Consider the following 115,343-nt stretch of genomic DNA (forward strand, 5'->3'; position numbering starts at 1 on the left):
CCCGGAGCCTCGAAACCGCCCGGGGGCGGCGGGAATTCGCCGCCGGTGTCGACGAACTGTGGCAGACCGCACGGGACGGCCGCGTCCGACTGCTGGCCGTCGAGGAGAACTACCGCGTGACGGCCCAGGAGGCCGGGGACCACCTGATCATCGCCGGGAGCGGAGATGCCGGCTCCCGCGAGGACATCGTCGACGAGATCGTCGAGCAGTGCCTGGAGACGGGGGCCGACGTTCGTTTCGTCCCGGACGGCACCCTCAGAGAGGCGGACGGCATCGCCGGCGTCCTGCGGTACTGAATGCTTCGAACACAGGGCCGTCGAACAGTCACAGCAACCCGTCCCGCACCACCGGAGGGTCATCAACTGCCCTGTGTAGTCTACGACTTGGGTTTCCGCGTGAGGTGCTCCGCACCTACCTCGGAGTAACTCCTTGAGACTGTGGCATATGCCAGAAGCACCACCATATCGTGTGTTGCCAAATCCCTTACGGGCTGTCGCGGGCTGTGCAACAGTCGTAGCGGTCCCTCCGTCCGCCCTGGTCGTACCGTCCCCGCATCGGAGTGCGTCATGCCGCCCCATCTCTCAGCGGACCGCCCAGCCGCCCAGCCGCCCGGACGCGGCTCGGTCGAGGCGCTCATATCGCAGACCCGGCGGCTCAAGGGCGAGGTGGACGCGGTCCGCCGCGACACGGAAGGGGACGGAGCGGACCACCCGCGGGGACGCTGGCAGCGCGCTCTGTACGACCTGGCCCTGCACCAGCTCAACGACCTGGACGAGCACCTGGCCCAGCTACGGGACGGCCCCCTGCCCACGGCGGCCACCCCGGAAGCCACCGCACCCCCGCGGGGCTCGTTGCTCAGCCGTGTCGGCAGCGCCGAGTGGAACCTGCTCACGGACGAGGCGAGTTGGTCCGGGGAGCTCTACGGGATCCTGGGCCGCGACCCCGCCGCTCCGCCGCTCACCCTCGACGAGCTGCCATCGATCGTGCTCGACGAGGACCGGCCGAGACTGACGACGATGGTCACGAACTGCCTCGTCGACGCCAGGCCCATCGACGGCGAGTTCCGCATCGCGCGCCGGGACGGGGCCGTCCGGACCGTGCACATGATGGGCGAACCGGTGCTCGACACTGACGGCAGCACCGCCTCGATGTGGGCCGTGCTGCGCGATGTCAGCGAACTGCGCCGCAGCCAGCGGGTGGTGAGCGAGACCCGTGACTCGCTCGACGACCAGCGGCAGGCCGCGCGGACCGAACACCGGCTCGCGGTCGAGCTGCAGGAGGCCGTGCCGCCGCAGTGGCGCGGCTCCCTGCGGCTCCCGCACCGGGGCCCGAAAGACCTGGACATCGCGGCCCTCCACCTGCCGGCGTCCGCGAACACACTGGTCGGCGGCGACTGGCACGACGCGCTCGGACTGACCGACGGTGAGACCCTCCTCAGCGTCGGCGACCTCACCGGGCACGGCGTCGGCGTCACCTCGAACATGGCCATGCTGCTCGGTGCCGTACGCGGCATGGCGATGGCCGGTGCACGGCCAGGACAGCTGATGGCCCTGCTCAACCAGTTACTCGACGCCACCGGGCAACCCGCCCTCGGCAGTGCCGTCTGCTGCCGCTACCGGCCCGCGACACGCACGCTGCTGTGGGCGCAGGCCGGACACCCCGCCCCGCTGCTGTTCCGCGACGGGACAGGGCGCGTGCTGAAGGCGCCGGGCGGCGTCCCCCTCGGCGCCACCGCGGGTGCCGCCTACGGGCAGGCCGAGGAGATCCTCGAGGTGGGCGACCTGCTACTCCTGCACACCGACGGGCTGGTACCCGGGCGCACGGGCACGGCAGCGGCGAAGCCGCTGCTCGGCCTGGCACCGCGCCTGACCGGGACCGCCGGCGCCCAGGACTGTCTGCGGACGGTGGTCCAGGAATTCGGCGAGGATGAGCGCGAGGACACCGCCTGTGTGCTCGTCGCCAAGGTCACGCCATAGGAAGCTCAGGCGTGTACGTTGCTGCCACCCCTGCCCTTCGTCTTCGGCAGAGCGAGCTTGATCTCCTCCCGCAGCTCCTGGATCCTCGGGTAACCGGAGTACTCGGCCGTGAGCCGGTACATCTGGCGCAGCCGGTCCCAGGTGCGGTGGGATGAGTTGGATCCCATCGACACCAGGGCCAACCGCGCGTACCTGTCCGCCTGTTCGGGGTCGTCGGCGATGAAGCACGCCGAGGCCATCGACAGGTAGTCGAAGATCTTCGACCGCTGCCGGCCGTCGACTCTGAGGGCCAGCGCCTTCTCCGCGTAGTGCTGGGCATGCGTGGCCGCGCCCGGCTCGAACTCGGCGAGCGTGCGGTAGGCGAGGGCCTGCATGCCGTAGAGGTCCTCTTCCTTGAAGGTCTGCATCCAGTCCGGCGACGGCACGTCGGCCTTGTCGGAGACGAACAGGTCCTCGGCCTGCCCGAGCGTGCGGCGCATGGCCTGACCCTTGCCCATGGACGCCTGGGCCCAGGCCTCGATGGTGCAGAGCATCGCGCGGGTGCGGGGCAGCACCTCGTCGCCCGAACCGGACGTGGCGAGCTTCATCAGGTCCAGGGCGTCGTCGGGCCTGCCCAGGTGCACCATCTGGCGGGCCGCGCGGGAGAGCGCCTCGCCCGCGCGGGGCCGGTCCCCGCCCTCTCTGGCCGCGTGCGCGGCGATGAGGAAGTACTTCTGGGCCGTGGGTTCCAGGCCGACGTCGTGCGACATCCAGCCCGCGAGGACGGCCAGGTTGGCGGCGACGCCCCACAGGCGCCGCTGGAGGTGGGGGGGGTGACGGTAGGCGAGCATGCCGCCCACCTCGTTGAGCTGGCCCACCACGGCCTTGCGCTGGAGCCCGCCACCGCGGGCCGCGTCCCAGGCGCGGAACACTTCGACCGAGCGCTCCAGTTCCTCGATCTCCTGCGACCCGATGGGGGCGGCCTCGTAGCGGTCGAACCCGGCGGGGTCGGCATGCAGGGGACGGTTGAGGTCGGGGGCGTCGGCCGCCAGGGCAGGGTCGGTGTGCAGCCAGTCGTACATGGCGCTGCTGAGTGCGGATCCCGCGGCGAGCGCGGCGCCCGCGCCCACCAAGCCGCGTCGGTTGAGCATGAGGTCCATTCCCGTGAATTCGGTGAGGACCGCGGCGGTCCGCTCGGGCGCCCACGGCACTCCGTCGGGAGCATCGACGCTCCCGCCGCCCTGCCGTTTCCCCGCACGCCCGTGCCGGACCAGACCGAGGTCCTCGATGGTCACGACACGGCCGAGACGCTCGGTGAACAGGGCCGCCAGCACCCGCGGCACCGGATCGCGCGGGATCTCTCCCATGTCGATCCACCGCCGCACCCTGGAGGTGTCGGTCGACAGCTGGGGATGGCCCATGGCCGCCGCCTGCCGGTTGACCAGCCTCGCGAGTTCGCCCTTGGACCAGCCGGCCAGGCCGAACAGGTCTGCGAGCCGGGTGTTGGGTTGTCCGCTCACGTCAAGCCCCCAGGTTCTCGGCTGAGTTGACAGTAGCCCGGCCAGACTTGCCGGGCGACTATTCGCCAGGGTTCGCCAGGGTGCGCCAGATGGTGTGCCACTGGTCATCGGGTGTCAGGTAGGAACGCGCCACCCCGACCCGGTCGCCGCCGGGACATTCCCCAGGGTGTTCCCGGGCGTCCGGGCCGGGTGGTGCGCTGTCGTCGCAGGCACACGAAGGGATCTGTCTCGCCCATGTACGCAGCATCGTCCTCCGTGTCCGCACCGCCCCGGTCGCTGCACCCGCGCCCCACGGACAGCGGCCCCTACCTCGCCCCCGCGCGGCCGGCGGCCCCTGTGCTCGGTGCGGGCAGGGCACGGCGCGGCGCGGTCCTCGGCACCCAACCGCTCAGCGGGAGACTCGACTTGTCCGGCCCCCAGGGCGCGCAGCTGCGCACGGCGGTCGCGGCGGTGCACCGCATCTGCCCGGAGTTCGCCCCGGTGCAGGTCCTGCGCCGCAGCGGACGGGCCGTGCTCCTGGTCGGTACGACCGGTCGCAGCTCGGCCGTCGCCAAGTGTTTACTGGACCACTCCCCCGCCTGGTCCGAGCGGATCCGCCACGAGATAGCGGCGTACCGCTCGTTCGTCCGGCACCGCCCTCCGGTACGCGTGCCGAGACTGATCGCGGCGGACCCGGACAACTGCACCCTGGTGATCGAGCGGATGCCCGGGCGGGTGGCGGCGCTCCAGCGGCACCCGGCCGAGGCGCCGCCGCGGGCGGACATCAGGGCGGCGCTCGGCGCGATCTGCCGGCTGAACGCCTGGCGGCCGCCGGCGGGCACGTTCGACGCCCCGCTCGACTACGCGGCCCGGATCTCGCGCTACCACGAGCTGGGCCTGCTGACCGACCGGGACCTGGGCGATCTGCAGAAGCTGCTGCACGGCATCGCGCAGGCGGCCGGTCGGCAGGGTATGGGTCAGTTCTGCCACGGCGACGCGCTGCTGTCGAACATCCTCTTGTCCCCGGCCGGTCCAGTGCTGGTGGACTGGGAGCACGCGGGCTGGTACTTGCCGGGTTACGACCTGGCGACGCTGTGGTCGGTGCTCGGGGACGCACCGGTGGCTCGTCGCCAGATCAGCCAGATCGCCCAGGCGGCGGGCCCGGCGTCCAGGGACGCCTTCCTGGTGAACCTGATGCTGGTGCTGACCCGTGAGATCCGTACCTACGAGACGGCCGTGCAGCGTTCCCTGCACGACGCGACCCCGGCGGCACCGGGCACGGCCCAGTCCGGTGCTGCGCCGTCCGGCGAGGAGCAGCGGCTGCTGCTGCGGCGGCTGCACGACGACTGTCAGCTGGCCCGGCGGGCCGTGCGCGCGGCGGTCGGGACTCGCTGACGGGGACGAAGAGGCCGCTGTGTGCCTGGTCAGGCGCACAGCGGCCCTTTCGTGCGTCCGGGCGGTGGCCGCCGGATCAGCCCTGCTGGAAGAGTTCCGCCGGGAGCGGCTTGAGAAGGGCGTACAGGTCGTCCGTGATGGGGCGGTCCCAGGAGGCGATGGTCACCAGGACGTTGTCACTGCGGTCGAACTGGACGCAGGAGATCCGTCCCTCGGAGAGCTTGACGCGGCGCACGATCAGAAGGTTGTCGCCCTGCATCACCGGCACGTCCTCGGTGCCGACGACGGTGACCTCCTCGTCGTTCTCCAGCGCCAGCAGCAGCTGGGCCACCTCGAAGGGGACCTGCCCCTCCGGGACCTCGCGCGCCGGGGAGCCCTCCGGCAGGTTGCCGATGATCATGGCGGGGCCGCGGCCGCCGAAGAGGTCGTAGCGCAGGAAGACGCCCTGGCAGGTGCCGTCGGGCGCGGGCAGCAGTCCCGCACCGAGGTTGCCGGGCCAGTCGCCCGGGTCCATGGCCAGTACGTCGAAGTCGGGCCCGGCGGGTGTGGCGCTGCGGCGGCGGAGGAACGACATGCCGCCATGGTACGTGCCCCGGCCCGGGACGTGCCGGTCGGGCGGTGGACCGGTCGGGCCAGGCCGGGCCCTGGTTCCGACGGTGGTGGCGGGGGACTACGACGGCAGGGGCCGGCCTGGGCCGTCGCCCCGTGCCGATGGTGGTGGCGGGCCGCCCCGGCCCGGTTGCCGCAGGGACGGTCCTGCCGGCATCCGGGCCCGCCAGGTCAGTCGTCCGGGGGCGACGGCGGGACCACCGCGACGGGCGCGGCGGCGTGCAGCAGGACGGCGTGGGTGACCGAGCCCATCATGCGGGCGGGTGCCAGCAGGTGCCGCCGGTGCCGGCCCACGACGACGAGGCCCGCGTCCCGGGAGGCCGCCACCAGGTGCCCGGCGGCGTCGCCCGGCGCCGCGACCGTCTCGGTCGGTACATCGGGGTGCCGTTCGCGGTACGGAGCGAGGAAGCCCTCGGCGAGCACCCGGGCCTCGTCCTCGATGACGTCCTGGTCGACGGTCGGCGGCGGCATCTCGCCGGGCATCATCCAGGGCTGAGCCGGCCACGGGTAGGCGGCGACCGCCCGGAGCCGGGCGCCGCGCCGGGAGGCCTCGGTGAAGGCGAACTCGAGTGTGGCCTCGTCGGGGCCTTCCACCTTCAGGCCGACGACCACGTGCGAGCCGGGTCCGGCCGGTGCCTCGTCGTGCACCTCACGACCGGCTCGGGGTACGACGACGACGGGGCACTCCGCGTCACGGGCGGCGGCCATGCTGTTCGAGCCGAGCAGCAGGCCGGCGAAGCCACCGCGGCCCCGGGAGCCCAGCACCAGCAGCTGCGCGGAAGCACTCATTTCGGGCAGGACCGCGCTGGGCGCGCCCTCCAGGCCGAGGTACTCCGTGTCCGGCAGGCCGTCCCGGCCGTCCAGATAACCGCGGACCCGCTCGAGGACCGGGTCGTCCTCGGGGTCGGGCGGCCCGGCGGTGAGCACCTCTGGCTGTGCCCAGTGGGCGTACTGCCGTACGTGCACCACGCGCAGGGGCGCCGAGCGCCTGCGTGCGGCGTCGAGGGCCCACTCCAGGGCGCGCAGGCTGCCGTCCGAACCGTCGACCGCAGCGATGACCGGCTGGGTGCTCAAGTGTTCCTCACCTCCGGGACACGGGACCGTCTCTCCGGGGCCAGCCTGACTCAGGGACCGGCCACGGGAGGATGTCTCGGGTCGCGTGTCCGCACATGCGGGCGGAACACCCCCGGATCGGCCGCGGATCATGACTGTCCCGGCCGGCTCGCCTGTGCCTCTGCCAGGGCCTGTGGCGAAAGTGGCCTCGTCGCCCGGAGGGCGGCCGCGCGGCGCGTGCCGGGCGTCGCGCGGCAGAGGGCAATTGCCCAACAGGCCCTAGGTGAGGTCGAATTCCCCTTCCCGCGCCCCCGACACGAAAGCGCCCCACTCGGCGGGCGTGAAGATCAGGGAAGGGCTCTCGGGGCGGGCACTGTTCCGCATGGCGATGAAGCCCTCGACGAAGGCGATCTGGACATCCCCCCGCCCCCGGCTGCTGGACTGCCACTGTGCGTTGGTGAGGTCCAGCTCCGGCTTGTCCCAGCCCGTGAGCGGGCGCTGCTGGGTGGTGGTCTCGGCCACGTCCGTGCTCCTCCCGATTCGTCGTCCGCGGCCAGCCTAGCGATCGTGTCCCACGGCCAACAGGGCACGTGAGGGGGACCTTTCAGGCATCGGGGGGCTGTGCTGCCACGAGCCACATGGAGAAGAACTGCGATCCGCCGCCGTAGGCGTGGCCGAGGACCCGGCGGGCACCGTCCACCTGGTGTTCTCCGGCCTGCCCGCGCACCTGCAGGGCGGCTTCCGCGAAACGGATCATGCCGGAGGCGCCGATGGGGTTGGTGGACAGCACCCCGCCCGACATGTTGACGGGCAGGTCCCCGTCGAGTTCGGTCACCCCGGACTCGGTGAGCTTCCACCCCTCGCCCTCGTCGGCGAAGCCCAGGTTCTCCAGCCACATCGGCTCGTACCAGGAGAACGGCACGTAGATCTCGGCGCCGTCGATCTCGCGGCGCGGGTCGGTGATCCCGGCCTGCCGGTAGACGTCGGCCGCGCAGTCCCGTCCGGCCTGCGGGGAGACGAAGTCCTTGCCGGCGAAGAGGGTCGGTTCGCTGCGCATCGCGCCGCCGAGCATCCAGGCGGGCGGCCGCGGCGCCCGGGCGGCTCCGGCGCGGTCGGTGAGGATCATGGCGCAGGCGCCGTCGGAGGAGGGGCAGGTCTCCGAGTAGCGGATCGGGTCCCACAGCATCGGCGAGGCCATCACCTTCTCCAGGGTGATGTCGTGCTCGTGCAGGTGGGCGTAGGGGTTCTTCAGCGCGTTGCGCCGGTCCTTGTAGGCGACCAGGGCGCCGATCGTCTCGGGCGCCCCGCTGCGTCGCATGTACGCGCGCACGTGCGGGGCGAAGAATCCGCCGGCCCCGGCCAGCAGGGGCTGCTGGAAGGGGATGGGCAGGGACAGGCCCCACATGGCGTTGGACTCGGACTGTTTTTCGAAGGCGAGGGTCAGGACCGTGCCGTGGACGCGGGCCGCGACGAGGTTCGCGGCGACGAGGGCGGTGGATCCGCCGACCGAGCCCGCGGTGTGCACGCGGAGCATGGGTTTGCCGACGGCTCCCAGCGCGTCGGCGAGGTAGAGCTCCGGCATCATGACGCCCTCGAAGAAGTCGGGCGCCTTGCCGATCACGACGGCGTCGATGTCGGCCCAGGTCAGTTCTGCGTCGTCCAGGGCGCGGCGAGCCGCTTCCCGGACCAGTCCGGCGATGGACAGGTTCCGGCGTGCCGCGACGTGTTGAGTCTGGCCGATGCCGACGACGGCCACGGGCTCCTTGCTCATCGGGGCTCCCCTTCGAGTACGGCGACCAGGTTCTGCTGGAGGCAGGGGCCGGACGTGGCGTGGGCGAGGGCGCGGTCGGACTCGCCGCGGTGGACGCGGGCGGCGGCCTCGCCGATGCGGATGAGGCCGGCGGCCATGATCGGGTTGGCTGCGAGGGCTCCGCCGGAGGGGTTGACGCGTACGTCGTCGCCGAGGCGGAGGGCCTTGCGCAGGACGATCTCCTGAGCGGTGAACGGCGCGTGCAACTCGGCGGTGTCGACGGGCCGTTCGAAGGCGCCGGCGCGTTCTGCGGCGAGGCGGGCGGAGGGCGACGCGGTCAGGTCGCGCACGCCGAGGCCGTGGGCCTCGATGCGGTGGTCGATGCCGCGGATCCAGGCGGGGCGTGAGCACAGTTCACGGGCCCGGTCCCCCGCCGCGAGGATCACGGCGGCGGCGCCGTCGCCGATCGGCGGGCAGTCGCCGGTGCGCAGCGGCCGTACGAGGTAGCCGCCCTGCGGGACGGATCCTTTGAGCTGCGCGTACGGGTTGTCGTTCGCGGCCTCGCGGTTGCGGGCGGCGATGGTCGCGAGGGCGGGCTCGTCGGTGTCGCCGGCGTCGATCAGGGCCTGCGCCTGGAGGGCGGCGAGCGCGACCGAGTCGGGCCACAGGGGTGCCACGTAGTAGGGGTCGAGCTGGCGGGTCAGGACGTCCCGGGCCGAGCCCGGTGAGGACTTGCCGTAGGAGTAGACGAGGGCGGTGTCGGCGTCGCCGGTGAGGAGTTTGGTCCAGGCCTCGTAGAGGGCCCAGGCGCCGTCCATCTCGACGTGCGACTCGGAGATCGGCGGCCAGGCTCCCACGCCGTCGAGGGCGAGGGTGAAGGAGAAGGCGCGGCCGGCGAGGTAGTCGCTGGAGCCGGAGCAGGTGAAGTCGATGTCGGCGGTCTTCAGGCCGGTCCGGTCGAGGACCTCGTGCAGCACCGGCATGAGCATCTCCACCTCGGAGAGCTCCTCGCTGGTGCGCCGGTGGGCGGTCTGGGCGAAGGCGACGACGGCGATCTCGCAGTCCCGCGGTGCGCCCGTCACAGCAGCTCCTTGTAGGTGTCGTAGTCCGCGTCGGGCTCGCCCGTGGGCCGGTAGTGATCGGGGTAGCGGGCGCCCTCCGTCCACACGGGTTCGACGCGCAGGCCCATGCGGACCTCGTCGTAGGGGATGCCTCCGATGCGGCCGTGCAGGGCGAGGCCCGCGCCGTCGAGGGCGATGTGGGCGTAGACGTAGGGCACCTCGATGTCGAGGTTCCTCGCCTTGATGTTGACGATGCAGAACGTGGTGACCGTGCCGCGCGGCCCCACCTCGACCTGTTCGGTCGTGGCCACGCCACATGTGGGGCACGCCCCCCTCGGGGGGACGTACACCTTGCGGCAGGACGGGCAGCGTTCGCCGACGGTCCGCCGGCCGGCGAGGGCGTTGATGTAGGCGGTCTGGGCGCGGCCGGGTGAATAGGTGTAGTCGAGGCGGGCCGCGGCGACGATGCCGGTGACGGGTTCCTCGAACTCGCCTGTGCTGCCCGTGGGCCGCTGGGGGCCATCGGCGCAGGGCTCGAAGCAGGCGATGTCCGTGATGGCGCCCGTGCGTTCCTCCGCCCAGCGGACGCGGACGCGCATGCCGGTGCGCACGGTGTCGGGGCCCGGGGCGTCCAGGGCGTGCAGGAGGGCGGTGTCGGCGCCGTCGAGGCGGACCAGGGCCCAGGCGAAGGGGGTGGTGAGGGGCTGGCCCCGGCGGGGGGCGTGGTTCCAGGCCCAGGTGGTGACCGTGCCGGTGGGGGCGACCTCGACGAGGTCGCCGAGCTCCTCCGCGGTGACGGGGTCGTACTCGACGGGCGGGACCAGGACGCGGCCGTCGCCGGTGCGGACGCCGAGGACGACGCGTTCGCGCAGGCCGGTCAGGAAGGCGCTCTGGACGGGGCCGAGGGAGCGGGTGAAGGGGAACTCGACGACGAGGGGGGCCTTGAGGACTTCGGGCATGCCGGAGGGCTCCTTCGGTGGGGCGCGGCCGGTCAGGCGCGCTTGTAGACGGGCGGTCGTTTCTCCGCGAAGGCGCGGGCGCCCTCCTTGGCGTCGGCGGTGTCGAAGATGGGCCAGCCGCGGGTGAGCTCGGCCGCGAGGCCGTCGGACTCGGTCATCTCGGCGGTCTCGTAGACCGAGGCCTTCACGGCCTCGACGGCCAGCGGGCCGCAGGAGTTGATCCGCTCGGCGATCTCCAGTGCCTTCTCGAGTGCGGTGCCGTCGGGGACGACGTGGCCGACCAGACCGATGGCGGCGGCTTCCCGGGCGGTGTAGGGGCGGCCGGTGAGGAGCATCTCCAGGGCGTGGGTGCGCGGGATCTGGCGCTGCAGCCGGACCGTGGAGCCGCCGATGGGGAACAGGCCGCGCCTCACCTCGAAGAGGCCGAAGGTCGCCGACTCGCCCGCGACGCGGATGTCGGTGCCCTGGAGCATTTCGGTGCCGCCCGCGACGCAGTACCCCTCGACGGCGGCGATCACCGGCTTGCGCGGGCGATGGTGGCGCAGCATCGCCTTCCAGTGCAGGTCGGGGTCGGCCTTGAGCCGGTCGCGGTACCCCTCCCCCGCCATGCCGTTCCCGGCGAGCGCCTTGAGGTCCATGCCCGAGCAGAACGAGCCCCCGGCACCGGTGAACACGATCGAGCGGACCGCGTCGTCCGCGTCGGCCTCGAGCCAGCCGTCGTGGAGGCCGACGAGCATCGGCAGCGAGAGCGCGTTCCTGGCCTCCGGCCGGTTGAGCGTGAGCACCAGTGTGGCGCCTTCGCGCCGCACGGTGAGGTGTTCCGTCCCACCCATGGCCAACTCCCCTCTCCTGGAACGAGAACAGGTTGCAGTAGGGCGGGAGGCACTTCAAGGGTTTTCTGACAGACAGTCAGATTTCTTGGCGCGGGGCCTTCACAGTTGGACCGCGCTTTGCTCTGATGACCGGCGAACCGTCCGATGCCAGGCACGTCCCGGGTCAGGAGGAGCGGTGGAGTACAACCTTGCCGACCTGTTCGAGTCGGTCGTCGACGTCGTACCGGACCGTGAGGCACTCGTCCACGTCGACCATCCCGGAACGGGCGCGGAGCGCCGCCTGACGTACGCGGAGCTGGACGCGGCGGCCAACCGCGTCGGCCACCATCTGCTCGACAGCGGGATACGGCCGGGCGAGCACCTCGGGCTCCACCTCTACAACGGCGTGGAGTACCTGCAGACGGTGCTGGGCTGTCTGAAGGCGCGGATCGTCCCGGTCAACGTCAACTACCGCTACGTCGCGGAGGAGTTGGTGTACCTCTACCGGGACGCGGACCTGGTGGCGCTCGTCTTCGACGCGGAGTTCACCGAGCGGGTGGCCGCGGCGCGTCCGCGGGCGGAGAGGCTGCGCCATCTGATCCGGGTGGGTGCTCCGGCTCCGGGAGCCGCCGGGGTGCCGTGTACGGAGTTCGCGGATGCCGAGGCCGCGGGCTCGCCGGCGCGTGCCTTCCCGGCCCGCTCGGCCGATGACCGGTTCGTCATCTACACCGGCGGTACGACGGGCATGCCGAAGGGCGTCATGTGGCGGCAGGAGGATCTGTTCTTCGCGGGTCTCGGCGGGGGCGCTCCGACCGGTGAGCCGGTGAAGAAGCCGGAGGAACTCGCCGAGCGGGTCGCCGCCGGCGGTGCGGGGATCACCTTCTTCCCGACGGCGCCGCTGATGCACGGGACCTCCACGCTCACCGCTTTCATCGGTTTCAACTTCGGGCAGCGGGTCGTGATCCACCGCAAGTTCGTGCCCGAGGAGGTACTGCGGACCGTGGAGAAGGAGCGGGTCAGCAGCATCTCGCTGGTGGGCGACGCGATGCTGCGGCCGCTGATCGACGCGTTGAGCGGTCCGCTGCGGCACATCGACCGCTCGTCGCTGTTCAGCGTGTCGTCGTCCGGCGCGATCATGTCGGACACGGTGCGCCGGCAGTTCCAGGAGCTGGTGCCGAACGCCGTGCTGCTCAACAACTTCGGCTCGTCGGAGTCCGGTTTCAACGGGACGGCGACCGAGGACTCGGGCCCGGAGCGGGGCTTCAGGGTCCGTGTCAACGCCCGGACGCAGGTGGTCGACCCTGCCACGCACGAGCCGGTGGCGGCCGGCGAGGTGGGCCGCGTCGCCCAGTGCGGACATGTGCCGCTCGGCTACTACAACGACCCGGACAAGACCGCCGAGACGTTCTTCGAGAAGGACGGCGAGCGGTGGGTGCTGCTCGGCGACATGGCCACCGTCGACGAGGAGGGCGTCGTCACCGTCCTCGGCCGCGGCTCGCAGTGCATCAACACCGGTGGCGAGAAGGTGTATCCGGAGGAGGTCGAGCAGGCCCTCAAGTCCCACCCGGACGTCTACGACGCGCTGGTGGCAGGGGTGCCGGACCCTCAGTGGGGTCACCATGTGGCGGCCGTGGTGCAACTGCGCGAGGGCGCGGCGCGGCCGTCACTCGAAGACATCCGGACGCACTGCCGCGACCGGCTCGCCGGCTACAAGATCCCGCGCCAGCTGGTGATCACGGAGTCGGTCCAGCGGTCGCCGAGCGGCAAGGCGGACTACCGGTGGGCGCGGGACGTGGCGGTGGCGGCGGACGGTTGAATCTCCGGCCCCTCGATTGAACCTAAGGTGACGTGCGGACGTACTGGTGGTGGCAGGCCCTGTCCACCGGGCTCTGTTTGCCATGCCTAGCAAGACCGCACGGAAGGACCTCCGGGTGTCGCTCTTCACTCGCTCCCGCCAGCAGTCGGACACGACCGAGGGCGGGGCGGAACCGGACGGCGACACGCCGAAGATGGAGGAGACCGGGGAACAAGCCGAACCGGAGACACCTGAGACGGAAGCGGACACCGCCCCCGACCCGGGCTCGGACAAGACATCCGCCCCGGTCCCGGACGCGGTGAGGCCCGGCTGGTTCGGCTGGCGGCGTCGCTGGCCCCGTACGGCGCGGGGCGTCACCGTGGGGACGAGCGTCCTGGCCGGAGCGCTCGTGGTGTTCGCGCTCCTCGTACCCAACCGGACCGAGAAGATCGAGTTCGCCTCGTTCGTCCGTATCCCCGCCGAGGGTGTGCTGCTCGCGGGGCTGCTGCTGGCGCTGCCGCCGAAGCCGCGGCGGATCATGGCGGTCGTCTCGGGCCTGGTACTCGGGCTGTTCACCGTCCTGAAGTTCGTCGACATGGGCTTCTACCAGGTGCTGGCCCGGCCCTTCGATCTGGTCCTGGACTGGATTCTGATCGAGAACGCCACGGACTTCCTGCGGGAGACGTTCGGCCGTTCCGGCCAGGTGCTGGCGGTGATCGGGGTGATCGTGCTGCTCGTCGCGGTGCTGGTCCTCACGACCCTCGCCATGGTGCGGCTGACGGACCTCATGGTCCGGCACCGTCCCGTCGCCGCCCGTACGACGCTGATCCTCGGCACGGCGTGGATCACCTGCATGACGCTGGGCGTGCAGATCGGCACCATGCCGGTCGCCACCAAGGGCAACGCGGAGTTCGTCGGCAACCGGGTGAAGCAGGTACGGGCCGGTCTGAAGGACACGCGGATCTTCGCGAAGCAGGCCGCGGTGGACGCCTTCGCCAAGACGCCACCGGATCAGTTGCTCACCGGCCTGCGCGGCAAGGACGTCCTGTTCACCTTCATCGAGAGCTACGGCCGGGTCGCGATCGACGACCCGGCGATGGCGAAGCAGACCGACGCGGTGCTGAAGGAGGGCACCGCGTCGCTCAAGGCGGCCGGGTTCGCATCGCGCAGCGGCTGGTTGCAGTCGCCGGTGACGGGCGCGGGCAGCTGGCTCGCCCACTCGACGTTCCTGTCCGGTCTGTGGATCAAGAACCAGCAGCGGTACCGCAGCCTGACCACCAGCGACCGCATGACGCTGACCAAGTACTTCGGAAAGACAGGCGCCTGGCGAACCGTCGGCATCGTCCCGGGTGTGCGCCGGGCCTGGCCGGAGGGCAAGTTCTTCGGTCTGGACCACATCTACGACTCCGAACACCTCGGCTACCACGGCCCGTACTTCAGCTGGACGCCCGTGCCCGACCAGTTCAGCATGGAGGCCTTCCAGCGTCTGGAGCACGGCAAGAAGGACCGTGAGCCGATCATGGCGGAGATCATCCTCGCCTCCAGCCACAATCCCTGGTCACCCATGGCGCGGATGATCGACTGGAAGGATCTCGGGGACGGCTCGGTCTTCCACCGGATCAAGAAGGAGGGCACCGACCCCACGGAGGTCTGGAAGGACCCGGAGAAGGTACGAACCGAGTACCGGAAGGCCATCGAGTACTCCCTGCGGAGCCTGACGGAGTGGGTCGAGCGCTACGGCGACGAGGACACGGTGCTCGTCTTCCTCGGCGACCACCAGCCGGTGCCGACCGTTCTCGCCGGGGACACCGGCAAGGACGTGCCGATCAGCATCGTCGCCAAAGACCCGAAGGTCCTGGACCGGGTCGCCGACTGGGGCTGGACCGACGGTCTCAAGCCGGCCCCGGAAGCGCCCCGGTGGGGTATGGACAAGTTCCGCGACCGTTTCATGACGGCGTACGGTCCGCAGGGCTGAGGAACTCCTCCACCGCGGTGAGGAACTCCCCCGGCCGTGCCTGGTGCACGAGATGCCCGGCGTCGATGGTGACGCGCCGGGCATCGGGAAGCAGCTCGGCGAGGGCGTCGACCTGCTCCTGGGGGATCAGGCTGGTCGGCCCGCCACCGATCAGCAGCGTGGGCATGGTGATACGCCCCATGTGGTCCCACCACACAGGGTCCGGGGCATTGCGCTGTTCGTCGGTGGCGAGGATCATCGCCCAGTCGTTCGGCAGGTCCCCGCCCGGATGTTCGGCAAGCGGGCGCGGAGGGTCGAGCGGGGAGGGCGCGGGCACGTCCTCCAGGACGAGCCGCCGAACGAGCCACGGACTGTGCTGGGCGAGTAGGCAGGCGACGGTGCCGCCGAGCGAGTGGCCCACGACGTCGGCGCGGGCGATGCCGAGCGCGCCCAGGAAGGCGTGCACGTCGTCGCGCATGGCCGCGCAGGCGTATCCGCCGGGCCAGTCGCTGCGGCCGTGCCCGCGCAGGTCGGGGGCGTACACCCGGCGGGGCCCAGCGGCCAGTGCGGGTGCGATCTCCGACCAGTGGGCACCGTCGGCCCCGCGGGCGTGCAGCAGCACGAGGGGCGGTGCGTCCCGCGGCCCCCATGCGCGGTAGGCCAGAGTGATGCCGTTCGCCCGTACGGTGCGTTGCCCGGTGTCCATGCCGGGCACGGTAGCGAGACGACCTCGGCCGGCGGGCTCGCTCTGCCGGCAGCAGAAGCACGTCTCACTCCCGTCGGCCGTGCGCCGGGCATGAGCGGGGCTCGGACCGCCGTTCCGCCGCATGAGTCCTTCAGGCAGTCGGGGGCGTGGAAGGTCGGCATGCCGCTGATACGCCTGTCCTGCCCCCTCCCCCCGCACAACAGGGTTCCACGGCCCCGGTAGGACGACCCGTCAGAGCGGGTGCATGGACGGCAGGTCGGCAAGCGTGTCCGGAGCGCCGAGCCACGCTGCCAGGGCCACCGGGTCCGGCTGCGTGCCCCGCTCGGCCGTGACACGGGCGAAGGTGGCTCGGACGACCTCCGGGCGGTGCGTCAACGCCCGTGCCGCCACCGCTTCTTGGACGACCGGAGGTGAGGCCGGTGCCACCGCGCGCAGCGCGAGCCCGAGCCGGACCCAGGCCTCGGGCTGCTGCGGTCGCTCTGTCACCTGCTCGGCGGCGAGGCGGCAGGCCTCGTCCGTCTCCCCGAGCAGGCGGGCCCGGTCGGCGGCCTCCACCTCGACCTCGCCGGGGGCGGCCGCCCACCGGGACAGCAGGGCCGTGTAGTGGTTCAGGGAGGGGACGGCGGGGTCGGGCGCCAGTCGGCCGGTGACGGTCGTCCGAGGTACGTGGTCCGCGTTCAGCCGCCAAGCCTCGGCGAGTTCCGAGACAGCGCCCGGGTCGGGCCGCAGGTGGTGCAGCCGCCAGGAGGTGCGATGTGCGACGACCGCTTCCGCCGCGAGAGCGGTCACCTCCGCGGGCGTGCCCGAGCATTCCGTCCACCGCTTCGTGCGGGCCGCCATCGCGGAGAGGAACTTCCGGCCCGCCACGGTGAGGTGTGTCGTCGAGCAGAGGGAGGCGTAGGCGTGCCGTGTCTGGGTGTGCCAGTAGGCGAACTGGAACTGGGCCCGTCGCCGCAGGCGCTGGTCGTCGTCCCGCTGCGCGAGTTCCTGCCAGAAGTCGACCACCGTGAAGAAGGCGAAGACGCCGTGCAGGAAGCCGGGCAGCGGACGCGGGTCGTCACGCCAGGGGGCGTAGTAGAGCTCCGCGTCGGGTCCGTCGCTTTCGGTGTCGTAGAGGTCGAGGGAGTCCAGGAGGGTGTTGAGCTCCATGTGGCGGAACTCGTGCAGCAGGGTGGCGGCGAGTTCCACCGCGTCCGGCGGCGTGCTGAGCACCGCTCCGCCGAACGCGTCGCTCGACGAGACGGAGGTCATCAGCCCGGCGGTGGGCTCCGGCTCAGCTCGGGGTGTGAGTGCCGTGACCGCCACCGCGACGGCGTCGGCCTGCCGGGGCAGGACGTCGGCCAGCAGTTTTCCCGCGTCGCGGATCGTGCGCCGCCACTGGGTGATCTCCACCGGGTCGAGGGGGCGGGGCGGCAGGGGCCCGCCGCTCTCGCGGTAGGGATCGAGATCCTCCAGGACGAGGCGCAGGTCCCGGTCGCCGACGGGCGTCCGCACCCGGTGCACGGGGATCCAGCCCGGCGGGTTCGGATCACTCCGGCCGGGCAGCCGCACCTCCACGTCCCTGCCCCTGACGACGGCCGCGCTTCCCATGGAGACGACATGGGCGGTGACGGTCCCGGATGCGCGCAGGTCGGCGGCTCCCAGGCCGGGCAGGTGGACGTAGCCGTCGTGCACGGGAACAGGCAGGACGAACAGTTGCCGGGCCATGACGCCGGCCGCTGCCGCGACCGAGTGGAGGTGGAGGAGGTCCCCCGGCGGTGTCCCGGTCCAGGTGTGCGGTCCGCCGGGCGGTGTGCTCAGCGCCCTCAGCGCCTGGCTGAGCCAGCGCCCCACGGACGGGTGGAGCAGGACCGTCGTCACCGCTTGGGGGTCGTCCTGCTCGGCGCGCACGAGGAGGTCCCGGACGTCCCGGGCCCGGGGCGCCCCGTCGTCCTGGCCGGGGGTGAGCGCGGCGGCCAGGCCGAGGAGCTGGTTCAGCACCACGGCCCGGGCTCCGCGCTGCTGAGCGCGCAGCCGCTGGGCCAGGACGCGGTCCTCGGTGCCCGCTGCCATCGCCTCCAGGTCGGCCGGATCGGGGAAGGGCAGCCGGGACGCGGGCCGTTCCTCGGGGTCGCTGCGTGCGTCGCGGTGGACCGGGGCCGGTGTGTAGCTCGCGGGCGGTGTGTAGCTCACGGGCCGCCCGGCGGGCCGCCCGTAGCCGGCCTCCGAGTAGCCGCCGCCTCCGGGGTCGTCTCCGCCCCGGCTCACCCGGGGCCGGACGTACCGCTCGACGAGGCGTGCGGTGGCGGGGTGCGAGGGGCCTGTCAGCGCCTGTTCGAGGCACAGGGCCGTCAGGTCCGGGATGGCGGACGCCGGTGCGTCCTGGTCGTCCGGGCGGTCGTCCATCGGGAGATCTCCTCGTAGTGCCGCTTCACCGCCGTCGGCCTCGGCCGCTACGGCGGGGGCCCCGGGCTCGGCGAGGTCCGCTCGCACCCTGGCGAGATTGCGTGCGCAGCGGAGGACGTTGGGGTGCTGCTCGCCGAGTCGCCGTCTGCCGGCCTCCAGCACGGCCTCGTAGTGCTCGGCAGCCGTTCGCGGGTCGCCCAGCAGGTGCCAGGTCGTGGCGAGTTCGTGCCGGGCCGCGAGGGTGTCCGGGTGGTCGGGCCCCAGCCGGCGTGTGTCGATCCGCCAGATGTCGGCGAACTCGTCCCTCGCCCGCTGTACGCACGCCGGGTCCGACTCGTGGTCCCGGACCAGCCGGGCGCGTTCGTGGCGGGCCATGAGGACGTCGGGGTGTTCGGGCTCCAGCACCTGCCGGTATCCGCGTATGACGTTCTCGATGACCTGTGCCCCTTCCTCGGCGTGGCCCGCCTCCCGCAGCGCCCGGGTGAGGCTGACGCCGGTGGCGAGGGTGTCCAGGTCGTTCTCTCCTGCCAGCTCCTTGAACTCATCTGCGACAAGGCGTAGTTGGGCGACGGCTTCCTCGTCGCGGCCTCGTTTGTGGGCGAGTGTCGCCAGGTCGTGGCGGATGCGCAGGATTCCGCGCGGGTGGGTCCCTGCCCGTAGCCGCATGGCAAGGGCCTCGCGCAACTCCCGTTCGGCGGTCTCGTAGTCCCCCAGCTCGCGCAGGACCCGGGCCCGGCCGGTCTTGGCCGACTGGAGGTAGGCGTGGCCGTCCGGCAGGGCACGTGCGCAGGCCCGGGTCACGTCCTGGTACAGCTGGTCCGCCTCGGTGAGAGCGCCGGTGTGGCGCACCGCCCAGGCGCGGTGGAGGGCGGCGGCGATGGTCGCCGGGTGGTCGTCACCGAGCAGCCGGGCCCGTATCGAGCCGAGCGCGTCGAGCTCGGCGCTGGCTTCGCCGTACATTCCGAGGCCGCTGCGGTACTGCGCCGCCCGCACGGCGGGCTCGGTGGCCGCGACGGCCAGCTCCGGGTCCACACGGTCGTCGTCGGGCAGCAGGGTCAGGACGGCGGCGCAGTGCGGGGCGATGGCCTGCCAGCGGGGCCAGTCCTTGGGATCGAAGGTGTCGAGAGGACGTGTGTAGCTCCCCAGCAGTTCGGTGACGAGGCGCAGCAGCCGGGGCGTCTGGCTGGTGAAGTCGGCATGGGCGCGGCAGGCGGCCCGGACCATCGGGTGGATGGTGATCCAGCGCTGCGGGCGGTTCTTCGCCCCGTCAGCGGACTCGCGGCTCGTCTCGATGGTGATCAACTGGAGGCCGGCGAGGCCCTTCACCGCGTCCTTGAGCCGCTCTCCCGTGGGGCTGGTGAACAGCGTGCTCTCGGCGAGCAGGTGCGGCGCGATGAGTTCCTGATACGGGACGGGCGCAGGTCCCAGTGCCGACAGCAGCCGCAGCAGCGGGCGCGCGAGGTCGGTGGCCTGGCGGTGCAGCAGGTCGAGGGAGAGCTCCCAGGTGCTGAGGATCGCGCGGCGGCTGCGCTCGTCGGGGCCCAGGTCCGTGCCGGGGTCGGAGGCCATGTCGGCGAGGCGGGCGTCGAGGCTGACGCGGTACTCCTCGAACGTCTCGGGTGTCGACGACAGCGGCCAGGGATCTTCCAGCGCCCGCGCCAGATAGGAGCCGGCGAGGTTGAGCGCGAGGGGCAGGCCCCCGAGATGCGCGGCGAGTTCCCGGGCCGCCTCGGCCGTTCCGGCAGCCGGGGCGAGGTCGTGCAGGACTTCGGCACCGTCGGTGTCCGAGAGGATGCCGACGCCTACCACATGTACCCACCCGCCCCATTTTTCCCGGCGGGACTCGCGGCTGGTGAGCAACACCGTGCCCCGGGGGTGCGCGGGCGGGCGCAGCCAGCCGACGCCCTCGGCGGTGGGGGCCTGCTCGGCCGCCAGCACCGAGGGGTCATCGACGTTGTCCAGGACGAGCAGCCAAGGCGTGGTGAGGGTGTTGAGGAACCGCCAGAGCACATCGGCGGGATGGGTCGGTCCGGCGAAGTCGGCGACCAGGGCGCCCGCGTCGAAAGCGACCGCCCGCAGCGTCAGGGAGAGCACTTCGGCGTCCGCCGCCGACACCCACCACACCCGCGTCAAGCCGGCCAGCCGGTGTGCGGCCTCCAGGGCGAGGGTCGTCTTGCCGCAGCCGCCCATGCCGGACAGCAGCCACACGCCCGGCTCCGAGGCGTCGCCCTGGGCCCGCCGGGTGATCGCGGCGGTCAGTTGGCGCACCGTCTCGTCTCGTCCGCGCAGCCGGTCCGGAGAGATCCTGCGCTGAGGAACGGCGAGCGGTACGGCGGCGGGGCCGGAGGCGGGAGGAGCGGGGATGCGGCCGAGCGGTCCGCCGATCCGGTCCGCGGGCGTCATGCCCCGGACGGTCACTTCGGTGACGTCGGGGAGCCCCTCGGGCGTCAGTCCGCGCCCCAGCACACGTTCCAGTGCGGAGAGTTCTGTCCTGGTCAGTGTCTCGGCCCAGCGGTCCACGCGGCCCGCGGCGATGCGGCCCGGCCCATCGCCGCGGTGGTGGCGGGAGACGACTCCCACGAGGTGGCCTTCGCAGAAGACGGCGGCACCGGACATGCCTTCCCAGGCGTCCTTGCCGGGGTCCGGGTCGTCCGGCGGGGGCGAGGTCACCTTCAGGTCGAGCGTGCCCTCACCGCGGTTGGACAGGGCGGCGCAGGTGGCGTCCGCGTGCTCGGCGTCCCGGAAGCGCGAACCGTCCGTGTGGGGGCGGAACGTGAAGCGCGGGAAGCCCAGCGCGGTACAGCGCAGGACGACGTCCCGCTCCCCGATCCGGCCGTATGCCGCGGCGGGCACCGCGCCGCCGGCCGTCCCGCCCGGTTGGACCGGTACCACCAGGACGGCGACGTCGATGCCGGTGTGCCGCCACTGCACGGCAGCCTCCACGGCCGGCTGGTCCGGACGGTCGGCCTGGAAGCGGATCTCGATCTTCGCCGCGTCCTCGACGACGTGGGCGGCGGTGAGCACGCGGCCCACGGAGACGAGGTAACCCGAGCCGCGGCGGCGCGGACCACCGTGCGCGGGCGTGACGACGACCTTGGCGACCCGTTGCGGCACGAGCCCGCAGTCGTAGCGCATGACCGTCGGTCAGCGCTCGTCGGGGGCCTCGTCACCCGCGATCACGGCGGGTCGTGGTGGCCCTCCGGCGGCCGGGACGGTCGTGGGAGTGAGGGTGAGTTTGACGCGCTGCGTCTGCGCGTTGGCGTAAGCGCCCTTCGTGCTCGCGTCGACCACCCAGAACCGGACCTTGGCGTTCGGGTCCGCCTCGCGGGTGACCGCGGCGGTCGCCTCGATCTCGACGGGGCCGGCCTCGAACCGGATGACCTCGCCGGCGCCGTCCGCCAGCGCGGTGGTCAGCCGGCCACGCAACTCACGGATCATGTCGGACAGTTCGATCACGATGGCCCCCTCGTGCACGCGACCGCGCTACCCGGATGCTACCGACCCGGGCCCTTCCCCGAGGTCTTTCCTGAGCTCCCGCTTGAGAATCTTCCCGCTGGCGTTGCGCGGGAGGCTCTCCACGAACAGCACCCGCTTCGGGACCTTGAAGGGGTCGAGCTTCTCGCGGACATGGCCGATCAGTTCCGTCTCCGTGACCTCGCCCCGCGGGACGACGACGGCCGTGACCGCCTCGATCCAGCGCTCGTCGGGCTGGCCCACGACAGCCGCCTCGGCCACCTGGGGATGCGTGTACAGGGCGTCCTCGACCTGGCGGGAGGCGATCAGTACGCCGCCGGAGTTGATGACGTCCTTCACCCGGTCGACGATCGTGTAGTAGCCGTGCGCGTCGCGCACCGCGAGGTCGCCGGAGCGGAACCAGCCGTCGCGGAAGGCCTCGGCGGTCTCCTCCGGCTTGTCCCAGTAGCCCTCGCAGAGTTGCGGAGAGCGGTAGACGATCTCGCCGGACGCGCCGTCGGGCACGTCCTTGCCGTCCTCGTCGACCACGCGCGCGTCGACGAACAGCACGGGACGGCCGCAGGAGTCCATGCGGCCCTTGTGTTCGTACGGGGCGAGGACCATGGCGAGGGGGCCGATCTCGCTCTGCCCGAAGCAGTTGTAGAAGGCCAGTTCCGGCAGGCGTTCCCTCAGCCGTTCCAGCACGGGGACCGGCATGATCGACGCCCCGTAGTACGCCTTGCGCAGGCCGCTCAGGTCACGGGTGGCGAAGTCGGGGCGGTTGGACAGTGCGATCCAGACGGTGGGCGGGGCGAACAGGCTGTCCACACGGCCCGCCTCGACCAGGTCGAAGAGCCGGTCACCGTCGGGGGCGTCGAGGATGATGTTCGTCGCTCCGACCGCGAGGTAGGGCAGCAGGAAGACGTGCATCTGCGCCGAGTGGTACAGGGGCAGCGAGTGCGCGGGACGGTCACCCGCACTGAGGTCGAGGGCGGTGATCGCGCTCAGGTACTCGTGCACCAGCGCCCGGTGCGTCATCATCGCGCCCTTGGGCAGGGCGGTCGTGCCCGAGGTGTACAGCAGTTGCACCAGGTCCTCGGTGCGCGGCTCGGGCCCGTCGTACGCGGCCGCCCCGGTCAGCCGTGCGAGCAGCGAGTCGTCGGCGTCGCGCAGCGGCAACGCGCGCGCCCCGTCCGGGAGTCGCCCGGCGAGGTCCGGGTCGGTGAGGACCAGGGAGCTGCCGGACTGGCCGATGATGTAGGCGAGGTCGTCACCCGTGAGGTTCTGGTTGACCGGCACGTGCACCAGCCCGGCGCGGGCGCAGGCCAGGAAGGCGATCAGGTAGGCGTCGGAGTTGTGGCCGTAGGCGCCGACCCGGTCCCCGGGGGACAGTCCCTGCCCGAGGAGGACGCTCGCCGCGCGGGAGACGGCGGTGTCCAGTTCGTCGTACGTCCAGGTCCGTTCGCCGTACTCGACCGCGACGCGCGCCGGGGTGCGCCGGGCGCTGCGCCGCAGGATGCCATCAACCGTGCTGCCGTGTCCGGGCGTCGTCATGACACATGATCCTCGGTCCCCCGCCGGGGGAGGTCAAGGACCGGCCGGCTCGACCCCGCCGCGGCCGGAGGCGTCCGGCGAAGTACGCCATCCGGGGCGGCGCCCCCGTGTCACACCGGGCGGGTCCGGCCCTCCCAGTACGGCTCGCGCAGCCGCCGCTTGTACAGCTTGCCGTTGGGATCGCGGGGCATCTCGGCGATGAAGTCGACGCTCCTGGGCCGCTTGTAGCCGGCGAGCCGGTGCGCGCAGTGGTCGAGGATGTCGGCCGCGAGGGCGGGCCCGGGCCGGTGCCCCGGGGCCGGTTCGACGACCGCCTTCACTTCCTCGCCCCAGTCCTCGTGCGGGATGCCGAAGACGGCGGCGTCCGCGACGGCGGGGTGCGCGAGCAGGGCCGACTCGATTTCGGCCGGGTAGATGTTGACGCCGCCGGAGATGATCAGGTCGATCTTGCGGTCGCGCAGGAAGAGGTAGCCGTCCTCGTCGAGATGGCCGAGGTCGCCGACGGTGAAGAAGTCGCCGATGCGGTTCTTGCGGGTCTTGGCCTCGTCCTTGTGGTAGGAGAATCCGCCGGTGTTCATCTTCATGTAGACGGTGCCGAGTTCGCCCGGGGGCAGGCGGTTGCCGTCGTCGTCGAAGATCGCGAGTTCGCTGATGGGCCAGGCCTTGCCGACGGTGCCGGGCTTCTTCAGCCAGTCCTCGGCCGTGGCGAAGGCACCGCCTCCCTCGCTGGCCGCGTAGTACTCCTCCACACAGGGGCCCCACCAGTCGAGCATGGCCCGCTTCACGTGGTCGGGGCATGGGGCCGCACCGTGGATCGCGTGCCGCATGGAGGAGACGTCGTAGCCGTCCTTCACCTCGTCCGGCAGGGCGAGGAGGCGGTGGAACTGGGTGGGGACCATATGGGTGTGGGTGCAGCGGTGGCCGTCGATGAGGCGGAGCATCTCCTCGGGTGTCCACTTGTCCATCAGGACCAGGCGGTGGCCGATGTGCAGGGACGCGCCCGCGAACTGGAGGACGGCCGTGTGGTACAGCGGTGAGCACACGAGGTGCACGTTGCCGTCGAACGGCCGGATGCCGAAGATGCCGAGGAAACCGCCGAGGTAGGCCTGCTCCGGGGGTTTGCCGGGCAGTGGGCGGCGGATGCCGCGCGGGCGGCCGGTGGTGCCCGAGGTGTAGTTCATGACCCAGCCGAGGGTGCGGTCGGAGGGCGCCGACCCGGGCTGTCCGTCGAGGAGTTCGGTGTACGGGCGGAAGCCCTCGACCGCGCCGACCGCGTACCGGTGGGTCGCCGGGAGGCCGGCTTCGTCGGCTGCGGCACGCGCGGCAGCGGCGAAGCGCTCGTGGGCGAGGAGGACCTTGGCGCCGGAGTCGGAGACGATCCACGCGATCTCCGGCCCGACCAGGTGGTGGTTGACGGGAACGAGGTAGAACCCGGCCTGGCTGGCGGCGAGATAGGCGGTGAGGAACTCGACGCCGTTGGGAAGGACCACCGCGAGGGTGTCGCCGCGGTCCAGCCCGGCCGCGCGCAGGCCGTGCACGAGGCGGTTGGCGTCGGCGTGCAGACGTCCGGCGGTCCACTCCTCGCCGTCGGGTGCGACGAGCACCTTGCGGTGGGGGTCCTGTGTGGCCTGGGCCCAGAAGCCCGCCGGGGGTGTGCTCACCGGTGTGCTCATGACTGGCCGCTCCCTCGGGCGATGCGGTTGATGCGGTCCACTGCCTGTTCGAAGCCGCGGGTGAGGTCGTCGAAGACGGCCTGGACGCTGCGTTCGCTGTTCATCCGGCCGACGATCTGCCCCACCGGGGTGCCGAGCAGGGGTTCGACCTCGTACTTCTGGATGCGCGAGACGGCCTCGGCGACGAGCAGGCCCTGCAGCGGCATGGGAAGCGTTCCGGGCCCTGCCGGGTCGTCCCAGGCGTCCGTCCACTCGGTGCGCAGCTGGCGTGCGGGCTTGCCGGTCAGCGCGCGGGAGCGGACGGTGTCGCCGGAGCCGGCCGCGAGCAGTTTGCGGGTCAGGGCCGGCGAGTGGAGATCCGCTTCTGTGGTGGTCAGCCATATGGATCCCAGCCACACCCCTTGAGCCCCGAGTGTGAGTGCGGCCGCCACCTGCTGGCCACTGCCGATGCCGCCGGCGGCCAGGACGGGCAGTGGGGCGACGGCGTCGACGACCTCGGGTGTGAGCACCATGGAGGCGATCTCGCCGGTGTGGCCGCCGGCCTCGTAGCCCTGCGCCACGACGATGTCGATCCCGGCGTCCTTGTGTTTGCGGGCGTGCCGGGCGCTGCCCGCGAGGGCCGCGACGAGGACGTCGCGGTCGTGGGCCCGGGCCACGACGTCGGCGGGCGGCGAGCCGAGGGCGTTGGCGAGGAGCCGGATCGGATAGTCGAAGGCGACGTCCAGCTGGGTGCGGGCGACCTGCTCCATCCAGCCGGTGATGCGCCAGCCGGAGGCCTCGCCCTCGGCGAGTCCGGGCACACCGTGTTCGGCGAGGGTGTCCCGGACGAACTGCCGGTGTCCCTCGGGGATCATCGCTTCGACGTCGGCCTCGGTGACGCCCTCCACCTTCTTCGCCGGCATCACCACGTCCAGTCCGTACGGGCGGCCGTCGACATGCGCCTCGACCCAGTCCAGGTCGCGTTTGAGCTCGTCGGGGTCGGTGTAGCGCACCGCGCCGAGCACTCCGAAGCCGCCGGCCCGGCTGATGGCCGCGGCGACGGCGGGGAACGGCGTGAAGCCGAAGACGGCGTGCTCGACTCCCAGTTTCTGGCTCAGCTCCGTCTGCATGGGCGCAGGATGCCGGAGTCCTCCCGAGGACGGAAGAGTTTTTCTGATGCTCCGTCAGATCGGTCGCACCGTCCGACGCGCACTCGCCCGGGTTCGCGAAGGGGTGCGGCGGACATACTTCCGGGGACGCGGGTGACGACTGAGGCGAAGGGGCGTGCGGTGACCGAGGGAGCGTCGGACAGAACGTCGAACGGTGCACTCACGCGGCGGCAACTGGGCAGGGGCACAATGGCTCTGGGCGGTGCGCTCGCCCTGGCCTCCTTACCCGCCGGCCCCGCCGAAGCCGCCCCGGCGGTGACCAGCCACCACCCCACCCTGCGGCACGGCTCGGCCGCTCGCGCCGGGCTGCTCTCGTCCCATCTGCGCCGTCTCGTCACCGACGCCGAGGCGTTCCTGGGCCCCTCCCCCGAGCACCCCTGGTACGCGGGCGCCGTCCTGCTGGCCGGGCGGGGCGGCACCGTAGCCCTGCACCGGCCCATCGGCATGGCGGTGCGCTACCGGGCCTACGACGAGAAGACCGGCACCGGCGTCGAGTTCCCGGCAGGCGAGCAGATCCCGATGGCCGAGGACACCGTCTTCGACCTGGCATCGGTGTCGAAGCTGTTCACCTCGATCCTCGCCGTGCAGCAGATCGAGCGGGGCACGCTGCGGCTGGAGGCGAAGGTCGCCTCGTACCTGCCGGGCTTCGCCCGCGCGGGCAAGCAGGACATCACGGTCCGCCAGCTCCTCACCCACACCTCGGGTTTCCGCGCCTGGATCCCGCTCTACAGCGCTCCGACGTACGAGGGGAAGCTCGAGCTCATCTGGGACGAGAAGCCGGTGAGCGCCCCGGGCACCGCGTACCTGTACTCGGACCTGAACCTCATCTCGCTCCAGCTGGTGCTGGAACGGATCACCGGCCGCACCCTGGACGCCCTGCTGCGCGACGAGATCACCGAGCCGCTCGGCCTGCGCCGCACCCGCTACAACCCGCCCGCCTCCTGGCGTCCGAAGATCGCGGCCACGGAGGACGCGCGCCCGCCCTGGTCCGGCATCGACCGGGGCCTGGTGTGGGGCGAGGTGCACGACGAGAACGCCTTCAGCCTCGGCGGGGTCGCGGGGCACGCGGGCGTGTTCTCCGACGCGTGGGATCTGGCGGTCCTCGGCCGGGCACTGCTCAACGGCGGTGTCTACGGCCGGGCCCGCATCCTCGCACCCGAGTCGGTGGAGCTGATGTTCACCGACTTCAACACCGCGTTCCCCGGCGACGAGCACGGCCTCGGCTTCGAGCTCTACCAGCACTGGTACATGGGGGCCATGGCCACGCCGCGCAGCGCCGGTCACACCGGTTTCACGGGCACCTCGCTGGTGCTCGACCCGACGACCGACTCGTTCCTCGTCGTCCTCGGCAACTCGGTTCATCCGGTGCGGAGTTGGCGTTCCGGATCAGCGCCCCGGGTTGCGGCGGCGAACAACCTGGCACGGGCCGTGCCGGTGCGGCCGGTGCGGGGACGCACCGCCTGGTTCTCCGGGACGGCCGTCTCCGCGACGGCGACGCTCGCCCTCCCCGCACTCGACACCTCGTCCGGCGGGGCGCGGCTGCGGTGTGCGCTGTGGTGGGACACCGAGCCGACCGCCGATGTCCTGGTCCTGGAGGCGACGACCGACGGTGGCACGACCTGGCGGCCGGTTCCCTTCACCACGTCCCGCCGGGGCGAGGAACCCCGGCAGCATGCGTCGGGCTCGGTCACCGGCTGGTCCGGCCGGGTCTGGCACCGGCTCACGGCCGACCTGCCCAGCGAGCGGGGGCTCGCCCTGCGCTGGCGGTACGCCACGAACCGGCTGTACGTCGGCCGCGGGTGCTACGTCGACGGGCTGCGCGTGACGACGGCCGGCGGTGTCCTGTTCGACGAGACCCGCCCGGCGGACGCGTCACGCGTCCATGCGGTGGGGTGGACACCCTCGGCCGACTGAGGAGTCACTGGAGTTCCCTCTCCAGCTCCAGGACCGCCATCGCCGCGTTGTGCCCCGGCACCCCGCTCACCCCGCCCCCGCGCACCGCACCGGCCCCGCAGAGCAGCACGTTCGCGTGCCGGGTCTCCACACCCCAGCGGCCGGTTCCGTCCTGGGCGTGGGGCCAGCTCAGCTCGCGGTGGAAGATGTTGCCGCCGGGCAGCCCGAGGTCCCGCTCCAGGTCGAGCGGCGTCTTCGCCTCGATGCAGGGCCGTCCGTCCGCGTCGGTGGCCAGGCAGCCGGCGAGGGGTTCGGCCAGGTGGGCGTCGAGCTGGGCGAGTGTCGACTTCAGGAGGTCGTCGCGTACGCCGTCGTTGTCCCGCTCGAACAGGCGGGCCGGGGTGTGCAGGCCGAAGAGCGTGAGCGTCTGGTAGCCCTGCTCGGCCAGGCCGGGGGCGAGGATGGTCGGGTCGGTGAGCGAGTGGCAGTAGATCTCGGAGGGCGGTGCCGCGGGCAGCTCACCGGCGGCGGCCTGGGCGTGGGCGGTGGCCAGTTGCCCGTAGCCCTCGGCGATGTGGAACGTGCCGGCGAACGCCTCGCGCGGGTCGACGGCGCTGTCACGGAGCCGGGGCAGTCGCTGCAGCAGCATGTTCACCTTCAGCTGGGCCCCCTCGGCGGGTTCCCCGGGCGTGTCGCCGGTCAGTTCCGCCAGGGCCTGTGGGGAGGCGTTCACCAGGACGTGCCGGGCGGCGACGGTGCCGTCGCCGTCGGCCGTGCGGTAGGTGACTTCGGCTGTCCTGCCGTCCGTGGCGACGCGCAGCGCCTCGTGACCGGTGGCGATGACGGCGCCCGCCGCGCGGGCCGCGTCGGCCAGCGCGTCGGTGAGGGCGCCCATGCCGCCGACCGGGACGTCCCAGTCGCCGGTGCCGCCGCCGATCACGTGGTAGAGGAAGCAGCGGTTCTGCTTCAGGGAGGGGTCGTGGGCGTCGGCGAAGGTGCCGATGAGCGCGTCGGTGAGGACCACGCCGCGCACCAGGTCGTCGGCGAAGTACGACTCGACGGCGACCCCGATCGGCTCCTCGAACAGCATCCGCCAGGCGTCCTCGTCGTCGAGGCGGCGACGCAGCTCCTCGCGCGTGGGCAGGGGCTCCGTGAGGGTCGGGAAGAGCCGCTGGGCTACTCGGCCGGTCATGCCGTAGAACTCCTGCCAGGCGCGGTACTCGCGGTCGGAGCCGGTGAGCCGGGCGAAGGCCTCCCTGGTACGCCGTTCGCCGCCGCCGACGAGGAGCCCGGTGGGCCGGCCGTCGCGTTCGGTCGGCGTGTAGGAGGAGACGGTACGGGTGCGGACCCGGAAGTCCAGACCGAGGTCCCGGACGATCTTCTTCGGCAGCAGGCTGACCAGGTAGGAGTAGCGGGACAGCCGGGCGTCGACCCCGGCGAAGGGCCGTGTGGACACGGCTGCGCCGCCGGTGTGGTCCAGCCGCTCCAGGACGAGGACGGAGCGGCCGGCCCGGGCCAGGTAGGCGGCGGCGACCAGGCCGTTGTGCCCGCCGCCGACGATGACGGCGTCGTACGTCCGGTGTGCGCGGGATCCCTCGGGTGCGGTCATGGTTCTTCGTAACACGGGGCGTTCCGGGTCGGCCAGACGGGCAGCCGGGCGCTCGAGCCGTCGGACATCAGCCGGCACCGGCGCCGTCCGCCGGGCGGCTCAGCCGTCCGATGCCGCGCAGTCCGCCACGGCTAGGCCCACCGGCGGGTGGTACGTCGACGGGTTCGCCGCGTCGAGCCCGCCCCAGCCCTCCATCAGCATGGTCCGTCGACGAGGCGACCAGGAGGCCGAGCCCACCCCGCCGGGCCACCCCACCGCCCGGCCTCGGCGTGGGCCGCCGGACAGCACAACCGCCGATGTCCCACGCGGCCGCCATCTGCGGCCCACCGGCGGGTGCGGTACGTCGGCAGGATCTCGCGGCCCCCTACGCGCGCAGTTGACGCAGCTCGGCCACCCTGCGGTAGAGCGCCGCCGACTCGGTGTTCCGGCCCAGTCGCTGGAGGCAGTGCGCCTCGTCGTTACGGCTGGCGAGCGTGTCGGGATGGTCCGCGCCGAGGACTGCTTCGCGAGCGGCGGCCACGTGCCGGTACTCGGTGAGCGCGTCGGCCCAGCGGCCCAGCCAGCCCAGCCCGACGGCGACCTCGCGACGGCTGACCAGGGTGTCCGGGTGGTCGGGGCCGAGGACCCGCTCGCGGATCTCGCTCACCTCGCGGGACTCGGCCAGGGCCTCCTCCCAGCGGCCCAGCCGCCCGAGGTTGACGCAGCGGCCGTGGCGGGCGCGCAGTGTCTCCGGGTGGGTGGGGCCCTGGACGCGGGTGCGGTCCTCGGCCAGGTCGCCGTACACGTCCAGGGCCTCCGCGCTGCGGCCGAGGCGGCCCAGGCTGATGCCGATCTCGTGCCGGGCGGCGAGCGTGTCGGGGTGGTCGGGGCCGAGGGCACGGGCGCGTGCCTCGGCGACCTCGCGGTAGGTCTCCAGGGCCTCGGCCCAGCGGCCCAGCTGGCCGAGCGCGTAGGCGACTTCGTAGCGGGTGACGAGAGTGTCGGGGTGGTCGGGCCCGAGCACCCGGGCGCGGGCCGCGGCCACCTCACGGGCCATGCGGTGGGAGTCCTCCAGGCGGCCGAGGCGGCTGAGGTTGAAGGCGAGGTTGTGCCGGCAGCGCAGGGTGTCGGGGTGATCGGAGCCCATGGTGCGTTCACGGGCGGTGAGCACCGACGTGTACACCCGGTGGGCGTCGAAGGGGCGGCCCAGTTGGCCGAGCACGTACGCCATCTCCTGTCGTGCGGCGAGGGTGTCGGGATGGTCGGCGCCGAGCGTGCGGATTCTTGCCTCGGTGACGAGCTTGTACTCGCGCAGGGCGTCCGCGGCGCGGCCGGTGCGGCTGAGGGTGAAGGCGACCTCGTAGCGGCTGGCGAGGGTGTCGGGGTGGTCGGGCCCGAGGAGGTGCTCGCGTTCGGCGGCGACCGCGCGGTGCACCTCCCCCGCCTCCGCCCAGCGGCCGAGCCGGCCCAGGCTCAGGCCCGCGTTGTGCCGGCCGGCCAGGGAGGTCAGGACCTCCGGGGGCGGTGCGGGCCGCTCCTCGGGGACGAGTTCCGCGACGGGGCCGGTGGCCGGCCGGGCGATCCACTCGCCGGACAGTCCGGCCGCCGGATCCGGTGGCGTCGTGCGCAGCCCCGATCCGGCCGCCTTGTGGCCGGTGGTCATGCCACGGGTCCAGGACGGCAGCCGTCCCGCGTGCGCCACGGCATCCGGAGCGTGCCGGCCGGCCAGGACGGCCGGCACGTACGCCGGCGCGGCCCGGTGCGCGCTGATCCGGCGGGCCAGCTCACGGGCGTCGCCGGGGCGTTGGCCGGGTTCCTTGGCGAGCAGGTCCAGGACGATCCGTTCGAGGTATTCGGGCAGTTCGGGCCGGTGCTCGCGCGGCGGGCGGGGCGGGGTGTCGCGGTGCCCGACGAGGACCGCCCAGGCGTCGTCGAGGTCGAACGGCGGTACACCGGTGGCGATCTCGTAGAGCACGCAGCCGAACGAGTACAGGTCGCTGCGCTGGTCGACCTCGGTACCGCTGATCTGCTCCGGGGACATGTAGTGCGGGGTGCCCATGGCGATGCCGGTGCCGGTCAGCCGGGAGGTGAAGCCGATGTCGTGGCCGAGGCGGGCGATGCCGAAGTCGCAGATCTTCACCGTGCCGTCGCCGATCCGCACGATGTTGGCGGGCTTCAGGTCGCGGTGGACGATGCCCTGTTCGTGGCAGTAGGCCAGGGCGGCGGCGACCTGCTCGGCGATCTCGACCACGTCCGCGACCGGCAGCGGGTGCTGCTTGTTGTCCTCCAGGAGCTGGCTGAGGTTGCGGCCGTCCAGCAGCTCCATGACGAGGTACAGGACACCGTCGGACTCGCCGAAGTCGTGGACGACGGTGATGCCGCGGTGCTGGAGCGCGGCGGCCACCCGGGCCTCACGGCGGAACCGCTCCCGCAGCACACGGGTGAAGGCGTGGTCGTGGTGCGGGCTCGGCGGCTTGAGGCACTTGACGGCGACGTGCCGGCCCAGGGACTCGTCCCGTGCCCGCCACACCTCGCCCATGCCGCCGCGCCCGATCAGATCGAGCAGCCGGTACCGGCCGTGGATGAGTCTGCTGTCCCCCATGTCGCGCGACGCTCCCCCCGGTAGCTGTTCGCCCGCCCCTCCCCATGGCGCATCCAGTATGGCGGCCTATCGTCCGAGTTTGTACGGTGCCGGGCGCGCGTCCGGGCCGAGCCTCGCCATCGCGCGCAGGATGTGTTTCGGCGGGAGTTGCCAGCGCAGACGTGCGGGAACGCGGCGCAACAGGAGACCGGTGTGGCGCAGTTGCCGGGTGACGGTGGCGGGTGCGGGGGCCGGTCTGCCGTACAGCTCGTGGGCGTACGGCGGCAGGGAGGCGTACGCCAGTTGGGCCACGCGCCGCCACAGCACCTCGCGCGCCGGTACGAGGAGCGGGTGCGTCGGCGGGCGTAGCAGGAAGTCGTCCACCTCGCGTGCCTCGGTACCGGCGGCCAGGTGCGGGCGCACCTTCTCGAAGTACGCGGCGAGTTCGGCCCGGTCGCCGGGTACGGCTCCGGGGTCGAGGCCCACCAGTCGTGCGCTCTCCCGGTGTTCGCCGATGTAGCGGTCGGCCGCCGCATCGGTCAGGCGGAGGCCGGACCTGCGCAGGACGTCCAGGTAGGAGTCGATCTCGGCGCAGTGCACCCACAGCAGCAGGCCGGGTTCGCCGACGCCGTAGCGTTCGCCGGTGTCCGGGTCGGTCGCCGTCAGCATGCCGTGGATCTTCCGGACGCGGGCGCCCGCCCGTTCCGCGGCCTCCGTGGTGCCGTACGTCGTCGTGCCGACGAAGTTCGCGGTGCGCATGAGGCGGCCCCAGGCGTCACGCCGGAAATCGGAGTTCTGCAGGACACCGCGTACCGCGCGTGGGTGCAGGGCCTGGAGGTAGAGCGCCCGGATGCCGGCGATCCACATCATCGGGTCGCCGTGCAGCTGCCAGGTCACCGATGTCGGACCGAACAGCCCGGGATCCGCGCCGGTCATGCGACTCACCTCCGCCCGGCGGCCACGATGACACAGTGCGGTCCCTCGGTCGACATGCGTAGACCGTCCAGTTGTTGAGATTTCACCTTGCCATTGCGAACTTTGGTAAGGCTGCCCTTATATTGTCGCGTGTCGATCAAGGCCCGCAGCGGTCTGCGACGGCATGCCCCCTAGAAACACGACAGGACCCCACGTGCGCACCACCACCCGCGGCCTCATAGCGGTACTCGCCCTCACGCCCTTGCTGTCCGGCTGCTTCGCGCAAGGCGACAGCGGCGGAGCGGGATCGGGTGGACGGCTGCGGATCGCACTGGCCGTACCCCCGGCGCAGGCCCTGTCCCCCTACAGCAACGACGCCACCGTGCTGAGCAAGCTGTCCGTCGCCGAGGGGCTCACCGCCCTCGGCAGGAACGGTACGGCCAAGCCCGCGCTGGCGAAGTCCTGGAAGCAGGACGGCGACACCACCTGGACCTTCGAGCTGCGCAAGGCCGAGTTCCAGGACGGCACCGAGCTCACCGCCCAGGCCGTCGTCAACGCGCTCGGCCACGCCGGCTCGGCCAAGCCCAAGCCCCGTGTCCTGAGCGACGTGACCCTGACCGCCAAGGCCGAGGACGCCGACACCGTCACCCTGACCACCAAGTCACCCGACCCGGTGCTGCCGCTTCGGCTGGCCAGCCCCGCGCTCGCGATCCTGTCCGCGAAGGCGTACGCGAAGGACGGCACCGTGAGCCCGGTCGGCACCGGAACCGGCCCGTTCGAGATCACCCGGCTGAACGGCAAAACCAAGGCGAGGCTCGACCGCTTCGACGGCTACTGGGGCGGCAAGGCGAAGGCACCGGGCATCGACGTGAGCTGGATCGCGGACGGCACGGCCCGCGCCAACGCGCTGCGCGGCGGCGAGGCCGACATCGCCGAGTGGATCCCCACCGCCCAGGCGAAGCTGCTGCCCGAGGGCACCCGGCGCGAAGTGCCCTCGGTGCGCACCGACAGCCTGATCCTCAACACCCGCAGCGGCCTGTTCACCGATCCCGCGCTGCGTTCCGCCGCCCGCGAGGCCGTCGACGGTGCCGCGCTGGTCGACTCCGTCTTCGGCGGATACGCCGACCCCGGGAAGGGGCTGTTCGGGCCCGCCGTCCCCTGGGCCGCGGACAAGCGGGTGGCCGTGACCGGCCGCGCCGAGGCCGCTTCCCACGCCCGGGTGAAGGCCGAGACCAAGGGCAGGACGCTGCGGCTGGCCACCTACACCAACCGGGCGGAGCTTCCCGAGGCCGCGACCGTGCTCCAGCAGCAGTTGGAGAAGGCCGGGTTCACGGTGAAGCAGGACGTGCGCGAGTACACGCAGATGGAGGCCGACCTGCTCGCCGGGAAGTACGACGCCCTCGTCTTCTCCCGGGTGACCCTCCTCGACACCGGTGACGCGGTCGACTACCTCGCCAGCGACTTCACCAGCGACGGTGTCTACAACATCGCCGGCCTCAAGGACGCCGCGGTGGACAAGGCCATCCGGGCCGCGGCCGCGGAGCGCGACACGGAGCGCCGGCAGGAGAAGATCATGCGGGCGGAGGCGGACATCCTGCGCACCGACGCCGTGGTTCCGCTGGTCCACGAGCAGGCGGTCCAGGGCATCGCGACCGACGTCGAGGGTGTGATCCTCGACCCGCGCGAGCGTTCCCTGGTCGACGTCGACACGCGTCTGAAGTAGCCGCATGAGTCTCGCGCACGCCCCCACCGCCGCCCGCCTGTCCCTCTGGCCGGCGGCGGTCGGCCGTGTGCTCGCGGGAGTGGCGCTGCTCGGTGCGGTGGCGCTGCTGCCGTGGCTGTCCGGGACGGACCCGGCGCGCACGGTGCTGCGGGCCCGCTCCGCCGACCAGAACCCGACACCGGCCGAGCTGTCGCTCGTACGGGAAGAGTTGGGGCTGGACGAGGGACCGCTCGCTCATCTCGCGCACTGGCTGGGCGGCCTGCCGCGCGGGGACGCGGGCGTCTCGTGGGTCTCGGGCGAGCCGGTGATGCCGCAGGTGGGGGCCGCGCTGTCGGTCTCGCTGACACTGATGCTGGGTGCGTTCGCGGTCACGGTCGCGGTGGCCGCGCTGGTGTGCGCCCGTACGGTCTTCCTCGGCTCCCGGCGCCGGCTTCGGCGGGACCGGTCGGGCGCCACGGCCGCCGTGCTGGCCGCGCTGCCCAAGTTCCTGCTCGCCTCGGTACTGGCCACGGTGTGCGGGGTGTGGTGGGGGTGGTTCCCGTCCAGCGGGTGGGAGGGGCCGCAGTCGATGGTGCTGCCCTCACTGGCCCTCGGCGTCCCGTCGGGCGCGGTGCTCGGCGGTCTGCTCGATCAGGCGCTGCCCGCGGCCTTCGGCGAACCGTGGGCGCGCACGGCGTACGCCGTGGGGCTCCCGCCCGGCCACATCGCCCGCGACGCGCTGCGCCGTACCCTGCCCGGCATGCTGCCCCAGCTGCTGCCGACCGTCGTCGGTCTGGTCGGCGGCGCGGTCGCCGTGGAGAAGATCTTCAATGTCCCGGGGCTCGGCCGGCTCGCCCTGGAGGCCGCCGTCGCGCAGGACCTCCCGGTGCTGCAGACCACGACGCTGGCGTTGGTCCTGCTGGGCGTGGGTGCCGGCATGCTGATCCGGGCCCTTCGCCACTCGCTCCTGGGCCGTCCGCTGCGCGAGGGCGCCCTGCCCGCCCTGCACCGCCCTCCGCTCATCCCGCCGCGCTCCCTGCGCTGGCTCACCGCCGCCTGCGCGCTCGCCCTGCTCTCCCTCGTCACGGCGGGCCTGCTGCGCGACCCGCTGCAGGTCGACACCGCGGCCCGGCTGCTGCCCCCGTCCCCCGGACACCCCCTGGGCACGGACGCGTTGGGCCGGGACCTGCTGGCCCGGCTGGGCCACGGGGCGCTGCGCACCGCGGGCGTCGCCCTCACCGTGACCGTGATCAGCGCCGTCACCGGGCTCCTGCTGGGCATGGCCCCGCGGGCGAGCGCCGGTCCCACGGAGGTGGTGTCGACGCTGCCCGCCGTCCTCACCGGGCTGCTGATCGCGGGCGTGACCGGCCCGTCGGTGTGGGGAGCGGCGTGCGCGGTCTGCGTGGTCGGCTGGAGCCCCTACGCCGCGCAGACCGCGGCGCTGCTGGAACAGGAACGCGCGAGCGGTCACATCGCCGCGTCCGTCGCACTCGGCGCGGGGCGACCGCACCTGCTGCGCCGCCACCTGCTCCCCGCGGTCGCACCGGCCCTCGTCCGCAACGCCCTGCTGCGGCTGCCCACCACCGTCCTGGTGCTGGCCTCGCTCGGCTTCCTCGGCCTGGGTGAACAGCCGCCCACACCCGAGTGGGGCCGGCTGCTGTCGGAGAATCAGCCGTACGCCGAACTGGCCCCCTGGACGGTGCTGGGCCCGGCCGCCGCGCTGGTGGTGCTGTCCGTGCTGGCGGTGACGGCCGGCGTGCTGGGACGCGAGAAGGGCGAGTAGCAGGCGGCCCGCCCCGTGGTGTCCACGAGGCGGGCCGCCTGATGCTCGCCGTTCCTCACTCGTCGAGCATGTGGCTCTCGTCGTCGCGCAGAACGTACTTCAGGTCGGCATCACGCCTGGCGGCAAGCCGGCCCAACCCCCTCCGGGGGCGGGCGGCGACGAGCGCGCCGCCTACCGGTCGGCCGCGGTGATGCGGCGTCCGGTGAGGGTGACGGGGCGGATCGACACCCACATCTCACGTTCACCGCCCGCCCATGGCGTGGTGTGCGCGCCCCGGCTGAGCGCCCGTATGGCGTCGGGGTCCGTGACGACGCTCGCCGGTCCCACGGCGAGCACGCTCCAGCCCCGGCTCAGGGCCTCGTCCACGTGGTCGACCTCGAAGGCGACGTCCGTCCCCACGGACGCCGCAGGCACCGAGTCGGGCGCGGTCCGGAAGACGATCGCCTCGTCGACGACCTCGTAGTTGACCGGGACGACCGCCGGGCGGCCGTCGGACGCCGTGATCGCGATCCGTCCCACGCCGTGCGTGGAGAGCAGGGTGCGGCATTCCGCCGGGGTGAGGTCACGCAGCCGCGGTTGCAGCAGCGCGTGCCCCTGACCGGGCGGGAGGTCGCCGCCTCCACCGCGCAGTGAGCCGACGGTGGTGCCCAGGGCGTGGGCCAGCCTGATGAGCGTCGCCACACTCGGGTCGGCGGGCCGCTCCTCCACGTACGCCAGGTACTCCGGCGACATGCGGGCGCGACGCGCCATTTCCTCCCTGCTCAGCCGCTGTCTCCGGCGTTCGGCGGCGACGCGGCGTCCGATGTCTCCGGGGCGGGGCGTTGTGGTGGGCGGGCCAGCCGGGGGCGAGGCCTGCGCCGGGGCCGTCTGCGGCTGGGAGGTACCGTCCGTGGTGCCGGGCTCGTGCTCGAGGTGACGGATGTGGGCGTCGGGCCCGGGGAAGACGAGCGTCACCTCGTCCGTGTCCGACCAGCGCACGTCGTAGGGAGGCGTCCCGTCCGGGTGGTGCAGTCCGACGATCTCGCCGTCACGCCTGGCGGCACCGGTCGTCGGGCTTTCGATGACGAGCTGGTCGCCGAGATGAGCATGCATGACCACTGCTCTCTCTTTCGTGGTAGTGCTGTCGCGTCCCCCGGGGTCGCTGGGCTCCCTGTGGTCACATGAGCCACGCGGCGGCCTCGCGGCTGCGCAGCCGTGTCGCGCCCATGCCCTCGATGTCGTGCTCGGCGGCGTCCAGGAGCCGCTGGGCGAGGTCCCTCATGGCCCGGCCGGCCGCGAGTTCGTCGCCGATCTCCGGCACGTTCGTGTCCGCCGGGTGGCAGTGCGCCGTTCCGTGGCCGGTGAGCGAGGCGGTTCCGGTGTCCAGCACGGCTCGTGCCCTGGTCGTTCCCTCGTCGTCCTCCGAGAGATGGAGCCGGACGTTCCAGTCCAGGGTGTGCGGCATCGCGGCCCTCCTCATCCCGGTCCGGACGGATGTGGTCCGGACGTGCCGGGCTGCCCGCCGGTCAGTGGCGGAAGCGCTCGGACCACCGCGGTTCCAGCAGATCCCACTCGGCGTCCCACTGCGCATACCTCCTCCGGTCGAGGGCCAGGCCGACACCCGCGCGCACCGCGTAGACGCCGATGAACATGCCGATGGCCGCCATGCCGCCCAGGAAGCAGCCGTTGCTCCACGCGGTGGCCGCCGTAACCGGCCGGTCCGTGACGGTTCCGTCCCGGTCCACCCAGATCCGTACGGTGGCGCCCTGGGGCGTTCCGGGCTTGACCAGGGTGGTTCCGGTCCTGACGGTGCCGTTCTCCTCCGCCCAGCGGACCTGCGCCGGCTGCCTGGTCGCTTCGCCGTCGTCCGCGACGCTCGACGTCAGCCGGGCGGTGACCTCGTGTCGCTGCGCGTTCTGGGCGTGCACGGTACGCATCGTGGACTCGTAGGCCGTCAGCCCCGCGCCGATCGCGGCCAGCGGCAGTCCGACGACGAGGACGATCATCAGGAACCGGCGGAACCAGGATTCGAACCTGTCGGACGGGCGCCTCAACGGGTTCGACCGCGCTCCCCCGTGGTGCTTGCGGGGCGGCGGACCTGATGTGTTCGGCGAACCTGACGTGCTCATGAGCCGACCTCCGGCAGGTCGCTGATCCGTTCTCCACCACCTGGTCCCACCTTCGAACGGCAGCGCGCTCGGTCACAGGGCCGAAGGTCCCGGCATGCCCGGACTTCGGTCCCCTCGGACGGCCCCGGCTCCGGAGAGTGCCCGGGTGACCTCTGGGGCAAAGCCGACGCGTTGGATGTGGTCAGGGAAGGTCGCCCACTCGGGGTGACACGTCGCGCCGTTCACCGCCCTGCCGCTTCCTGGAGGCAGGCGAGCTTCACCGGGGTGAACCTGGAGGGTGAACCGGTGTCGGCATCTGCACGAAGGAGACATGGTGCATGGTCTCGTGATCGTGGGCGTGGACGGTTCGGCGTCGAGTCTTGCCGCGGCTGAGGTCGCCGCGCGGGAGGCGCGCTCGCGCGGGGCCGGGCTGCGGGTGGTGCACGCGATCGTCCCGCCAACGGCGCTCGTGTCGTCGGGGGCATCACACCCGGGGCCACCGGAAGGCGATCAGCGGAACAGGGCCGATGTGCTGGTGGCCGAGGCGGTCGAGCGGGCGCGGGCGGCGGCGCCGGACGTCGATGTGCGTCATGTCGTGGTCGCCGCCGAGCCGTTGACGGTTCTGGAGGCCCAGTCGCGCAACGCGGATCTGATGGTCGTCGGGTCCCGGGGCAGGGGCGGGTTCGTCGGCCTGCTGGTGGGGTCGAACGCGGTGCATCTGGCGGCGCACGGTTCATGTCCCGTCCTGGTCGTGCGCGAGCCGCCGCACAGCGACGGACCGGTGGTGCTGGGCGTCGACGGCTCGCCGGCAGGGCGGAGGGCCGTCGACTTCGCCTTCGCCGAGGCCGCGGTGCGGGACGCGCCGCTGGTGGCCCTGCACTGCTGGACCGCGTGGAGCGGCACGATGCCCGCGTCGCAGGAGGCCGCGACACCGTACGCGAATCCGTCGGAAGCCCTCGCCGAGGAGGCGGAGCGGGTGCTGTCCAAGGCCCTGGCGGGCCCTCAAGAGCGCCATCCGGGTGTGACGGTGCAGCCCAGGGTGGTGCACGGTGGGACGCGGGAGACGCTCATCGAGGCGAGCCGCTCGGCTCAGCTGGTCGTGGTCGGCACGCGGGGGCGCGGCGGATTCGCCGGGCTGCTGCTGGGGTCGGTCAGCCAGGCGGTGCTGCACCACGCGCACTGTCCCGTCGCGGTCGTACGGGGAGAGCGCCGCTGAGGGTGCGCAGTCGCCGCGAGCCGCTGCCGTGACGCCCCGTCCCGGGACCGTCGGTCCTTCCCCGTGCCCGACCGGCCCATCGGCTCGCGGCCTCGCGAGGCCGAGGCTGAAAGGGCGGCCCCGCTGACGAAAGGCATGCCATGACCGTCATCCCGGCATCCGGCGAACGGGTGCACGCCCTCCTCGCCGACGGCACGACGGTGTGCGTACGGCCCGCGCGGCCGGACGACCGGGAGGCCGTCCTCGGGTTGTACTCGGCGATGTCGGACGCGAACCTGCGGCTGCGCTTCTTCGCCGTGAGCCGGCGCTCCGCCGAGCAGGCCGCCGCGAGGGTCGCCCAGCCGGAGGGCGCCGGCTACCGGGCGCTCGTCGCGGAGCGCGGAGGCCGGATCATCGGCATAGCCGAGTACCAGACGGGCTGCGGGGAGGCGTCCGACAGCGCGGAGATCTCGCTCGCGGTCGGCGACGGACGCCACCACCGCGGAGTGGGCACGCTGCTGCTGGAGCATCTGGTCTCCGCCGCCCGCGCCCACGGCATCAGGACGTTCGCCGCGGACGCGCTCGCCGAGAACCACGAGGTGCTCAAGGTCTTCGCCGACCTGGGTCTGCGTACGGAACGCCGGTTCGAGGGGCCGGAAGTGCACTGCGTGATCCCCCTGGACGACACGGAGGAGTACCGCAGCAGCGTCGAGCGGCGCGGGCAGGCCGCGGACGTGGCCAGCCTGGTGCCGCTGCTGCGTCCCGGGAGCGTCGCGGTCGTCGGGGCGGGTCGCAGGCCCGGCTCGGTGGGCCGGGCGGTCCTGCACAACCTGTCCACCGGCCGGTTCACGGGACCCCTGTATGCGGTCGACCCGGCGGCGAGGCCGGTCCTCGGCGTCCGCGCCTACCCGGCCGTGAGCGCCCTGCCGCGCATCCCCGACCTCGCGGTGATCGCCGTGTCCGCCGAACACGTCGCACAGGTCGCCGGGGAGTGCGGGCGGTTCGGTGTCCGTGCCCTGCTGGTGGTCTCCTCCGGTCTCGACGCCCACCAGTCCGGTGCCCTGCTGACCGCTTGCCGCGAGCACGACATGCGTCTCGTCGGCCCCCACTGCCTCGGTGTGGCCAACACCGAGGAGCGGGTGCGGCTCGACGCCACCTTCGCCGCGGCCCACCCCGCACCGGGCAGCGCCGGTGTCGCCGTCCAGTCCGGCGGAGTGGGCATCGCCCTGCTCGGCGGACTGGAGCGGCTCGGCATCGGCGTCTCCAGCTTCGTCTCGTTGGGCGACAAGTACGACGTCAGCGGCAACGACCTGCTCCAGTGGTGGGAGACCGACGGGCGCACCGACCTGGCCCTGCTGCACCTGGAGTCCTTCGGCAATCCGCGCGCCTTCTCCCGCACCGCCCGTCGCGTCACCCGCCGCATGCCCATCCTGACCGTCGACGCCGGCCGTACCGAGGCGGGCCGGCGGGCCGCCGCCTCGCACACCGCGGCGGCCGCCACGACGACCATGACCCGGCGCGCCCTCTTCGCCCAGGCCGGGATCACCGCCACCCGCACCATCCCCGAACTGCTGCAGACCGCCGCCCTGTTGCACTCCCAGCCGCTGCCCGCCGCGGGCCGGGTCGTCGTGGTCACCAACGCGAGCGGCGCGGGTGTGCTGACCGCGGACGCGTGCGCGGAGGCCGGACTGAACCTGCCCCCGCTGCCGCCCGGCCTGGTCGACGACCTGCTGACCGTGCTCCCGCCCGGAGCGAGCACCACCAACCCGGTCGACGCGACGGCGGCGGTCTCCGAGGAGCAGTTGCGTGGCTGCGTGGACCGGCTCGCCGCCCGCGACGGTGTCGACGCGGTCCTCGTCGCGCTGGTGCCCACCGCCGTCGCGGCAGCCACCGGCGACGTACTGGTCAGGGCCCTCACCCGGGCTCCTGCACGCCGCTCCCGCACGATCGCCGCCGTCCTGCTGGACCAGGACGTGCCGGTGCGGCTGCTGGCTGCGGACAACGGCCAGGTGCCGGCGTACGCCGACCCGCAGGCAGCCGCCCGTGCCCTCGCCCACGCGGCCGAGCGCGCCCGCCGGCTGGCCCGACCGCCCGGCACCGTCCCGGCCCTGGACGGCGTCGACACCTCGCGCGGCCGGGCGGTCGTCGACCGATTCCTGCGGCGGCATCCCGACGGCGCCTGGCTCGACCCGCGCACCTGCGCCGAACTCCTCGACTGCTACGGCATCCCGCAGTCGCCGTGGGCCTGGGTGGAGACCGAGGACGAGGCCGTGTGGGCCGCCGACCGGCTCAAGGGGCCGGACGGTCATGTCGTCCTCAAGGCCTCCTGGCCGGGGCTCGCGCACAAGACGGCCCGCCACGCGATCCACCTGGACCTGCGCGGGGACGCCCAGGTGCGTGCCGCCTTCCGGGACTTCGACGTCCGCTTCGGCCACATCATGACCGGTGCGGTCGTGCAGCCGCTCGCTCCGCGCGGCATCGAGCTCTTCGCGGGCGTGGTGCAGGACGAGGTGTTCGGGCCGCTGGTCCTGTTCGGGCTCGGCGGCACGGCGGCGGAGGTCCTGGCCGACCACGCGGCGCGGCCGGCCCCGCTCACCGACCAGGACGTGCACGACCTGATCACCGCCCCGCGCTGCGCGCCGCTCCTCTCCGGTCGTGACGGCACCGGCCCGGTCGACCTCCACGGGCTGGAACAGTTCCTGCTGCGGCTGTCCCGGATGGCGGGCGACCTGCCGCAACTGGCCGAGGCGGACTTCGATCCGGTCCTCGCCCGGCCGGAGCACGTCACCGCCCTCGACGCGCGGATCCGGCTGCTGCCGCGCCGCGCCCACGACCCCTACTTGCGCCGGCTTCGCTGAACCCGCGGGTCCGTGCACCACTGAAGGAGGCGGAACACGATGAGGCACAACAAGGTCGGCGCGCTCATGACGGCCGACGTCGTGCGCGCCGGGTACGGCACGCCGTTCAAGGAGGTGGCCCGGCTGCTCGCCGAGCACCGGATCAGCGGCCTGCCGGTGGTGGACGACGACGAGAAGGTCCTCGGAGTGGTCTCCGAGACGGACCTGATGGCCAGGCAGGCGGAGGCCCGGGACCCGTCGGAGCCGCGACGGCTGTTCCGCCGGCCGCGCTGGACGCCGGGATCGCGCGCCCGCCAGGCCAAGGCGCAGGCCCGCACGGCCGGGCAGCTCATGTCCCGTCCGGCCATCACCGTGCACAGCGACGTGACCGTCGCCGAGGCGGCCCGCGTCATGGCACACCACGGCGTCGAACGGCTGCCGGTCGTCGACGACGAGGAGCGGCTCGTCGGTATGGTCACTCGCCGCGATCTGCTCCAGGTCTTCCTGCGTCCCGACGCGGAGATCCGGGGGGCGATCAGGAACGAGGTGCTGGAGCGGGCCCTGTGGCTGCCGCCCGACGCCGTCGACGTGGACGTCCACGAGGGCGTGGTCATCCTCGCCGGACAGCTGGAACGGCGTGTCGAGGCCACCACGGCGGTGGAGATGTGCCGCCGGACGGATGGTGTGGTCGGGGTCGTCGACCACCTCACCTACCGCTTCGACGACTCCCGGCTGTCGCCCGGAGAGCCGGCCCTGCACGGGCTCCCCTACTACTGGCAACGCAGGCCGTGAGGAGGTCTGATCATGAACGAGACAGTGCTGGTGGCCTACGGCTCCACCAATGGATCGACGGCCGAGATCGCCGAATACGTCGGTGAGATCCTGGCCAAGGAAGGGCTGGACGTGACCGTGCGGCCCGCCGCGGACGTCGCCGACGTCACGCCGTACGGTGCGGTCGTCCTCGGCGGTGGTCTCTACGGGGGCCGCTGGCAGCGTGACGCCCGCCGCTTCGCACGGCGGCACCGCCAGGCCCTGGCCGAGCGGCCGGTGTGGCTGTTCAGCAGCGGACCTCTCGACCCGTCGGCGTCCGAGCGGGACATCCCGCCGGCGCCCGGGGTGCGGCGCGTGATGTACCGCATCGACCCTCGTGGTCACGTCACCTTCGGAGGGCGCCTGGAGGGCGACGTCAAGGGGCGCATCGCCCGGATGATCGTCAAATCCGGAAAGGGCGGCGACTACCGCGACTTCGAGCGGATCGGCGCCTGGGCCGCCATGGTGGCCCGGGACCTGGAAGCGCCCGACGGCTGAAATCCGCGTAGCGGGAGGCGACATGACGGAGAAGAAGGCGGTCAGAGTGCCGCGCAAGACGTACGAGAAGGAACTACTGGGCCTGCAGACGGAGTTGGTGAAGCTCCAGGAGTGGGTGCGCGCGGAGGGCGCCCGGCTGGTCGTCGTCTTCGAGGGGCGGGACGCGGCCGGCAAGGGCGGCACCATCAAACGGGTCAGCGAACACCTCAACCCCCGGATCGCGCGCATCGCCGCACTGCCGAAGCCCACCGAGCGCGAACGCACCCAGTGGTACTTCCAGCGGTACGTCGAGCACCTGCCGGCCGCCGGGGAGATCGTGCTGTTCGACCGGTCCTGGTACAACCGGGCCGGTGTCGAGCACGTGATGGGCTTCTGCTCGCAGGAGGAGTACCAGCTCTTTCTGCGCCAGTGCCCGATCTTCGAGCGGATGCTGATCGAGGACGGCATCCGCTTGCGCAAGTACTGGTTCTCGGTGAGCGACACCGAGCAGCAGGAGCGCTTCCGAAAGCGTCTGAAGGATCCGTTGCGCCGCTGGAAGCTGTCACCGATGGACCTGGAGTCGATCACCCGCTGGGAGGCGTACTCCCAGGCCAAGGACACGATGATGGTGCACACCGACATCCCCGAGGCACCGTGGTACGTCGTCGAGAGCGACGACAAGCGCCGCGCCCGGCTGAACATGATCGCCCACCTGCTGGACTCCGTGCCGTACCGCGAGGTGCCGCCTCCGGTGCTGGACCTGCCGGACCGGCCGCCCTCGACCGGCTACCAGCGCCCACCGCGCGACCTGCAGACCTATGTCCCCGACCACGCGGCGGGGCTGTGAGCGTCCCTCCCGGAGGCACGGGGCCCGGAGGCACGGGTACGGGTCGTCACGCGTGTGCCACCACGGCGACGGGGGCGACGGCGTGGTGCAGCACGGCGTGCGCGACGGGGCCGATGTGCACGCCGAACCGGCTGCGCCGTATCCGCCGGCCCACGACGACCAGCGAGGCATAACGGGACGAGCTCACCAGCTGGTCCGCCGCGCTGCCCGCTCGGGAGGCCTCGATCACCTCGACGGCCGGGTACTTCTGCCGCCAGGGGCGCAGCGCCTCGGTGAGGTCGGCCGCCTGCTCCCGGGCGAGTTCGTCGTACAGGCTCGCGTGGTCGGACAGGCCGTAGATGGTGTAGGGCGGGGGGTTCCAGGCGTGCAGGACGCGCAGGGAGGCGTCCCGACGGGCCGCTTCCTCGAACGCGAACGCGACGACCGTGTCGTCGGGGCTGTGGGTGTCCAGGCCGAGCAGCACCGGGCGGAACCGCGTCGCCGCGGACGGGATACCGGCCGGGTCCATGGCGTGCTCGTCCGCCGCCTGCTCCCCGGACCGCACCAGCACCACCGGCGCCTCGGTGCGCGCGATGACCGCCTGGCCCACGGAACCGACCATGAACCCTCCGATCCCGCTCAGCCCACGGGAGCCCAGGACCAGCAGTTCGGCGTCCCTCGCCACGTCCACCAGGACATCGCCCGGCAGCCCGTTCAGCTGGACCACGGTCACGTCGACTCCCGGGTGACGCGACCGGACCCCGTCGGCGGCCTCGCGCGGTATCCGCTCGCTCCAGTGCTGCAGGGTCTCCGTTCCGAGGAGCGGTGCCTGTGCCATGGGTTCCGGAACAGGCGCCCAGACGTGCACCAACCGCAGGGGCAGGTCACGAAGCTTCGCCTCACGGGCCGCCCACTCCGCGGCAGCCCGGCTCTCGGACGAGCCGTCGAGGCCCACCATGATGCAGCGGAACATGCTGTCCACCTCCTGAATCGGTATCCGTCCTCAGGTTCGCGCCGAGGAGCGGTGCGGTGCAGGGGGCGCAGGTCCCGGACCGGGGCCGTTCGGCCCCATCGCCGAAGGGCCGGTCGCGCCCGGGTTCCCGCTGTCTCCGGGCGCCACCGGGGGCTCAGGGTTGCTTGACGGGCACGCACCACACCAGCGACGTGCCGCCGCCGGCCGGGGCCGTCACCTCCAGCGTTCCGTCCAGTTGCTCGGCCCGTTCGGCCATGTTGCGCAGTCCGCTGCGGCGCCCGCCGGGCGGGATGCCCACGCCGTCGTCGGTCACCGACAGCCGCACCTCGCGGCCGTCGGTCTCCAGCACCACGTCGGTTCGCCCGGCGTGGGCGTGCCGAGCGACGTTGGTCAGCGCTTCCGACAGGACGGCGATGACGTGGCTGGCGATCTCCTTCGGCACCTGGGTGTCGAGAAGCCCTTCCATCCGGAGACTGGGCGCGAAGCCCAGCAGGGGCGCCGTCTCCCCGACGGCGCGCACCACGCGGGAGCGCAGGCCGGAGCCGCCGTCGGTCTCGTGTGACCGCAGGCCGAAAATGGTCGACCTGATGATCTTGATGGTCTCGTCGAGGTCGTCCACCGCCCGCATCACCCGTTCCGACGCCTCGGGGTGCTCGATGAAGCGGCCGGCGCTCTGCAGGGTCATGCCGGTGGCGAACAGTCTCTGGATGGCGAGGTCGTGCAGGTCGCGGGCGATGCGGTCGCGGTCCTGGAGCATCGCGATCTGCTCGGCGTCCTGGCGGCGCTCGGCGAGTTCCATGGCGACGGCCGCCTGCCCGGCGAAGACCTGCAGCTGCTGGGTCTCCTTCTCCGTGAACACCGGCTGGCCCACCTCACGGACCAGCAGCGCGACCCCCCGGGCACCGGCGCCCTTGCCGATGGGAACGGCCACGGCCGGACCGAGGCCGCTCACCCGGGCGGGGTCGGCGGAAACCCTCTCGTCCTTCGACAGGTCGGCGCTGGTGACGGGGCTTCCGCTGGAGAAGGCCCGGCCGATCAGACTGCCCTCCACCGGCAGCACCCGTCCGGTGTGCTGGTGGGCGCCCTCCCCGATGGCGAGTTCCACGGTCAGCGCGCCGACACCCTCCACGGGAACGGCGACCACCGCGAGCGTCGCCGAGGTGATCTCCCGGGTCCGTTCGGCGATCAGCCTGAGCACCTCGCCCCGTTCGCTGCCGGACATCAGACTGTGGTTGATCTCCGCGCTGACCTGCAGCCAGCGCTCACGCAGCCGTGACTCCTCGTACAGGCGGGCGTTGTCGATCGCGACTCCGGCCGCGACGGCGAGCGTGGCGAGGACGGACTGGTCGTCCTCGTCGAACTGTGCCCCGCCGCGCTTCTCGGTCAGATACAGGTTGCCGAAGACCTGGTCGCGCACCCGGATCGGGACGCCCAGGAAGGTGTTCATGGGCGGATGGCGGGCCGGGAATCCGTACGACGCCGGGTGCTCGGAGATCTTCGCCAGCCGCAGCGGTTCGGGGTGACGGATCAGCTCGCCCAGGATGCCGAGGCCCTCCGGGTAGGGCCCGATCTCGGCGATCTGCTCGTCGGTGACACCGACGGTGAGAAAGTCCGACAGCCCCTTGCCGTCCGGCGTGATCACACCCAGGGCGGCGTACTCGGCGTCGACGAGTGTCGCCGCCGCCTGCACGATGCTCCGCAGCGCCTGCTCGAGGTCGAGCTCGCGGCCGACCGAGAGCACCGCCTCCAGCAGGCTGTGCACCCTGTCGCGGGTGCCCCGAGCCGCGTCCAGACGGGCCTGGAGTTCCTCCATGAGCTCGTCCAGTCTGAGCTGCGGCAGCCGTACCCGGGGCGTCTGCGACTCGCCGGAGCTTGCCACGGTCCTCCTCCAGGTCCACGAAGGGCGACGTCCAGGGGCGCGAGCGGTCGGTCGGCGGTAGCACCCGACCGGAGCCGGGGCTCGACCCCCTCATTGTCGTACCGGCCGTGGTCATTGACCAGCTCACGGGGCGGAGGCCCCCGTGTACTCACGCCGCCGGCACAGCCACCTCGTCGTGCCGCTGCTCGCCGAGCACGACCTTGAGCGCGCCGGTGTCGGCAGCGTGTGCGAAGACCTCGTAGGCCTCCTCCATGTGGTCCAGGGGGAAGGTGTGGGTGACCAGTGCCGCGGTGGGCACGCGGCCGGATGCCGCCATCCTCAGCAGCATGGGCGTGGAGGACGTGTCGACCAGACCGGTGGTGATGGTCACGTTCTTGATCCACAGCTCTTCCAGGTGCAGGGTCGCGGGCTTGCCGTGGACGCCGACATTGGCCACACGGCCGCCGGGCCGCACCATACGGGTGCACATCTCGAAGCTCTCCGGGACTCCCACCGCCTCGATGACCACGTCGGCGCCGATGCCGTCGGTGAGGTCGGCGACGAGTTGCTCCGGCTGGTCGCGCACGGGGACGACGGCGTCGGCACCGAGCCGCCGGGCGGCCTCGAGCCGGGAGTCGGCGAGGTCCACGGCGATGATCCGCTCCGGCGAGTACAGCCGTGCGGTGAGGATCGCGGCGAGTCCGATGGGCCCGGCTCCGACGACGGCGACCGTGTCACCGGGCCGCACGCCCCCGTTGGTCACGCCCACCTCGTAGGCGGTCGGGAAGATGTCCGCGAACAGCACCGCGTCCTCGTTCTCCAGCGCGCCCGGCAGCCGGTGCACGGACAGGTCCGCGTGGGGCACGCGGACGTACTCCGCCTGTGTGCCGTCGATCAGATGGCCGAGGATCCAGCCTCCGCCGTCCTGGCACTGGCCGTACGCGCCGTCCTTGCAGAACCGGCAGCGGCCGCAGGCGGTGATGCAGGAGACGAGGACCCGGTCGCCCGGGCGGACGGTGCGTACGTCGCTGCCGGTTTCGACGATCTCGCCGACCGCTTCGTGGCCCAGCACCGTCCCGGAGGGCACCTCCGGAACGTCTCCCTTGAGGATGTGCAGGTCGGTTCCGCAGATGGTGACGGCGTCGACGCGGACGATGACGTCCGTGGGGTCCTTGATGCCCGGGTCCGCGAGCTCCTCCCAGGCGGACTGCCCGGGGCCGTGGAAAACGAAGCCCTTCATGGCCGTTCCTCTCCGCCTCCGGCCCTTCGTTCTGGTGTCGGCACATCGCTGGGGCGGGCCGGAGCGCATAGCGGATGCCCCGTAAATCCATCTTTGACCAGAGTGGTGGCCCTCGCCTGGGCCGGGCGGCCCTGTGACAGGGCTGGGTATCCCCTGCCGTCGGCACGGTGTGCCGCGATGTGATGGTCGGGGACCGACGCAAGGGACACGGCACCGGACCGACCGAGGTACGCCATGAACAACTCCCTCTCCGCGGCCCGGCTGCGCCGCCTCGCGGGAACGAGTACGGCGACACCACGCACGCACATGCCGTGCTCGGGACGCTGGCGGCCGACGACATCGTCATGCTGACGGGCCCGTCCGGGCCTGACCGAGAGCGACGGAACGACCGCCGGGAGGTACGCGCCTCAGACGCGCTGGGGGACGACGGCCACCGGGCAGGCCGCGTGGTGGAGCAGGGTGTGGCTCACCCGGCCGAGCTGGAGGCCGAAGTGGCCGGACCGCCGCCGTGCGCCGACGACCACGAGGTCGGCGGCGGCCGAGCGGTTCACGAGCACCGTGCGGGCCGGTCCCTCGACCGTCACCCGGTTCACCCGCACACCGGGGTGGTCGGCCGTCGCCTCGCCGACCAGCGTGTCGACGAGTTCGGAGGCCTGGGCCTCGTGCTCGGCGGGCTCCGCCGCCGGAGCCTGTCGCCCGGCGTCCGTCCGCGCCGGGAAGCGCCAGGCGCGGACGACATCGAGCACGCACCCACGTACGTCGGCCTCCCGGAAGGCGAACCGGACGGCCTCACCGCTCGTGTCGGGGTCTCCGGCACCGAGCAGGATCCGCCGGTGGGTCCCGGCGAGTCCGGCCTTGTCGCCCCGCACCACGATGACGGGGCAGTACGCGCGTGCTGCCACGGCGAGACCCACCGAGCCCAGCAGCGCTCCCTGCAGCTCTCCGCGCCCGCGCGAGCCCGTCACCAGGGCGGAGGCGTTGTCACTCTCGCTCAGCAGGGCCGAGACCGCTTCCGCGGCCACCGTCTCGGCCGACACCTTGGCCTCGGGGTTGAGCCGCCGGACGCGTTCCTCGGCGGAAGCGACGATGTGCTGCGCCATCACCTGCTCCGACGGCCGCCGCCGGCTCAGTGACGGCAGCGCGCCCTCGTACCGCTCCCACAGGGAGCCGTGGACCAGGCGCAGCGGCAGACCGTGGCGTGCGGCCTCGTCAACCGCCCAGTCGACGGCGAGGATGCTGCCGTCCGACCCGTCGACGCCCACGACCAAGGGCAGTTCCATGATCCCCACCGCCAATCTCTCGGGCTGCCACGTGGTGTGGCAAAGGGGTTCAACTGTCACGGTCGCACCCCGCCCCCTCGGCCGACAGGGGCGGTTCGGCCCCCGGCAAGGACCTTCGGCCCACCTCGGACGACCGGCCGCGCCCCGCTGACCCCGGTCACCGCGCCGGTAGGGGCCGCTCGGCCCTGCCGGACCCGCCGTACGAGTCACGCCGGCCCTCAACAAGGCCGAAGGGCCCCATGAGGAGGCCCTTGCGGCCCGTGGTGTCGCATCCCCGTGCGGAACACGCTGGCAACAGGGAGCCGAATCGCGATCCGGAGGGCGGCGATGACGAGCAGCGCGGCAACCGCCGTCCGGGACAAGGACGGGCTGAGTGCCCTGGTCTGCGGACGCTGCGTCACCTGGTACCCGGTCGGCATCGACATCACCGAGGAAGCCGCGGCGCTCCACGACGAGTTCGCCGACCGCTTGCGGCGCGAGAAGCAGAAGGAGACGGAACGATGACGTCCACGACCACGCTCTCCATGGCTCTTCCGGTCGAGCACCGCGATCGTCTGATGCGCCTCGCCCGTGAGGTCTCCTTCGAAGCCGGGGAGCGCCTCTTCGAAGAGGGCCGGCGCGCGGACCGGTTCTGGATCATCCGGACCGGAACCGTCCTCCTCGACCTGCACGTGCCCGGCCGGCGGGCCGCCGTCATAGAGTCCCTGGGCCACGGCGAGCTGATCGGCTGGTCCTGGCACTACGCCCCGTACGTGTGGCAGCTGGGTGCCGAGACGCTCAGCCCTGTCCGTGCCTGGGAGTTCGACGCTGAGGCCGTGAGGGCCGCGTGCGCGCAGGATCCGGAGTTCGGCCGGTCTGTCGCGACCTGGGTCGGACGGGTCGTGGCCCACCGGCTGCAGGCCTCCCGCATCAGGCTGCTGGACCTGTACGCCCCGTACGGCAGCGGGGCCCCGGCATGAACGACGTCCCGGTGCCCTATCAGGTGACCGGTGGACGTGGTGTACGCGGTCGACGAGGCCCCGCGGATCATCGCCGCGTACGGGCCTCCGGCCCGCCCTCACGTCGACGTGCCGCCTCGTCAGGGCACCGTCACGGATGCCTGCCTCGTACCGCCCACCGCGCAGAACCAGGGCGCCATCGAGGACGACCTGGTCCGGACCGTCGAGACGGCGCTCACTTCCCCGACCTGACCATCGACCGCTCCTGACGCCCGAGGAGGGCACCATGCACACCAGTCCGCACATCGTCAGCGACGTCATGACCCACACCGTCGTGGCGGTGGGCCGTGACGCCTCGTTCAAGGACGTCGTCGAGCTCATGCAGGAGTGGAAGGTCAGCGCCCTTCCCGTGCTGGAGGGCGAGGGCCGGGTGATCGGCGTCGTGTCCGAGGCCGATCTGCTGGTGAAGGAGGAGTTCCGGGACAGCGATCCCGACCGGTTCACGCAGATGAGCCGCCTGTCCGACCTGGCCAAGGCCGGCGGCATGACCGCCGCGGATCTGATGAGCACCCCGGCCGTCACCGTCCATCCCGGAGCAACCCTCGCGCAGGCGGCCCGCGTCATGGCCCAGCGCAAGGTCAAGCGGCTGCCCGTCGTCAACGACGAGGGTCTCCTCGAAGGCGTGGTCAGCCGGGCCGACCTGCTCAAGGTCTTCCTGCGGACCGACGACGAGATCGCCGAGGAGATCCGCCGGCAGGTCCTCGCCCCGCTCTTCCCCGCCGCACCGGAGCCGGTCCGGGTGGACGTCGCCGACGGCGTCGTCACCCTCACCGGGCACATCAGGGACACGTCCTTGGTGCCCATCGCCGCCCGCATGGTGCGTTCCGTCGAAGGCGTCGTCGACGTCGACATGGCCCTGTCCGGCGGGATCAGCGTGCGGGACCCCGGATGAAGTACCTCGCCGAACACCGCGACCCGGCGCTCGCCCGGCGGCTGCTCGACGAGCTGCGCCGCACCGCGACGACGCCCTGGCGGATCATGGAGGTCTACGGCCAGACCCACACCCTGGTCCGGCAGGGCGTCGACGAGTTGCCGCCCGCCGGCCCCCGCATGATCCACGGCCCTGGCTGCCCCGTGCGGCACGGACACCGACCTGCTGTCCCTGCGGGCGCGCGGCGCGGACGTACAGGTCGTGTACACGCCCATGGACGCGGTGCGCACGGCACACGACCATCCGGACCGTCAGGTCGTCTTCCTCGCGGTCGGGTTCGAGACCCCGACTGTGAGGTGCAGGCCTTCCTCGCCACGGGTCACGTGTGCGCGGTGATGGGCTGGCGCGAGTACGAGCCGATCGCCGACCAGTACCGCGTGCCGATCGTGGTGACCGGCTGCGAACCGCTCGATCCGCTGGAGGGTGTCCTGATGGCGGTGCGTCAGCTGGCACAGGGCCGCTGCGAGGTCGAGAACCAGTATGTGCGGGCCGTGCGCCGCTCGGGCAACACCGAGGCGCAGGGCGCGGTGCGCACCGTGTTCCGGGTCACCGACCGTGCCTGGCGGGGCATCGGCGAGCTGCCCGGCAGCGGACTGGAACTGGCCGGGGAGTACCCGCGCTTCGACGCCGCCGGCCGCACGAAGGAGGTGCTTCAGCCATGGCCCTCGCCCGCCCCGTCCCCCATCACGAGGACGACGTCGTCCTGCTCGGTCACGGTGCGGGAGGCCGGCTGACCGCCGAACTCCTCGAGGCGCTGGTGCTGCCCGCCGTCGACGGACCGCACGGCCCCCTGGAGGACGCGGCCCTGCTGCCCGGGCACCCGGACCTGGTGATCAGCACCGACAGTTTCGTCGTCAGCCCGCTGTTCTTCCCCGGCGGCGACATCGGCTCCCTCGCCGTGCACGGCACGATAAACGACCTCGCCATGCGCGGAGCGCGGCCGGTCGCCCTCTCGCTGGCGCTGATCATCGAGGAAGGGCTGCCGCTCGACGAACTGCACAGGGTCGTCATGTCGTCGGGCAAGGCGGCTCGCGACGCCGGTGTGCCCGTGGTCACCGGCGACACCAAGGTGGTGGGCCGCGGCGCCGTGGACAGGATCTTCGTCAACACCACGGGGGTCGGACAGCGGCATCTGGCCCTGCGCCCGTCCGCCGCGCTCGCCCGCCCCGCGGACGCCGTGATTCTGTCCGGGCCGATCGGACTGCACGGCACCACGGTGCTGTCCACGCGCGAAGGACTCGGCTTCGAGAGCGACATCGCCTCGGACAGCCGCCCCCTGCACCACCTGGTGGACGCCCTCGCGCCTCTTGGCGAGCAGGTGCACAGTCTGCGCGACCCGACCCGGGGAGGGCTGGCGGCGGCCCTGAACGAGATCGCCCGTGACTCGCAGGTCGCGGTGGAGATCGAGGAGAGTGCCGTTCCGGTGCCTCGCCCCGTCGCCGCCGCCTGCGATCTGCTCGGCCTCGATCCCCTGGTCGTCACGAACGGGGGCTGTCTGGTGGCGTTCGCCGCTCCGGCGGCGGCCGACGAGGCGCTCGCCGTGCTGCGGTCGCTGCCCGAGGGCCGGGAAGCGGTGCGTATCGGTGAGGTGTCCTCGTCCGGCCCGGCGGGCCGGGTCGCCCTGCGCACCCTGGTCGGTGCCCGGCGCGTGGTGGAGATGCCGTTGGGCGAACAACTGCCGCGCATCTGCTGACGGTTCGCCGTAGGGGCGAGCGATGGGGCATGGACAGGCGTGTGCGCGGCCGGTGGACACCGGCCGCGCACACGGTTGTGGTGCAGACGCCCGTCCCCTCAGACGTGCTGCACCGGGATGGCCCTGGTTCCCGTCTCCGTCTCGGGGACCGGGACCGTGATGGTCAGCACACCGTCCTTGTACTCGGCGGTCGCCTCCTCGCCCTTCGCTCCGGCGGGCAGCCGGACGGCACGGGCGAAGGTGCCGTAGCGGAACTCGGTGCGGTGCTTCTCGGTGGTCTGCTCGGTGCGCTCGGCGCGCAGCGTCAGCAGCCCGGCGTCGACGGTGATCTCGACGTCCTTGCCGGGGTCGACGCCCGGAAGTTCGGCCCGTACGACGTACGTGCCGTCCCCGAGGTGTTCCTCGATGCGGATGCCGTGCAGCCCGGGGGCGACGTGCGCCCCGGGGAACCCCGTCTCGACCCAGCCGAACAGGTCGGGCCAGCCCGGCAGTCGCTCCAGCATGCTGCTCATGTCACCCTCCTTCCTGCAATTCCAGTCTCGCCCCGAGGAGTTCGCCGGACCAGGGCCGAAGACCCCGGCAGCGGGACCGACCGGCCCCGTTGCCCGGGGACGCTCACGAACGTGCCCGGGGCGCGGATCGCCGGTCGTCCTCCTCCTGTACGAGGTCCGGTTCGAGTAGCGGGCGGTGCCGGGGTCCGGTGAGCCGGCTGCGTACGTCCACCACTCCTTCGACGGACCGCACCAGGCGCACGATCAGCGGAACGACGGAGGTGTCGCGGACGCGGCCGGAGAGGGTGACGACGCCCTCGCGCACGTCGACGCGGATCGACTCGATCCCGTCCGGGAGCCGCCCGGCCAGCACCTCGTGCCGGATCTCGTCCGTGATGTCACGGTCGCGCCGGAGGAACACCCGGAGCAGATCCGCACGGCTGACGATCCCCCGCAGCACGCCGTGGTCGTCGACGACCGGCAGCCGCTTGACCTTGCGCCGGGCCATGATCCGGGCCGCCTGGGCGAGGGGGGCGTCGGCGTGGACCGTGACGGCCGGGGAGGTCATCAGGTCGGCCGCGGTGACCGCCTGCGCCTTGCGGAGGCCTTCCGGAGGCCGGGCCCGCGGCCCCCGGTCGGGGACGCTGTCACGGAACTCCTCCTTGCGCAGCAGATCGGCCTCCGAGACGACACCGACCACCCGGTTCCCGCTGTCGACGACGGGCAGGGCGCTGATCCGCCGGCCTTCCACGACCCGCACGATCTCCTTGAAGGCCGCCCCGGCGGCCAGAGCGACAACGGTGCGGGTCATCACATCGCTCACGGTGTACACAGAGCCGTGCATGGCGTCCTCCCACCTGTGTGGCAAGGTCTCGCGACACGTCCAGGTTCCCCCACCGGTCCCGCGGGGGGCATGGGCCGAACGGCCCTGCCCCCGCCCGCCCGGGCGCGCAGAGCTGGCAGCAGCCGGAAGGGCGACGCGTTGCGATGGGCCGAGCACCACGCGCGCAGGGTCGGCGGTGTGGTGGAAGCGATCTATGTCTGGGACACGCCGTCCGCGCGGGGTTACACCGGACCGGCCATCGACCCCGAGTTGGATCTGCAACAGGCGAGGGAGCGGTTCGCGGAGGAGCTGAGCGCCGCCTTCCCGGGCGAGCGTCCCGCGCGCCTGCGGGAACACCTCGTCGAGGGCGACCCGTCGGAGGCGCTGATCCAGGCCTCGGAGGGAGCCGAACTCCTCGTCGTGGGCCGCCGCGGCCGGGGCGCGTTCGCCCGGGCGATGCTCGGATCCGTCAGCCAGCGCTGCGCCCAGCACGCGGCCTGCCCCGTCGTCGTGGTCGGTCAGCAGACGGACCCCGCCCGCTGACCGTCGACGCGACGTGGCACGCCCGGTCTCAGTGGAACGCCGCGTGGATCTCCCGTTCACCGGCGTTGTGGGAGGTGACTGCTCAGCGCGGGGCGGACTTCGGTGACGGGGAGGGCCTCTCGCGCTCCGTGATCGTGCGGCCCTGCCGAGGGCGAAGCATCCTCATGGCGAGACGGCAGGCGTCGTCCGACGGGTCCTCATCCGATGTCCGCCTGCGGGTCCCCGCCCACCTCGTCTCCGGCGGCGCACTGAACCTCCAGGGCGATGTCCGGGGACTGGGCCAGCGAGTTCGCCACGGTGCAGTGCGAGACCACCGCGCGCAGCGCGGCCAGCCGCCGCGGGGCGAGGGCGGGGACGCGCACGATCAGCGAGAGGGCGGCCACGCGGGCCGGCCTCTCGTCCGCCATGCGGTAGCCGGCGCGGACGGACAGTCCCTCCCGGCTGACGCCGTGGTGGTCGAGGAAACGCCCCGCGTAGTGGGCGGCGCAGGAGGCGACCGCCGTCACGAAGAGCTCCACCGGCGTGGGCGCGGTGTCCTTTCCACCGTCGGGCAGCGGTTGGTCCACCGTCAGGACGTGCCCGCGGACCCGTATCTCGAAGGCGTCGCCCGCGATCGGCAGGACGTCGACGACGCCCGGCCCTCGGGCCGGCCGCGGATCCACCGCGGCGGCCTGGAACAGCAGCAGCCCGGCCAGGCGCCGTGCCTCCTCCGCGGTGAGCGACGCCCACAGCTCGCCCTCGTCGTGGGGTGCGAAGGAGGTGTCCAGGACGACACGTCTCATAGGGGCCGGCAGGTCCTGCGGGGCGAAACGGGTGACGTTGATCGTGCGGCCGCAACGCGTCTTCATCTTCATCTCGGCTCCCCTGTCGGCTGATTCCGCCGCTCGGGCCGGACACTTCCCAGTCCACCTCCGATCCGCCGGCGCCGCCTGGGGCCGACCAGCCTCCGCCGGGTGCCGAACGTCCTCGGGACTCCGGTGGGCTCACACGTCGTCGGCGGCGGTGATGCGTCGGCCGGTCAGGCGGTCGACGCCGATCGACACCCAGAGCGTGCGCCGGCCTCCCGGCCACGGGGCGGTGTGGGCCTGATCGTCGAGCCGGCGTACCGCGTCCGGGTCGGTGACCGCCCTGGCCCGGCCCACCGCCAGGACGCTCCAGCCCCGGCTCATCGCGTCGTCGACATGATCGACCTCGAACGCCACGTCGTTGCCCACGGCGGCGGCCGGGGCGGCGTCGGGTGCGGTGCGAAAGGCGATGGCTTCGCCGGCCACCTCGTAGTTGACGGGGAACACGGCCGGACCGTGCGGGGTGGTCAGTGAGACCCGCCCCACACCGTGGGTCGACAGCAGGGCCCGGCACTCCTGCTCCCCCAGATCCCGCAGGCGGGGGTGGTAAGGCGCCTGCCCCTGCCCCGGGGGCCGCTCCTGATCACCACCCTGGAGTTCGAGGAGCGTGGTCCCCAGCGCGTCGGCCAGACGCAGCAGAGTGCCGAGGCTCGGGTCGGAGATGTGGGTCTCGAGGTAGTCGAGATACTGCGGGGACATACGGGCGCGCGCCGGGCGGTCTCCTCCACGCCAAGGCCCCTCCGCCGCCGTGCGGCCGCCACCCGTCGGCTCACGTCACCCGGCTGAACGGCCGTGGGACCGCCGGTCCCGGCAGGGGGCCCGTCCGCGGGATCCGGCCGGTCGTGATGGATGTGGGCGTCCGGCCCCGGAAAGACCAGCGTGACATCGCCGGTGTCCGACCAGCGCACGTCGTACGGCGGTGTCCCGTCCTCGTGACGGAGGCCGACGATCTCCCCGGCGCGCCGTGCGACGCCGGTGGACGGGCTCTCGACGATCAGCCGGTCACCAAGGTGGGCGTGCATGGCCGAGCCCTCTCCGTCGATGGCTGCTTCCCACCAGCATCACGCGGGAGACCCGCCCCCGCACCAGGGCCCGAAGGTCCCGCCGACGGGGGACGTACAGCCCTGCACCTCTGCACGAAGGCCCCCAGCACACGGTCCCGTCCGGGGAGCAGGCTGAAGGGGAGCAAGGGAGGCGCGTCATGCAGCACCGCACGGTCGGAGAACTCATGACTCGTGGCGTCGTACGGGTACGACAGGAAACGCCGTTCAAGCAGGTCGCCGGAATGCTGGCCGACCACGACGTGACCGCCCTGCCCGTGGTCGACGACCTCGATCAGCCAGTAGGGGTGGTGTCGGAAGCCGACCTGCTCCGCACGGTGGCGGCGCGACCCGACCCGGGCGGCCTGCCGCTGCCGTCGGCCCGGCTGAACGCAACCCTCCCCACGGATGACGGAACCACGGCCGGAGAGCTGATGACGGCTCCCGCTGTCTGCGCCCGCCCGGAGTGGACGGTCGTCGAGGCGGCCCGCCTGATGGACGGTGCGGGGGTCAAACGGCTTCCCGTGGTCGACGAGGCGGGGACGCTGGTCGGCATCGTCAGCCGTGGCGATCTCCTGCGGGTCTTCCTGCGCCGGGACGAGGCGCTGCGCGACGAGATCACCCGTGATGTCCTGGCCCGGACTCTCGGTCTCGCGCCGGACGACGTGACGGTCGACGTGCACGAAGGCCGGGTGACGCTCAAGGGCCGTGTGGAGACCGGTCGGCTCGTCCCCGTCATCGAGCGGCTGTGCCGCGGCGTCGACGGCGTCGTGTCCGTGGAAGCGGACCTGAGCTGCCGCTTCGACGAGCCGCCGGGGCCTGGTCCCACCGGCTGAACCGCCCTGCTCTTGGTGGCCGACGCGGCGTGGCACGACCGTCGGGAGGCGCACGCTGCCCGGTCCTGGTGGTCCCGCACCCGCGGGAGCGGTAGCGGTCCGGGCGCGCTTCGAGGAGGAAGGAGTGGCACCATGGCGAAGCCGGTAGTGGTGGGCGTGGACGGTTCGCGGTCGAGTCTGGACGCGGTCGAGGTCGCGGGCCACGAGGCCGTGATCCGCGGTGCGGAACTGCGGTTGGTGCACGCCTTCGGATCACCGTCCCCTCACCTGCCGCCCGGCGGGCCGGCGTGGAACCCCGCCGGTGCGGGCGTGCGTGAATTGCTCGACGGCACACTCGCGGAGGCCGAGCGGCGGGCCCGTGACGTGGCACCGCACGTGGACATCACCCGCGACGTCACCGTGGGTGAGCCGCTGATGGTGCTGGAGATCGCCTCGCGCACGGCCTCCCTGGTGGTGGTCGGCAGCCGTGGTCTGGGCGCCTTCGGCAGCCTGCTGCTCGGATCGACGTCCGCACACCTCGCCGCGCGCGGCCACTGCCCTGTGCTGGTGGTGCGGGGACGGCCGAGCCCGAGGGGGCCCGTCGTGCTCGCGGTCGACGACGCGCCCACCTCCGATGAAGCCGTACGCTTCGCCTTCGCCGAGGCGTCTCTGCGTGGCGCGCACCTCACGGCGCTGCACGTGTGCCGGGCGGGCAGCGCGGATGCCTACGCCGGGCCGGCCGATCCTCCCTTCGTCACCTACGACGAGATCCATCTGCGCAAGCACGCGGAGCACGTTCTCGACGTGGCGCTGTCCGGCCGGCCGGAGCGGTATCCGCATGTCGAGGTGGAGCGCAGGCCGGTCGTCGGCCGGGTGCGCCACGCCCTCATCGAGGCGAGCGCGGACGCGCAGCTCCTCGTCGTCGGAGCGCGGGGGCGAGGCGACTTCACGGGCCTGCTGCTGGGCTCGGTCAGCCAGGCCGTCCTGCATCACGCGCGGTGCCCGGTCGCCGTGGTCCGCCGTGGCGCCGAGTGACGTCCGCACCGTCAGACGCGTGCCGCGCCAAGCAGGTTCGCCACCGGTTCTGCAGGCACATCACCACGGCCGCGAGCAGGACCGCCAGCACAGCAGGGCAGAGCGCCCGGGCCCACGTGGTCCGCCACGCTCCGCGGGGTCGGGGCCGCACCAGCGGCTCACTGCTCGTCATCACGGTGATGGTAAGCGGTTCCTGCGAGGGCTGGGGCGGTCAGCGTCGACCGGGCAGCAGTACGAAGTCGAGTTACTGAATGACGTCACTGGATGACGCGCTCGCCCGGCGGACCGCCAGGAGCGCTGCGCGGATGTCCGCCGCCGCTCGCGGATCGGACAGGGAACGGCCCGTCAGCTCCTCGACGCGGCGCAGCCGGTAGCGGACGGTATTGGGGTGGACGAAGAGACTCCGCGCCGCGTCGGTGGCGGAGCCGGCGGCGGCGTACCAGTGCTCCACGGTCTCCAGGAGACGAGCCCGCTCCGCGGCCGGCAGATCGAGCAGGGGCTGAAGGACCACCTCCACCAGGTGCGCCGCCTCGGCCGGGGCCGCGGCGACGACCATCGCCAGCAGGTCGTCGTCGAACCGCGCGACGCCGGGGCCTGTGCCCTGGAGGCCGGCCAGAGCAAGTCGGGCGAAGCGAAGAGCTTGGGGGGTGTCCCGCAGCGAGTGAAAGCACGGGCTGACGCCCACGCGGGCGCCCGAGCGGCGCAGGATGCGCAGACAGGTGCTCTCCGCGGTCCCCGTGGGCACGGCGGCCAGGCCGATCTGCTGATCGGGCAGCAGCCGCCAGGCGAAGTGGACCTGGGCCTGACGCAGTGCCGCTTCCGCCCCGGCCAGCGGCTCCTCGCCGGGAGCGTCGGCCGCCGCAGCGACGACGACGTAGGGGCCGCGGTCGGGCAGTCCCAGCTCACGAGCGGCCTCCCACAGCGTGCGGTCGGCGATGACTCCGGTGAACAGCGCCTCCACCAGTGCCGAGCGGCGCGCCTGGCGCCGCGAGGTCAGTTCGGCGGTCGTCTCCCGGTAGGCCGCCGCCACCGCCTCCGCGTAGCGGCCGAACAGGGCCCAGATCTCCGCGGACTGGGACACCAGCTGAGCGTCATCGACCTCGGGACGGTTGCGCGCCTCGGCGAGGATCTCCGTCCACACGAGCTCGAAGCCGATCCGGTACGCGTGCAGGGTGTCCGCCAGCGGCACGCCCTGCTCGGCGCGGACGCGGCCGGTCTCGCGGGCCGGGCTCGGGTCCTGCGCGTGCGCGCGGCCGAGCTGGTTCAGGAGCAGGTCCGCGTTGGCGGTGCACGAGCGGCGCAGGGAGTCGAAGGGGATCAGCGACTCGTTCTGGTAGGCATCGACGTCCGAGCGGATGCGCTGCGCCATCCGCTCGCCCAGTTCCGGCAGCTCCGCCTGAAGCGCCGAGACCACCCGGGAGAGGTTCATTCCCGCAGCGTAACGCCGCTGCTTTGTGCTCGAGAACAATCCGGGAAGGCAGACGCTGTCATAGCGCACATAGGCCGTCGCCATGGATATCTGCACGATGTCGTCAACGTGAACAGCGGATTTCGACGGCGACTTTCGTGGAGGCGGTCATGGCCAATCTGGCTGAGTTCCTGGTGGAGACGGCACGGCGGCAGCCGGAACGCCCCGCACTGCGACTGGGGGGCCAGGTCACCAGCTACGCGGAGCTCGACGAGCGCAGCGCCCGCGCCGCCGCACTGCTGCGGGCCGAGGGTGTGCGACCGGGAGACCGGGTCGCTCTGATGCTGCCCAATGTTCCCGAGTTCGTCGTCCTGTACTACGGCGTGCTGCGCGCCGGAGCGGTCGTCGTGCCGATGAACCCGCTGCTGAAGACCCGGGAGACCGAGTACCACCTGAACGACTCCGGCGCGGTGCTGCTCTTCGAGTGGCATCAGGCGCCTGGCGAGGGCGCATCGGGCGCGGCCGCCGCCGGAGTGCGGCACCTGGCCGTCGAGCCCGCCGCTTTCGCGGACCTGCTGGCCGGTCACGAGCCGCTGCCTGAGGTGAGCGAGCCGGACGGCGAGGACGTTGCCGTGCTGCTGTACACCTCCGGCACCACCGGCCGGCCCAAGGGCGCCACCCTCACGCACACCGGACTGCGGCACAACACCGAGGTCAACGCGGTCCATGTGCAGCAAGTGACGGCGGACGACGTGGTCGTGGGCTGTCTGCCGCTGTTCCACATCTTCGGCCAGATCTGCACGATGAGTGTGACCATCCGCGCCGGTGCCTCCCTCACCCTGATCCCCCGCTTCGACCCGCAGACCGTGCTGGACGCCATCGCCCGCGACCGGGCGACGATCTTCGAGGGCGTACCGACCATGTACGCCGCGCTACTCCAGCACCCGTCGGAAGCCGACGTGTCCACCCTGCGGATGTGCGTCTCCGGCGGGGCCTCGCTGCCGGTGGAGATCCTGCACGGCTTCGAGCGGCGCTTCGGGTGCATGGTGCTGGAGGGCTTCGGCATGTCCGAGACCAGTCCCGTCGTCACCTTCAACCACCCCGACCGGCCGCGCAAGGCAGGATCCATCGGCACCCCGATCAAGGACGTGGAGGTGCGGCTCCTGGACGACAAGGGCCAGGACGTGGCTCCCGGCGAGATCGGCGAACTGGCCGTCCGCGGGCCGAACGTGATGAAGGGCTACTGGAACCGCCCGGAGGAGACGGCGGCCACCATCCCGGACGGCTGGCTGCGCAGCGGCGACCTCGCGCGCCGGGACGAGGACGGCTACCTGTACATCGTCGACCGCAAGAAGGACATGATCATCCGCGGCGGATACAACGTCTACCCGCGCGAGATCGAGGAGGTCCTCCACGAGCACCCGGCCGTCGCGCTGGCCGCGGTGGTGGGCGTGGCCGACGCGCATCTGGGCGAGGAGATCGCAGCCGCGGTAGTGCTGCGCCCGAAGGCCCAGGCCACGCCCGCCGAGCTCCAGCAGTTCGTCAAGGAGCGCGTGGCGGCGTACAAGTACCCGCGCCAGGTGTGGCTCGTGGACACGCTGCCGACCGGCCCCAGCGGCAAGATCCTCAAGAGGGAGATCACCGCGCCCGCGCACCCGAAGGGCGCCGGCGCGTTGACCGACCGGGTGGGATGATTTTCTGGTTGATCAAGGTGGGAGGGCGGGGCAGCTCCCGGCTGCCCCTGTCCGGGCCATGCGTGTCCAGTGGAGATTTCCGCTAGCTGGTCTTCCACTTCTGGTTGTCGCCGCCCCAGCAGGACCACAGCTGGGCCTTGGAGGTGGCCAGGTCCTTGTCCAGGCACAGACCGGACTTCACTGAGCGGATTGTGCCGTCGGAGTAGAACATCCACCTCTGGTTGTTCTGACCGTTGCAGTCGTAGGTGCCGACTTCGGTGGCGTTGCTGGTGCCTTCGCGGTAGGCGTCCAGGCACTTCGTGCCGCCGTAGACGGTGAGCTGCCCGGAGGGCGTGAGGGTCCACTGCTGGTTGGCGCCGCCCGAGCACTGGTCGTGGACCTGGACCTGGACGTTGTCGTGGCTGACATAGGGGACGTCGAGGCAGCCGTCGCCGTCGGCGTTGCGCAGGATGCTCGTGTGTGAGCCGGGGTCAGCACCCCAGGCACGCTTGACGGCGTCGATACCGCTGATGTTGCGGATGCCCAGCGTCAGGTCGGCACCGCTGCCCTCGAGGTCGAAGAGCGAGTAGTAGTCGTGGTCGGGGTACTCCTGGTACTTGCCGCCGATGGCCGGCCAGTAGACCGCGCCCATGCCGAGTTCGTGGACGGTGTCGGTGTCCGCGCGCAGGTACCGCACGAAGTTGTCGGTGCTGTCGGCGTTGTTGTAGTCCTTGCCGGCGTCCGCGCCTGCGCCGCCCATCGGTGCGCCGAACTCGTCCAGGACGGTGCGCTTGGCGCAGGTGCCGACCTTGCTCTTGAAGTCGGTGACCCACTCGTCGTAGGTTCGGGCCGACTTATTGAAGGCGTAGTGGTGGAGCGAGAGGTAGGTCCCGTCGAGGCGGGAGTCGGCGCACACGCTCGTGACGTAGTCGTTGAACCCGGGTCCGCTCACGATGATCCGGTTCCTGGGGACCGACGGGTGGTCGGCGATCCACTTGGCGGCGATATCCGCCCACGCGGTGGCACTGTGTCCATGGGGCTCGTTGAACGGCTCGAAGTAGACCAGGCCGTTGGACCCGTACCTGTCCGTCACGGCCTTCCACATCGACTTGAACGCATCCGCGTCGACGACCTTGCCGTTCCAGCCCGGCCCGTCCGGTTTCCCGTCGGTGTTCCTGTCCTCGCCGTCCCCTTCCCAGTAGGAGAGGATGACCTTGAAGCCCTTGGCTGTCGCGGCATCGATGGCGCCGGCGTACCTGTCGCCCCACGGCGTGCCCGGGACGGAGTGGCTGTTGATCGGCAGCCGTACGGTGTTGGCGCCGAGCGTGCTCTGGAAACCGCCGAGGACGGCGTTGGCCTTGACCTTGACGGTCTCGTAGCTATCGGATTCGTTCAGCCCCTCGGGCACAACGGCGCCGTAGGTGAAGTTGTCTCCCACCCTGGCCCAGTTCACGCCTTGGAACTGGGCGGCGTCCAATGCGAGGTCTTCGGCGGTGGCCGGTGATGCGCCGGCCAGGGTACTGATCGACAGCGTGATCAGCCCGGCCAGCAGACCAGCTGCCGCGCGGCGCAGGGAGCGGGTGCCCCCGGGAGGGAGTGCGCTGGGGTGAGGACTGGGTCGGGTGCGCTGGTAGTCGAGCATGTCGTGTCCCTTCTGTGCTTGCGGCTCTGTGCCTGCGGCTCTGTGCGTACGGCTCTGCGCAGGCCGCCGATCGAGGTGGCGCGGACGGGCGCCGGGGCCGAGGGTCGACTTGAGAGGGGCACCGACGCCCAAGCACGGTTGAGCATCGCGGCCTCTTACGGACGGCTGGATCGGTGGTGGGTACCGGAGGCAGGAGCGCGCAGCGAACAACTCCTGCCTCCGGCAGACTTGTGTGTTCGGTCCCCAACGGCTCGGACCGGCATCTGACGACCGCCGAATCAGCCCTTGTCGGCGCCGAGCGTCAGGTGATCGGCATGTTCTCGCCGGTGCAAATCAGCACCAGGGCCCAGAAGAAGTCGTTGTAGATCCAGATGCACAGCAGCGTCGCCAGGGCCGCCATCGCCGGACGGCACAGCGGCAGCACGATCTGCCGGTACTGACGCCATACCGAGGCGCCGTCCACCAGCGCGGCCTCGGTCAGCTCGTGCGGCAGCGTGCACCAGACCCAGCGCGGAGTCGTACGGCCTGCCGCTCATGGTGACGCCGGGCAGGTCGACCAGCGGCAGCGCCAGGTTGAGGCGGAAGTCGGAGCGGCTGACGTAGAACGCGACCATCGACGACAGGCACAGCGTCAACAGCACCGCCGGCACGGTGATGATCACCGTGTGGACGAAGTAGTGGCCCATGCCCGACTGGCTGAACGCGTTGGTGAAGTTGCCGAAGTTCACAGTGTCCGGCCAGGACACGTAGCCCTGCTCACTCGTCTCCGCATACGGCCGCATCGCCGAGTACAGCGCCCACAGCATCGGCGCGAGCCAGGCCAGCGCCGCGCCCGCGAGGAAGAGGTGCAGCAGGATCCGGGCCGGACGGACAGGGGCGCGCTTCTTGCCGAGCGCGATGGTGCCGGTGCTCATGCGCGGCGGTCAGGGGCGGGAGAGGAGGGACCGGAGGAAGAAAGTTGCATGACGACTCCTGGGGCACAGCAGCGGACCCTTGGGCCAGGCCACGGGGCACAAGTTCAATCAGAAGCGAACGAGAACCAACAGCGCACCCATGAGATCCGTTCGGCCTGCCGAACGTCAAGAGTTGTGCGTCGACTTTTTCTGACCCTTACGAAAACCGGCGACCTGGAGAAATCGCTTTCCCCAGGGCTCGTTGTCCGGATTTCCGCAGGCCGGGACAGTCGAACGACACTCGGTATGCCATGCCGCTTCCGGAGGGTCGAGTGCGGCCGTCGCGTCCGTGGGACCCTCCCGCTCGCCGGCCCCGTTACTCCGGGCGCCGACCGGGTGGATGGACGTGACTCATACTCACAAGAAGACGCGGGCAGCGAATGGACACGCTTCCAGCGGATCCGGGCAGCATCCTCGGCCACGTTTCGGCCAAAATCCCCTCCGCCTGCAGAAATACGCAAGTCGATCCGGGCTCAATCGGCCCGGAACGCATGACGTACTCGCCTGGTCATGCGACTGAGAATGCCTGTAGAAAATCTACATAAACCCAACCTGCCGGGCTCCGAGACCGCCAGCCGCAGCCTTCGTTTCGCCACCCTCACCTCGTGAGAGAGCCCACAAGCGGGTCGCCGAGTGGCGCACGAGTGTCAAGGGAGCTATCGTCAGGCAGTAGAACGACCGGTCTTCCTACCTCCTGAGGGGCGGTCGCTCGGACTTCCCAGCCGGCCTGCCTCCAGGCGAAGACGTGCCAGGAGACCGCCGGTGCACGCCGAAGAGAGACCAAAGTTCCGTGAAACCAATCCGCGCCCCGGCCCGGCCGGGGCACAGCACACGGTCGCTGTTTGATGCCGCGTCGCCGGGGTCAGCCTCCCGACCGGATCAGCCGGACGGCGTCCAGGAGGGTCTTGTGGGCGGCCGTCGAGTCGTCCAGGTAACCGGCTGCCATCGCACCGTCGTACAGCATCAGCAGCGCACCGGCGGCCGACTCCGCATCGGCGTGGCCGAGGCGGGTGAGCAGGTCCTGGAAGAGGGCGCGGATCCAGTCCCGGTGGGACGCCACCAGTCCCCGGATCGGATGGTCGGCGTCCGGGTACTCGGCGGCGGCGTTCATGAACGGCGATCCACGAAAGCCACGCTCGCGGGCGTGCTCGGCGATCGCCTCGAAGATCAGGTCGATCGCCTCCGCGGGCGGATGCGCGGCGGCCAGCGGTTCGGCCACCCCCTTGTAGTAGGCGTCCTTGGTCAGCAGATAGGCCACGACCAGGTCGTCCTTGGAGGCGAAGTGCCGGTAGAAGGTCGCCTTCGTCACGCCGGCCTCGGCGATCAGCCGCTCCACGCCGATCGCGCGCACACCCTCGTAGTAGAACAGCCGCGACGCCGCCCGGACCAGACGTTCGCGAGGAGGCAGGTCTCCCTCGATCGTGCGCTCCCGAGGCTTGGCGTTGGTTGTCTTCTGCCCAGTAGTACTCACTTCCCCATTCTGCCCCTGGCCCGGCTGTGAGTGGGCTCCACCCCCATACGGCCGCACAGGGTTGTCACTTCCTGTCCCCCGCGGCACGCAACGGCGTGGCCGTTCATCGAAAGGTTTGAACCATGACTCGTCGTCTCGAAGGAACCGCCGCCCTGGTCACCGGAGCCTCCAGCGGCATCGGCCACGCCACCGCCCTGGAGTTCGCCCGCGAGGGCGCCTCCGTGGCCCTGGTCGGTCGGCGCGAGGACCGGCTCACCGACCTCGCCGCGCAGATCACGGGCGCCGGCGGGAAGGCCCTGGTCGTGCCCGCCGACATCACCACCGCCGAGGCCGCCGAGGAGGCCGTCGAGCGGACCGTCGACGGCTTGGGCCGCCTGGACATCCTGGTCAACAACGCCGGCCTCATGTTGCTCGGCCCCACCCCCGGCGCGGACCTGAACGACTGGCGTCGCATGATCGACATCAACCTCATGGGCCTGATGTACACCGCCCACGCGGCCATCCCCCACCTGGTCAAGGCCGCCGCCGAGGAGCCGCGCAAGGTCGCCGACATCGTCAACATCAGCTCACTCAACGGCCGTGTGGCCTACCCCATGATGGCCGTGTACGGCGCCAGCAAGTTCGGTGTGAACGCCTTCAGCGAATCGCTGCGCCAGGAGCTGGCACGCCAGCACGTCCGCGTGTCCGTCGTCGAGCCGGGCAGCGTCGACACCGAACTGCGCACCCACAACCCGGAACCGGTCCTGAAGGCACTCGCCGCCGGTCTGGGGGACATCGAGCGCCTCCAGAGCCAGGACATCGCCGACGCCGTCGGCTACATCGTGACCCGCCCCCGTCATGTGGCCGTCGGCGAACTGCTCGTACGCCCCACCGAGCAGGCCTGACCACCCATTCCGAGGCCAACTCCCCGACACCGAGGAGTCGTGATGGCGGCCAGGGGTCCTGTCGCCGGCCGACACCGTCGTCCGCGTCCGCCTGCTGCTCGCCACCGCCATCGCGCGGAGACGGCCTGCAGCTGTTGGCGCGGGGAGGCCCAGCGGACGCGGACAACGTGCACCGCTTCATGGCGGGCGTCTACATCGGCTGGGCTCCCCTGTTCTTCTGGACGGCGGCAACGATCCACCGGCAGGGAGTGCTCGTCCACTTCCTGGCAGTCCCGGTCTTCCTCGGAGGCGTGGGCGGGCTGGTGTTCTTTCGCCCAGAACGGGATCCCCAGCCCGGTGGGAGTCTTCCTCGCCTCTGCGCTCCTGGATTTCACCCTCGCGATCATCAGCGTCCGGGCGCATAGCACCGCACTCAGGTCCGGACGAGCGGCGGCGGCCGCCTGAAGAGACCGTCGTGGGCGGCCGGGCCAGCCGCCTATGGGAGAGCACGCACCCGACCGAGCTGTGGCCGGCTGAACTCGTCCATGGTGAGTCCGGCGGGCGGCGAGGTGCCGCTCGCCCCTCGAAGTCAGGGCCGGTTGTTCGCCGACCGGACGGTTCGCGGACATCTCGATGACCCGGCCTTCATGGCCACGTTGAAGTCCCCGCGCGCCGGAGTGAAGGGCAGGGTGCCGTTCCCGCTGAGGGCGAACTGCGCACAGAACGTATCGCCGACCCACCGTCGCTCGCGTGGCCGACGACACGGCCGGGCTGGATCGCGCCCGCCCTTGACCGCCTCGGTCACCGCCTCGCCGGAGGCAAGCCAGGGGCTTCGCGAGTTATAGCGCTTCCTCGAATCGGCTGGGCCACCCCGTTTACCGATGGGGTGTCGACCACGACGGAAGCAGAGGTCATGTGCGGGGTCTGCGGGCGTGGAGGACGAACGCCGGGGGTGTGTTGCGCCATATGGTGCGACTGGGGACGACTTCCTCGAAGTGCTCGGCCAGCAGCCCGCGGAACCGACGGGCGGGACTGAGGGGAACGGCGTGGAGGTAGGTGAACGCGGTGAAGGCACCCGCCGGGGCGAGCACCGCGGACGTCGCGTCCATCAGCCGATATTGGACGGCGGTGGGAAAGAGCGCCCACGGCAGGCCGCTGACCACCACGTCGGCGCTCTCGATGCCGCGCTCGTCCAGCAGGTGGCGCAGGTGTACGGCGTCGCGCTGGATCACCTCCGCCCCCGGGTGACGGTCGCGCAGGCGCTGGGCGAGGAATGGATCGATCTCAACCGCCAGGTGGCGGCCGCGCCCGCCGAGCCGACGCTGGATCTCGGCGGTGAACGGCCCGGTGCCGGCACCCAGTTCCACCACGACGGGCTCGCCGCGTTCCGGCACGGGGGCGCAGACCGCCTCGGCCAAGTGCCGCGAGCTGGGAGCGATGGCCCCCATGCGGGCAGGTGAGCGCACCCACTGGCGCAGGAAGAGGGTGTAGTCGTTCGCCTCCCGCGGAGGCCTGCAGAGACGGCAGTGCCGGGCTGTTCGTTGCGCGGTGCTGGTGGTCATGTCGAGGCCTTGTCGGGAGTGCGGTGGTCGATCGGGTCGGTGTGAACGGGCCCCGTACGGTGCACCAGGAACCCGTGGCAGCGCTCCGCCTGGAGGCGGGCTCGCCCGGATAACTCGGCCTCAGTAGAAAGACCGGTCGTTCTACCTAGACCATAGCTCCTCCGGAAGGCCCCACGCCACTCGTCAACGGGTTGAAGACCCTGCCCGCACTCACGCGAGTCGCGCGTCGCGGCCTCCTCGCATCAGAGGGCCACCCCCGTGCTCACCGCTCGATCGCCCAGCGGGCCAGCCCCCGCACAGCGCGCATCAGCGCGGGAAGACGACCGTCAGGAGGCGGAAGAGTTCAGCGCGCTCCTCGCCGGACAACTGGTCCAGGCCGGTCTGCGTCTGCTCCATCCGTCCACGGATCGTGTCGATCGCCTTCTGTCCCACCTCGGTGAGGGCGACGTTCTTCACGCGGCGGTCGGTGGGGCTGACCTCGCGGCGGACCAAGTCGCGCTTTTCGAGTCGGTCGATGATTCCGGTCATGTTCGACGCGTCGCAGGCGAGGGTGTGCGCGAGCGAGCGCATCGAGGCGGGCGCGCGACGCAGCACCGTGAGGGTCTTGGCCTGGCTGGAGGTAAGGCCCATGTCGGCGGCGGCTGTCGTGAAGTCGGCGTAGTGCGTGGTGACCGAATGGGCGAGCAGCTCCATGAGCTGCGCTTTGGACGGGATCGGGGCCATGCCTCGAGAGTACCGCGAAAAGCTTGAACCTCCCAACCTTTGACATTGACCAAGCTCTTATTGTTTGATGTCCTCAAGCATCGAGTACCTCAATGGTCTGACTCCTCGACCATCGATGCATCCCTCCTTCGTGCCATCCCTTCCACCGGAAAGAAGACCGTGAAGTCCTCTCTTGCCGCCGCGCCGAAGCGCCGCACCGGCAGCCTCAGCCTCGTCCTGGTACTGGGCCTCGCCGCCATGGTCGTGTCGATGATGCAGACCCTGGTCATCCCGATCCTCGGCATCATCCAGAACGACCTCGGCGCCACCACTGCGCAGGTCAGCTGGGTCACCACCGCCACGCTGCTGTCGGCCGCGGTCTTCACGCCGCTCCTCGGCCGCTTCGGCGACCAGCACGGCACGAAGCCGACCCTGCTCGGCGTGCTGGTGGTCATGGTCGCCGGATCCGTGCTCGCCGCGACCACGAGCTCCATGCTGTGGCTCATCGTGGCCCGTGTGCTGCAGGGCGCCGCCACCGCGATCTTCCCGCTCGCGCTGTCCGTGCTGCGGGCCGAGGTCGAGCCCTCGCGGCTGCCCGGCGCCATGGCCCTGGTCAGCGGAACGCTCGGGTTCGGCAGCGGTCTCGCCCTGGTGAGCGCCGGACTCCTCTCTCAAGGTGCCAACCCCGATTACCACCAGGTCTTCTGGCTCGCCGCCGCACTCGCCACCGCCGCGCTCATCGCGGTCGCGGTCGCGGTCCCCGCGCCGCGCACCCGGACAGGCGGGCGCACCGACTGGCTCGGCGCCGCCGGCCTCGCCCTGGTGCTCGTCCTGCTCCTGCTGCCCATCTCACAGGGCCACACCTGGGGCTGGACCTCGGCCCGCACGCTCGTCCTCTTCGCCGGCGCCGCCGTCATGACCGTCATCTGGGTCGTGATCGAACGCAGGGTCCACGACCCCCTGGTCGACATGAAGATGTTCGTCCACCGGCCGGTGCTGTTCACCAACATCGCCGGACTGCTCGTCGGGTTCGCCATGTTCGCTCAGTTCATCGGTGTCTCCTACCTCGTCCAGACGCCCTCCGAGATCGCCGGCTACGGCTTCGGCGCCTCGGTCCTGCGCGCCTCCGTCGTCTACCTGCTGCCCTCCGCCCTCGTCTCGCTCGTCGCCGCCCAGTTCGGAGGCATGCTGGTACGCCGCATCGGCGCACGCCTCACACTGGCCGTCGGCGCCGCCTTCGGCGTCATCGGTTTCGCCTGGCTGACCCTCGACCACGACACCACCGCGTCGGTGATCCTGGCCGGCATGGTCGTCGGCGTCGCCATCAGCTTCGGTTACGCCGCGATGCCCGCGCTGATCGTGGCCGGCGTCCCGCACCACCAGACCGGCATCGCCAACGGCATCAACTCCATCTCCCGCTCCGCCGGCAGTGCCATCGGCAGCGCGGTCATCACCTCGCTGCTCGCCTCCCAGACGCTCGACAACCTGCCCGCCGGAGTCCCCGCCCTGCCCGCCGAGAGCCAGTACACCCTGAGCTTCGCCCTGGCCGGTATGGCCTTCTTGCTGGTCATCGGCGTGGCCATGGTCGGCCTGGCGATCCGCCGCAGGTCCCCCTCGTCCGCCACCGATATGTCCACCCCATCGGGCGACGCCGAGACCGCGCCCGCACGCACGGCCGTCACGGTCTGACCGCGCCACACGCAACAGGTCCGCGACGTTCCCTCCTCTGGTGCCGCCCGGCTTCCCCTCCAGACCGACATGACCGAACAGGACACGACTGTGACTGACACCAAGGCAGCCTTCACCCTCGACGACACCTTCACCGCCACCGAGGCCACCGCGCTGGTGAACCGGCTGCGCGCCACCTTCCGCACCGGCCGCACCAGGCCCCTGGCCTGGCGTCGGCAGCAGCTGACCCGCCTGCGCGAACTGCTCACCGACAACCGCGCGGCGATAGCCGACGCCCTCTACGCCGACCTCCGCAAGAACCGCGCCGAAGCCGAGGCCATGGAGATCAACAGCACGATCGTCGAGATCGACGACTACCTGGAGCACCTGGAGGAGTGGACCGCCCCGCAGCCCGCCCCCGTGACGGTGCCAGCAGTCCCCGGGAGCACCGCCCGCACCGTCTTCGACCCCCTCGGCGTCGCCCTGGTCATCTCGGCGTGGAACTACCCGGTCAATCTGCTGCTGGTGCCCGTCGCGGGCGCGCTCGCCGCCGGCAACGCGGTCGTCATCAAGCCCGCCGACTACGCCGCCCACACCTCGGCACTGCTGGCCGAGCTGCTGCCCGCGTATCTCGACACCGACGCGACGGCGGTCGTCGAGGGCGGCGCGCCGGAGACCACCGTGCTCCTGGAGCAGCACTTCGACCACATCTTCTACACCGGCAACGGCACGGTCGGCCGCATCGTCATGACCGCCGCCGCGAAGCACCTCACCCCCGTGGTCCTCGAACTCGGCGGCAAGTCACCGGTGTTCGTGGACCGGAACACCGACATCGCCACGGTCGCGCAGCGCCTGGCGCAGACGAAGTTCGCCAACGCCGGACAGACCTGCGTCGCCCCCGACTACGTCCTGACCGACCCGGACACCGCAACCGAACTGCAGACCGCCCTGGTCGTCGCGCTCAAGGGGCTGTTCGGTGAGGACCCCCAGATGTCCGACGCCTACGGACGGATCATCAACGAACGGCACTTCGACCGGCTGTCCGCACTGCTGGACTCCGGCCGTACGGTCACCGGCGGGCAGACCGACCGTGCGGACACGTACATCGCCCCGACCGTGCTGGCCGATGTCCGACCCGACGAGCCCGTGATGCGGGAGGAGATCTTCGGCCCCATTCTGCCGATCCTGACCGTGGCGGACCTGGACGAGGCGATCACGTTCATCAACGAGCGCGACAAGCCGCTCGCCCTCTACGCCTTCACCGAGAACGACACCACCAAGCGCCGCCTCGCCGCCGAGACCTCCTCGGGCGGCCTCAACTTCGGCCTGCCGATGCACCACCTCGCCGTGCCGACCCTCCCCTTCGGCGGCGTCGGCGAAAGCGGCATGGGCAACTACCACGGCCGCTACTCCATCGAGACCTTCAGCCACCGCAAGGCCGTCCTCGACGTCCCGCTGAGCTGAACCATCACGGAAGAAGGCACCCTCATGCGGAACGCCGCCCACCTGACCAACGACCTTGAACACAAGAGCAAGGAGCACGAACGCGTCATGGACGACACACTGGAGCGGCTCGGCGCCGGCAAGTACATGCTCGTCACCAGCTACCGCAAGAACGGCACCCCGGTCGCCACCCCGGTGTGGGTGGTCCGCGACGGCGACACTCTGGGCGTGCGGACCCCCGCCGACTCCTGGAAGGTCAAGCGGATCCGGGCCCGCGGCGACATCCTCGTCGGCCCCTGCGACCTGAGCGGCAACCCGACCGGCGAACAGGTCCCGGCCACCGCCGAGATCACCGACGAGGCGACCGGCGCCCGCTATCGCAAACTCATCGCCCGCAAGTACGGCATCCTCGGCCGCCTCATGATCCTCCAGAGCCGGCTGCGGGGCGCGGACAGCACGCTGGGCATCCGCGTGCGACTCACCCCCGTAGCGGGATGACGCGCCTTCAGCTCCCGCATCAGGGGCGGCTTGCGGCGGCTCCCGGCACCTTCACCGCCTTCGCCCGCTTCGTACTCTTCGGCGGCGGAGTGGGGCTCGCCTCCAGCTTCGCCGTGGCGGCCCTCGCCTCGTGGATCTACTGGGGCCTGGCCAACGCTCTGATCACCGTGGTTTCCACGCTCCTCGCCACCGAGTTGCATGCCCGCTTCACCTTCGGCGCAGGCGGGCGCGCGACCCGGCGCCAGCATGCGCAGTCGGCCGGGTCCGCGGCGGCCGCGTATGCGGTGACCTCCGTGGCGATGCTTGTCCTGCACCAACTGGTGGCGGCACCCGGTGTGGCGCTCGAGCAGGTCGTCTACCTGTCCGCTTCCGCACTCGCCGGTACCGCGCGGTTCGCGGTGCTGCGCCTCGTTGTCTTCGCGCGGGGCCGCTCGCAGGTCACGGTCACCGTCCGCACCACCTCTCCCCTGCACGCGACCGCGGCCCGCGCCGCGGCATCCGCCGGGCCAGTGGTGCTGGGCCACGCCGCCTGACCGTTGCGCCGGCGGACCGCCGCGCGGGACGGGCAGCCGAGATGTGGATTGGTTCCCCGTCACGCCCCAGCGGCGGTTCACCTAGTAGTCGATGTGCGAAGTGCTGAGTATGGCTACTCACTCAACTTGTATCGAGCTGTTGACACAAGATTCCACCCCGGGGCATCTTGTACTTACCACTCGATACAAGTCGGTCTTGTGACAGGCGGCGTCCACTGCCGCCGGCGCAGGCCGCGCAGCCACCATCACTCACCGGGGCCTTCCTATGCTCGATACCCACCAGCCCGAATCCCGCCTCCGCGCCCACACCGACCGCCACGCCCGCTGGGCCGGTCTGGCTGCCGGCGTGGTCGCCGCACCGCTATGGGCCACCATGGACATCACCAATCACGGCATCAGCAGCTTCGACGCCGGCGTGCCCTTGGTGAGCTTCGTGACCGCCTTCGGCCTGTGCGCGGTGGGCGGTGTCCTGCTCGGCGACACCCTCACCCCCCGCCCTCGGGACGCGGTACGCACCGCCGGTCTCACCCCACGCCGAGTCCGGGACCACGTGCCGCCCCGTATCACTCTCCTGCTTCTCCTCCAGTCGGTATTCCTCGTCGCGCTGGCGGGTTCGGGGGATGCCTTGGGCACCCAAGACGCCATGAACCGGGCGATCGGGGCGTATGACGGCTGTGACGGAACCGAACCACCCGTCATCCTCTGGCCCGGCATGTTCCACGGCAGCCAGATCCTCGGTTCTCTCGCCATCGGCACGGTTGCCTGCGCCTGGGCCTTGCGTCGTGTCGCCCGCCGTGCGGGCGACGACCAGCAGCGCCGCGACCGCTCGTCGGCGATCATCGCAGCCTGGGGGGTGCTGATCTCGGCCCAGCTGTCGCTCGTCATTCTGATGATCCACACCTACCTGACGCACAGTAACTGCGCAGGCATGATGGGCACCATGACTTCCTTGGCGATCTACCCCCTGGGCCTCCTGTCCCTGATCACCCTGGCATGGTCCCTGTTCACCGTAGTGGCGCCCCGGACGGCCCGACGATGACCGCACTCGCCGTCCGTGTCGACACCACCAGCCCGGTACCGCCGTACGAGCAGATCCGCGCCCAGCTCGCCGCACTGATTGTCCAGGGCCGACTGGCCGAGGACGAGCGTCTGCCGACCGTACGTCAGCTCGCCGCCGACCTCGGCCTGGCACCGGGCACCGTGGCCCGCGCCTACCGTGAGCTGGAGGCCGCGCAACTCATCCGCACCCGCCGCGGGGCAGGCACCCGGGTCGCGACACCCCCGTCCGGACCGACCCGCCCCGGCCCGGACCAACTCGCCACACTGGCCCGCGACTTCACCTCAGCCGCCCGCGCGCTGGGCGCCGACACCGAAGCCATCCTGACCGCCATCCGCGAGGCCCTGGACTGACGATGGCCGGACCCGCCACCCGTGTCGACAACACCGGATGTCTGCCCTGTCTTTCTGTTCGGGTCTTCAGCCTCCGTCCCGGTGGTTCCGGTTACGTCTGTCACGTCGACTGGTCTCGTTGCCCCGCCGCCCCTTGAGGTGGCGAGGTCAAGAGAGGGTCCACTTCTGGTTGGCCTGACCCTTGCACTGCCACCGGATCAGCCGGGTGCCGTTGGCGGTTGCCGCGCCAGAGGCGTCCAGGCACTTGCCGTTGAGGTCGGTGATGGTGCCGTCCGCGTGGACGGTCCACTTCTGGTTGGTGCCGCCATGGCAGTCCCAGATGACCACCTTGTCGTCCTCGCTGTCGTCTACGGCGTCGAGGCACTTGTCGCCGTAGACGACGAGTTCGCCGCGCGAGGTCTGCTGGAAAGTCTGGTTGCGTCCGCCGGAGCAGTCCCACAACTGTGGCTCGGTGCCGTTGATGTGTGTGTTCTTGTCGATGTCCACACAGCGGTGGGAAGCGGCGCCGACGAGGACCGCGCCGTCGGTGCCGGGGATGCCCTGGACGCGGAGGGCGTCGATGTCGGGGGTGCTGCCGGAAACCGCCGCGAACCTGACCGTGTTCGCCCCCTTGGCCAGATGCGCGAGCAGGGAGACGGTCCGATAGGTGGTGGCCGATCCGGTGGGCGGGAAGGCCACGACGTACTTGTACTGGCCGTTGACCTGGATGGTGGCCTTGCGGGCGGTGCTGCCGCCGTTGGCGTAGGTGATGTCGACGAGCTTGGTGCCCGCCGTGGAAGCGGTGATGTCGCTGAAGGTGGGGGCTGTGGCGGTGGTGGTGTCCTCGTAGGTGCTGCCGGAGGCCTCGGTGCCGGAAACGGTCAGCAGTACCGCGTCGTTCGCCGGGACGGAGGTGGTGTAGCTGGTCGCGAACGATCCGGCGTCGGTGCGGGTCCAGGCGTTGCGCACGGTGGCGGAGTCCGGAGTCAGGCCGAGGTCGGCCCAGCGGACGGTGATGTCCGCGGCGGAGCCGGTGCGGTTGAACAGCATGACCGCGCGCTTGCCGGTGCCGGAGAGGACCTTCCCGTACACCTGCAGGCCCCGGGTGTCCTCGGCGACCTTGACGCCCTGCAGACCGCGCGGGTCCTGGTTGACGGCGAGAACCTCGGGGTTGGTGAGGATGTCGCGGGTCTCCGCGCTCATGGTGGCGACGTTGTTGCCGGCCAGCAGGGGGGCGCCGGCGATCGACCACAGGCTCATGTGCAGCCGGTTGCGGGCGGCGGTCATTCCGTTCAGGCCGACCATCAGCATGTCGGGGTCGTTGTAGTACCCGGTGTGCTGGGCCGCGGGCTGCAGGGCCTCGTCGAAGTTGTAGTACATCTTGGTCAGCTGCGGGGCCTCGTCCTTCTGCAGGATGTCGACGCTGGTGCGCCACAGGTCGCCGTATCCCGGCGCCCAGTTCCACGGCAGTCCGGAGCCCCACTCGCAGAACGACAGCACCAGCTTGCGACCGGTCACCGCCGAGGCGGCCTCGTTGGCGGCGGCGATCTGCTTGTAGGTGGTCTCCTGGTCCAGGCGCTCCTCTCTGCCACCGCAGAAGTCGATCTTGACGTAGTCGAAGCCCCAGCGCTGGAAGGTCTCCAGGTCCTGTTGGTAGTGGCCCTCCATACCGGTGTTGGGCGCCTTGGGCCGCGTGGTGGGGTGGTAGTAGCCACAGCCGTTCTTGCCCGCGTCGGTGTAGATGCCTGCTTTGAGGCCCTTGCTGTGGATGTAGTCGGCGATGGCCTTCATGCCGCCGGGCCAGAGGTTCTCGTCGACGACGATGTTGCCGCTCGCGTCACGCTGACCCTGCCACCAGCCGTCGTCGAGGTTGACGTACTTGTAGCCGGCGGCGGCCATGCCGGAGGAGGCCAGGGCATCGGCCTGTTGCTTGATCACGTTGCGGTCGATGCTGCTGAAGAAGCTGTTCCACGACGCCCAGCCCATCGGCGGCGGAGTGACACCCATCTGATGGGTGCTCACGGCAGCCGGTTCGGCGGACAGGGGCGCCGAAGGCTCCGGCCGGTCGAGCGTGGCCAGGCCGACGACGGCGAGTACCGCGGCGAGCACCTGGACGGTGATGTGCCTGGTCCAACTTCGTGCGGCGCTACGGGACATGCGGCTCTCCAGGGGAGGAAGGGGGAAGGGAAGCTGACTTACGGCGTGAGCTGGGCCAGGTCCACGGCGTTGGCCATCGCCTGATAGCCGGCGTCGTTGGGGTGCAGATGGTCGCCGCTGTCATAGGCGGGGTTGAGGCGGTCGGGGTTGCCGGGGTCCTGCATCACCTTGTCGAAGTCGATGAAACCGTCGAAGGCGCCACTGGTGCGGATCCACTGGTTGATGGCTTTGCGGATCTCGTTTCCGGGAGCCGACCAGTAGTCGGCCCCGTCATAGGGCAGGATCGTGCCCCCGATGATCTTCACGCCGACGGCGTGTGCTTGATTGATCACGCTCAGCATGCCGTCTCTGAGAGCCTCGAAGGTCAGGCTGGATCCGTTCGGGCCGGCGCCGCTGCCGATGTCGTTGATGCCCTCCAGCAGGATCACGCTTTTGACGTTGGGCTGGCCGAGCACGTCCCGGCCGAATCGGCTCTTGAGGCTCGGGTTGGTCCACCAGGCATCTGTCAGTATCCGGTTGGAGCCGATGCCGGCGTTCACGACGCCGAGGGCGGGGCCGCCGGAGGCGGAGTTCATGCGCCGGGCGAGGTGGTCGGGATAGCGGCGGTTGGCGCCCCCAGTGGAACCGACGCCGTCGGTGATGGAGTCCCCGACGCACACCACGGTTCCAGTGGCGGTCGAGGAGATGACGTCCAGGCCTTCGAGGAAGTACCAGGAGCCCCTGTGTGTCGGGTAGTTGCCGAGGCCGTCTTCGGTGACGTGGTTGCCGGCGGCGACCCAGGCCTGCTGCTGTGCCTCGTGGTGCCAAGTGGCGCCCGGGGACGTGCCCGACACGTGGAGGCTCACGAGCTGGTTTGTGTCCGCGGCCACGGTCATCGGGATGGGGTCGCTGGCGACGTCCTGCCCGGCGGGGATGGTGACGGAGGCGCTCTTGTCGAAGAGGACGGTGCGATGGGTGCCGGGGACGGCGGTGCCGGGGGTGCTGCCTTCCTTGGCGAGGTCGACGGCGTCGATGGTCAGCGGTCCGGTCCCGTAGCGGTTGCTCAGCCGGACGCGGAGCTTGGATCCTGCGACGGTGGTGTGTGCGACCATGCGGATGCTCTTGTCGGTGAAGGATTCTCCGTTGGACATCAGTCCGGCGGTGTAGGTGCCGACCCGGGTGAGCGGGGCGGATACCGGGGTGAGGGTCCAGCGCTGGTTGGCGCCTCCATTGGACTGCCACTGGATGATCTCGTTGCCGTCGCTGTCCAGCGACTGCTTGTTGTCGACGAGCAGGCCGTTGGCGGCGTTGACAAGGTTGTAGGCGTCGCCGTCGGGCTGAATCTTCCAGTGCTGGTTGCCGGAGCCGTCGCAGGGGTTCTGGACCAGCTGCCGAGTGGAGCTCTGCGGGGCGGGAGTGTCCAGGCACAGGCCGCTGTTCGCGCTCCTGATCGTGTAGGCGCCGGAGCTGGTCCGGCTCAGCAACCATTGCTGGTGGGCCGCGTTGTTCGACGGCCACTGGACGATGGGTGCGCCGGGGGCGGTCGAGCCGTAACGGACGTCCATCAGCTTGCCGCCAGCGGCGTTCGCCAGGGTGTAAACGGTGCCGGAGGCAGGAGCTGCCGAGGCAGCCTGGGCCGTAGCACCGGTCCCGGTCAGGGCGCAGGCCGCGAGGCCCAGGCAGACCGGGACCACGAGCCGTCTGGATATTCGCATGAGTGCCTCTTCATTGAGTCTTTGCGTGGTGAGGGGCCCGGCGCGCGGCATCCGAGGTGGGATGCTCCTTCTCGGGCAGAGGTCGCAGACTGTCCAGCGGGGCGCACAAATCGATCCGGGCGTTGAGTGCCGCGCGTGTCGGTGACGGTGGGCTTCGCGAGCAGGTGCGGGGGGCGGCCGGCGCGGGGGCCGGTCCGGCATCGGTCCGGCCCGGGCCCCGCGTCGGACGGTGGGCCGCAACCGCGTCAGTCCAGGGGGTCAGGCGGTGAGCCGCCTGAACTGCTGGTTCGTGCCGGTTCCGCATTTGTACTGGATGAGGCGGTCATCCTCGGCAGAGCCCTTCGGGACGTCCAAGCAGAGTCCGCTGTGCCGGGCTACCAGGCGGTAGTAGCCGTTGCCTTGGTCTTCGAACTTCCATTGCTGGTTCTGGCCGCTGCCGCAGTTGTACTGGTTCACGGAGGCCATTTCGGTGGAACTACCCTCGACGCCCAGGCACTTGCCGCTGTGCTGGGCGAGGATGCGGAAGTAGCCGCTGTCCACGTTCTCCAGACGCCACTGCTGGTTGAGGCCGCCGTTGCAGGCGAATTGGATGACCTGGCCGTTGTCGGCGGCGGAGTTGTCCTTGACGTCGACGCACTTGTCGCTGTGCCGGGCTACGAGGTTGTAGTAGGGGCCGCCGCCCACGCCCTTGACCGTCCCCGCCGCCACGTCGATCTCGACCTTGGGGTACCAGGGCAGGTTCATGGTGGTCCTGGTCGGGAAGGTCAACGGCAGCCAGACGTACGTGGAGTCGTTGACCGGGCCCTTCCCGTTGATATGGGCGCCGGCCCACCGGTCGCCCATGTACAGGAACGAGGTGTTGCCCGACGTGCCCTCGATGGGCAGGACGAACGTGGTCTGGGAGTTGTAGGCGATGCCGTCACCGACCTCCTTCATCTCCGTCCAGGGGCCGGCGATGCCGGGGGCGGTGGCGTACATCTGCTGGTTGGGATTCCAGCCGCTGAGGCCGGAGGTCAGCATGAAGTAGACACCGTCACGTTTGAACAGCACCGGGGCCTCCCGGTTCTGGCCCGGCCAGGGGTTGGCGACCAATGGGTTGTCGGCGTACCCGGTGAAGTCGGCGTTGAGCTTGTAGATGCGCAGGTCGGCGTTGTCCTTGGTGGCCGTTATGTGGTAGGCGGTCTCACTTCCGTCCGCGTTCTTGTCCACGTACAGCGTCATGTCCCGGGACTCAGTGGTCTGGGTGGTGTCGTTGCCACTCGGCGGCTGGAAGCTGCCCAGATAGTCATAGGGACCCTCGATCTTGTCGGAGACGGCGACGGCGGCCCTCGACTCGACGTAGTCCGTGGCGTTCTCCTTGTGCATCCACATGACGAACTTCTTGGTGGTGCTGTTGTAGATCACCTTGGGACGCTCGATCTTGGCGGACTTCAGCTCGGGATCGCTCGCCTGGTTGAGGGCATCGCCTGCCCACTCCCACTTCTTCAGGTCGGCCGACTTGTAGACGGAGACGGCCTTGAAGGTGTAGTTCGGGTGGCGATTCTCCCCGAACCAGTAGTAGTAGCCATCGGTGTGCTTGATCATCCCGCCGCCGTGTGCGTCGACGGGGTCGCCGTTGGTCGCGATGAAATCGTTGGGGTTGTCCAGGGTGACCGGAGCGGCCTGGGCGGGCGGCGCGACCACCAGTAGTGCGAGCACGTTGGCGCAGGCAACCAGCAATGGCGTGAGAACACGTCTGAGCATCATTGCTCCTTCGTGAACGGGAGGGCGGCTTCGGGAAGGAGAGTCGAACCCGCCCTCGAGCGGCTCTTGGTCCCATTCGTCGATCTGTGATCGGGAATGAGGGCTGACCCCACCCCGGTCAGCGGCTGACACGATGTGCGGGGTGGGACCCGGATCGGGGGACTGGAAGTGGGGTTCGTGGCTGCGAGAGGAGCTCAGGTGGAACGAGGGACGCAGTCCGGGCACACGGAGAGCGTCTGGTCGGGGGCGCTCGACCGCTGGATGAGGCCCACGGAAATGGGGGCCTCCGTCCAGCGGCCGCACCTGCAGCAGAGGTCGGCATTCAGCCGTCCGAAGTCTCCTGCTCCTGATCGTGAGGGGTGTGGTGAGGCGTGGGCGCTCGTGCTGGGGAGGGGCAGCTGCCGCTGCGTGCTCATGACCGGCTCCAGGATGACGGGGGCGGGAAGGGCTGAACGGGGGGGCGGCGCGGGCCGGCGATCAGCCCTTGTTGGCGCCCAGGGTGAGCCCGCTGACGAACTGACGCTGCAGCACGAAGTACACGAGCAGGACCGGGATCGCGGTGAGCAGGGCGCCGGCGGCGATCAGGTTGGGATCGGTGAAGTACTGCCCGGAGAGGTTGTTGAGGGCCGAGGTGATCGGCATGTTCTCGCCGGTGGAGATCAGGACGATGGCCCAGAAGAAGTCGTTGTAGATCCAGATGCACAGCAGCGTCGCCAGAGCCGCCATCGCCGGGCGGCACAGCGGCAGGGTGATCTGCCAGTACTGACGCCATACCGAGGCGCCGTCCACCAGCGCGGCCTCGGTCAGCTCGTGCGGCAGGGAGCGCATGTAGTTGCTGAGCACGAAGGCGCAGAAGCCCGACTGGAACGCGACGTGGATGAGCACCAGGCCGAGCGCGGAGTCGTAGAGCTTGCCGGACATGGTGATGCCGGGCAGGTCGACCAGCAGATACAGCCGGTACAGCGGGGTGATGATGACCTGCTGCGGCAGCAGGTTGCCGGCGGTGAAGACCAGCAGCAGCGCCAGGTTGAGGCGGAAGTCGAAGCGGCTGACGTAGAACGCGACCATCGAGGACAGGAACAGCGTCAACAGGACCGCCGGCACGGCGATCAGCAGCGTGGTGCCGAAGTAGTGCAGCATGTCCGACTGCTGGAAGGCGTTGGTGAAATTGTCGAGGCTCAGTTTGTCGGGCCAGGACACGTAGCCCTTGGTGCTGGTCTCTCCGTACGGACGCAGGGCCGCGAGGATGGCCCAGAGCAGCGGGGCGAGCCAGGCCAGTGCGGTGCCGGCGAGGAAGACGTGCAGGAGGATCCGGGCCGGGCGCAGGGGGGTGCGCTGCTTGCTGAGCGCGGCGGGGAAGGCGCTCACGATCGCCGCTCCTTCCGGAAGGTGGCCACCAGGTACGGGATGATCACGGCGAGCGAGATCAGCAGCAGCACGACCGCGATGGCGGAGCCGTATCCGATGCGGCTGGACTCGCCGATGATGTTGTTGGTCACGAGGATCGAGAGCAACTCAGTGCCTTCGGCGCCCTTGTTGAAGACGAAGACCAGGTCGAAGGCGCGCAGGGCCTCGATGATCGTGACGACCAGGACAATGGTGTTGGTGGGCCGCAGGGTGGGGAAGACGACGTTCTTGAACGTCTGCCATTCGTTGGCCCCGTCGAGCGCGGACGCCTCCCGCAGCGCGGGGTCGACGCCCTTCAGGCCTGCCAGGTAAAGGATCATGAGGTAGCCGGTGTGCCGCCAGGACGCGGCGACCAGCACGGCCCAGAGGTTCAGGTCGGGGTCACCGATCCAGTCGATGTAGTGACCTGGCTTGTTGGCCCCGATGAGGCTGTTGATCAGTCCGGTATCGGGGTTGTAGACGAGCTGCCAGACGAAGCCGATGACGGCGAAGGACATCACGACGGGCAGGAAGAAGGCCGTCTGGTAGACCCTGCTGAACCGGATCTTCTTGTCCAGCTGTACCGCCAGGAACATCCCCAGCGGCATGGGTATGAGGATCAGAACAGCGAGCCAGATGACGTTGTGCTGCACGGCGGGCCAGAACTGCGGGTTGCTGGTGAACAGTTCCCTGAAGTTGTCCAGCCCGACCCACTTGATCGAGTCGAAGCCGATGCCGTCCCAGGTGGTGAAGGCCAGCCCGACCGAAGCCAGCGCGGTGACCCACACCAAGGCGATGTGCAGGACGGTCGGCACGCCGGCCATGAGCCACAGGGTGAACCGGTCGCGTCGGGTCAACAGCCGCCGGTGCCCCTGTCGTACCCGCCGGCTCCTCCCCTTTGCCAACTGCGTCTCCGGGGGCCCCGGGGGCGGGGGCGGGGTTTTCGTCGCCCCCGGGGTGCTCGTGATTTCGCTCCCGGTACCGGTGTTCCGTGTGACAGTCATGAGGCGGCGAAAATCGTCTTCTTCTGGCGCTCGATCGACGAGAGCAGGCTGTCGATCCCCTTCGGATCGCGGATGAACTTCTGCAGCGCGGGCTGCATCACCGTGGAGGTGAAGTCCGGCCGGCTGTCACGGTCCATGAACTGCGTCAGATGCTTCGCGCCGGAGATCATCTCGTACGCCTTCTTCTGCAGTGGGGTGTACGAGGAGGTGTCCGCCGTCCTGGAAGCCGCGACGACACTCGGGTCTGACTTGAGGTAGAGCGCCTCGGCCTCCGGCGTGCCCAGATACTCCAGCAGCTTGACAGCACCGGCCTTGTTCTTCGGGGCCTTGGAGAGCATGAAGCCGTCGGTCGGCGCCTCGACGGTCTCCTGCCCGTGCGCCGGGTCGATCTCCGGGAAGGCGAAGAAGTCGAGGTCCTCCAGGGCGGCCTTGTCGGTGAACTGCTGGGCCACGAAGGTGCCGAGCAGATACATGCCGGCCTTCTTGGAGGCGAGCGTCTGGGCGGCGTCCTGCCAGGTGCGGCCGACGGCGCCCTCCTGGTGGAACGGGAGGATCTCGGCCCACAGGTCGAAGGTCCTGCGCACCTTGGCGTCGGTCCAGGAGGCCTTGCCGGCCATCAGCTCGACGTGGAAGTCGTAGCCGTTGGCGCGGAAGTTGATCTGGTCGAAGGTGCCCATCGCGGGCCAGGCGTCCTTGTCGCCAAAGGCGATCGGGACGAGCCCGTCCTTCTTCATCTGCTTGCACAGGGCCACCAAGTCGTCCCACTTGGTGGGGACTTCGTAGCCGTACTGCTTGAAAACGCTCTTCCGGTAGAACAGCGCCCAAGGGTACGTGTACAGCGGGACGAAGTAGTGCTTGCCGTCCTCGCCCTGACTGAGCGCCTTCATCGCGACGGGGAAGTTGCCGCCGATGGTCTTCCACACGTCGTCGATCGGCGTGGCCAGGCCCTTGGCCGCGAAGAACTGCATGCGGTATCCGGCGAACCAGTGGAACACGTCGTCCGGCGTGCCCTGCAGGTAGGAGTTGATCTGCTCCTGGAAGGTGTTGTGGTCCTTGGTGTTCACCTCGACCGTGATGCCGGACTTCTTCTTGTAGGCCGCGTAGATGTCGGCGAACGCCTTCTTCGGCACAGCGTCCGACGCGTTGGAGCCGACCGTGACGGTCTTCGGATCTGCGGCCGTGCCGCTGCCGCCGCAGGCGCTCAGCACGGGAAGGCCGGCGCCTAGCGCTACCGCCCCGCCCAACCCCCGCAGCAGCGTGCGGCGATCGAGGCCGGGAGTGGAGAGACCGGAGGAAGAGAGTTGCATGACGACTCCTGGGCAGAGCGGCGGTCATGGATACAGACCACAAGGACACACAAGGTCGATCAGAAGCAAACGAGATCAAACGCGAGGCTTTATGAGATCCGTTCGGCCTACCGAACGTCAAGAGTCGTGCGCCCCTTTTCCTGACCCCTACGAAAACCGATGACCTGGGGAAATCGCTTTCCCTTGGCCTCGTTGACGGGTACCCCCGCAGGCAGGGGGTGGTGGGTGCGCTCCCATGGCTGGACTCGGCCTGCCTCGCGTATCGAGTGAGCAACCGTCACGACATGCCGGTCTGTGAGGCGCGGCAGCCGGGCCCGGCCGGGGCACAGCACAGTGGGCCCGTGCCGCTGGGCGGCTCACCAGTCTTTCGCGGCGGCCAACAGGTGTTCGCGTACGAGTGTCACGTGCGGGTTGGTGGAGGTGCCCGGGCGTTGGACGAGGTAGGCGGTGTTGATCGGCGGGTCCTCCGGCTGGTGCAGCAGCCGGAGGGCACCGGAGGCGAGTTCGCTCCGGCACAGGTAGCCGGGCAGGACGCTCCAGCCGGCGCCTGCGGTGACGGCGGTGAGGACGCTGCGCAGGTCAGGCACGGTGATCGCGGCCTGGACGTGCAGTCTGCGGTCGAAGACATGGCGCCAATAGCGGCGGGCGATCGGCAGGTCCTCGGCGTAGGCGATCAGTGGCAGGCTCTCCAAGGTGGCGGGCAGCTCCTGCCCCTTCAGCCGTTCGGCCCATACCGGGGCGGCGACCAGGACGAATTCCTCGTCGGCAAGGGGGTCGGCGTGCAGCGTCCTGCCGCGGGGGCGTCGGGTGGCGACGACGAGGTCGTGGCGTCCGGCCCGCAGTTCTTCGAGCAGCGGCTCGGTGAGCCCGATGGCCACCCGCAGTCGGACGCCCTGGGCGACCAGCGGGGCCAGCACCTTCACGCCCGCCACGCTCATGAACTCCGCGGGTCCCGCCAGATGCACCGGTGCCACGGTGCTGCTCGGCTCCTCGCCGGTGATGGCCGCCAGGTGGTCGAGGGGTGCCGACAGCCGGGTGGCGAGTTCGTCCGCGTGAGGCAGCGGGTTGACGCCCTTCGCCCGGCGTTCGAACAACTCGCGGCCCAGGCGGTTCTCCAGCGCCCGGATCTGCGTGGTGACAGTGGACTGCGACAGGCTCAGCTGACGTGCGGCGGCGGTGAAGGAGCCCAGGCGGTGCACCGCGAGGAAGGTTCGCAGCAGGTTCAGGTCCAGCGGTCCGGACCCCTGAATGTCGTGATGACCCACAGCCTCGAGCCTACGAGGTGCGCGGAGCAGCCACCTGCCGCCGCCTCGTGAGGCGAGACATCGGGCCGTCGATACCTCGTATCGATCTCTTCATTGGCACGGATGCTTCCGCACCACTAGCTTCGAGACGGAGGGCATCGGTTCTACGGATCACCAATGTCGGTGTCCTTCTGCCACGCCCGGCCCCGAAGGTGGAACCGGCCGGCAAGGAGACGTGCGAAAAGTGAGACGGAAGAAGATTCTGACGGTTGTGACCAATCAGGCCACCTACGGAGCCGGCGAGCACCGGACCGGCCTGTGGCCGGCTGAGCTCGTCCATTTCTACGACAAGGCGGTCAAGGCCAGCCACACGGTGGATGTGGTCAGCCCGACGGGCGGCGAGGTGCCACTCGACCCCCGCAGCCTCGGCCCGTTGTTCGTCGACAAGACGGTACGCGGGTATCTCGACGACCCGGCGTTCATGGACGGCTTGAAATCCACCGCTGCCATCGCCGAGGCGGATCCGGACGACTACTGCACGATCTTCTTCACGACGCCGTCTACGCCGGCGGCGGAATCGTCTCCTCGGTCTGCCACGGCGCCTGTGCCCTCATCAACCTCCGTGACACCGCATGCCGTGCGGGACGGCCGCCTGATCACAGGCCAGAACCCGGTCTCCACCAAGGCCGTCAGCGACCTGATTCCCGCTGCCTCGGCCGAGTCCGAATAACACCAGTACGCAATCGGCGGGGCGAATCATCCGCGAGCCGCGCCCGCCCGATCAACCCAGATTTAGGAGAACCCACCATGTCGAAGATCCTCTTTGTGATGACCGGCGCCGACCACTGGACACTGGCCGACGGCACCAAGCACCCGACCGGCTTCTGGGCCGAGGAGGCCGTCACCCCGTACCAGGCGTTCACGGCCGCCGGCCACGAGGTCGTCGTCGCCACGCCCGGCGGCGTCGTGCCGCCCCTGGACCAGGGCAGCCTGGCCCCGCAGTTCAACGGCGGCGAGGAGGGCGCGAAGGAGATGGCGGACGCCCTCGCCTCGATCACCGAGTTCCAGCATCCCGTCAAGCTGGAGGAAGTCGACCTCGACGACTACGCCGCCGTCTACTACCCCGGTGGTCACGGCCCCATGGAGGACCTGGCCGTCAATGCCACCTCCGGCAGGCTCCTCATCGACGCCCTCGCCTCGGGCAGGCCGCTCGGCGTGGTCTGCCACGCCCCGGCCGCGCTGCTGGCCGCCACCCTGGCCGACGGCGACAACGCGTTCGCCGGCTACCGCCTCACCGGCTTCAGCAACGCCGAGGAGATTCAGGGAGGCCTCGCGGCGGGCGCCAAGTGGCTGCTCCAGGACCGCCTGGTCGAGATCGGCGCCGACTACCAGGAGGGCGAGCCCTGGGCCCCGAACGTGGTCGTCGACCGCAACCTGATCACCGGTCAGAACCCTGCTTCCGCTGAGCCGACCGCGGCGGAAATACTCAAGAAGCTGACCTGATGTAGCAGTCCGCAGGCAGACGGGTGAGGCCGCGTCCGCTTGCACCCGATGGCTGCGATCGGGGTTCTATGCGCGTCATCCCAATGTCGCACGCCCTACTCTGGCTACTCGGGGGGGGGCGCTGTCGGAGGTGGCAGTGGGGCGGAGATCCCCTGGAGGACAGGGGATCTCCGTCACCCTCCTAGCTGGGGAGCTTCCACTTCTGGTTGTTACCGCCGTTGCAGGTCCAGATCAGAACCCCGACTGGGCTGCTGCTGAACTCCGGGACGTCCAGGCATCGCCCGGACTGTGTGCCGCGCAGGGTGCCGTCGGCGAGCTGAGTCCACTTCTGGTTGTATCCACCGTTGCAGCTGAAGATCTGAACCTTGGAGCCGTTCGTCGTGGCCTTCCTGGGGACATCCAGGCAGTAGGTGCCGCCGATCCTGATCGTGCCGTCGGCCGGGTTGTGGGTCCAGATCTGCGCGGAACTGTTGTTGCACTGGTAGGTCTTCACCGGCGCTTCATCCTGGAGCTTGCCTTCGGGGAGGTCCAGGCACATGTTCGCGATGCCCGAAGGGACGGCGCCGACACGCTGGGCGGTCGGATCGGTCCCGGGCGCGACCAAGAAGGCGTCGAACTGCTGCGTCCTGTATCCGCTCACCGCCATCGCGTCAACGGAGTCGACCGTGCCCAGGCCGGCGCGGCCGTGGGCGTAGGTCGAGTCGGTGACGCTGCCCAGCACTGTGCCGTCGACCTTGGCGGTGACGGTCGATCCCTGCATGGTCAGGGCGACGGAGTGCCAGCGGTTGATGCCGAGGGCCGCTGTGGAGCCAAGCGGACTCCTTCGGACGGGTGCGCGGTGAGCTGTCGGTGCCGCCGGGCGCGGCCGTGTGGCCCAGGTAGCGGTGCACGAAGTGGATGCTCATCGCGCCTTCGCCGACCGCGGAGGCCACGCGTTTCACCGAGCCGCTGCGGACATCGCCGGCGGCGAAGACGCCCGGCAGGCTGGTCTCCACCGTCAGGCAGTCGCGGCCCTGGCTCTGCCAGAGTCCGGGGGCGGAGCAGGCCTGCGCCTCCGCGCCGGTGAGCACGAAGCCGCGCGCGTCGAGGGCGAGCGCGCCGGACAACCACGCGGTGTGGGGCTCGGCGCCGGTGAAGACGAACAGGGTCCGCACCGCGAGGTGCCGATGCGCGCCCGTACGGTGGTCGATCACGGTGACTGCCTCCAGCACCTTGTCGCCGAGTGCCTCGGTCATCTCGGTGTGCAGCAGCACGCGCACCCGCGGGTGGCGCTCGACCTGATCGATCAGGTAGCGGGACATGTGTGCCTCGAGGCTCGGCCCACGGACGAGCAGATACACCTGCGGTGTGTACCCGGCCAGGAAGAGCACGGCCTGGCCCGCGGAGTTGCCTCCGCCGACGACGGCCACCGGGTCGGTGCGGCACTGCTGGGCCTCGTAGACGGTCGCCGAGTAGTGGACGCTCGTTCCCTCCAGGCGTTCGATGCCGGGCACCTGGAGGCGGCGGTAGCGAGCGCCGGTGGCCAGGACGACGGTACGGGCGGTGATCTCGCTGCCGTCGGCGAACCCGACGGCGTAGTGCCCGCCCCGCGGTTCGAGCCGAGCCGCCTCCGCCGGGACGCTGATCCTGGCGCCGAACTTGTCAGCCTGGAGCACAGCGCGTTCGGTGAGTTCGGCGCCGGAGATGCCGGAGGGGAAGCCGAGCAGATTCTCGATGCGGGACGACGTGGCGGCCTGGCCACCGCTGGCCATGGCCTCGACCACGGTCGTGCCGAGGCCCTCCGAGGCGGCGTTCACCGCGGCGGCGAGACCAGCGGGGCCGGAGCCGACGATCAGGAGATCGCCGTGATGGTTTCCGGCGGGCAGCGACGGCAGGCCCATGAGCCGGGCCAGTCCCGCGTTGCTGGGGTTGCGCAACAGAGTGGTGTCCCGCCAGATGACGAGCGGTGTCTCCTCCGGGCCGACGCCGAAGCGGCGCAGCAGTTCCTCGGCCTCCTCGTCGGCCTCCAGATCGATCCAGCGGTGCGGCAGCCGGTTGCGGGCGGCGAACTCGCGCAGCCGCCGGGTGTCAGGCGAATAGCGCGAGCCGATGATGCGGAAACCGGCGCCCTGCCCGACGAGCAGAGCACGGCGGCCCAGGCAGGCGCGCAGCACCACATCGCCAAGGGCGGAGTCCCGGGTCACCAGGTCACGCAGCTGATCCATGGACAGGGCGAGGACCTCGCCGGGGACCCTGACCACGGCGGTGTAGAAGGCTACCTGCCCGTTCAGAAGGCCGAGTTCGCCGATGAAGCGGCCGGGGCCGTGCACACGCAGCAGGCGTTCGTCGGGCGTGCCGTAGCCCTCGACGATCGCGACCGAGCCACTGAGGACGACGTAGAACGTCTCGCACCGCTCCCCCTCCCGGATCAGCTGCCGCAGCTCGTGGAACTGCAGCTCCACGATTCGCTCGATCTGCCGCTCACCGAGCGGCTTGAACAGCACGATGTCGTCGACGCGGTTGAGGAACTCCGGGCGGAAGTGCCCGCGCAGCTCGCCCATCACCAGGGCGCGGGCATCCGGCTTGATCTCGCCCTCCGCGGTGGCGCCGTCGAGGAGGTGCTCGGAGCCGATGTTGGACGTCATGATGATCACGGTGTTGCGGAAGTCGACGGTACGGCCCTGGGCATCGGTGATGCGGCCGTCGTCGAGGATCTGCAGCAGGGTGTTGAAGACATCGGTGTGGGCCTTCTCGACCTCGTCGAACAGCACAACCGAGTACGGCTTGCGGCGTACGGCCTCGGTGAGCTGACCGCCCTCCTCGTAGCCGACGTACCCGGGCGGGGCCCCCATCAGCCGGCTGACGGTGTGCCGCTCCTGGTACTCGCTCATGTCGAGGCGGACCATGTTCTCCTCGGAGTCGAACAGGGCCCGGGCGAGTGTCTTGGCCAGCTCGGTCTTCCCGACGCCGGTGGGGCCGAGGAAGATGAACGAGCCGATGGGGCGGCGAGGGTCGCGGATGCCGGAGCGGGCGCGGATGATGGCGTCGGCGACGAGCTTGACGGCCTCGTCCTGGCCGATGACGCGCTCGCGCAGGATCTCGTCGAGGCGCAGCAGCTTCTCGCGTTCGCCCTCCTGGAGACGGGCGACGGGGATGCCGGTCCAGGCGGCGACGATCTCGGCGATCTCCTCCTCCGTGACGACCTCACGCAGCAGCCGGTTCTGGCCTTGTTTGGCGGCCAGTGGTTCCTCCTCTGCCACGAGCCGGCGCTCCAGGTCCTGGAGGCGGCCGTAGCGGAGTTCGGCGGCGCGGTTGAGGTCGTAGGCACGTTCGGCCTCCTCCGCCTCGTGGCGGACCTGCTCCAGTTCCTGGCGCAGTTCCTGCACGCGGCGGATCGCCTGCCGTTCGGCCTCCCACTGGGCGTGCTTGGCGTCGGCCTCGCCGCGCAGGTCGGCGAGTTCCCTGCGCAGTTCCTCCAGGCGGGCTTGGCTGGCGGGGTCGGTCTCCTTGGAGAGGGCGGCCTCCTCGATCTCCAGGCGGGTGACGCGGCGGGTGATCTCGTCGAGTTCGGCGGGCATCGAGTCGATCTCGGTACGCAGCCGGGCGCACGCCTCGTCGACGAGGTCGATGGCCTTGTCGGGCAGGAACCGATCGGTGATGTAGCGGTGGCTGAGGGTGGCCGCGGAGACCAGCGCGGTGTCCTGGATCTTCACGCCGTGGAAGATTTCCAGGCGTTCGCGCAGTCCGCGCAGGATGGAGATGGTGTCCTCCACGCTCGGCTCGTCGACCAGCACCTGCTGGAAGCGGCGTTCGAGGGCGGCGTCCTTCTCGATGTGCTCGCGGTACTCGTCGAGGGTGGTGGCGCCGATCATGTGGAGTTCGCCACGGGCGAGCATCGGCTTGAGCATGTTGCCCGCGTCCATGGCCCCTTCGGCGGCGCCCGCGCCTACGACGGTGTGGAGTTCGTCGATGAAGAGCAGGATGTGCCCCTGGGCGGCCTTCACCTCGGACAGCACGGCCTTGAGGCGTTCCTCGAACTCGCCGCGGTACTTTGCCCCGGCGACCAGGGAGCCCATGTCGAGTGCGAACACCGTCTTGTCGCGCAGGCCCTCGGGGACGTCGCCGCGGACGATGCGCTGGGCCAGGCCCTCGACGATGGCGGTCTTGCCGACGCCGGGATCGCCGATGAGGACAGGGTTGTTCTTGGTCTTGCGGCTGAGGATCTGGGTGACGCGGCGGATCTCGGCGTCCCGGCCGATGACCGGGTCGAGTTTGCCGTCCCTGGCCTCGGCGACCAGGTCGCGGCCGTACTTCTCCAGCGCCTCGTAGGCCACTTCGGGGTTTGCCGAGGTCACGCGCTGGTTGCCGCGGATCTGGGTCAGCGCGCTCAGGAACGAGTCCCGGGTGATGCCGTGCTCCTTGCGACTGCGCCGCGAACTGGTCGACGATCTCCTGGGGGGGCACGGACGAGGCGAGCGCCTACGCCCGGTCCGAGGCGTTCGGACACGACCTGCATCAAATCCAGTACGTGGTCGTCGTGCAGTGGAGGAACCGGGCCGCTGACGACGCTTTCGCGCGGACCGTGGGCCGGGCGGCTTCGGCCGTGGGCATGCCGTCGCTGGTGACTCGGCGTTCCGACCACGTGGTCCTGGTCGCCGAGGGCAGCTCCCACGTCCACGCCTTGTACGAGACGCTCGCCCGGGAGACCGGGAAACCGGACGGGACGATCGGGGTGAGCGCCCGCTGCCGCACCCCGGACGGTATCCCCGGCCGCTACCAGGAAGCACTGCGTGCCCTGGAGGTGCGCCGCCGGTCCCGAAGCCCCTACGGCACGACGTTCTTCGACGATCTGGGCCTCTACCGCATCCTGGGGCCTGGAAACGAATACCAGGAGCTGGAGGCGTTCGTTCGGGAATGGCTCGGACAACTCGTCGACTACGACGGCCGGCACCGTACGGAGCTCGTGGAGACCCTGTCCCGGTACTTCGACTGCGGCGGCAACTACGCCGAGACCGCCGAATCGCTCGCGATCCACCGCAGCACGCTGCGCTACCGACTCCAGCGCATCCGTGGGATCAGCGGCCATGACCTCACGAACGTGGAGGACCGCCTCAACCTGCAGGTCGCGACCCGGGTGTGGAAGATCATGCTGGGCGGACCCGGTTGAGGCGCCCACGTACCTCGGGGCCGTCCACTGTCCCCATCGCCGTATGAGCAGGCTTCCCCTCCGCCGAATTGGCTCGTCAGGTATCAACCAGACGGTCGGCAGCGGCTCAAGGGCGATCCTGCCGCATACACACCGCGAATGCCCTGCTCCAAGGGGTTACTCCGCGCCGTGGAACTCGAACCCTCGAGTGTGTCCTATGTGGTGAGGCAGATGAGGCGCCTGTAGCAGAACAGGGCGGCGGCGAGGCCCAGGAAGACCAGGTGGATGAGCCTCGCCTGGCAGCAGCCACCGATCACCACCGACAGCGGCATGAACCTCGGAATCCCGTACCCCCGGGACCGATCGAACGCGGCGCGAGCCACATGCATCGAGGTGATGCGCCAACACCTCTGAAAGGCTGGTGCTCCTGGTGCCGGCTAAAAATCCTCGTCACATCGGTGTGACCGAGATCGATAGTTGGCACCGGGCCACGTTCACGACCTGCACTGATGCCAAGTAGCTTCAGCAGCCGGAGCCGCAGAATCAGCGAAATAGTTGGCGCTTTGGTACAGCGCAGGTCATGAGGCGTGTGTCGCCATAGCGGGGCCAGAAATCTTCGGCGGAGACAGCCTTGCGCCGGTCAGTCCATGGCGGAAGGAACAACACCTCCCGCTCCCGCTTGGGCTACCCGCCGAGCTCCCGTGAGACGGCTGGGGACAGCCGCCCGTCGGCAGTCGCGTCATCGATGCCGGCCTGAAGCAGTACGCCTCTTAGATCGCCCGTACGAATTCAGCTGCGGTTGCCAGCCCTGCCGAGGTCTCCTGGAAGGTATGAGATGGGGCCATCTCGGTGAGGTAGGGGGATCAGTGGGCGGGCATGCGGCCCGTCAGTGGTGCGGGGTGGCGATGGCGGCGAGATGCGTGCCGGGGCGGACGGAGAGTCCGTTCATGTTGTAGATGATCTTTCCGGTGGCGATGGCGGTGATCTTGTGCTCGGTGCCGTCGATCGGGTCGATGATGCGGCCGATGGTCTGTCCCTCAGTGACCTCGTCGCCGGTGACCGCGTCCGGGTACCACAGGCCGGCGGTCGGGGACTCGACGTCGCCCGTCCAGATCCACTCGCGCGGCGGCACGGTCGGCGGCTTGACGTGCTGCGACGCCTCGATGACGCCGAGGTGGTGCAGGATCCGGTACAGGGCGTCGAGCAGCCTGCGCACGGTGGCGGGGTCGCGGTCGCCGAGTTGCCCGGTCTCGACGAGGATCGCGGGGATGCCCTGCCGGTTCGCCGCGGCGTGGCTGTTGCCGCCGTCTGCGCTGGTGCCGAAGATGACCCGTTCGTATCCGACCGCGTGGGCCATCGCCTTGTTCTTCGCGTCCAGCTCGTCGTCGCCGGTCAGGCGGTAGCCGACGAAGTCGAGCAGGTGCTGGTCGATGCCGCCGCTGTGCAGGTCCACGTAGGCGTCGGCGCCGTCGATCAGGTGCTCGAACAGCCAGGCCGCCATCCGGTCGGTGGGGCCGCCGTTCTTGTCGCCGGGGAAGACGCGGTTGATGTTGACGCCGTCCAGCGGGGAGATGTTGAGCCTGCCCCCGTAGACGGCCGGCGGATTGGCCACGGGGCAGATCACCAGCTGGCCGGCGACCTCGTCCGGTTCCAGCAGCCCGGCCAGGCGGGTGGTGGCGTCCACGCCGATGAACTCGCCGCCGTGGACACCACCGGTGATCACCACCCTGGGGCCCGGGCGGGAGCCGTTGACGAGGATCAGGGGAATGTCCACCGTCGTGGTGCCCAGGTCGGCGGGCAGGCTCCCGCGGGTCTTCTGGCCGGGCTCGGCCCTCAGCGCGCCGATGGTCAGGGTCATGTGTTTCCTCTTTCTGACTCAGGCCGCGGTGCGGCTGTTTGTGGTGATGAAGTCGATCGACTGGGAGGTGCGGCCCTCAAGGGCGAGGCCCGCGGGGCACTTCTCGCTTTCGCGGGCCACTCTCGTTCACTGCCTCAGTAGACGGTTGCCCGTCTCAGGACTGAACGGCCGAGCGCAGCTCGGGCAGGGACAGGACCTCGTCCAGCGCGTCGACGTAGAGATCCACGTGCTCGCGGCGGAAGGTCATGGGCGGTTTGATCTTCAGTACGTTGTCGTGCACGCCATTGGGGAAGACGATGACGCCTCGCTCCTTCATGAGCTCGGTGACCATGAAGGCCTGCTCAGTGGCCGGCATTTTGGTGGTGCGGTTGCGAACCAGTTCGACGCCGAGGTAGAGCCCTTCCGCCCGCACGTCACCGATGAGCGGTTGGCGCTGCTGGAGCTCGCGCAGCGACTGGGCGAAGTACCCGCCCACGCTCACGGCGTTCTCCCTCAGCCCGTCCTGCTCGACGATGTCGAGCACGGCCTCGCCGATCGCGCAGGAGACCGGGTTGCCGCCGAAGGTGTTGAAGTACTTCATGCCCGTGTCGAACGCGTCGGCGATCTCCCGAGTCGTGACCACCGCCGCGAGGGGATGCCCGTTCCCGAGCGGCTTGCCCATCGTGACGATGTCCGGGACCACCCCCTGGAGCTCGAACCCCCACCAGGGCCCGAGTCGTCCGACGCCGACCTGGACCTCGTCGGAGATGCACAGGGCGCCCGCCCGCCTGGCAGCGGTGAACACGCCGTCGAGGTAGCCGTCGGGGAACACGATGTTCCCACCCGATCCCATCAGGGACTCGGCGATGAAGGCGGCGGGGGGTCGGCCGTCGGCTGTGATCCGCTCGATGACAGCCGCGGCGTCGCGTGCGTACTTGACTCCGGCGTCCGTGTCGTCGTACCCGTAGGTGCTGCGGTAGCGGTCCGGGATGACGACCTCGTGGGTGGTCGCGGGTGCACCGGCGCCGCCGGGGCCCTTGTATCGGTTCGGGCTGATCCCGGTCACCACACCGGTGTTTCCGTGGTACGCGCCGTCGATGTTGACGATGTGCTGACGACCTGTCACCTGGCGGGCGATCCGCAGCGCCAGGTCGTTTGCCTCGCTGCCGGTGCACACGAGGAAGACGACCTCGAGCGGGTCGGGCAGCGTGGCTACCAGCTTCTGCACGTAACTGGCGATCTGCGGGTAGACGAAACGGCTGTTGGTGTTGAGCTTGCGCAGCTGTCGGGTGGCGGCGGCCGTCACCCGTGGCTCGGCATGGCCGACGTGGGTGACGTTGTTCAGCGAGTCCAGATAGGCCAGGCCGTCCTCGTCGTGGAACCACACGCCCCGCCCCCGCACAAGGTTCATCGGGGTGCGGTAGTAGTTGCGCTGGGAGCGAGCGATGTGGCGACGGCGCACTGAGACGACGTCGTCGATGGTGGGGGTGGCGGCGGGGGACTCGGTGAACCCGAGGAGCCGGGCGGGGTCGGGTGACAGGTGGCTCCACACCTGCCGTGCGGAGGGCGGCACGGCACGAGGCGGCGGCCACGTGGCCATCCGTGCGGTGCGGTGGACCTGCACCTGGACGCAGGACCCGAGCGGGTCCTTCTCCTCGCTCGCGCCGGCGCGTCCCAACGGTGCCCCGGCCGGGACTGTCGCCGCGACGGGCGGTGTGTCGTCGAGTCCCCACCAGCACGTCCAGAACTCCAGCCCCTCGACCGCATGTCGCAGCACCAACGGCATACCGGCGCCACCGCGGGCTTCGACGACGCCGGACAGCGGGCTGGCAACCTCCTCGGCGTCGGCCACGATCAGCGAGCCGCCGATCTGAACCGTCGCGGGCTCGTCGGCTCCTGGGCGGCGCCGGCCCCCCAGGAGCAGCGATGCGCTGAGGTGGGGCACGTAGCCCCGTCGCCGTCGTCGGTCGAGGAGGTTGTCGATGCTCGCGCGCACCGCCCTCGCGTCGTGCCAGTCGACTTCGTCGTAGAGATCACTTGCCGGTCGCAGGTCGAGCAGCTGCGGGGCCGGTGTGTGCGGGGCACCGTCTCGGGCCGCCTCTGCCAAGACCTCTTCCAGACCCCGCTGCTCCCGCGTCGGGGGGAGCCCACACGCGACCCGGAACGTCGCCTCGGCGACGTCGGGGCAGACCTCGGCCACCTGCGCGATCGCGGGCCAGGTGTGTTGCATGCGGGTCCGCCCGTACGGCGTGTCGCTCTCGGCGACCCGGCGCGTCCACGTCACGGCGTTCATGCACAGCCGGGCGGCCGCCAGGGGATAGACAGCCGCCAGTTCCTCAGCCGTGAGGGGGAGCACCGAGTGGAAGCCGGCCACGACTTCGGCCGCCGCGGCGAGCGGGTCGGCCTTGCGGACCATGGCGTAGCCCGCCGCGATCGCCACCTCTGCCGCGCGCACACTGTAGAGCGAGTCGCCCAGGTCGACGATGCCCGAGATCCGCAGCACCCCGTTCTCGTCGGCGTCGGCCAGGACGTTGGCGTCGTTGAGATCCTGGTGTACGACGCTCCGCGGCAGTCGGTCCCATGCCGGCAGGAGATCGTCGTACCAGCCCATGATCGTGCGTACCGACTCCCGCCGGTGCGCGTCCTGTACGGCGTGCAGCGACGCCTCGACGATCTCGGCGGCCCGGCGCATGTCCCAGTCGTGCGGTTCCAGGCCCACCGGTGGCTCCATGCTGGAGAGTCCGAGGCTCAGGCGCCCAGCGGCTTCTCCCAGCTGACGCAGGAGCGCCGCGGGGTGGTCGTCGAGATCCGCCAGGACCCGGCCCTCGATCCAGCTCATCACGCGGACCACGTGCGTTCGGCCCTCGTGGAGGACGGCGGCGAGGAACTTCCCCTCGCGTGTCGGGACCAGTCGTGGCACCGGAAGGTCGGGAACGGTGGAGGCCAGATGCTGGAGGAGCGAGTTCTGCCAGAGGACGTCGGCTGAGTCCGGCTCCGCCCGGGTGACCCGTACGAAGTAGCGCATGCCGTCGTCGCCGGTGATCCGGACGTTCTGGTCGATCTCCCCTCCCAGTGGGTGCTGGACATATCCCTCGAGTCCGAAGGACTGCCGCAGCACGTGATCGAGGAGCGAGCCCGGTAGTTGGCCGGTGTGACCGGGGATGGTCGTTCCGTCCTGGCCGGTGGCGGTCGCTGAGGTCATCGGTTCGTTCTCTCTCTCGTCGTCAGGTCGCTCATCACTCACCGGGAGCCTGCGTCACGACGCTCAGGTCGTGGCCAGTCCCCCGCCGCCACCCGTGTCGGACCTTTGCCCGACGCTGTCAGCCAGCTCCCGGACGGTCCGATCGATGCGGTTCCTGGGAGGAGGCGGGCAGGGCTGCCGCGGCTGTGTGTCGATCGCTTCACGGGCTGCGCAGACCTCGGCCAAGTCGACGAGCGACAGGTCCAGGGCGGACTCCCCCGTTTGCCACTTCCCCTCGATGCCCCACTCCGACGGCCGCAGGGGCCCGGGCCAGGACGCGCTTCACCACCTGGGGCTAGTCGGCGATCAGGTCCGAGGCGGGCCGTCCGTCAAGGGCGGAGCGCTCATCGAAGACCGGTCATCAGCTCACGCGGCGGCGGTCATGGCGTCCCAGGTGACGTTGGCGGCGAGCACCCCGCGCAGCGCCTCGGCGGGCTCCAGCGGTGTCCTCGTGGTCCCCTCGACCCTCGCCTTGAGCTCGGCGTAGTCTCTGGGGAAGTCCTGGGTGATCTCGATCCCGCTCTGCTGGCGAACCGGTTGGCTCGGCCGCCTTGGGCATCGCCTCCTGGTGGGCTCCGTAGCGGAAGGCCGACACTGAGCCGAGGAACGCGGCGCCCCTCAGCAGCGCCTGCTCAAGGTGACGGACTGGGAATCAGGTGCTTACGGAAGTGCCATAGCTGCTCCAAGTGCGTGGTCATGTCACGAGCTCTCTCCAGCCCGAGGTGATGCGTCAGATGAAACACCGCGGAGAATCCGGCAACAAGGGACGCGAAGCCGCGACATCGACCCCCTATTTTGTGCCTGTGCACAATTACTCCCACGGAGCCCCACCGGCATGTCAGCGGCATTACCCGGAGACGACCCCGGATCCGTCCGGTGACTGCTGTCGTCGGGAGAGGCGGTCCTCATGAGCGGCCCGGGACGCCGTCAGGGCGGGGCCCGCCACGACGCCGTGCAGGCGATCGCGCGCCGGCTCCTCGAGGAACGACTCGACGAACTGACCTCTCGTGCTCTCGAACAATTGGAAGCCGAGGAGCCTGCCTACGCGTCGGCGGACTGGGACCCGGTCCAGAAACGGGAGGGGATGCGACGAACCCTCGAACTCGCCCTGACCCGGCTGGCCGGCGGTCCCGTGCCCCGGACGGTCTCACGCGCCACCGAGGACGTGGGACGCGAGCGAGCGGAGCAGGCGTTCCCCCTGACCGCTCTGATGCACTCCTTCCAGCTGGACCTCAGGACCCTGTGGGAGGCCGTGCTCGCAGAGGGGCGAGCACGTGGCATCAGCGCCGATCCCGACTTCCTCGACGGGCTGATCCGCGTCTGGGAGGCGACGGACGCCAACAGCGTCGAGGTCGTCGACGCCTACCGCCGCACCGAGCGCGACCTGGCGAGCCGTCGTACGGAGGTGCGCAACCGCGCCTTCACCCGCCTGGTCCTGGAAGGGGAGCAGGATCCCTCCACCGTCGCCGAGGCCTCCACGTTGCTGGGCTTCTCCGAGAACGTCGCCCTGACCGTGGTCGTGGTCGAATCCGTTCCTACCGGGGACCCGGCTGTGTCCCAGGTCGACGATGCGCTGCGTCGGGGCGGCCTGGTACGTCACTTCGGATGGATGGGCGACGAGCTCCTCGGCATCATCGGTCACGGACGGCGCGATGAAGAGGCCATGCTTGCCATGCTCCGGCCGTTCGCCCCGTGGCGCTGCGGCGTCGCGGAAGTCCCCGGGCTGGCGCTGACGGCGCGGGGCATCCGGTTCGCACGTGCCGCGATCCGCAGCTCCGCGCAGCCCGGAGTGCGGCACGTGGAGGGCCACTGGATCGGGGCGATCATGTCGGCGCAGGAGGAGCTCACCGGTGCGATGGCCACCGGCGTGCTGCGCCCACTGCTCGAGCTGCGCGACAGCGACAGCATCGTCGAGACCCTGCGCTGGTACCTCGACCTGGGCTCGGTCGCTGAGGTGGCCGCACACACCTACCGTCACCGGAACACGGTGGGCAATCGCCTGCAGGCTGCGGAAGAGGCGACCGGGCTGAAGCTGTCCCGACCGAAGGACGCCGCCCGGCTGGTCCTCGCCCTGGCTTGGCTGGAGACGGACGCGGGCGCCCGCTTCCGGGCGACGATGTCCTGATCCACCGATCGCTGGACGGGTCGAGGCAACCGGCCGGGGCCGCGACCGAGAGAGCTGGAGCCAAAGCGTGGCGGCCAGAGGCCACATGCCCTTCATGAGGACGGCAGCCTTGGCGGCCGACAGCCCGGTCACGCCGCCGGGCAGCAGCGCCGAGCGGCCGCAGTTCGCGCCGGAGCCGCTCGCGGTGCCTCTCAGAGACCCATTCGGTTCGGGCAGAACTACATCGGATCCCTGACAGGAAATTGTGCACAGGCACAAAATACGCGGTCGATCTCGCGGCCTCACGTCCCTTGTTGCCGGATTCTCCGCGGTGTTTCATCTGACGCATCACCTCGAGCCGGAGAGAGGCTCATCGCATCGGAGCAGTAATGATGCTGCCGCCGACTACCTGATCAGCATTCGTCGTCCCCAGCCCTGTCCGGGGGCTCGTCCTTCAGTGGCGGCCCCTCGGGCATCCCCTCAGCCCCCATGCCCCCTAAACAGGTCGCCGCCCCCACGCCTCGGCAGCCTCCTGAACCCCCGATGCGGCCGACCTGGCCGCACTCGACGAGATCGTGACTTCCCGTCAACAGGGTGTCCCATATGCCCGGAAGAGGTTGAACGCCATGCGCCAGATCGTCACCTTCGATGCCTACGGCACCCTGGTCGACTTCCAGCTCGGCCCCACCACCCTGAAGGTCCTGGCCGACAGGCTGGACCTGGACCGTCTGAACGTCGAGGAGTTCCTCGACGACTTCCGCATCATGCGGTTCCACGCCGTCCTGGAGGCATACCGCCCCTTCCGTGAGCTGCTGCCCGCCAGCCTGGAGATAGCGATGCGTCTGCACGGCCTGGAGTACCGGCAGTCCGACGGCGAGGCCCTGGTCGCGGCCGTGCCCACCTTCGGCCCCCACCCCGAGGTCCCGGCCGCCCTGCGGGCGCTGAAGTCCCGGTACGAGATCGCCATCATCTCCAACACGGACGACGACCTCATCGCCCAGAACCTGGCCAACATGGGCGTCGAGTTCGACCATGTCATCACCGCCCAGCAGGCCAAGGCGTACAAGCCGTCCCGGCAGACCTTCGAGTACGCCTTCCAGGCCATGGACATCGACCCCGCCCAGGTCATTCACGTCGCCCAGGGCTGGGAGTACGACCTCATCCCCACCCGCGACCTCGGCCTCGCTCGCCGCGTGTGGATCAACCGCTACGGCCACAACGGCTCCATCGGCGCCCGCGGCAGCGCCGACTACCAGCCCTTCGACGAGCTGCCCGACCTGTCCGGCCTGCCGGCCCTGCTCGGCTGCTGACCCCACGGCTACACGGCGACACAGGATAGAGAACGCAAAGGACGCACGCCATGAAGCAGATCCCCTACTGGCTCGACACCGCTCCCGCCCTGCCCGACCGGTCTGGAAAGGACCTGCCGGACGAGGCCGACGTGGTGGTCATCGGCGGCGGCCTCACCGGACTGTCCACCGCTTACCACGCCGCCCGCAAGGGCGCCCGGGTCGTCCTCGTCGAGAAGGACAAGGTCGGCTCGGGAGCCTCCGGACGCAACGGCAGCCACTGCAACCCCGGCATCACCATCAGCCCGGCCGAGGCCCGCAAGCGCTACGGGATGGAGCGCGCCCGCGAGATCTACGATGCGTTCCGCGATGCGGTGGACCTCGTCGAGGAGCTCGCGGTCAGGGAGAAGATCGACTGCGACTTCCACCGTGCCGGGCGCCTCGGCGTCGCCTTCAAACCCCAGCACTTCGACGCCATGCGGGCCAAGCAGCGCGATCTGGCCGAGAACTTCGGCCACGACACGGTATTGCTGACCAAGAGTGAACTGCGCGCCGAACTCGGCTCCGACTACTACCACGGCGCGCTGCTCGACCCGCTCGGCGCAGCCCTGCATGTGGGCAAGTTCGTCCATGGCCTGGCCGAGGCCGCGGAACACGCCGGTGCGGAGATCCACGAACGGAACGCCGCCACGGGCCTGACGAGGACCCCCGGCGGCGGCTTCCTCGTCGAGACCATGCACGGCACCATCCGCGCCAAGCAGGTCATGGCGGCCACCGACGCCTACACCGACAAGGCGCTGCCCTGGTTCCGGAAGCGATTGATCAACGTCGGCAGCTTCATCATCGTTACCGAACCGCTCGGCGAGGCGCGCGCTCGCGACATCATTCCCAACGGGCGCCTGGTGGTCGACTCCAAGAACGTCGGCCACTACATCCGCCTCACCCCCGACAACCGCCTCGCCTTCGGTGGCCGGGCCCGCTTCGCGCCCTCCAACCCGGCCTCCGACGTGAAGAGCGGGGACGTCCTGAAGCGGGAGATGACGGAGATCTTCCCGCAACTGGCGGGCGTCCGGGTCGACTACGTCTGGGGCGGCATGGTCGGCTTCTCCTGGGACCGCCTCCCGCACGCGGGTGAGGCCGAGGGGGCCAAGGGCCTGTACTACTCCATGGGGTACTGCGGCCATGGAGTCCAGATGGCCACCTACATGGGCAGGGCGGTCGCCGAGATGATGGACGGCAAGCCGGAGGCCAACCCCCTGCGTGACCTTGGCTTCCCCAAGGTTCCCGTCCCCTTCTACAACGGCACCGCCTGGTTCCTGCCGTTCGGCGGCGCCTACTACAAGGCCAAGGACCGCCTGCGCTGACCTCCGCATCAGCGACGAGGCCATCGCCGCCCTGCCCATCACACGCCACCGCTTCCACGGAGACTGGAACTACACCTTCCACCCCGCAGGCCACCCACCACTCCCGGACCTTCCCCGGAACGGCGGAGGGTCGGCCTGCGGCTCTCGCCCCCTCACGCTCCACGACCTGCAGCACCCCGAACTGACCGGCATGCCCCGCAAGCAACTCAGCGACCTCACCGACACCTTGATCCTCGCGCTGGAAGAGCACCGCGAACAGGTCCGCCACGCAGCCCGCGGCGGACCACGCCGCGTTGCCCCAGGCACCGGCCGCAAACCCACACTCACCCCCGCCGACCAGATCCTGGTCACCATCCTCTACCTGCGAAAACACAGTCTTCAGGAGCGGCGACGAGTTGGTGGCAGACCGGTGGACGGGCAGACCGCCACGCGGTGCGGTCCGTGCCACCGCAGCGAGCCGGGGCCGTGGTCGCCCGTCTGGCGCTGTCCCGGAACTGCGCCACCTGCGCTTCGTCCAGCGGCCGGTGCCCGGGCCCGGACCGCCTGCGGTGATCCCTCCCACCGAACGCGCACCGGGCCGTGCGAGCGGACGCCCGCACGGCCCCGCATCGGCACCAGCGGCGGGCGTCGGCAGAGGCGACGACCGTCGTCAGGATCGTCAGACGGCGATGATCTGCCACTGCTGCCGCGTCAGTGACGGGTACGGCTGTTGCTCGATGTGGGCTCCGTCGGCGGTGCTGCCCTCCTTCGACGGCGAGGCAGAGCCCGCTGTAGCGGTTGTTGAGGAAGTAGTAGCCGTCACCCGTGGGCGTGATGCCCAGTGCTGCTGGGGGCGTTGGCGTACCCCCAGATGGCCACGTTGCCGCCGTCGGCGCGGGAGAGACCCGCGGCCTCCAGGAGCTTGCCGCTGCCCACCCTTGATCTCGTATTAGCCGTCGCCGGTCTTGGAGAAGGTCCACTTCTCGTTCGCCTTGTTGAGACAGGGCCACTGCAGGACGTCGGTGCCGTTCGCCGTGCCCCCGCGCTCCACGTCGGCGGCCTTGCCGCTGTGCCGCACGAAGCCGACGTTCCGGGCGGGCCATTCGGCCACCTTGAGGGTCTGGTTGCAGGCCCAGGTGCCGGAGGCGACCTGGGTGGGCCGTCGGTGCTGGTGGAGATGAGAAGGCATTTTGGAGGTGGCGCAGCCGCTCGGCACTGAGATCGAGGGCTCCATGTCGGTGCGGCGCTTTTCAGGGCCCGCAGCGCCGTCCTGTCGAGGGCCGACAGGGGCTGGGAGTTGGAGTCTGGGAAGGGGATGAGGAACTGCCCGGGCATCTCGGTGCCGGGGTGGAGCGAGGGGGCGTCCCACCCCGGCCGGGTCTCATCGGATGTGCTTCGCCGGCTTGGTGGCGGCGTTGAGGAGGTATTCCAGGGGGCCTCGGCGGAAGAAGCGGGACCAGACCGCGGCGAACACGGTCGCCCCGAGGACGAACATGATCAGCGGCACCCATGATTGCTGGGTGCCGGTCCCGGCGGGCACGGCCAGCGCGGACTGGGCGAGGAAGTGGCCGACGTAGGCGGTCAGGGACATGGTGCCCACGGCGATGACCGGCTTCGCCAGGCGGCGCAGTCGCGGCACGCGGTCCATCGCCACCGTCGCGCCCACGATCACGAGGATCGCGACGCCTACGCTGCCGATGATGTCGAACGTGGTGCCGCTGTGCGGCCCGGCCGTCAGGAGCGACGACGCCGGCATCTCGGGGAACGACCCCCCGTCCGGGGGCATCGAACCGCTGGCGGGGGGCATCGAACCGGAGCTACCGGACGACGACCCGTCTTCCGCCGTGCTCCTCAACGCACCCGATCCGGCGAGCAGCAGGGACATGCTGTAGGCGGCCGCGGTGAGGGAAGCGCCGAGCGCGGCGAGGCGCTTCTGAACGGTGCCGGAGGACAGGTCGAGGCGGCCCAGTGCCATGCCCGCGATCACGAACGACATCCACGTGAGCGCCGGGTAGAAGCCGGTGAGCAGCAGATCGAGCACTCCCACCTCGCTGAGGCGACGGAGCGGGTCGTAGGCGTTGATGCTCTCCTGGACCGACGGAGTCAGCAGCGAGGTCAGGACGAACGCCAGCTGCGGTGTGACGAGGGCGAACGCGGCCGCGATGATCGCGAGTGTCCTGGCGCTCAGTCGCACCAGGGGCAGGGCCAGCAGGAAGTAGACCCCGTAGAAGCCGAGGATGATCACTCCCCCGTACTCCATCGCCAGCACGGTGCCCAGCACCAGCAGGACCACGGCGCGGATCGCGATGCGGGCCTTCGCCTGCCGGCCCGCCAGGCCCGTCTTCGGCTCGCGGCGGCCGGCGATCAGCATCAGCGAGAACCCGGCGAGAGTGGCGAACAGGACCGACGAGTGACCGTCCGCTATGTAGCGGATCCAGCTCGCCACGCCGGTCGTGGCGGACAGCGGGGGGCCGATGTGCACGACGTACATGCCGAACACCGCCAGCGCGCGGGCCAGATCCACCCCGACGAGGCGTCCCATCGAGGGACCGGCCGAGGTCGGCACGGCGGACTCGGGGGAGGTTCGGGGCGGCGGAGGTGAGTTCTCCGGGGGAGCTGACGTCTCCTGCGGCGGCTGTGTCTGTGTCATACGGAAAACGTCGCGTGGACGTCAGGGGGCGGGCCATCCGGCAGTCTTCGGTAACGGCCCCGCCGGTCGGCGGGTACCGCCCTGCCGACCGGCGGAACCTCGTCCCCGGCCCGGTCCGGTGCGACCGGGCGGTGGTCTTGTCCAGCCACTCGGCGGGGGTGGACCCGACGGTTGCCGGATGGGTGCGGGGCGGCCGGGCTTCCAGGGTGGAGGCATGACACACCGTGCGCGACACAAGGAGCCCGACACCTCCCGCGCCTCACCAGCTGACCAACCGGGGCATGACGTGGTCCCTCGCAGGGGCGACTTCCTGGAGTTCCTCGGCCTGGTGCTGGCTGCGGGCGCCCTCGTCCTGGTCGTCGTACGCCCTGAGCTGCCCGAAGCGTTGGTGCGCGCCCTCTCCTCGAGCACAGCCGGACTCGTCCGCTGAGCCGGCACACCATCACGCCCGGTCCGCCCGGCACCGTCCATGCGGTGCCGGGCGGACCGCAGAAGGAAGGAATGTTGTGAACACCGCATCCGCCCCGGCGAAAGATGAGACGTCCCTGCCTGCCCGGGAGACGGTCAGGGCGCTGTACGGGTATGTCCGGCCGCACCGTTGGGCCGTTGCCCTTGGTCTGTTGTGTGCCCTGGTGGGGGCCGCCGGGGCGCTGCTGCAGCCGTTGGCCACGAAGGCGCTGGTGGACCGGATGGCCTCCGGTGGGACCATCGCCGGGATCCTGATCGGGCTCACCGTGCTGGTGGTGGTGGGCACGGCGGTCGAGGCGTTCGGCGCGTACGTGCTGGAGCGGACGGCGGAGTCGGTGGTCCTGGCCGCTCGACGCACCGTGGTGGGGCGGCTGTTGCGGCTGCGGATCGCGGAGTTCGAGCGGATCCCGCCGGGTGATCTGATGTCCCGCGTCACCTCGGACACGACGCTGCTGCGGGCGGTCAGCACGCAGGCGGTCGTCTCCGCGGCCTCGGGTGCGGTCGCGTTCGTCGCGGCGATCGTGATGATGGCTTTGCTCGATGTCGTGCTGCTGGGTGTGACGCTCGGCGTGGTCGTGCTGGTCGGCGGGGCCGTCGCGCTGGTCATGCCGAAGATCGCCCGGGCCACCGAGCGGTCGCAGGAGGCGGTCGGGGAGATCTCCGTCGCGCTGGAGCGGGCCTTCGGGGCGTTCCGTACGGTGAAGGCGTCCGGCGCCGAGGGCCGGGAGACCGCCCGGGTGGAGGCGGCGGCGCGGCGGGCCTGGCGGCACGGAGTGAAGAGCGCCAAGTGGGAGTCCGCGGCGGGCTCGGCCGACGAACTCGCCGTACAGCTGGCCTTCCTCGCGGTGCTCGCCGTCGGTGGGGCACGCGTGGCGTCCGGGGAGATCCCGGTCTCCACCCTGATCGCCTTCCTGCTGTACCTCTTCTACCTGATCGAGCCGGTGTCCAGGCTGGTCGACGCCGTGACCTCCTATCAGGAGGGTGCGGCCGCGATCTCCCGGATCGCACAGGTCGAACGCCTCTCCACAGAACCGGCCGACCGGCGGGGGGTCTCCCTGCCCAAGCAGGGGGCAGCGGTGCCGGATCCGGCATCGGTCCGCTTCGAGGACGTGTCCTTCCGCTACCGCCCGGGCCTGCCGTACGTCCATCGGCAGGTGAGTTTCGAGGTTCCGGGAACCGGTATGACGGCCTTCGTCGGTCCCTCGGGCGCGGGCAAGTCGACGGTGTTCGCGCTCATCGAGCGGTTCCACGAGGTCACCGGCGGCCGGGTCCTGGTCGACGGCAAGGACGTCCAGGACTGGTCCCTGGCCGAGCTGCGGTCCGCCATCGGGTATGTGGAACAGGACGCGCCCGTCTTGGCCGGCACCCTGCGGGAGAACCTCGTCTTCGCGGCGCCCGGCGCGACGGACGACGACATCCGCGACGTCCTGGCCAGGACGAAGCTCGACACCCTCATCGAGCGCCTGCCCCACGGCCTGGACACCCCGGTCGGACACCGCGGCTCCAAGCTGTCCGGCGGCGAGCGGCAGCGCGTCGCCATCGCCCGCGCCCTGCTGCGCAGGCCCAGGCTGCTGCTCCTGGACGAGGCGACCTCGCAGCTCGACGCCGTCAACGAGCTGGCGCTGCGGGACGTCGTCACCGAGGTGGCCCGCGAGACCACCGTGCTGGTGGTGGCCCACCGCCTGTCGACGGTGACAGGCGCCGACCGGATCGTCGTCATGGACGCCGGCCGGGTCCGCGCCGTCGGCACCCACGAGGAACTGGTGACCGAGGACCCGCTGTACGCACAACTGGCAGCCACCCAGCTCCTGACCCCCGCCCGATGACCCACCACACGCCAGGTCGTCCGGTCGGCCACTGCCCCACGCCCGGCCGGACAACCACCCACACCCACACAGACCAAGACCGCGAAAGGCCCCCCATGTACACAGAGTCCGCCATCCGTCACAGACATGCGGTGTGGAGCTGGCTGGCGCAACCGACCGCGCTGTTCGGCGGCGTGTACGGGCTGCTGGTGTCGAGTTCGGCCGTCGCCGCGCTCACCCAGTTCGGCGAGACGACTCGAGCGGCACGCATGGACGACGCCCTATGGGTCCTGTTCACCGCCCTCGCCTCGACCCTGGCCCATGGTTACGCCCACCAGATTGCCCACCGCGACGCGCAGGGCCGTCCCGGCGTACGGGGTGTGGTGCGTGCCGTGCTCGCCGAATGGCCGCTGGTGGTGGCGGCGCTGCCCACCGCACTGCTGCTGTGGGGGGCGGGCCTTGGCTGGTGGCGCTCGGCAGGCATCGAGTACGTCGCCTTCGGCATCAACACCGTGCTGCTGCTGGGCTGGGGCGTGCTGGCTTCCCGGGCCGCGGGCAGCACATGGGGACGAGCTCTCAGGATCGGCTGTGCCGACGCGATCCTGGGAGTGGCCGTCGCCTTGGTCAGCACCTTGCTGAAGTGACGCGGCGACTTGTCACGTGTAGCTCTCGTCGTCCGCCGTGGGCGAGGCGGAAACCAGAGCTGTCAGCCTGGTGCCGGGACGTTGGCTGTCCGACCGCAGCACCAGAGACGGTCAGGGCGGGGAGCGGGACAGGGGAATCTGGGAGAGGGTGGATGCGGAGGTGGGAAAGCACAAGTGCGCTGGCCGTCTGGGCGGCGGGCACCCTCGCACCCGCCCGGACCATCTCGGCGGTGACAAGGCGCATTCCTCCCACCGCAGCCGCTGCTACCTGCGCAGACGGTAGCTCAAGCGGATCATCCCCGAGCCGAAGAACCAACGGGCCAACCGCCAACGCCGCAGTCGCAAGCGCGGGCGGCCCGCCGGTTTCGACAAGACGATCTACAACCGCAGGAACGAAGTCGAGCGGCGATCAACACTTTCAGGAACTCTCGCGCCGTGGCCACGAGGTTCCTCAAGCGCGCCTACGTCTTCCAGGGCACCATGACCGTCGCAGCGATCCGCCTCTGGCTTCGGGGGTAGATCCATTGTCCCCGTGCGGGGACGTGGCTGTCACCGCTCTCCGGAATGATCTTTACACCCGATTTACGCCTTCAGGCTTGCAGGCAACGGACACAACACACTGACCTGATCTGGGAGTTGAGAGTGACGCACGACGTTGCCGCGCTGGCCGTGGAGCTAACGGACATGGCCGCGGCGGATCACCGGTCCGCCGTCCGCGCGAACAGCGACGACACCTGCCGAGCAGTTGGCCTGGCGGCGTCTTACCGCACAGCACGGTGACCGGCTCGGCGAGATCATGGACGAGTACGGCTGGCCGACGGAGGAACTGGTCGGCGGATCCCTGCCCAGGGTTCACCTGCCGTAGGCAATGATCCGCCGGACAGGCCCTGAGCAACAGCTCAGTCCGCGCTGAGCGGGATCCGCAGCCGCACCCGGTAGCCGCCTTCCGTGGTCGGGCCCGCATCCAGGGTGCCGTGCAGGATGTCGGCACGTTCCCGCAGCCCGACGAGGCCTTGCTGGGAGCCGGGGAGAGACAAGGAAGGACGCGTGGATGGGGTGTTGGTGACGGTCACTCCGATGCCCTCGCCGTCCTGCCACAATTCGACGCTGGCCGTGGCGCGAGGTGCGTGTTTGCGGACGTTGGTCAGCGCTTCCTGAACCGTACGGTAGAGGGCGCGTTGGGTGGGTGTGCTCACAGTGGGCGGCAGTTCCCCCGTCAGCTGTACGTCAGCGCCGCTCGATTCCACGAGTTTACGCAGGTCGGCAAGGGTGGGCTGAGGCGTCAGCTCGGTGGCGTCGCCGCCGGAGGCCCGCAGCAGGGTGACCATGGTGCGCAGTTCGTCGAGCGTGGTGACGCTCAGCGAACGGATCGTGCGAGCGGCCTCCTTGGCGTCCACGTCCCGGGCGGCGACCTGCAACGCCCCGGCCCGTACGGCGATCAGGCTGACCTGATGGGAGACCACGTCGTGCATCTCCCGGGCCAGCTGGGCGCGTTCGCGAGCGAGGACGGCCTGGGCGTGCAGGGTCCGCTCGTGTTCCCTTGCCTCCTCGATCTCGGCCAACCGCCGCGCCAGGTCCCGCTGTGCCTGGAGTAGCTGGCCGAAGAGGACCGGTGCCGCGGCCGTAGCCAGGCCGTACACGAAGAAGACCAATGTCATGGTCCGGTCGACCTCGGCCAGGGGCCACGGAGTGCTGCTCGCGACGGCGGCCAGGGCGACGCACACGGCGAGGAGACGGCGGTTGCGGGAGCGTTCGGCCAGGGTGAACAGCGCCGCGAGCACAGCGACGGCGACATCCTGCATCAGTGCGACGGGCAGGGTGAGCAGGAACACGACGAGCGGGAACCGGCGCCGGAAGGCCAGCGCGGTGCACCCGACAGCCACCAGCGCGAGCTCGAGGCGCGTGGGCTCCCAGTCGTTCAGCCGCACGTCCACGGCCGCCGCGGCCACCAGGGCGAGGTCGATGACCGGCGTGGGAACCCGCTGCCACAGGGCGCGCGCACGGCTCATCCGCCGACCTCCGACCGCAGGCGCTCGTCGAGGAGCCCGGCCCGCTGCGCCAGCAGCGCCGCCTGCACCCGGCTCGCCACGCGAAGCTTCGTCAGGATGGCGCTGACGTGGTCCTTCACCGTGCCCGCCCCCAGGTGGATACGCGCCCCGATGTCGGCGTTCGACAGCCCCTCCGCCACCAGGACGAGGACATCGCGCTCCCGCGCGGTGAGCAGCCGGACCCGCGCGGCCTCCTCGTCGACGGCCGTCCCGGTGCCGGAGTGGCTGTGCAGCAGCGTCCGCGACGCCTTGGGAGACAGCACCACACCGCCCGCGGCCAGGGTGCGCACCAGGGGGGCGAGCTGCTCGGGCTCGGTGTCCTTGAGGAGGAAACCGGCCGCGCCGGAGTGCAGGGCGGTGAGGATGTACTCGTCGGCGTCGAACGTGGTCAGCATCGCCACCACCGGCGGGTCCGGCATCGTGCGCAACTCCCGGAGCACGGTGAGCCCGTCGACGTCCGGCATCCGGATGTCCAGCAGCACCACGTCCGGCCGCACCCGGCGGACCGTCTCGACCGCCTCGCCGCCACTCGCGGTCGCGACGACGTCGATGTCCTCGGACGCGCCCAGAATCAGCTGGAAGCCCGAGCGGACCAGAGCCTCGTCGTCGACCACCATTACCCGGATCACGCGCTCCCCCTGCCCTTCGTTCATACCGTCCGGCCCATGCCGACTCGACCCTAAAGCCCCGATCGGTCCCGGCGGCCCGCTGAGCTGCAGCTCCAGCCACACGGCGGGGTAGCACCCACCACTCGGCAGGGCCACGGCAGCCTTCTGCCGGATGGGCCGTGATCGGCCCGGCCTCCAGTCTGAGGGCCATGACCCATCACCCGGACTCCGCGCTGCTCCCGGCCGATACCCCGTCTTCTGGAGGTGAGCGTGGTGAGCCCTCGACCGGTGCGCCCGGCGTGGGCCGGCTGATCGGGCTGGACCTGGCCCGCGGCCTGGCCGTCTTCGGCATGTACGCGGTCCATGTCGGCCCCGCCCCGGCTCAGGGCGGTGTCATCGGCTTCCTGATGGAGCTGGCGCAAGGCCGCTCCTCCGCCCTGTTCGCCGTCCTGGCCGGCTTCGCGGTCGCTCTCATCACCGGGCGCCGCACGCCGAAGACCGGCCTGGCCGGCCGTCAGGCCGTCGCCAAGGTGATCATCAGGGCCGTGATCCTGCTGGCCCTCGGCACCGCCCTGACCAAGACCGGCACCCCGGTCGTGCCGATCCTCGCCTTCTACGGACTGTTCTTCCTGCTCGTACTGCCGCTGCACCGGCTGAGCGCCAAGCCACTGGCGCTCATCGCCGCGGGATGGGCCCTGGTGGGCCCGCAACTGCTGTACGCGCTGAAGCCGGTGGTCGGCGGCCGCGTGTTCCTCTCCTACGGCCAGGCCGACGGCCCCCTCTCGTTGTTCTTCACCGGCGGCTATCCGGCCCTGACCTGGGTCCCGTTCGTGATCGCCGGTATGGCTGTCGCCCGCTGCGACCTGACTGCCACGGCCGTCCGGATACGCCTCGCCCTCACCGGCGTGGCCCTCGCCGTCACCGGCTACGGCGGCTCCTGGCTGGCGGTGCGTCTCGTACCCGGTGCCGCCGAAGCCGTCCGGAAAGCCGAAGAGGGAGCGGGTATGTCGTCCGTGTCGTCCGTATCGCCCGACAGCATCGGCATCTTCGGCGACTCCCCCGCCGGGATGCTGGCCTCAGCCCCGCACAGCGAGGCGACCCTGTCCATCATGGCCGCCACGGGTGTGGCGATCCTGGTGATCACCGTGTGCCTGGCCGTCATGGACGCCTTCCCCCGGCTGCGCAGCCTCGCCAAGCCCGTCATCGCGGTCGGCTCGATGTCACTGACCGCGTACGTCTACCACATCGTGGCCATCTGGCTCCTGGGCACCGAGGATCTAGCCGTCCCGCCGCTGTATGTCCTGCTCGGCTTCATCGCATCCATCACCCTCCTCGCCACCCTCTGGTCCCGCTTCTTCCAGCGCGGGCCACTCGAATGGCTGATGGGCAAGGCGACCGGGATCGCCCGACGCATTCGATAAAACGCAGCCGGAGAAGCGTGCCCGGAGCCCCTCCCCCGGGTGGGGCGGTCGCGCTGCGGGCCTCACGAACAGTCTGTGGTTCTTCGGCGGCCCTCAAGGCGCTTTGACGGGCGACGCTTCGGCGCCCTGTCTTCAGGGGCTTCTGTTCTCTCTGGTCCGGGTCGGCGGCAATGACCTTGGGAGTCCCTGGATGTCCCTGGAGCAGGCGGTAGGGCCGGTCAACCGGTTGGGACGTGAACCACCCCAAGCCCCGTAGCCTCAAGCGGCTTTGGCCGCCCAGGCCGTGGCTGACCCGGGGCGGCGACGCCGTCTGCTGCTTGCAGTGGCTCACGAGCGTGAGCCGGTGACCGTCGAGGTGCCCGGCACCCACCACAACGGACATCGACACCGACGGGGTGTCCTTCGGCCGGTACGGCGTGGCAGTGCTCCGGCCATGACCACGATCAACGGGCCCGACAACTGCACGCCGGAGCCATCCCGCCCGCCTGCTGGGAGGGCGGATCCCTGAGGGGCAACGGCCTCACGGCGCCCTCGTGTGCGGAGAGCTGGAAGCCGAGAGGGGCGTCGTCGCAGCCCCGCTGATTCAGCAGTCACTCGCGAAAGGGAGGAAACTCCATGAGAAAGTGTTGGGTTCTACCCTTGATCACGCTTGTCGCCGCCGCGCTCGGGGTGACAGCGGCAGGTGTGGCCCCTGTCCTCGTCGCCTCCGACACGCCTTTGCGGGTGATGCCGTTGGGCGACTCGATAACGTGGGGTGTGGGTAGCAGTACGGGCAACGGATACCGGGGGCCGTTGTGGAACAAGCTTGCGGCGGACGGCCATCCGCTGGACTTCGTGGGCTCGGTGCCGAACGGTTCGATGTCCGACCCCGGCAACGAAGGCCACTCCGGATATCGCATCGACCAGATTGCCGCACTCGCCGACGCCTCGCTGACCCGCTACCGGCCCGACGTCGTGACGCTGCACATCGGTACCAACGACCTCCGAGGGGCCTCGGAGGTCGACACCGCCATCACCCGGCTGAGGTTGCTGATCAACCAGATCACCGCCGACGTCCCCGACGCAACCGTCCTCGTCGCTTCCCTGGTCGTGTCCACCAGCAGCACGGAGGAGCAGTGGCGGGGCACGTACAACCAGGCCGTCCGCCAAATCGTCAGCGACGCCCAGGGCGCGGGCAAGCGCGTCGCATACGTTGACATGAGCGGCTTTACCACGGCCGACCTGGCCGACCCTCTGCATCCCAACGACTCGGGCTATCAGAAGATGGCGGACGCCTTCCACCGCGGCGTCCAAGCCGCGGGCAGCGCCGGTTGGCTGAAGAACCCGGCCCCCGCATCCGCACTCGTGCGGTCCGGCATCGCCGGCAAATGAATGGATCTCAACGGTGCCGGCACCGCCGCAAAAGGCACCTGATCACCGACACCCTCGGCTTGGTCCTCGCCGTCCTCGTCACGGCCGCCTCCGTGCACGACACCGCGGGCGGCAAGCTCCTGCTCGACGACCTGGCTGCGGCACATCCCAGCGTCTCCAAGGTCTGGGCCGACGGCGGCTACCAGAAAAGCATCTTCAACCACGGTGCCCGGCTGGGCATCGATGTCGAGGTGGTGCAGCGGCCACGGGCGAAGGGGTTCGAGCCGCTCCCCAAGCGGTGGGTGATCGAACGGTCCTTCGGCTGGCTGATGCAGCACCGCCGCCTGGCACGGGACTACGAAGCCCTGCCGCAGAGATCCGGGACGATGATCCACTGGGCGATGGCTAACAAAATGTCCCGCGAACTGACCGGAGAATCCGCACCAACCTGGCGAATCGAAACGGACATCCCACCCTGGAGGCCGAGATCGAAAATTGGTGGCCGGCCACCCTGACGGGGCCCTCATCCGCAGCTTGCCGGGGATGGGGGGCCGCCTCACCGCCGAGTTCATCGTGGCCGTCGGCGACATCCGCCGCTTCACCAGCGGCGACGCCGGCTGCCGCCTCCGGGCTGTCCCCGGTGCTCTCCCAGTCCAGCAAGATCCGCTACTCGCGCAGCGCGACCGGCGGCGACAAGGCCCTCAAACGGGTCTTTTACCAGGCCGCCTTCTGCTCGATCCAGCGCGATCCCACCTCGCGGACCTTCTACGACCGCAAACGATCCGAAGGCAAACGACACCATCAGGCCCTGATCGCCCTGGTCCGGCGCAAGATCAACGTTCTCTACGCCATCCTGCGCGACCGACACCCCTACGGGGCCCGGCCACCTCTGCGTCTCGCGGCCTGACAACAGCATGAGGCAGCGGTACTCCGCCCGACGGGGCGGCGATGCGCGTCGTGAGGAAGCTACGGCTTCCGGCCCGCGTGCCGGAGGTCACCTACGCTGCCGCGCGTTCCCGGAGTGCTGAAGCACTCCGGGAACGCGCACACTGAGTGAGGCGCTGGCCGTCCTCAAGGACGACAGCACACTCGCCGCCCCTCTACGGTGATCCCGGACAGCTGCCATTTCTTTGTACGGATTTCCCGGGGTGCCCGCCTGGGCTCAGCGGACGCGGTTCGCCAGTTTGGTGGCGCTATTGAGGAGGTACTCCAACGGGCCGCGGTGGAAGAAGCGGGACCAGATCCCCGCGAACAGGGTGGCCCCGACCACGAAGCAGAGCAGCAGCTCGAAGGAGGCGGACTGCGGTGGGGTGACCCCGTCGCCGGGCAGGGCGAGGATCACCAGGATGTGGCTCACGTAGAGGGTTAGGGACATGGTGCCGACGGCGATGACCGGCGCTGCCAGCCGGCGCAGCACCGGCAGCCGGTCCACGGCCACCGTCAGGCAAAGGATCACGGTGATCGCGACTCCCAGGCAGCCGACGAGGTCGAACGTGGAAGCGCTGTGCGGCTCGGCCGCCAGCAATCCCCACGCGTCGGGGCCCCACAGCCCACCACCGACCGGCAGGTCGAAGGATCCCTCTGCCATGCCGGGATCCTTCATGGCACCGCGATCCTTCAGGACGTCGAAGTCCTTCATCTCAGGCATCCCGCCCATGATCTTCTCCGCGCCACCGGTCACCCGGAGCGCCAGCCACGAGACGCCGTATCCGAACACGATCAGCGCGGGACCGACCACGGCCAGCCGCCGCTGCACCACGCCGGAGGCCAGGTCCAGCCGCCCCAGCGCCATGCCGGTGACCACGAACGTCATCCAGGTGATCGCCGGGAAGAAGCCGGTGAGCAGGAAGTCGAGCACGCCCACGCCGGAGATTCGCGCGATCGGGTCGTACGAGTCGATGGTGTTCACGATCGACTGGCTGAGCAGCGCCCGCAGGCAGTACGCCAACTGCGGCGTGACGACCGCGAGCACGACCGCGATGGTCGCGAGCGTCCTGGCTCTCAGCCGCACCAAGGGCAGGGCCAGCAGGAAGAACACCGCGTAGAAGTTGATGATGACGGCGCCGCCGAAGTCGGTCATCGCCAGCGCGCTGCCCACCACCAGCAGGATCACGGCCCGGATCACGATCCTGACCTTCGCCTGTCGGCCGGCCAGTCCGCTCTTCGGCTCCAGGCGGCCGGCGATCAGCACCAGGGAGAACCCGGCGAGGGTGGCGAACAGCGCCGAGGCCCGGCCGCTCGCCAGCCAGACGAACCAGGTGCCAACGCCGTCGCCGGACGTGGGGAAGGGGTTGAAGGGGCCGGTGTGCACGGCGAACATGCCGAACACCGCCAGTGCACGGGCGAGGTCCACTCCGACCAGCCGCGCCGTCGACGAAGGGCGTTCCGTCGCCGTGGCGGACTCGGGTGAGGGTAAGGGCTGGGCAGGCGCCTTCTTGGCGCTTTCGATGTCGGTCACCGGGACAACCTCGCCGAGGCGCGGGCGGTCGACCATCCGCCGAACTTCAGGAGGTGTCCCGCCAGTCGGCCCACCGACCCCCTCCGGTC

General features: G+C 70.7%; 86 protein-coding genes and 10 pseudogenes (1 of these 96 running past the window's edge). 45 read left to right on the forward strand and 51 right to left on the reverse strand.

The genetic code is table 11. The annotated features are described in order from the left end of the window. Together IE97_RS0103635 and IE97_RS0103640 are read left to right on the forward strand one after the other, a co-directional pair. Positions 1 to 296 carry the end of a hypothetical protein gene (locus tag IE97_RS0103635; protein ID WP_030230777.1) on the forward strand. 799 nt of this gene lie to the left of the window's left edge, so 296 of the gene's 1,095 nt are visible here — the last part of the coding sequence; its start codon lies off the left edge, out of view; the stop codon is at positions 294 to 296. A 270-nt stretch (positions 297 to 566) separates the two neighbouring features. After that, the gene (locus tag IE97_RS0103640) at positions 567 to 1,976 is read left to right on the forward strand and encodes a PP2C family protein-serine/threonine phosphatase (protein WP_030230781.1); all 1,410 of its coding nucleotides are present in this window, start codon (positions 567 to 569) and stop codon (positions 1,974 to 1,976) included. Positions 1,977 to 1,981: 5 nt separating this feature from the next. Here the strand turns inward: IE97_RS0103640 and IE97_RS0103645 are convergent, their stop codons facing one another. Then, the gene (locus tag IE97_RS0103645; protein ID WP_030230785.1) at positions 1,982 to 3,475 is read right to left on the reverse strand and encodes a hypothetical protein; all 1,494 of its coding nucleotides are present in this window, start codon (positions 3,473 to 3,475) and stop codon (positions 1,982 to 1,984) included. Between the two features lie 234 nt (positions 3,476 to 3,709). On the opposite strand from IE97_RS0103645, the gene IE97_RS0103650 reads away from it, so the two are divergent. Continuing rightward, the gene (locus IE97_RS0103650; protein ID WP_030230787.1) at positions 3,710 to 4,849 is read left to right on the forward strand and encodes an aminoglycoside phosphotransferase family protein; all 1,140 of its coding nucleotides are present in this window, start codon (positions 3,710 to 3,712) and stop codon (positions 4,847 to 4,849) included. Positions 4,850 to 4,925: 76 nt separating this feature from the next. On the opposite strand, the gene IE97_RS0103655 is transcribed toward IE97_RS0103650, so the two are convergent. The 7 genes from IE97_RS0103655 to IE97_RS0103685 all read right to left on the reverse strand — a co-directional run bounded on the left by IE97_RS0103655 (position 4,926) and on the right by IE97_RS0103685 (position 11,114). Further along, complete coding sequence (locus IE97_RS0103655) at positions 4,926 to 5,423, reverse strand: hypothetical protein (protein WP_030230799.1); 498 nt, start codon at positions 5,421 to 5,423, stop codon at positions 4,926 to 4,928. Positions 5,424 to 5,629: 206 nt separating this feature from the next. Further along, the gene (locus IE97_RS0103660) at positions 5,630 to 6,532 is read right to left on the reverse strand and encodes a universal stress protein (RefSeq protein WP_030230804.1); all 903 of its coding nucleotides are present in this window, start codon (positions 6,530 to 6,532) and stop codon (positions 5,630 to 5,632) included. Between the two features lie 258 nt (positions 6,533 to 6,790). Beyond that, complete coding sequence (locus IE97_RS0103665) at positions 6,791 to 7,033, reverse strand: DUF397 domain-containing protein (protein WP_010033039.1); 243 nt, start codon at positions 7,031 to 7,033, stop codon at positions 6,791 to 6,793. An 82-nt stretch (positions 7,034 to 7,115) separates the two neighbouring features. Then, entirely contained in the window at positions 7,116 to 8,282 is a 1,167-nt protein-coding gene (locus tag IE97_RS0103670) for a thiolase domain-containing protein (RefSeq protein ID WP_030230813.1), read from the reverse strand. Then, the gene (locus tag IE97_RS0103675) at positions 8,279 to 9,343 is read right to left on the reverse strand and encodes a thiolase domain-containing protein (protein ID WP_030230817.1); all 1,065 of its coding nucleotides are present in this window, start codon (positions 9,341 to 9,343) and stop codon (positions 8,279 to 8,281) included. Before IE97_RS0103675 ends, IE97_RS0103670 begins: the two co-directional genes overlap by 4 nt. Next, positions 9,340 to 10,281, reverse strand: a complete 942-nt coding sequence (locus tag IE97_RS0103680; protein WP_030230820.1) for a Zn-ribbon domain-containing OB-fold protein — start codon at positions 10,279 to 10,281, stop codon at positions 9,340 to 9,342. Before IE97_RS0103680 ends, IE97_RS0103675 begins: the two co-directional genes overlap by 4 nt. A gap of 32 nt (positions 10,282 to 10,313) precedes the next feature. Next, on the reverse strand, positions 10,314 to 11,114 hold the full coding sequence (locus IE97_RS0103685; RefSeq protein WP_030230824.1) for a crotonase/enoyl-CoA hydratase family protein: 801 nt from the start codon (positions 11,112 to 11,114) through the stop codon (positions 10,314 to 10,316). A 175-nt stretch (positions 11,115 to 11,289) separates the two neighbouring features. On the opposite strand from IE97_RS0103685, the gene IE97_RS0103690 reads away from it, so the two are divergent. After that, on the forward strand, positions 11,290 to 12,909 hold the full coding sequence (locus IE97_RS0103690; RefSeq protein WP_030230829.1) for an acyl-CoA synthetase: 1,620 nt from the start codon (positions 11,290 to 11,292) through the stop codon (positions 12,907 to 12,909). 115 nt (positions 12,910 to 13,024) lie between these two features. After that, entirely contained in the window at positions 13,025 to 14,863 is a 1,839-nt protein-coding gene (locus IE97_RS0103695) for a hypothetical protein (protein WP_030230833.1), read from the forward strand. Here IE97_RS0103695 and IE97_RS0103700 read toward each other — a convergent pair. The 6 genes from IE97_RS0103700 to IE97_RS0103725 form a co-directional block, all read right to left on the reverse strand. Beyond that, entirely contained in the window at positions 14,835 to 15,548 is a 714-nt protein-coding gene (locus IE97_RS0103700) for an alpha/beta fold hydrolase (protein WP_030230838.1), read from the reverse strand. The two genes, IE97_RS0103695 and IE97_RS0103700, sit on opposite strands and share 29 nt — an antisense overlap. Positions 15,549 to 15,779: 231 nt before the next feature. Continuing rightward, positions 15,780 to 21,068 (reverse strand): aKG-HExxH-type peptide beta-hydroxylase, encoded by a 5,289-nt coding sequence (locus IE97_RS0103705; protein WP_051704831.1) that lies wholly within the window; start codon positions 21,066 to 21,068, stop codon positions 15,780 to 15,782. A 9-nt stretch (positions 21,069 to 21,077) separates the two neighbouring features. Beyond that, positions 21,078 to 21,389 carry a trypco2 family protein gene (locus IE97_RS0103710; RefSeq protein ID WP_030230848.1) on the reverse strand — a complete coding sequence of 104 codons (312 nt, stop codon included), beginning with the start codon at positions 21,387 to 21,389 and terminating at the stop codon, positions 21,078 to 21,080. Positions 21,390 to 21,416: 27 nt separating this feature from the next. Continuing rightward, the gene (locus IE97_RS0103715) at positions 21,417 to 22,940 is read right to left on the reverse strand and encodes an acyl-CoA synthetase (RefSeq protein ID WP_030230852.1); all 1,524 of its coding nucleotides are present in this window, start codon (positions 22,938 to 22,940) and stop codon (positions 21,417 to 21,419) included. 110 nt (positions 22,941 to 23,050) lie between these two features. Next, positions 23,051 to 24,613, reverse strand: coding sequence for an acyl-CoA synthetase (locus IE97_RS0103720; RefSeq protein WP_030230856.1), 1,563 nt, complete (start codon positions 24,611 to 24,613; stop codon positions 23,051 to 23,053). Next, a complete protein-coding gene (locus IE97_RS0103725) occupies positions 24,610 to 25,722 on the reverse strand; it encodes an NAD(P)H-dependent flavin oxidoreductase (RefSeq protein ID WP_030230860.1) in 1,113 nt (370 codons plus the stop codon). Before IE97_RS0103725 ends, IE97_RS0103720 begins: the two co-directional genes overlap by 4 nt. Positions 25,723 to 25,950: 228 nt before the next feature. On the opposite strand from IE97_RS0103725, the gene IE97_RS0103730 reads away from it, so the two are divergent. Then, positions 25,951 to 27,675: a serine hydrolase domain-containing protein gene (locus IE97_RS0103730; protein ID WP_051704832.1), complete on the forward strand. Its 1,725-nt coding sequence runs from the start codon at positions 25,951 to 25,953 to the stop codon at positions 27,673 to 27,675. 4 nt (positions 27,676 to 27,679) lie between these two features. On the opposite strand, the gene IE97_RS0103735 is transcribed toward IE97_RS0103730, so the two are convergent. From IE97_RS0103735 to IE97_RS0103750, 3 genes are all read right to left on the reverse strand, one after another. Then, positions 27,680 to 29,263 (reverse strand): phytoene desaturase family protein, encoded by a 1,584-nt coding sequence (locus IE97_RS0103735; RefSeq protein WP_106975284.1) that lies wholly within the window; start codon positions 29,261 to 29,263, stop codon positions 27,680 to 27,682. 364 nt (positions 29,264 to 29,627) lie between these two features. Continuing rightward, positions 29,628 to 31,844, reverse strand: a complete 2,217-nt coding sequence (locus tag IE97_RS0103745; protein WP_030230880.1) for a serine/threonine-protein kinase — start codon at positions 31,842 to 31,844, stop codon at positions 29,628 to 29,630. A gap of 66 nt (positions 31,845 to 31,910) precedes the next feature. After that, complete coding sequence (locus IE97_RS0103750; RefSeq protein WP_030230883.1) at positions 31,911 to 32,759, reverse strand: oxygenase MpaB family protein; 849 nt, start codon at positions 32,757 to 32,759, stop codon at positions 31,911 to 31,913. Positions 32,760 to 32,952: 193 nt separating this feature from the next. Between IE97_RS0103750 and IE97_RS0103755 the strand changes: the two genes are divergently transcribed. Beyond that, on the forward strand, positions 32,953 to 34,461 hold the full coding sequence (locus IE97_RS0103755; protein ID WP_030230888.1) for an ABC transporter substrate-binding protein: 1,509 nt from the start codon (positions 32,953 to 32,955) through the stop codon (positions 34,459 to 34,461). A gap of 4 nt (positions 34,462 to 34,465) precedes the next feature. After that, the gene (locus IE97_RS0103760) at positions 34,466 to 36,223 is read left to right on the forward strand and encodes an ABC transporter permease subunit (RefSeq protein WP_030230893.1); all 1,758 of its coding nucleotides are present in this window, start codon (positions 34,466 to 34,468) and stop codon (positions 36,221 to 36,223) included. Positions 36,224 to 36,394: 171 nt separating this feature from the next. Here the strand turns inward: IE97_RS0103760 and IE97_RS0103770 are convergent, their stop codons facing one another. The 3 genes from IE97_RS0103770 to IE97_RS0103780 form a co-directional block, all read right to left on the reverse strand. Beyond that, positions 36,395 to 37,315, reverse strand: a complete 921-nt coding sequence (locus IE97_RS0103770) for a DUF1918 domain-containing protein (RefSeq protein ID WP_030230896.1) — start codon at positions 37,313 to 37,315, stop codon at positions 36,395 to 36,397. A gap of 64 nt (positions 37,316 to 37,379) precedes the next feature. Beyond that, on the reverse strand, positions 37,380 to 37,667 hold the full coding sequence (locus IE97_RS0103775; RefSeq protein ID WP_030230899.1) for a DUF1876 domain-containing protein: 288 nt from the start codon (positions 37,665 to 37,667) through the stop codon (positions 37,380 to 37,382). Between the two features lie 61 nt (positions 37,668 to 37,728). Beyond that, positions 37,729 to 38,256, reverse strand: coding sequence for a DUF3592 domain-containing protein (locus IE97_RS0103780; protein ID WP_324605817.1), 528 nt, complete (start codon positions 38,254 to 38,256; stop codon positions 37,729 to 37,731). Positions 38,257 to 38,641: 385 nt separating this feature from the next. Between IE97_RS0103780 and IE97_RS0103785 the strand changes: the two genes are divergently transcribed. The 5 genes from IE97_RS0103785 (at position 38,642) to ppk2 (ending at position 44,476) form a co-directional block, all read left to right on the forward strand. Further along, positions 38,642 to 39,526, forward strand: coding sequence for a universal stress protein (locus IE97_RS0103785; protein ID WP_199809788.1), 885 nt, complete (start codon positions 38,642 to 38,644; stop codon positions 39,524 to 39,526). Between the two features lie 140 nt (positions 39,527 to 39,666). Continuing rightward, positions 39,667 to 42,363 carry a GNAT family N-acetyltransferase gene (locus tag IE97_RS0103790; RefSeq protein WP_030230911.1) on the forward strand — a complete coding sequence of 899 codons (2,697 nt, stop codon included), beginning with the start codon at positions 39,667 to 39,669 and terminating at the stop codon, positions 42,361 to 42,363. 39 nt (positions 42,364 to 42,402) lie between these two features. Then, complete coding sequence (locus tag IE97_RS0103795) at positions 42,403 to 43,134, forward strand: CBS domain-containing protein (protein WP_030230914.1); 732 nt, start codon at positions 42,403 to 42,405, stop codon at positions 43,132 to 43,134. Positions 43,135 to 43,146: 12 nt separating this feature from the next. Continuing rightward, positions 43,147 to 43,650 carry a flavodoxin domain-containing protein gene (locus tag IE97_RS0103800; protein WP_030230918.1) on the forward strand — a complete coding sequence of 168 codons (504 nt, stop codon included), beginning with the start codon at positions 43,147 to 43,149 and terminating at the stop codon, positions 43,648 to 43,650. 22 nt (positions 43,651 to 43,672) lie between these two features. After that, a complete protein-coding gene (gene ppk2, locus IE97_RS0103805; protein WP_030230921.1) occupies positions 43,673 to 44,476 on the forward strand; it encodes a polyphosphate kinase 2 in 804 nt (267 codons plus the stop codon). Positions 44,477 to 44,522: 46 nt separating this feature from the next. Here ppk2 and IE97_RS0103810 read toward each other — a convergent pair whose 3' ends face one another. From IE97_RS0103810 to IE97_RS0103825, 4 genes are all read right to left on the reverse strand, one after another. Next, positions 44,523 to 45,428: a universal stress protein gene (locus IE97_RS0103810; RefSeq protein ID WP_030230924.1), complete on the reverse strand. Its 906-nt coding sequence runs from the start codon at positions 45,426 to 45,428 to the stop codon at positions 44,523 to 44,525. Positions 45,429 to 45,582: 154 nt separating this feature from the next. Then, entirely contained in the window at positions 45,583 to 47,241 is a 1,659-nt protein-coding gene (locus IE97_RS0103815; protein WP_324608006.1) for a GAF domain-containing sensor histidine kinase, read from the reverse strand. Positions 47,242 to 47,455: 214 nt separating this feature from the next. Beyond that, positions 47,456 to 48,526 (reverse strand): zinc-dependent alcohol dehydrogenase family protein, encoded by a 1,071-nt coding sequence (locus IE97_RS0103820; RefSeq protein ID WP_030230926.1) that lies wholly within the window; start codon positions 48,524 to 48,526, stop codon positions 47,456 to 47,458. Between the two features lie 407 nt (positions 48,527 to 48,933). Further along, positions 48,934 to 49,806 (reverse strand): universal stress protein, encoded by an 873-nt coding sequence (locus IE97_RS0103825; RefSeq protein WP_030230929.1) that lies wholly within the window; start codon positions 49,804 to 49,806, stop codon positions 48,934 to 48,936. 327 nt (positions 49,807 to 50,133) lie between these two features. Here IE97_RS0103825 and IE97_RS41910 point away from each other — a divergent pair, with 327 nt between their 5' ends. The 6 genes and pseudogenes from IE97_RS41910 (at position 50,134) to hypE (ending at position 53,428) form a co-directional block, all read left to right on the forward strand. After that, a complete protein-coding gene (locus tag IE97_RS41910) occupies positions 50,134 to 50,310 on the forward strand; it encodes a hypothetical protein (protein WP_158708227.1) in 177 nt (58 codons plus the stop codon). Next, positions 50,307 to 50,765, forward strand: coding sequence for a Crp/Fnr family transcriptional regulator (locus IE97_RS0103835; RefSeq protein ID WP_030230932.1), 459 nt, complete (start codon positions 50,307 to 50,309; stop codon positions 50,763 to 50,765). The genes IE97_RS41910 and IE97_RS0103835 overlap by 4 nt, the downstream gene beginning before the upstream one ends. Positions 50,766 to 50,795: 30 nt before the next feature. Continuing rightward, entirely contained in the window at positions 50,796 to 50,996 is a 201-nt protein-coding gene (locus IE97_RS0103840) for a hypothetical protein (protein WP_030230941.1), read from the forward strand. 34 nt (positions 50,997 to 51,030) lie between these two features. Beyond that, the gene (locus IE97_RS0103845) at positions 51,031 to 51,696 is read left to right on the forward strand and encodes a CBS domain-containing protein (protein WP_030230946.1); all 666 of its coding nucleotides are present in this window, start codon (positions 51,031 to 51,033) and stop codon (positions 51,694 to 51,696) included. Then, positions 51,693 to 52,373, forward strand: a pseudogene (locus IE97_RS39780) (hydrogenase formation protein HypD); the annotation flags it as partial. The gene IE97_RS0103845 and the pseudogene IE97_RS39780, both read left to right, overlap by 4 nt. A gap of 20 nt (positions 52,374 to 52,393) precedes the next feature. Beyond that, the gene (hypE, locus tag IE97_RS0103855) at positions 52,394 to 53,428 is read left to right on the forward strand and encodes a hydrogenase expression/formation protein HypE (RefSeq protein WP_030230949.1); all 1,035 of its coding nucleotides are present in this window, start codon (positions 52,394 to 52,396) and stop codon (positions 53,426 to 53,428) included. A 98-nt stretch (positions 53,429 to 53,526) separates the two neighbouring features. On the opposite strand, the gene IE97_RS0103860 is transcribed toward hypE, so the two are convergent. Together IE97_RS0103860 and IE97_RS0103865 are read right to left on the reverse strand one after the other, a co-directional pair. Further along, positions 53,527 to 53,940 carry an Hsp20/alpha crystallin family protein gene (locus IE97_RS0103860; protein WP_030230954.1) on the reverse strand — a complete coding sequence of 138 codons (414 nt, stop codon included), beginning with the start codon at positions 53,938 to 53,940 and terminating at the stop codon, positions 53,527 to 53,529. 103 nt (positions 53,941 to 54,043) lie between these two features. Then, positions 54,044 to 54,763, reverse strand: a complete 720-nt coding sequence (locus IE97_RS0103865; protein WP_030230957.1) for a CBS domain-containing protein — start codon at positions 54,761 to 54,763, stop codon at positions 54,044 to 54,046. A 69-nt stretch (positions 54,764 to 54,832) separates the two neighbouring features. On the opposite strand from IE97_RS0103865, the gene IE97_RS0103870 reads away from it, so the two are divergent. Next, entirely contained in the window at positions 54,833 to 55,285 is a 453-nt protein-coding gene (locus IE97_RS0103870) for a universal stress protein (protein ID WP_078603061.1), read from the forward strand. A 197-nt stretch (positions 55,286 to 55,482) separates the two neighbouring features. Here the strand turns inward: IE97_RS0103870 and IE97_RS0103875 are convergent, their stop codons facing one another. Together IE97_RS0103875 and IE97_RS38160 are read right to left on the reverse strand one after the other, a co-directional pair. Then, on the reverse strand, positions 55,483 to 56,139 hold the full coding sequence (locus tag IE97_RS0103875) for an OsmC family protein (RefSeq protein ID WP_030230963.1): 657 nt from the start codon (positions 56,137 to 56,139) through the stop codon (positions 55,483 to 55,485). A gap of 129 nt (positions 56,140 to 56,268) precedes the next feature. Then, positions 56,269 to 57,152 (reverse strand): annotated as a pseudogene (locus IE97_RS38160) (pyridoxamine 5'-phosphate oxidase family protein). Between the two features lie 179 nt (positions 57,153 to 57,331). On the opposite strand from IE97_RS38160, the gene IE97_RS0103885 reads away from it, so the two are divergent. Both IE97_RS0103885 and IE97_RS0103890 read left to right on the forward strand, forming a co-directional pair. Further along, positions 57,332 to 58,006: a CBS domain-containing protein gene (locus IE97_RS0103885; RefSeq protein ID WP_030230967.1), complete on the forward strand. Its 675-nt coding sequence runs from the start codon at positions 57,332 to 57,334 to the stop codon at positions 58,004 to 58,006. Between the two features lie 132 nt (positions 58,007 to 58,138). Next, entirely contained in the window at positions 58,139 to 59,020 is an 882-nt protein-coding gene (locus IE97_RS0103890; protein ID WP_030230971.1) for a universal stress protein, read from the forward strand. A 244-nt stretch (positions 59,021 to 59,264) separates the two neighbouring features. On the opposite strand, the gene IE97_RS0103895 is transcribed toward IE97_RS0103890, so the two are convergent. Further along, positions 59,265 to 60,449, reverse strand: a complete 1,185-nt coding sequence (locus IE97_RS0103895) for a PucR family transcriptional regulator (RefSeq protein WP_420706050.1) — start codon at positions 60,447 to 60,449, stop codon at positions 59,265 to 59,267. A gap of 149 nt (positions 60,450 to 60,598) precedes the next feature. On the opposite strand from IE97_RS0103895, the gene IE97_RS0103900 reads away from it, so the two are divergent. Continuing rightward, positions 60,599 to 62,122, forward strand: a complete 1,524-nt coding sequence (locus tag IE97_RS0103900; RefSeq protein WP_030230979.1) for a long-chain-fatty-acid--CoA ligase — start codon at positions 60,599 to 60,601, stop codon at positions 62,120 to 62,122. Between the two features lie 82 nt (positions 62,123 to 62,204). Here IE97_RS0103900 and IE97_RS0103905 read toward each other — a convergent pair whose 3' ends face one another. From IE97_RS0103905 to IE97_RS0103915, 3 genes and pseudogenes are all read right to left on the reverse strand, one after another. Further along, the gene (locus IE97_RS0103905; protein WP_078603062.1) at positions 62,205 to 63,743 is read right to left on the reverse strand and encodes a ricin-type beta-trefoil lectin domain protein; all 1,539 of its coding nucleotides are present in this window, start codon (positions 63,741 to 63,743) and stop codon (positions 62,205 to 62,207) included. Between the two features lie 304 nt (positions 63,744 to 64,047). Beyond that, positions 64,048 to 64,657, reverse strand: a pseudogene (locus IE97_RS38165) (carbohydrate ABC transporter permease); the annotation flags it as partial. Between the two features lie 901 nt (positions 64,658 to 65,558). Next, entirely contained in the window at positions 65,559 to 66,167 is a 609-nt protein-coding gene (locus IE97_RS0103915) for a TetR/AcrR family transcriptional regulator (RefSeq protein WP_234310555.1), read from the reverse strand. Between the two features lie 122 nt (positions 66,168 to 66,289). On the opposite strand from IE97_RS0103915, the gene IE97_RS0103920 reads away from it, so the two are divergent. Next, on the forward strand, positions 66,290 to 67,051 hold the full coding sequence (locus tag IE97_RS0103920) for an SDR family NAD(P)-dependent oxidoreductase (RefSeq protein ID WP_030230994.1): 762 nt from the start codon (positions 66,290 to 66,292) through the stop codon (positions 67,049 to 67,051). 890 nt (positions 67,052 to 67,941) lie between these two features. On the opposite strand, the gene IE97_RS0103925 is transcribed toward IE97_RS0103920, so the two are convergent. Continuing rightward, the gene (locus IE97_RS0103925) at positions 67,942 to 68,592 is read right to left on the reverse strand and encodes a class I SAM-dependent methyltransferase (RefSeq protein ID WP_106975285.1); all 651 of its coding nucleotides are present in this window, start codon (positions 68,590 to 68,592) and stop codon (positions 67,942 to 67,944) included. Positions 68,593 to 68,898: 306 nt separating this feature from the next. After that, the gene (locus tag IE97_RS0103930) at positions 68,899 to 69,315 is read right to left on the reverse strand and encodes a MarR family winged helix-turn-helix transcriptional regulator (RefSeq protein WP_030231002.1); all 417 of its coding nucleotides are present in this window, start codon (positions 69,313 to 69,315) and stop codon (positions 68,899 to 68,901) included. 159 nt (positions 69,316 to 69,474) lie between these two features. Between IE97_RS0103930 and IE97_RS0103935 the strand changes: the two genes are divergently transcribed. From IE97_RS0103935 to IE97_RS0103960, 6 genes are all read left to right on the forward strand, one after another. Next, entirely contained in the window at positions 69,475 to 70,983 is a 1,509-nt protein-coding gene (locus tag IE97_RS0103935) for an MFS transporter (protein WP_051704835.1), read from the forward strand. 90 nt (positions 70,984 to 71,073) lie between these two features. Further along, the gene (locus IE97_RS0103940; RefSeq protein WP_420706051.1) at positions 71,074 to 72,426 is read left to right on the forward strand and encodes an aldehyde dehydrogenase family protein; all 1,353 of its coding nucleotides are present in this window, start codon (positions 71,074 to 71,076) and stop codon (positions 72,424 to 72,426) included. Between the two features lie 87 nt (positions 72,427 to 72,513). Continuing rightward, a complete protein-coding gene (locus IE97_RS0103945) occupies positions 72,514 to 72,903 on the forward strand; it encodes a PPOX class F420-dependent oxidoreductase (protein WP_030231013.1) in 390 nt (129 codons plus the stop codon). Beyond that, positions 72,900 to 73,436 carry a hypothetical protein gene (locus IE97_RS0103950; RefSeq protein ID WP_030231018.1) on the forward strand — a complete coding sequence of 179 codons (537 nt, stop codon included), beginning with the start codon at positions 72,900 to 72,902 and terminating at the stop codon, positions 73,434 to 73,436. Before IE97_RS0103945 ends, IE97_RS0103950 begins: the two co-directional genes overlap by 4 nt. A gap of 265 nt (positions 73,437 to 73,701) precedes the next feature. Then, positions 73,702 to 74,475, forward strand: a complete 774-nt coding sequence (locus tag IE97_RS0103955; protein WP_030231022.1) for a hypothetical protein — start codon at positions 73,702 to 73,704, stop codon at positions 74,473 to 74,475. After that, positions 74,472 to 74,846 carry a GntR family transcriptional regulator gene (locus IE97_RS0103960; protein ID WP_030231025.1) on the forward strand — a complete coding sequence of 125 codons (375 nt, stop codon included), beginning with the start codon at positions 74,472 to 74,474 and terminating at the stop codon, positions 74,844 to 74,846. Before IE97_RS0103955 ends, IE97_RS0103960 begins: the two co-directional genes overlap by 4 nt. Positions 74,847 to 74,993: 147 nt before the next feature. Here the strand turns inward: IE97_RS0103960 and IE97_RS0103965 are convergent, their stop codons facing one another. The 7 genes from IE97_RS0103965 to IE97_RS0103995 all read right to left on the reverse strand — a co-directional run bounded on the left by IE97_RS0103965 (position 74,994) and on the right by IE97_RS0103995 (position 85,381). Next, positions 74,994 to 76,982 carry a ricin-type beta-trefoil lectin domain protein gene (locus IE97_RS0103965; RefSeq protein ID WP_030231030.1) on the reverse strand — a complete coding sequence of 663 codons (1,989 nt, stop codon included), beginning with the start codon at positions 76,980 to 76,982 and terminating at the stop codon, positions 74,994 to 74,996. A gap of 38 nt (positions 76,983 to 77,020) precedes the next feature. Continuing rightward, positions 77,021 to 78,676 (reverse strand): RICIN domain-containing protein, encoded by a 1,656-nt coding sequence (locus tag IE97_RS38170; protein WP_037843931.1) that lies wholly within the window; start codon positions 78,674 to 78,676, stop codon positions 77,021 to 77,023. A gap of 258 nt (positions 78,677 to 78,934) precedes the next feature. After that, positions 78,935 to 80,419 carry an RICIN domain-containing protein gene (locus tag IE97_RS0103975; RefSeq protein WP_030231037.1) on the reverse strand — a complete coding sequence of 495 codons (1,485 nt, stop codon included), beginning with the start codon at positions 80,417 to 80,419 and terminating at the stop codon, positions 78,935 to 78,937. A 477-nt stretch (positions 80,420 to 80,896) separates the two neighbouring features. Further along, positions 80,897 to 81,787, reverse strand: coding sequence for a carbohydrate ABC transporter permease (locus IE97_RS0103980; protein WP_037843933.1), 891 nt, complete (start codon positions 81,785 to 81,787; stop codon positions 80,897 to 80,899). Continuing rightward, positions 81,784 to 82,809 carry a carbohydrate ABC transporter permease gene (locus tag IE97_RS0103985; RefSeq protein ID WP_030231045.1) on the reverse strand — a complete coding sequence of 342 codons (1,026 nt, stop codon included), beginning with the start codon at positions 82,807 to 82,809 and terminating at the stop codon, positions 81,784 to 81,786. The genes IE97_RS0103980 and IE97_RS0103985 overlap by 4 nt, the downstream gene beginning before the upstream one ends. After that, complete coding sequence (locus IE97_RS0103990) at positions 82,806 to 84,116, reverse strand: ABC transporter substrate-binding protein (protein WP_030231049.1); 1,311 nt, start codon at positions 84,114 to 84,116, stop codon at positions 82,806 to 82,808. The genes IE97_RS0103985 and IE97_RS0103990 overlap by 4 nt, the downstream gene beginning before the upstream one ends. A gap of 356 nt (positions 84,117 to 84,472) precedes the next feature. Further along, a complete protein-coding gene (locus IE97_RS0103995) occupies positions 84,473 to 85,381 on the reverse strand; it encodes a LysR family transcriptional regulator (protein ID WP_030231053.1) in 909 nt (302 codons plus the stop codon). Positions 85,382 to 85,604: 223 nt separating this feature from the next. On the opposite strand from IE97_RS0103995, the gene IE97_RS38175 reads away from it, so the two are divergent. Both IE97_RS38175 and IE97_RS0104005 read left to right on the forward strand, forming a co-directional pair. Then, on the forward strand, positions 85,605 to 86,090 hold the full coding sequence (locus IE97_RS38175) for a hypothetical protein (protein ID WP_051704837.1): 486 nt from the start codon (positions 85,605 to 85,607) through the stop codon (positions 86,088 to 86,090). Between the two features lie 77 nt (positions 86,091 to 86,167). Next, entirely contained in the window at positions 86,168 to 86,863 is a 696-nt protein-coding gene (locus tag IE97_RS0104005) for a type 1 glutamine amidotransferase domain-containing protein (RefSeq protein ID WP_030231058.1), read from the forward strand. Between the two features lie 181 nt (positions 86,864 to 87,044). On the opposite strand, the gene IE97_RS0104010 is transcribed toward IE97_RS0104005, so the two are convergent. The 3 genes and pseudogenes from IE97_RS0104010 to IE97_RS43705 form a co-directional block, all read right to left on the reverse strand. Further along, entirely contained in the window at positions 87,045 to 87,623 is a 579-nt protein-coding gene (locus tag IE97_RS0104010; RefSeq protein WP_078603064.1) for an RICIN domain-containing protein, read from the reverse strand. Between the two features lie 46 nt (positions 87,624 to 87,669). Continuing rightward, positions 87,670 to 89,274: pseudogene (locus IE97_RS43700) on the reverse strand (FAD-dependent oxidoreductase); the annotation flags it as partial. A gap of 47 nt (positions 89,275 to 89,321) precedes the next feature. Further along, positions 89,322 to 91,254 (reverse strand): annotated as a pseudogene (locus IE97_RS43705) (ATP-dependent Clp protease ATP-binding subunit); the annotation flags it as partial. A gap of 4 nt (positions 91,255 to 91,258) precedes the next feature. Between IE97_RS43705 and IE97_RS38180 the strand changes: the two are divergent. After that, positions 91,259 to 92,009, forward strand: a pseudogene (locus IE97_RS38180) (PucR family transcriptional regulator); the annotation flags it as partial. Positions 92,010 to 92,874: 865 nt separating this feature from the next. Here IE97_RS38180 and IE97_RS0104030 read toward each other — a convergent pair. Together IE97_RS0104030 and IE97_RS0104040 are read right to left on the reverse strand one after the other, a co-directional pair. Further along, positions 92,875 to 93,846 carry a succinylglutamate desuccinylase/aspartoacylase family protein gene (locus tag IE97_RS0104030; RefSeq protein WP_030231071.1) on the reverse strand — a complete coding sequence of 324 codons (972 nt, stop codon included), beginning with the start codon at positions 93,844 to 93,846 and terminating at the stop codon, positions 92,875 to 92,877. 154 nt (positions 93,847 to 94,000) lie between these two features. Further along, positions 94,001 to 97,027 carry an aminotransferase class III-fold pyridoxal phosphate-dependent enzyme gene (locus IE97_RS0104040; RefSeq protein WP_030231076.1) on the reverse strand — a complete coding sequence of 1,009 codons (3,027 nt, stop codon included), beginning with the start codon at positions 97,025 to 97,027 and terminating at the stop codon, positions 94,001 to 94,003. 946 nt (positions 97,028 to 97,973) lie between these two features. On the opposite strand from IE97_RS0104040, the gene IE97_RS0104050 reads away from it, so the two are divergent. From IE97_RS0104050 to IE97_RS43710, 4 genes and pseudogenes are all read left to right on the forward strand, one after another. Continuing rightward, complete coding sequence (locus tag IE97_RS0104050; protein ID WP_030231083.1) at positions 97,974 to 99,191, forward strand: PucR family transcriptional regulator; 1,218 nt, start codon at positions 97,974 to 97,976, stop codon at positions 99,189 to 99,191. Between the two features lie 605 nt (positions 99,192 to 99,796). Continuing rightward, on the forward strand, positions 99,797 to 100,480 hold the full coding sequence (locus IE97_RS0104055) for a haloacid dehalogenase type II (protein ID WP_030231088.1): 684 nt from the start codon (positions 99,797 to 99,799) through the stop codon (positions 100,478 to 100,480). Between the two features lie 50 nt (positions 100,481 to 100,530). Further along, positions 100,531 to 101,823, forward strand: coding sequence for an NAD(P)/FAD-dependent oxidoreductase (locus tag IE97_RS0104060; RefSeq protein WP_030231092.1), 1,293 nt, complete (start codon positions 100,531 to 100,533; stop codon positions 101,821 to 101,823). A gap of 1 nt (position 101,824) precedes the next feature. Then, positions 101,825 to 102,208: pseudogene (locus tag IE97_RS43710) on the forward strand (ISAzo13 family transposase); the annotation flags it as partial. A 543-nt stretch (positions 102,209 to 102,751) separates the two neighbouring features. Here IE97_RS43710 and IE97_RS42755 read toward each other — a convergent pair. Together IE97_RS42755 and IE97_RS0104075 are read right to left on the reverse strand one after the other, a co-directional pair. Beyond that, the gene (locus tag IE97_RS42755) at positions 102,752 to 102,991 is read right to left on the reverse strand and encodes an RICIN domain-containing protein (RefSeq protein ID WP_234331781.1); all 240 of its coding nucleotides are present in this window, start codon (positions 102,989 to 102,991) and stop codon (positions 102,752 to 102,754) included. 192 nt (positions 102,992 to 103,183) lie between these two features. Beyond that, entirely contained in the window at positions 103,184 to 104,452 is a 1,269-nt protein-coding gene (locus IE97_RS0104075; RefSeq protein ID WP_030231101.1) for a DUF418 domain-containing protein, read from the reverse strand. Positions 104,453 to 104,738: 286 nt separating this feature from the next. On the opposite strand from IE97_RS0104075, the gene IE97_RS41915 reads away from it, so the two are divergent. The 4 genes and pseudogenes from IE97_RS41915 to IE97_RS42760 all read left to right on the forward strand — a co-directional run. Then, positions 104,739 to 104,882 carry a hypothetical protein gene (locus IE97_RS41915; RefSeq protein WP_158708228.1) on the forward strand — a complete coding sequence of 48 codons (144 nt, stop codon included), beginning with the start codon at positions 104,739 to 104,741 and terminating at the stop codon, positions 104,880 to 104,882. A 76-nt stretch (positions 104,883 to 104,958) separates the two neighbouring features. Then, positions 104,959 to 106,746: an ABC transporter ATP-binding protein gene (locus tag IE97_RS0104085; protein WP_030231106.1), complete on the forward strand. Its 1,788-nt coding sequence runs from the start codon at positions 104,959 to 104,961 to the stop codon at positions 106,744 to 106,746. Positions 106,747 to 106,841: 95 nt separating this feature from the next. Beyond that, the gene (locus IE97_RS0104090; RefSeq protein WP_030231109.1) at positions 106,842 to 107,369 is read left to right on the forward strand and encodes a hypothetical protein; all 528 of its coding nucleotides are present in this window, start codon (positions 106,842 to 106,844) and stop codon (positions 107,367 to 107,369) included. A 184-nt stretch (positions 107,370 to 107,553) separates the two neighbouring features. Then, positions 107,554 to 107,888 (forward strand): annotated as a pseudogene (locus tag IE97_RS42760) (IS5/IS1182 family transposase); the annotation flags it as partial. Between the two features lie 380 nt (positions 107,889 to 108,268). Here IE97_RS42760 and IE97_RS0104105 read toward each other — a convergent pair. Further along, a complete protein-coding gene (locus tag IE97_RS0104105) occupies positions 108,269 to 109,378 on the reverse strand; it encodes a sensor histidine kinase (protein WP_030231113.1) in 1,110 nt (369 codons plus the stop codon). Beyond that, positions 109,375 to 110,070 (reverse strand): response regulator, encoded by a 696-nt coding sequence (locus tag IE97_RS0104110; protein WP_030231117.1) that lies wholly within the window; start codon positions 110,068 to 110,070, stop codon positions 109,375 to 109,377. The genes IE97_RS0104105 and IE97_RS0104110 overlap by 4 nt, the downstream gene beginning before the upstream one ends. A 164-nt stretch (positions 110,071 to 110,234) precedes the next feature. On the opposite strand from IE97_RS0104110, the gene IE97_RS0104115 reads away from it, so the two are divergent. The 4 genes and pseudogenes from IE97_RS0104115 (at position 110,235) to IE97_RS39790 (ending at position 113,703) form a co-directional block, all read left to right on the forward strand. Then, positions 110,235 to 111,446, forward strand: coding sequence for a DUF418 domain-containing protein (locus tag IE97_RS0104115; RefSeq protein ID WP_030231120.1), 1,212 nt, complete (start codon positions 110,235 to 110,237; stop codon positions 111,444 to 111,446). A gap of 615 nt (positions 111,447 to 112,061) precedes the next feature. Next, positions 112,062 to 112,814 (forward strand): annotated as a pseudogene (locus IE97_RS38195) (SGNH/GDSL hydrolase family protein); the annotation flags it as partial. A 29-nt stretch (positions 112,815 to 112,843) separates the two neighbouring features. Next, a pseudogene (locus tag IE97_RS0104125) lies at positions 112,844 to 113,311 on the forward strand (transposase); the annotation flags it as partial. After that, positions 113,308 to 113,703 carry a transposase gene (locus IE97_RS39790; RefSeq protein ID WP_267881687.1) on the forward strand — a complete coding sequence of 132 codons (396 nt, stop codon included), beginning with the start codon at positions 113,308 to 113,310 and terminating at the stop codon, positions 113,701 to 113,703. The pseudogene IE97_RS0104125 and the gene IE97_RS39790, both read left to right, overlap by 4 nt. 255 nt (positions 113,704 to 113,958) lie before the next feature. Here IE97_RS39790 and IE97_RS0104135 read toward each other — a convergent pair whose 3' ends face one another. Then, positions 113,959 to 115,254, reverse strand: coding sequence for a DUF418 domain-containing protein (locus IE97_RS0104135; protein ID WP_030231126.1), 1,296 nt, complete (start codon positions 115,252 to 115,254; stop codon positions 113,959 to 113,961). Positions 115,255 to 115,343 lie beyond the last annotated feature (89 nt).

It is taken from the genome of Streptomyces sp. NRRL S-455, assembly GCF_000717875.1.
Taxonomy (GTDB): domain Bacteria; phylum Actinomycetota; class Actinomycetes; order Streptomycetales; family Streptomycetaceae; genus Streptomyces.

What these genes read in the sequence shown, in the direction of transcription:
- IE97_RS0103640 (WP_030230781.1), top strand. Translation starts at nt 567, where the DNA reads ATGCCGCCCCATCTCTCAGCGGACCGCCCAGCCGCCCAGCCGCCCGGA.
- IE97_RS0103650 (WP_030230787.1), top strand. Translation starts at nt 3,710, where the DNA reads ATGTACGCAGCATCGTCCTCCGTGTCCGCACCGCCCCGGTCGCTGCAC.
- IE97_RS0103655 (WP_030230799.1), bottom strand. Translation starts at nt 5,423, where the DNA reads ATGTCGTTCCTCCGCCGCCGCAGCGCCACACCCGCCGGGCCCGACTTC.
- IE97_RS0103670 (WP_030230813.1), bottom strand. Translation starts at nt 8,282, where the DNA reads ATGAGCAAGGAGCCCGTGGCCGTCGTCGGCATCGGCCAGACTCAACAC.
- IE97_RS0103680 (WP_030230820.1), bottom strand. Translation starts at nt 10,281, where the DNA reads ATGCCCGAAGTCCTCAAGGCCCCCCTCGTCGTCGAGTTCCCCTTCACC.
- IE97_RS0103685 (WP_030230824.1), bottom strand. Translation starts at nt 11,114, where the DNA reads ATGGGTGGGACGGAACACCTCACCGTGCGGCGCGAAGGCGCCACACTG.
- IE97_RS0103700 (WP_030230838.1), bottom strand. Translation starts at nt 15,548, where the DNA reads ATGGACACCGGGCAACGCACCGTACGGGCGAACGGCATCACTCTGGCC.
- IE97_RS0103705 (WP_051704831.1), bottom strand. Translation starts at nt 21,068, where the DNA reads ATGCGCTACGACTGCGGGCTCGTGCCGCAACGGGTCGCCAAGGTCGTC.
- IE97_RS0103715 (WP_030230852.1), bottom strand. Translation starts at nt 22,940, where the DNA reads ATGACGACGCCCGGACACGGCAGCACGGTTGATGGCATCCTGCGGCGC.
- IE97_RS0103720 (WP_030230856.1), bottom strand. Translation starts at nt 24,613, where the DNA reads ATGAGCACACCGGTGAGCACACCCCCGGCGGGCTTCTGGGCCCAGGCC.
- IE97_RS0103725 (WP_030230860.1), bottom strand. Translation starts at nt 25,722, where the DNA reads ATGCAGACGGAGCTGAGCCAGAAACTGGGAGTCGAGCACGCCGTCTTC.
- IE97_RS0103730 (WP_051704832.1), top strand. Translation starts at nt 25,951, where the DNA reads ATGGCTCTGGGCGGTGCGCTCGCCCTGGCCTCCTTACCCGCCGGCCCC.
- IE97_RS0103735 (WP_106975284.1), bottom strand. Translation starts at nt 29,263, where the DNA reads ATGACCGCACCCGAGGGATCCCGCGCACACCGGACGTACGACGCCGTC.
- IE97_RS0103745 (WP_030230880.1), bottom strand. Translation starts at nt 31,844, where the DNA reads ATGGGGGACAGCAGACTCATCCACGGCCGGTACCGGCTGCTCGATCTG.
- IE97_RS0103750 (WP_030230883.1), bottom strand. Translation starts at nt 32,759, where the DNA reads ATGACCGGCGCGGATCCCGGGCTGTTCGGTCCGACATCGGTGACCTGG.
- IE97_RS0103760 (WP_030230893.1), top strand. Translation starts at nt 34,466, where the DNA reads ATGAGTCTCGCGCACGCCCCCACCGCCGCCCGCCTGTCCCTCTGGCCG.
- IE97_RS0103770 (WP_030230896.1), bottom strand. Translation starts at nt 37,315, where the DNA reads ATGCATGCTCATCTCGGCGACCAGCTCGTCATCGAAAGCCCGACGACC.
- IE97_RS0103775 (WP_030230899.1), bottom strand. Translation starts at nt 37,667, where the DNA reads ATGCCGCACACCCTGGACTGGAACGTCCGGCTCCATCTCTCGGAGGAC.
- IE97_RS0103785 (WP_199809788.1), top strand. Translation starts at nt 38,642, where the DNA reads ATGGTGCATGGTCTCGTGATCGTGGGCGTGGACGGTTCGGCGTCGAGT.
- IE97_RS0103790 (WP_030230911.1), top strand. Translation starts at nt 39,667, where the DNA reads ATGACCGTCATCCCGGCATCCGGCGAACGGGTGCACGCCCTCCTCGCC.
- IE97_RS0103795 (WP_030230914.1), top strand. Translation starts at nt 42,403, where the DNA reads ATGAGGCACAACAAGGTCGGCGCGCTCATGACGGCCGACGTCGTGCGC.
- IE97_RS0103800 (WP_030230918.1), top strand. Translation starts at nt 43,147, where the DNA reads ATGAACGAGACAGTGCTGGTGGCCTACGGCTCCACCAATGGATCGACG.
- ppk2 (WP_030230921.1), top strand. Translation starts at nt 43,673, where the DNA reads ATGACGGAGAAGAAGGCGGTCAGAGTGCCGCGCAAGACGTACGAGAAG.
- IE97_RS0103810 (WP_030230924.1), bottom strand. Translation starts at nt 45,428, where the DNA reads ATGTTCCGCTGCATCATGGTGGGCCTCGACGGCTCGTCCGAGAGCCGG.
- IE97_RS0103815 (WP_324608006.1), bottom strand. Translation starts at nt 47,241, where the DNA reads ATGGAGGAACTCCAGGCCCGTCTGGACGCGGCTCGGGGCACCCGCGAC.
- IE97_RS0103820 (WP_030230926.1), bottom strand. Translation starts at nt 48,526, where the DNA reads ATGAAGGGCTTCGTTTTCCACGGCCCCGGGCAGTCCGCCTGGGAGGAG.
- IE97_RS0103825 (WP_030230929.1), bottom strand. Translation starts at nt 49,806, where the DNA reads ATGGAACTGCCCTTGGTCGTGGGCGTCGACGGGTCGGACGGCAGCATC.
- IE97_RS41910 (WP_158708227.1), top strand. Translation starts at nt 50,134, where the DNA reads ATGACGAGCAGCGCGGCAACCGCCGTCCGGGACAAGGACGGGCTGAGT.
- IE97_RS0103835 (WP_030230932.1), top strand. Translation starts at nt 50,307, where the DNA reads ATGACGTCCACGACCACGCTCTCCATGGCTCTTCCGGTCGAGCACCGC.
- IE97_RS0103845 (WP_030230946.1), top strand. Translation starts at nt 51,031, where the DNA reads ATGCACACCAGTCCGCACATCGTCAGCGACGTCATGACCCACACCGTC.
- hypE (WP_030230949.1), top strand. Translation starts at nt 52,394, where the DNA reads ATGGCCCTCGCCCGCCCCGTCCCCCATCACGAGGACGACGTCGTCCTG.
- IE97_RS0103860 (WP_030230954.1), bottom strand. Translation starts at nt 53,940, where the DNA reads ATGAGCAGCATGCTGGAGCGACTGCCGGGCTGGCCCGACCTGTTCGGC.
- IE97_RS0103865 (WP_030230957.1), bottom strand. Translation starts at nt 54,763, where the DNA reads ATGCACGGCTCTGTGTACACCGTGAGCGATGTGATGACCCGCACCGTT.
- IE97_RS0103870 (WP_078603061.1), top strand. Translation starts at nt 54,833, where the DNA reads ATGGGCCGAACGGCCCTGCCCCCGCCCGCCCGGGCGCGCAGAGCTGGC.
- IE97_RS0103875 (WP_030230963.1), bottom strand. Translation starts at nt 56,139, where the DNA reads ATGAAGATGAAGACGCGTTGCGGCCGCACGATCAACGTCACCCGTTTC.
- IE97_RS0103885 (WP_030230967.1), top strand. Translation starts at nt 57,332, where the DNA reads ATGCAGCACCGCACGGTCGGAGAACTCATGACTCGTGGCGTCGTACGG.
- IE97_RS0103890 (WP_030230971.1), top strand. Translation starts at nt 58,139, where the DNA reads ATGGCGAAGCCGGTAGTGGTGGGCGTGGACGGTTCGCGGTCGAGTCTG.
- IE97_RS0103895 (WP_420706050.1), bottom strand. Translation starts at nt 60,449, where the DNA reads ATGAACCTCTCCCGGGTGGTCTCGGCGCTTCAGGCGGAGCTGCCGGAA.
- IE97_RS0103900 (WP_030230979.1), top strand. Translation starts at nt 60,599, where the DNA reads ATGGCCAATCTGGCTGAGTTCCTGGTGGAGACGGCACGGCGGCAGCCG.
- IE97_RS0103905 (WP_078603062.1), bottom strand. Translation starts at nt 63,743, where the DNA reads ATGCTCGACTACCAGCGCACCCGACCCAGTCCTCACCCCAGCGCACTC.
- IE97_RS0103920 (WP_030230994.1), top strand. Translation starts at nt 66,290, where the DNA reads ATGACTCGTCGTCTCGAAGGAACCGCCGCCCTGGTCACCGGAGCCTCC.
- IE97_RS0103925 (WP_106975285.1), bottom strand. Translation starts at nt 68,592, where the DNA reads ATGACCACCAGCACCGCGCAACGAACAGCCCGGCACTGCCGTCTCTGC.
- IE97_RS0103930 (WP_030231002.1), bottom strand. Translation starts at nt 69,315, where the DNA reads ATGGCCCCGATCCCGTCCAAAGCGCAGCTCATGGAGCTGCTCGCCCAT.
- IE97_RS0103945 (WP_030231013.1), top strand. Translation starts at nt 72,514, where the DNA reads ATGGACGACACACTGGAGCGGCTCGGCGCCGGCAAGTACATGCTCGTC.
- IE97_RS0103950 (WP_030231018.1), top strand. Translation starts at nt 72,900, where the DNA reads ATGACGCGCCTTCAGCTCCCGCATCAGGGGCGGCTTGCGGCGGCTCCC.
- IE97_RS0103955 (WP_030231022.1), top strand. Translation starts at nt 73,702, where the DNA reads ATGCTCGATACCCACCAGCCCGAATCCCGCCTCCGCGCCCACACCGAC.
- IE97_RS0103960 (WP_030231025.1), top strand. Translation starts at nt 74,472, where the DNA reads ATGACCGCACTCGCCGTCCGTGTCGACACCACCAGCCCGGTACCGCCG.
- IE97_RS0103965 (WP_030231030.1), bottom strand. Translation starts at nt 76,982, where the DNA reads ATGTCCCGTAGCGCCGCACGAAGTTGGACCAGGCACATCACCGTCCAG.
- IE97_RS38170 (WP_037843931.1), bottom strand. Translation starts at nt 78,676, where the DNA reads ATGCGAATATCCAGACGGCTCGTGGTCCCGGTCTGCCTGGGCCTCGCG.
- IE97_RS0103975 (WP_030231037.1), bottom strand. Translation starts at nt 80,419, where the DNA reads ATGCTCAGACGTGTTCTCACGCCATTGCTGGTTGCCTGCGCCAACGTG.
- IE97_RS0103985 (WP_030231045.1), bottom strand. Translation starts at nt 82,809, where the DNA reads ATGACTGTCACACGGAACACCGGTACCGGGAGCGAAATCACGAGCACC.
- IE97_RS0103990 (WP_030231049.1), bottom strand. Translation starts at nt 84,116, where the DNA reads ATGCAACTCTCTTCCTCCGGTCTCTCCACTCCCGGCCTCGATCGCCGC.
- IE97_RS0104005 (WP_030231058.1), top strand. Translation starts at nt 86,168, where the DNA reads ATGTCGAAGATCCTCTTTGTGATGACCGGCGCCGACCACTGGACACTG.
- IE97_RS0104010 (WP_078603064.1), bottom strand. Translation starts at nt 87,623, where the DNA reads ATGCAGGGATCGACCGTCACCGCCAAGGTCGACGGCACAGTGCTGGGC.
- IE97_RS0104030 (WP_030231071.1), bottom strand. Translation starts at nt 93,846, where the DNA reads ATGACCCTGACCATCGGCGCGCTGAGGGCCGAGCCCGGCCAGAAGACC.
- IE97_RS0104040 (WP_030231076.1), bottom strand. Translation starts at nt 97,027, where the DNA reads ATGACCTCAGCGACCGCCACCGGCCAGGACGGAACGACCATCCCCGGT.
- IE97_RS0104050 (WP_030231083.1), top strand. Translation starts at nt 97,974, where the DNA reads ATGAGCGGCCCGGGACGCCGTCAGGGCGGGGCCCGCCACGACGCCGTG.
- IE97_RS0104055 (WP_030231088.1), top strand. Translation starts at nt 99,797, where the DNA reads ATGCGCCAGATCGTCACCTTCGATGCCTACGGCACCCTGGTCGACTTC.
- IE97_RS0104060 (WP_030231092.1), top strand. Translation starts at nt 100,531, where the DNA reads ATGAAGCAGATCCCCTACTGGCTCGACACCGCTCCCGCCCTGCCCGAC.
- IE97_RS42755 (WP_234331781.1), bottom strand. Translation starts at nt 102,991, where the DNA reads ATGCCTTCTCATCTCCACCAGCACCGACGGCCCACCCAGGTCGCCTCC.
- IE97_RS0104075 (WP_030231101.1), bottom strand. Translation starts at nt 104,452, where the DNA reads ATGACACAGACACAGCCGCCGCAGGAGACGTCAGCTCCCCCGGAGAAC.
- IE97_RS0104090 (WP_030231109.1), top strand. Translation starts at nt 106,842, where the DNA reads ATGTACACAGAGTCCGCCATCCGTCACAGACATGCGGTGTGGAGCTGG.
- IE97_RS0104105 (WP_030231113.1), bottom strand. Translation starts at nt 109,378, where the DNA reads ATGAGCCGTGCGCGCGCCCTGTGGCAGCGGGTTCCCACGCCGGTCATC.
- IE97_RS0104110 (WP_030231117.1), bottom strand. Translation starts at nt 110,070, where the DNA reads ATGAACGAAGGGCAGGGGGAGCGCGTGATCCGGGTAATGGTGGTCGAC.
- IE97_RS0104115 (WP_030231120.1), top strand. Translation starts at nt 110,235, where the DNA reads ATGACCCATCACCCGGACTCCGCGCTGCTCCCGGCCGATACCCCGTCT.